This window comes from Lentzea sp. NPDC051838 (genome assembly GCF_040681245.1).
In the GTDB taxonomy this organism is placed as follows: Bacteria; Actinomycetota; Actinomycetes; order Mycobacteriales; family Pseudonocardiaceae; genus Lentzea.
The window spans coordinates 1-91,155 of sequence record NZ_JBFAYI010000034.1; the positions used below are offsets into that span (position 1 = coordinate 1).

Below are 91,155 nucleotides of genomic sequence, written 5' to 3' on the forward strand. Positions count from 1 at the left end.
GGGTGTCAACTCGACGAAAAGCGTGTCGAGTTGACACCCCTGACCTGGCGCGGCCAACGATCAGCCACGACTCGTGACGGGACCCACCCCACCTAGAGTGTTCGCTAACTGCAGCTCGGCTTCGCCATCGCCAAAGCTGCTCGGCTTCGCCATCGCCTCGCCTCGGCTTCGCCATCGGTACTGCTCGCCTGCGGCTTCGCGCCCCGTCCTGGCCCTAGTCCCGCCAGATCCCTGCTCCATTGACCCGCCCCGCCTTTGCCCTGCCCTCGCCTCGCTCCGCCGCGCTGGACCATGCTCCGGTCCGCTCCAGCCCCGCCCCTTGCGCTGGCCCCCGCTCCGCCCACCCTGCCGCCGTCCTGCCTTGCGCTGAAAAGGGAGGAGCCCCCGGCGGGGGGACCGGGGGCTCCGAGGGGTGGGGATGTGGTCTGGGGCTAGATGTCCAGCGTCCAGGCGTCGATCAGGCCCGTGTCCTGCTTGAAGGTGTCGCGGACTCGGAGTTGCCAGGTGCCGTTGGCGTCCTCGGTGCTGACGTTGACCGGGTAGATGGCGTTGATGTCGTCGGCGCTGTCGCTGCCGTTGGCCACCTTCAGGAGCTTCACGGTGCCTGAGGGGGCGATCAGGGCCACTTCCAGGTCGCCTCGGTAGGTGTGCTTGATGGCTACCTTCACGGAGCCGGTGGCGCTGGCCTTGCCGTTGCAGTCGGCGATGGTGATGGAGCTGGTGATGGCGCCGCCGTCGGGGATGGCCGTGTCGGTGTCGTTGGTGGCCGCCGGGCACTGGCCCGGGGGGTTGCCCGGGGCCGTGCCGGTGATGTGCAGGAGCTTGTTCGGGGAGCCGGTGCCCGGGCTGGTGACCACGTCAGAGGTGGCGTTGTCCACCAGGGCGTCGCGGACCTGCTGTGGCGTGGCGGTTGGGGAGGAGCCCAGGTAGACGGCCGCTGCGCCCACCACGTGCGGGGTGGCCATCGAGGTGCCGCTGATGGTGTTGGTGGCGTTGTCGTCGGTGAGCCAGGCGCTGGTGATGTCGCGGCCCGGGGCGAAGATGTCCAGGCAGGTGCCCAGGTTCGAGAACGAGGAGCGGGCGTCGGTTCGGTCGGTTGAGCCGACGGTGATGGCTTCCGGCGTGCGGGCCGGGGAGGTGTTGCAGGCGTTGCCGCCGTTGTCGTTGCCCGCTGCGAGGCCGTAGGTGACGCCTGCTGCGATGGAGCGCTTCACGGCGTCGTCGACGGTTTGGTTCGCGCCGCCGCCGAGGGACATGTTGGCCACTGCGGGCTTGCGGGACGGGTTGGTCTGGACGTCGTTGGTGACCCAGTCGATGCCCGCGATCACGCCTGCGAAGGTGCCGGAGCCGCTGCAGTTGAGGACTCGGACGGCTACCAGTTTCACGTCCTTGGCGACGCCGTACTTCGTGCCGCCCACGGTGCCCGCGACGTGGGTTCCGTGGCCGTTGCAGTCGGTGGCGTCGTTGTCGTTGTCGACCGTGTCGGTGCCGGAGACGGCTCGGCCGCCGAAGTCGCTGTGGGTGAGGCGGACGCCCGTGTCGATGATGTAGGCGGTGACGCCCGCGCCCCGGTTCGGGTAGGTGTAGCTGTTGTCCAGGGGGAGCGCGCGCTGGTCGATCCGGTCCAGGCCCCAGGACGGAGTCGGGGTCTGCGTTTCGGAGATCCTCACCTCGCCGTCCTGCTCGACGTAGGCGACGGACGGGTCGGCTGCCAGGCGCTTGGCCTGGGTTTCGGACATCTGCGCGGAGAAACCGCGCAAAGCGGACTTGTAGGTGTGCTTCACCTTGGCGTTGTACTTAGCGCTGAGGTCCGCGGTGCTGGTCGTGCTGAAGTCCTTCAGGACGACGATGTAGTTGTCCTTGACTGCGTTCGACGCACCGAGGTTGCGAATCTCCCCCTCGGGCGCAGCGGTGGCGGAGACGGACGACAGGACGAGCGTCGTGCTCGCCACCAGTCCGATTCCGGCCGCTCGTCTGGCCCACGATTCTCCCATAGCAGCATGCTCCCTCGTCGCAGGGTTGTGCAGGTGAGAGTTTTCTTAGTGGCGCGGACGGATTACGCACAAGAAGGTCCACGGATTTACCATCGAATGGCGATTCCACAGTTTTGCGTGCCCTGTGAATTAGTTGGTGCCGCTGAGCTATGGACAAAACAATTGCGCCCCGAACGGTTACCCGTCCGGGGCGCAAGGTTTCGCCTATATTGCCGAGCGTCTCAATCGCCTCGGCGTACTGCTCCCAGGATCTGCTGCTCGATGGGCGTGGTGTACAGGCGCAGGTGCGCCCACATGTCCTGGCCCATCGCGATGACCTGGTCGTCCTTCAGCTGGGTCAGCTGCTGGAACATCTGCGGGCGCAGGCGCCACATCTGACCGGCCAGCTGTGCCTGGCCCATCGGGAGGCGTTGCAGCAGCACGAGGTCCGCGTTGTTCGCCGTCGACGAGGCCTGCGGGTGCAGGTACGGCAGCACGTACATCGTGGTCTGCCACGGCGCACGCGGCGGGAACAGCTCCTGCGGGACGTGGCCGCCGTCGTGGATCACCAGCAGCGGCATGTCCTCGGTCGGCCTCGGCAGGTCGGCCGGGGACAGACGGCGCAGCTGCACCAACTGGGACGGGCGGCCGTCCGGGCCCTGGCCCGCCGCGCGGACGACGGGCTGCCAGGCCTGCGGGCGGCCCGTGGCGATGATGATCCACGCGCCGGTGGCCATGGCCCTCAGCGCGATCTGGCGGGCCAGGTACAGGCCGCCCACGCACACCATGCGGGTCGGGGTGGGGCGCAGCACGGACACCGACAGGGCCTCGCCCTTGGGGCCCTGACCGAGCATCATGCCGCCGCGGTCGCCGCTCGGGCTGACCACGTCGAGCATGTTCGGCGACACCAGGAACTCCGGTGCCACCGCGCCGCGGCCGCGCGAGTCGAGCAGACGGGACGAGCTCATGCCACACCTCCCAGCGGCAGCGTCGCGGCCAGGCCGGCGAGCTGCATGCCCCGCAACGGGGTCAGCGTGATGTCCAGCTTGTCGCTCAGCTTCGACAGCTGGTCCTCCGCACGGTCGAGCTCGCTCGGCGTGCGGGCGCTCACCCGCACCAGGCCGCGCAGCGAGACCTGACCGTCCTCACGGGACGGTGAGATCGACATCGCCAGCGTCGACGAGAGAGCGCGCACACCGGTGAGGGCGTTCAGGTTTCCCTTGAGACCCTTCGACGGCCAGCCGGTGATCGCGTAGCTCGCGTGACCGACGCCGCCCGCGGTGACGCCCGACCACTTCTCCCGCAGCGACACGGGGTTCGTGTTGCCGACGGCCGCGGTGAGCTCGGCCGACGAGATCGCGGCACGCAGCAGCTCGTCCGAGTCGAGCGGGCGGATCGTGACGCCAGCGGACTCCAAAGCGTTGCGGACACGGGACAACGCGCCGATCAACGCGCGGTGTGCGCCGACGACGCCGCCGCCGCGCTCCCTGATCGCCTCGCCGCAGCGGCGCGGGTCGAGCCGCACCGTGATCCACGTGGTGCGCCGGGCCGCGGCCGGCATCGAGCCGAGTACTTCCATGTACGAGCTGATCGCCGGCGAGTTCGGCGGAAGCGCCGCGCTGCCGGGGTAGCAGTGCCAGATCACGGTGATCGCGTCCAGCACGACACCGCGGTCCTCGAGGCACGGCGCCAGCGCGCCGAGCGGCAGCGACGGTGCCGAGCCGACCGGTGTGATCAGCGGCGGGGTCGGGTCGACCAGCAGCACCGCGGTCCACACGCCGTCGTGCCACGACAGCGCGAGCGGACGGCGTTCGTGGTCGACGCCCTTCGCGATCACCAGGTCCGGGATCGCGAGGCGCAGCAACGCGACGCGCGGGTCCTCCGGGCCGAGCACCTGCATCTCGTCGTCACCGGGCTTGGACTCCTGCGGCTCGACGCGCTTCGCGGTCCGGCTGTGCGAACGGAAGTTGTAGCGCAGCCGCACACCGATCCACTGGGTCAGCCAACGACCACGCGATCGGGTGAACGCCAGGATCAGTGCGATGAACAGCACACCGCCGGCGATCGACACCGAGACGACGTTGAGAGCGCCGCCGGAGGTCTTCACGCCCATCAGGGTGAGAACGAGGAGTGCGATGGCGAGACCGATCTCGATCGTGACTACGTTCGAGACGGGCAAAGAGCCGAGGCTGACTCCGGCAGCTCTGCGCCGGACACGCCCGACGGGACGTGGCGGCACAGGTGCCTGCTGGCCAGGACCCCCGGGTCCCTGCGGCCGTGCCATCCCTGGGTTCGGCCGGGGCGGATGTGGAGTGGTCACGGACATCCGTTGTGGTCTCTTTCCCCTCGATGGTCGGTGGGCTTGGCGAACCGGCCCACGGAGCAACCTGCGTCCGGCTATCCTGCCGAACCGTACCGCGACTGGGAGAGCAGCGAGCCGAGAATGGCATCAACACCCACCACCAAGTCACAGGTCCAGGCCTACCAATTCGTCCTGCGGCGGATGCAGTCCGCTCTGGTCCGCAGAGACGCAGTGATGCTGCATGACCCCATGCGCAACCACTCGCGCGCGACAGCTGTGGGTGTGGTCCTGGGCATCGTCGGTCTGCTCGGCTTCCTGGTGTTCGGGCTGTTCAAGCCGGCACCGCGGCTGGACGAGAACACGCAGATCGCCATCAGCAAGGAGACCGGCCAGGTCTACGTGGTCGACAACTCGCCGAAGCGGCTGATCCCGATGACGAACCTGGCATCGGCACGGCTGCTCTGGTACTCCCGCAACAACCCCGACCAGCAGGCCGGTGGCGGCGACGCGCCGGGCGGCACGGCGAACAGCGGGCAGAGCCAGGTGGCGGGCGGCGAGCCGAAACTGGTGAGCGAGTCCACACTGGCGACGCTCCCGCGCGGCAGGCTCACCGGTCTGCCGGACGCGCCGGACGTGCTGCCGAAGCCGAACCTCCGCATCGACGCGCAGTGGTCGGTCTGCGACACCCTCGAGCTGGACAAGTTCCGCGAGGACCAGGCGGCGGACAACCAGATCAAGACCTCCGTGATCGCGGGTGTCAGCGGTGGCAACGCCGAACTGGGCGAGGAAGCCGTGCTGGTGCAGCAGCGCACGGGCGCCAAGAAGGCGTACCTGATCTACAAGAAGCCGCAGCTGCTCAAGGACATCTCGTCGTCGACGGTGCGCGCCGAGGTGGACCTGAAGAACGACAAGGCGCTCAACGCCCTGAAGCTGAAGGGCAAGACCCCGCGCGCGATCAGCACGGCGTTGCTGAACGCGATTCCCGAGGTCGCCCCGCTGGGCGCGCCGGTCATCCCGAACCAGGGCAAGAAGGCGACCTACGTCACCGAGGCGAACGTCAACATCGGTGAGCTGGTGGAGATCGAGCGCAGCGCCGGGACCGAGCAGATGGTGGCGCTGGAGGACGGCTTCCAGACCGTCGACGAGACCGTCGGCGACCTGCTGCGCTGGGCGTACTCGAACAACAAGCAGGCGATCAAGCTGTCGCCGAGCGCCGTCGCGGACCACAAGGACCCGTCGAAGCCGTTGAAGCTCGACTCGTTCCCGCAGAAGATCCCGACCACGCTCGAGGCGAACGCGAACAACACGGTCGTGTGTCTTGGCTGGAAGGCCGACAACTACGCCGCCAGCAACGCTTCCGAGCACACCTCGGTGACGATCGGCTCCAAGCTGCCCGGCCCGACGGAGATGACTCCGGTCGAGCTGAACGCGGCCGGTGCCGGTGGCGAGATCATCGACCAGTTCCTGATGCTGCCGGGCAAGCAGGCCGTCGTGCGCGCGAGCCAGGGCGTCGGCGACTACGGCACGGGGCCGATGCAGATCGTCACGGGACGCGGTGTCCGCTACGGCATCCCGGACACCGGTACCGCAGGGGCGCTCGGGCTGGAGGGCAACTTCCCGCCGGCTCCGAACCAGATCCTGAGCCTGTTGCCGATGGGGCCGCAGCTCAACAAGAACGAGGCCAACCGCAGCTTCGACGCGATCACGCCGGCTCAGAAGGGTCAGATCAAGGACCCGCAGCAGCAGGCCCAGAAGTAGCGGAACCGTTCCGGGTGCATCACCGTCGTATTTGGACGGAATGCACCCGGAACGTTTTTAGGGGGACAGCAGTGGCCGGTCGGATTTCCGTCGATCCCGCGTGGTTGGAGCAGTACGCCGACCGGATCGACGGCACGACGGACGATCTGAGGCGCGTGCGCGACGCCATGAAGGGGTCCCCGCTGCGCCCCGAGTCGTTCGGCGAGATCGGCAGAACGCTCGGCAGCGCCCAGGGTTACGCGCGTGCGGCGGAGCTGCTCAACTCCCAGCTCGCCCGCGCCTGCGACACGCTCGACGCGGCCGCGAAGGGCCTGCACGCCGTGGCGAAGCAGCACGGGCACCACGAGGACGAGGCCCTGCAGGCCATCAAGAAGGTCGAACGGAGGTAGGGGGAGCTGTGGTGACCAAGAACGGCAGGCAGATCGCGGCCGAGGTCGGTCCCGAGCTCGACTACCTCTCGCGGGTGAGCCGCAAGCTCGGTGTCGTCGACCTCGTGCACGACTTCTTCGACCCGCTGGTGGGCGACTGGAACGACCTGCGCGAGGAAGCCGAACGCTGGCGCAAGGCCGCGAAGGTGTCCGAGGCGGTCAACAAGCACGTCGCGGCACCGCTCGGCGGCGTCGACGCGCGGTGGCAGGGCAAGGACGCGGACGCGTTCCTCGACCACATGCGCAAGGTGGGTCTCGCGGGCGGCGACATGTCCGACGCGATGAACGCCATGGCGGACGCGCTGGAGGAGACCGCCGACGCCGTGCGCGACATCGTGCAGGACATGGCGCACGTGCTCGCCGACACCGCCGACTCGGTGTCCGGCACGGCCTCGCTGCCCGTGGAGGGCGACCAGCGCGCGATCAAGCACATCGAGGAGCTCAAGGACCCGGTCCGCGAGCTGCACGAGTCCGCGCGGCAGGTGCTGGAGGCGTTTCTCAAGCTGTGCGACGGGGTTTCCGGTGAGGCCGGCAAGTTCGGCTCCGTGCAGATGGAGCACAAGTACCCGGACAAGGACTGGACCTACACCGCGCCCGCCAAGCCGGAGGCGAAGCCGCTGGAACCGGGCAAGCCCGCTGACACCGGCACTTCCACCGCGGGCAAGGGAGGCGGCGGAACCCCGTCGACCGGCGGTGGTGGCGGAGGCGTCGGCGGCGGGGTCGGTTCGGTGGGTGCTCCCGCCGCTGCCGCAACCCAGCAGCCGATGCAGTTCGGGGGCGCCACAGGCGTTTCTGAGCAGCCTCCGCCCTCCGAGAAGGGTGCTGGGGCCGCTCCGGCCGCCGCGGCCGCTGGTGGACGTCCTGGGGCCCCGCAAGGCGGTGCCGGGATGATGGGCGGCGGCATGATGGGCGGGATGATGGGCGGCGCCGGCGCCGGCGGTCAGCAGGGTGGCGACAAGGAGCACAAGGCGAAGATGCGCCTCACCGGCTCGATCGACGACCTGCTCGGCAAGCCGAAGAAGGCGGCGCCGAAGACGATCGGCGAGGACGACTGACAAGTGTGACGGACAGCTCGGCCCGCGGGCCGGCCTGAGCAACGAGAACGGCCCCGCTGATGACTCCAGCGGGGCCGTTCTCGTTGGTACCTAGGCTTGTTTGCGCTTGCGGTTCGTCGAGTTCCGCACGAACAGCGTCAGCATCAGCAGCGCACCACCGAGCCCGATGCCCGACAGCGCCACGATGATCGGCGGCCAGTCGATGCCGGGCGGCGGCGTGACGGAGGTGTTCATCTCCTTCGGCTCCGGCTTCTCGAACCCCTTCGCCTCGGCGGGCAGCACGGCGGTCAGCGCGGCCACCGGGTTGATCATGCCGAAGCCGACCTTGTTGTCCTTTCCGGACACGTTGCCGGGGTTCAGTGCCGTCGCCTTGAGGCGGTCCATCACCTGACGCGCGGACAGGGTCGGGAACCTCTCGCGCACCAGCGCGGTGATGCCCGCGACGTACGGCGAGGCGAAGCTGGTGCCCTTGATGTCCGTCGTGCCCTGCGCGGTCACGTTGGCGTTCGTCAGGCCGGTGCCCTTGGGGTCGACGGAGATGATCTCCTCACCCGGCGCGGCGATGCTGACCCACGGACCCCACACGCTGAACGACGACACCGCGCCGGAGCGGGCGATCGACGCCACCGAGAGCACGTCGTCGGCGAACCACGCCGGCGACGAGATCGAGTTGACGTTGTTCGGGTCCAGGTTGTCGTTCTGCTTGGGACAGCCGGTGCCCTGGTCGCTGAGGTTGCCGGCCGCCGTCACGATCACGACGTTCTTGACGTCCACCGCGTACTTGATCGCGGCCTGCAGCTTCTGGTCGTCCGAGCTGAAACCCTTGGGAGTGCCGCAGTTCGTCAGCGAGATGTTGATGACCTGGGCGCCCGCGTCGGCCGCGCGCACGATGGCCATGGCCAGGGTGCTCACCTTGCCGGCCGACGAACGGTTCTCGGTCTGGCTCTTGAACTCGAATCGGTCGCTGGTCTGGCGGATCGCGAGGATCGTCGCTTCCGGTGCGGCACCGATGAAGTCGCCCTCGGTCTTGGCCGCCGCGGCGACACCCGCCACCTCGGTGCCGTGGCCGTCGCAGTCGTCCGTGCCGTTCTTGTTGCCGTCGACGTACTCGCCGCCGCCCTTGACCCGGTTGCCGAAGCGCGGGTTGCGGGGGTCGACACCGGTGTCGATGATCGCGATCGTGACGCCCTTGCCCTTGGCGAACCGGTGGGCCTGGTCCAGGGCCAGGCTGACCTGGCCCCAGGGCATCTGCTTGATCAGTTCGCTCTTGGTGTCGGACTCCACGCACCCCTTGTTGGTGCGCGTGTAGGTGACGTCGGGCTTGCCCTCGTCCTTCGGCGGGCCCACGCCCGCCGGCAGGTCCGGCGGAACCGAGTTCGGTTTGACCGCGGCCGACGACGACGATGACGACGGCTGGGCGGAGGCGTGCGGCAACGCCCCCGTCAGCAGCAGCAGTCCGGCGGTCGCTGCCGCCGTGGTGCGCTTCATCCCGGTCCTCATGCCGCCCCGATCAGACCCCGGAACACGGCGTACAGGTCCATGACCGCGAGCGCCAGCGGCACCACGGAGGCGATGAGGATCGCCTCGATGACGTCGACGGTGCGGCGCAACGGCGGCGAGAACTTCGCGCCGGGGAACACGACACCGAGCACGAGCGCGGCCGCGCCGAGGATCAGCAACGTGCCGAACACGAACACGATGCGGTTGAACTCGGTGGAGCCGATCATCCAGCCGAGCAGGATGCCCGCGCTCGCGAACATGCCGGTGGACAGCAGTGCCACGGCCTGCGCGCCGTTCGCGTACGCACGGCCGCGCATCATCAGCACGATCGCGACGGCGACACCGTAGATCGGGCCCCAGATCGTGTTGGCGCCCGCGGCCACGATCGCGGCCAGCGCGGCCACCACACCCGTGCCGATGATCATGCCGGTCAGGTACTCGTGTGCGACGGCGGTGCGGCGTTCGATGACGGCGAACTCCGGGAAACCGCTGTCCTCCTTGAGGTCCTCGGCGTTCGTCGGCACGGTGGGCGGCGGGATCTTGGCCAGCTGCAGCGTGAGCCTCGGCAGCATCGACAGCGCGGCGAGCGCCACGGCACCGGTCGCGGCGGCCACTCCGGCGAGCGGGTGGTCGACGAACGTGGCGACGAGGAACGCGAGGGCCACCAGCGTGCCGGCGGTCGCCGCGGCGATGAACACCGTGATGCCCTGGCCGATCAGCAGGATGCCGCCCCACGCGAAGATCATCAGCAGTGCGGACGCCAGCAGCATCTTCGGGTTGAAGTTGACCCCGGGCACGGCGTGGAAGCCGGCCACGAACGCCATCGGCAGCGAACCGCACGCGGCGATCAGCACACCCGTCGACACTGCTTTGTACGCACGCGCGATGGTCGCGCCCGTGGCCAGTGCGGCGATCGCCGTGACACCCGCGGCGATGGCGGCGGCGAGACCGCTGCCCTTGCCCGCCACTGTCACCGGGCCGGACAGGAACAACGCCACCGCGGAGGCGATCAACGCGAGCGCGCCCGCGATGTGACCGAACTTCTGCGCGGTTTCCTTGGTCCACGGCCGGAACGAGTCCGGATCGGACTCCGCGATCGCGTCCACCACGTCGTCGTACAGCGGCGGCGGCGGGTTCTCGTTGCGGCGCCGCAACTGCAGCAGCTCACCGTCGACGACGCCGAGCGACGCGAGCGTGCGCGCCGGGTCGAGCGGGCTGTCGCCGAGCTTCGCGAGGCACCAGCCGCCGTGCCGGACGCCACCGTCCGGAGTGGCCTCTCTCGCCATGTCCAACAGCATCGGCAGGAGATCGGCCACCGCCACGTCGGCAGGCAGCGCGACGTCGATACGCGTTCGAGGTGCCACCACCGTGACACGGCTGAACACCGTCGTACCGGTCGCCACCAGGGCCCCCTAAGTCAGATCAGCACTTGTTCAAATCTTGAGCCCGACCCTATTGGTCCACTCGGACGCTCGCCGGGCGGCCCTAGTATGGCCGCACCGACGCCTCCTGCACGTGTCGTTTGCGGAACACGTTCGACTGGGTTTTTTCTCGACCCACCTTCGCGGCTCGTTCAGATGCGCAATAGTGTCGGTTGCTACTGGTGGCGTAACGAGAGTCGAAGAGGTGCCTGTCAGTTGAGCACGCTGCAGTTCAAGCGAACGGCACGCCTTGCTGCTCCCCGGCCTCCGGGCGGTGAGGTCCACCTCGAACCGCCACCCGAGGTCCCCCGGATCATCCCGGGCAACATCATGATGAAGGCGATGCCGGTCGTGATGATCGTCGCATCCGTCGGCATGATGGGCATGATGCTCGTGCTCACGCCGAAGCAGCCGGCCGCGATGATCATGCCGGGCATGATGATGATCTCGACCATCGGCATGATGGCGGGCGGCATGGGCTCCGGCAAGGGGCAGAAGAAAGCCGAGATGAACGAGGACCGCAAGGACTACCTGCGGTACCTCGGCCAGATGCGCGACCGTGCGCGTGAGGCGGCGGACGAACAGCGCGCCGAACGCGAGTGGGTGCACCCGGACCCGCAGATGCTGTGGTCGCTCGCCACCACCCGCCGCATGTGGGAACGCCGTCAGAACGACCCGGACTTCTGCCACCTGCGCGCCGGCCGGGGCTCGCAGCGCCTCGCGACCCGCCTGGTGCCGCCGCAGACCGGTCCCGTCGAGGAGCTCGAGCCGATCGCGACGCTGGCGCTGCGCCGGTTCGTGCGCGCCCACTCGCTCGTGCCCGAACTGCCGATCTCCATCGCACTGCGCGGTTTCGCCGCGGTCGGCCTGCTCGGCGACATCGAGGACCGCCGCGACGTCGCGCGCGCCCTCATCGCCCAGCTCGTCACCTTCCACGCCCCGGACGACCTGCTGATCGCGGTCGTCAGCGCGGGCCGCACGAAGCAGCTGTGGGAGTGGGCGAAGTGGCTGCCGCACGCCCAGCACCCCACCGACATCGACGGCATCGGCCAGCGCCGCATGATGGCGAACTCGCTCGCCGAGATCGAGGCGATGCTGGACGAGAACCTGCGAGACCGGCAGCGGTTCACCCGCAACGCCCCGCCGCCGCCGGACCAGCCGCACATCGTGATCATCATCGACGACGGCGACATCAGCCGCGAAGAGATGATCATCCTGGAGGAGGGTCTGGTCGGCGTCACGCTGCTCGACCTCTCCGAGTGCCTCGGCAACCTGACGGCCCGCCGCGGCCTGCGCCTCGTCGTCGAGAACAACCAGCTGGGTGCTCGTTCCGCGAGCGGTGTCGAGTGGTTCGGCGCGCCGGACCGGCTGTCCGTCGTCGAGTCCGAGGCGTTGGCCCGCAGGCTCTCGCCGTACCGCATGGGTGCCGCCGGTGAGGCCGGTGGCGACTCGGGCGAGGACCCGTTGGCGATGACCAACAACCCGCCGCTGCTCGAGTTCATGGGCATCCCCGGCGACCCGATCACGTTCGACGTGCAGCAGGCGTGGCGGCCGAGGCCCAAGCGCGACCGCTACCGCATCCCGTTCGGCATCGGCGAGCACGGCCAGCAGGTCGAGCTCGACATCAAGGAAGCGGCAGAGGACGGCATGGGCCCGCACGGCCTGTGCATCGGCGCGACCGGTTCCGGTAAGTCGGAGTTCCTCCGCACCCTGGTGCTGGGTCTGCTGGCCTCGCACTCGTCGACCGCGCTCAACATGATTCTGGTCGACTTCAAGGGTGGTGCGACGTTCCTCGGTCTGGACAAGGCACCGCACGTCGCCGCGACGATCACCAACCTCGCCGGCGACCTCACCCTGGTCGACCGCATGAAGGACGCCATCGCCGGTGAGGTCTCGCGCCGGCAGGAGGTCCTCGCGAAGGGCAACTACAAGAACGTCTGGGACTACGAGAAGGCGCGCGAGAACGGCGCCCAGATCGACCCGCTGCCCGCCCTGTTCATCTGCATCGACGAGTTCTCCGAGATGCTGACGGCCAAGCCGGACTTCATCGACATCTTCCTCCAGATCGGTCGTGTCGGCCGGTCGCTGCAGATGCACATGCTCCTCGCGTCGCAGCGACTGGAAGAAGGCAAGCTGCGCGGTCTGGACACGTTCCTCTCGTACCGGATCGGTCTGAAGACGTTCAACGCGGCCGAGTCGCGCGCGGCGATCGGTGTGCCGGACGCCTACGAGCTGCCGCCGATCCCGGGTTCGGGTTACCTCAGCGTGCAGGGCATGCCGCTGACCAGGTTCAAGGCGCTCTACGTCTCGGGCACCTACCGTCCGTCGGGCATGCAGTCCGCCGGCGAGTCGGTGGCCGTGCGCAGCGACAAGCGCCCGCGGTTCTTCGTTCCGGACTTCATCGAGATCCCGAAGGAGCCGGAGCGGCCGATCGAGCCGGTCAAGACCGAGGCTCCGAAGAAGGAGACCGAGGGCAACGAGCCGACCCAGCTCGAGCTCATCGTCGAGCGTCTCGTCGGCCAGGGCCCGCCCGCGCACGAGGTGTGGCTGCCGCCGCTCAACGAGCCGCCGACGATGGACACGATCCTGCCGCCGCTCGACGTGACGCCGGACCGCGGTCTCACCTCGCCGGGCTACCCGGCGAACGGGCAGCTGCAGATCCCGGTCGGCGTGGTCGACAAGCCGTTCGAGCAGCGCCGCGACCTGCTGTGGGCGGACTTCTCCGGTGCCGCCGGTCACGGCGCGGTCGTCGGTGGTCCGCAGTCGGGCAAGTCGACGCTGCTCAGGACCATGATCGCGTCGATGGCGCTGACGCACACCCCGGAGGAGGCGCAGTTCTACTGCATCGACCTCGGTGGTGGCACGCTCGCCTCGATGGAGGACATGCCGCACGTCGGTGGGTTCGCCGGTCGTCTCGACGTCGACAAGGTCCGCCGCATGGTGGCCGAGCTGCAGACCCTGATCACCGAACGCGAGCTGCGCTGGCGCGACCAGCGCATCGACTCGATGGTCGAGTTCCGCAACCGCAAGCGCCGCGGTGAGATCAAGGACGACAACTTCGGTGACGCGTTCCTGATCGTGGACGGCTGGATGAACTTCCGCCAGGAGTTCGAGATGGTCGAGCCGCAGGTCCAGGCGCTGGCCGCCCAGGGTCTGTCCTACGGCGTCCACGTGATCGTCGCCGCCAACCGGTGGGCGGAGATCCGGCCCGCGATGAAGGACCTCCTCGGCACCCGGTTCGAGCTGCGTCTCGGTGACCCGAGCGAGTCCGAGATCGACCGCAAGGTCGCGGTCAACGTCCCGCCCGGTCGTCCCGGCCGCGGTCTGACCGGTGACAAGCTGCACTTCCTCACCGGCCTGCCGCGCATCGACACCTCGCAGGACCCGACCACGATCTCCTCGGGTGTCCAGGACCTCAGCGCCAAGCTCACCCAGGCGTGGCAGGGTCCGCGTGCGCCCCAGGTCCGGATGCTGCCCGACCTGCTCGACTACGCGCAGTTCATGGCGCAGGTCCAGCAGCACAACCCGAACCGCGGCCACCTGGTCCCGGTCGGCGTCAACGAGGACGAGCTCGCGCCGGTCTACATGGACTTCGACGCGGACCCGCACTACTTCGCGCTGGCCGACGGCGAGTCGGGCAAGACGAACATGTTGCGCACGATCATCCGCGGCATCATGACCAGCTACACCTCGTCCGAGGCGCTGATCCTGCTCGCGGACTTCCGCCGCACGTTGCTCGGCTTCATCGACACCGACCACCTGCTGAGCTACGCGGTGTCGTCCACGCAGCTGACGCAGAACGTCCAGGAGGTCAAGGGCTCGCTGACCAAGCGCATGCCCGGCCCGGACGTGACGCAGGACCAGCTGCGGAACCGCTCCTGGTGGACCGGTCCCGAGGTGTTCATCATCGTGGACGACTACGACCTGGTGGCCCCGCAGGGTGGTGCGAACCCGCTGCAGCCGCTGGCCGAGTTCATCCCGCAGGCCAAGGACGTCGGTCTGCACATCATCCTGGCCCGCCGCATGGGTGGTGCGTCCCGCGCGATGTACGACCCGGTGATGGGCAAGCTGAAGGAGATCTCGGCGCCGATCTTCGTGGGTTCCGGTTCGAAGGAGGAGGGCAACATCGTCGGCAACCTCAAGCCGTCGCCGCAGCCTCCCGGCCGGGGCACGCTGGTGACCCGCAAGCACGGTCAGCAGCGCATCCAGTTCGCCTGGATCCAGCCGGACTAGTTTCCACGGCAACGTGAAAGGGCCCGCGGCAATCGCCGCGGGCCCTTTCCAGGTAGCAGGGGTTCTACCTGCTGCCCCCCATTTGTCCCCGGTTCGCCGGAGGTCCCCCAGGTCTTCTCCTGCCTCCGCCGAACCGGTTGACCAGGACTCTGCCGGACGTCGCTCACACGTCGCTCACGCCTCGATGACACCGGCTGACGCGGGACCTTCCGGACAAAAGTAAAGGGCCCGCAGCCGAAGCCGCGGGCCCACCGAACAGCAGGGGACTGTCCGGTTCCCCCATGACCGGATCTCGTCGAGGGCAGGTCCACTGGGGAGGGCCCACCCGCTTGAGGCCGACGATCGTGACTCCCCCCAAAGAACTTGGCGTCACTCTCGTCGTCCGGCTGATCACTACTTTGCCCTGTCGTGCTCACACTTCGGTCACACCGAGTCCACGCCCATAGACTCGTTGCTCGGTCCGACCTGGGGGAAGAGGGACGACGTGCGAGTCGAGTACCGCGTGCTGGGGCCGCTGGAGGTGCTGCTCGACGGCGCCCCGGTCGTCGTGCCGGCCGGTCGGTGCCGCGTGCTGCTCGCCACGCTCCTGTTGCGCGCCAACGAGTTCGTGCCGACCGCGGAGATCGTCGAGCGGCTGTGGGACGGCACGCCGCCGAGCCTCGACCGTGCGGGCAAGACCGTGCACATGGTCGTGACCAGGCTGCGGCAGGCGCTCGGACCGGCGAGCTGCGTGCGTACTGGTGCCGGTGGTTACACCGCTGTGGTGGAGCCGGGGCAGCTGGACCTGCTGAGGTTTCGCGCGCACTTGAACACCGGCGAGCACGCGGAGGCGACGGCGTTGTGGCGCGGTCCGGTGCTCGCGAACGTGTCGTCGGAGTCGTTGCACCGCGACCTCGTGCCCGCGCTGGCCGAGGAACGGTTGGTGGCGCTGGAACACCGGATCGGCGCGGACCTCGCACGGGGCGTGGCGGCGGAACTGGTGCCGGAGCTGCGGGTGCTCACGGCGCAGCACCCGTTGCGCGAGGTGTTCTGGGCACAGCTGATGCTGGCGTTGCACCGCGGTGGCCAGCAGGCGGACGCGCTCGCGGCGTACCAGGAGGTCACGGCCCTGCTCGAGGATCAGCTCGGCGTGTTGCCGGGTCGTCAGCTGCAGGACGCGCAGCGGCAGGTGCTCGCGGGTGACGTGCCGAGGCCGGTCGTGGTGCGGCATCACGTCCCGCGTCAGCTGCCGACGGCGTTGCCTCATTTCGTGGGCCGCGAGTCCGAACTGGACAGGCTCGACGACGTGCTCGGGTCCGGGCGGCTGCTCGCGGTGATCCACGGCAGCGGTGGCGTCGGCAAGACCTCGCTGGCCGTGCAGTGGGCGCACCGGGTCGCTCTCCGGTTCCCCGACGGGCAGCTGTACGCCGACCTGCGCGGGTTCGACCCGACGGGCGCGCCGGTGCACCCGAACAGCGCGGTGCGCGACTTCCTGCTGGCGCTCGGCGTGCCCGCGGACGAGATTCCGCTCGGCACCGAGGAGATGCTCGACGGCTACCGCTCGTTGCTGTCCCGCCGGCGCGTGCTCGTGCTGCTCGACAACGTCCGCGACCTGGCCCAGGTGCGTCCGCTGCTGCCCGGCGGGTCGCGCAGCCTGGCGGTGATCACGTCGCGCAACCGCTTGCGCGGCTTGACTCCTGACGGGTTCTCGCTGGACGTGCTGGACCACGCGTCGTCCATGGCGTTGTTCGCTGGCCGGGTCGGTGCGGACCGGGTCGACTCCGAACCTTCAGCGGCCGCGCGGCTCGTTCAGCTGTGCGCCGGGCTGCCGTTGGCGCTCGCGGTGGTGGCCGCACGGGCGACGCTCGACCAGCACCCGCTCGGCCTGCTCGTGGAGGAGCTCGAAGACGCGGCTTTGGACGCGTTGGACACCGACGATCCGTTGACGAGCGTGCGCGCGGTGTTCTCGTGGACCTTCGGATGTCTGAGCCCGTCCGCTGCTCTTCTGTTCGGGTTGCTCGGTCTTCATCCCGGTCCGGACGTGACCGAGCCGGCTGCTTCGAGCCTGATGGGTGGGCTTTCCGGGGAGGCGCTGGACGAGCTCGTGCGCTACAGCCTGATCAACTGCCAGAACGACCGCTACCGGTTGCACGACCTGATGCGTTCGTATGCGGCGGAGGAGGCCCTTGCGGGGTTGGCTTTTGAGGAGAGATCTGCCGCACAGCAACGGCTCTTCGACCACCTCCTGCACTCCGCTCTGGCCGCGGTGTCCCGTTCGGATCCCTTGCGCCAGCCCATCTCCACACCACGTCCTGCTGACGGCACCGTCGTGCTGGCGTTCTCGACGGCCGCGGACGCCGATCGCTGGTTCGCTTCGGAACGCGCGGTGTTCGGACCCGCGGTCGTCGCAGCGGGCGAGGCGGGCTTCGACGGGCACGTGTGGCGCACGGTCTGGGCGATCCGCCACTTCCTGCTCGCGACCGGCAGGTGGCGAGAAGGCGAACGCCTGCAGCGTCTGTCCATCGCGGCTGCTCAACGGGCTGGTGACGTCGAGGGGCAGTGCCGGGCCCGGCGCGGCCTGGTGTCGTTCCTGGTGCCGGAGCAGCAGTTCGACGAGGCCTCTGACCAGCTGCGCGCGGCCATCGAGCTGGACTCCCGGCTGGGCGACCAGATCGGTCTCTCGAACGACCTGCGCGGCCTCGCCTACGTGCTGGGCCGCCAGGGCAAGTACACCGACGCCCTGGAACCGTTGTCGCGCGCCCTGGACGTGGCGGAGGCGAGTGGCGACCAGATCGAGATCGCGAGCGTCGCGGCGTCGCTCGGCTTCGTGCACAACGAGCTCGGCTCCCACGAGGAAGCCGTGGTCTGGGCGGTCCGGGCCCGCGACATGTTCCTCCTGCTGGTGCCGGACGAACGCGACACCGTCGTGGCCTCGAACCGCGACACGCTCGGCAGCATCTACCGCGCGCTGGGCCGCTACGCCGACGCCGAGGCGAACTACCTCAGATCCGCCGAACTGCAGGGCGCGCTGTCGTACCGGCACTACCAGGCCGACACCCTGGTGCGCCTGGCCGACCTGAAGCGCGACCTGGGCGCGTCCGACGCGGCCCGCGGCTACTACCTCGCCGCCCTGGAGATCTACGACGATCTCGGCTTCGCGAAGGCGGACGACGTGCGCTCGCTGCTGGCGTCGTTGGAGAGGCCGGTCCCGCCGCAGTGAAGAGGGAGGTAACTGCGCCAGGACCGGCCAGACATAGGGTCGTGCATCACGCTCACACTTCGGTCACGTGCGGGGGAGCTTTGGCTGTCGAGTACCGCGTCCTCGGGCCGCTGGAGGTCCTTCTCGACGGTGTTCTTGTGCCGGTGCCAGCCGGTCGTTGCCGCGTGCTGCTGGCGACGTTGTTGCTGCGCCCCAACCAGTTCGTGTCGTTGGACGTGTTGATCGAACGGCTGTGGGAAGGCGAGCCGCCGTCGTCCGACCGGGCGCACAAGACGTTGCAGATGGTCGTGACCCGCCTGCGCCAGGCACTCGGCACCGCGAGCTGCGTGCAGACCGCGCGTGGCGGCTACCGGGCGTCGTTGGACCCTTCGGCCCTCGACCTCGCACGCTTCCGTTCCCTGGTCTCTCGCGGTGATTTCGCCACCGCTCTGGGGTTGTGGCGCGGCCCGATGCTCTCCGACATCCGATCCGACGCCCTGCACCAGCACGACGTCGCCCCGGTGACCGAGGAGTGGCTGCTGGCCCTGGAACGCCGTGTGGCCGCCGACCTCGCCGCGGGCCGAGCCGCCGATCTGGTCGCCGAACTGCGCGGCCTCGTCGTCGCGCATCCGTTCCGCGAAGCCTTCTGGGCGCAGCTGATGCTGGCACTGGCCGAGTCGGGCCAACAGGCGCAGGCCTTGTCCGCCTATCAGGAAGTCCGCACTCTGCTGGCCGACGAACTGGGCGTAGACCCAGGCGCGGACCTGCGTTCGGTGCACCAGCAGGTGCTCTCCGGTTCGGTGCGAGTACGTGGCCCGGTGCCACGCCAACTGCCCGTAGCCGTTCCACGTTTCATAGGACGCTCAGCCGAACTTGGCGCACTGGGCTCGTTGACGCGCGGCTCGATCGTCGCCATCACCGGAACGGCCGGCGTGGGCAAAACGACCTTGGCCGTGCACTGGGCGCGGGAGATCGCTTCCCGCTTCCCCGACGGCCAGCTCTACGTGAACCTGCGCGGCTTCGACCAACACCGAGCCCCGATGACTTGTGGCGACGCCCTGGGCCGCTTCCTGGAAGGCCTCGGCGTAGCGCCCGACCGCGTGCCAGCCGACCTCGACGCCGCCGCCGCGTTGTACCGCAGCCTCGTAGCCGACCGCCGCATCCTGGTGCTGCTCGACAACGCCCGCGACGCCGAACACGTCCGCCCTCTGTTGCCCGGTCCCTCGTCTTGTCTGGTGCTGATCACTAGCCGCGACCGGCTGACGGGCTTGGTGGTCAACGAGGGTATGCAACAGCTCGCGTTGGACGTGTTGAGCCACGCCGAAGCCCACGCTTTGCTCGTGAGTCGGCTAGGCGCGGAGCGGGTTGGTGCGGCCGACGAGCTGATCAAGTGGTGCGGCGGCTTACCACTGGCGTTGGCGATCGTGGCGGCCCGCGCGGCACAGTCGCCTTCGCTTCCGCTGTCCGCGCTGGTCGCGGAGCTGGCGGACGAACGCACCCGCCTCGACACGTTGGACACCGGCGATGCGGCCACCAGCGTGCGAACCGTCTTCCAGTGGTCGTACCAGCAGCTCAGCCCCTCTGCCGCGCGGATGTTCCGGCTGATCGGCGTCCATCCAGGGCCGGACATCACCGTGCCCGCCGCCGCAAGCCTCGCAGGGTTGCCCGTCGAAGAGACGCTGGCCTGCGTGCGGGAACTGGTTAGAGCGAACCTGCTGGTCGAGCACGTGCCTGGCCGTTTCAACTGCCACGACCTGCTGCGCGTTTACGCGGCGGACCGCGCGGCGGCGGAGGAATCGGCTGAGGCTCGCGACGCGGCGCTTGAGCGGACGTTCGACCACTACCTCCACACCTTGATCGCAGTCGACGCAAATCATCACGCGCGGCACCGGCAGTTCGTGAAAGAGCCGGTGCCGCTGCCCGGCACGAGTCCGGAGGCGTTCACCGAGCTGGAAGCTGTCCACGACTGGTTCCGAGCGGAACGCAACGTGCTGCGAGCGGTGATCGCCCAGAGCGAGGCCCACGGCTTCGACCGCCACACCTGGCAGCTCGTGTGGATCGCGTTCGACCTGGTCGATCGGATCGGTCCGTGGCAGGACTGGATGTGGGCGCTCGCCAGCGCCGAACGAGCCGCTGCCAGGGCAGGAGAACTTGAACGCGCCGCGAAGATGATGTTCCTGGAAGCTGTCGCGGTCGCCAGGCTCGGCCGGTACGAGCATGCGGCGCGGAGATTCGCGGAGAGCGGTCGCGCCTACGCGGAACTCGGTGACGTGCCTGGACAGGTGCGCTGCCAGAGCGGCCTCGCGTGGACGTTGATCCTGCGAGACCGTCCGCACGAGTCGCTGAAGACCGCGCAAGCCGCGCTCGACCTGCAGCGTGGTGATGCCAGCGCGACCAACGAGCTGATCAGTATGGCTCTGCACCAGGTTGCCGAAGGGCTCATCTTCGTGGGCGAGTACCAGAAAGCTCTCGAATGCTGTGCCGAGCTGGAAACGCTGCGGCAGGGCATTGAGAACCCGTACGACTCGGGGCACGAGGCCATGACCAGGGGCGCGATTCTCGTGCGCCTGGATGAGTTCGGTCAGGCGGTCGAACTCCTCAACCAGTCGATCATCTGGTTCAACCAGGTGGGCAGCTGGTCGGACATCGCCACTGCGCAGAGGTGGCTCGGCGAGGCGTACCTGGGGCTGGGTGACTTTGTGCGAGCACGTCGAGTGTGGATCGAGTCGCTGGAGGCGTGGGAGTACCACCAACACCCGAACGCTGAAGTGGTGCGGGCTCATCTCGCCGCGCTCCCCGAGAACTGATGAGCGGTGCTGGTGGCCCCCCAGGTCTTCTCAGCCACCAGCACCGCTGAGAAGAACTATGCCGGGAGCCGCTCACACTTCGCTCACACTGTGATCACAGCGCCTACACTGCAGGTGACCTGGGGGGACGTCGTGCGAGCCGAGTACCGCGTGCTGGGGCCGTTGGAGGTGCTTCTCGACGGCGAGCCCGTGACGGTCCCGGCTGGACGGTCCCAGATCCTGCTGGCGGCCCTCCTGCTGCGCGCCAACCGGTTCGTGCCGGTGGACGAGCTGGTGGACCTGGTCTGGGACGGTACCCCTCCGCGGCCGGACCGGGCGCACAAGACGTTGCAGATGGTCGTGCGACGGTTGAGAGTCGCGCTGGGCGAGGCCGACTGCGTGCAGACCCGGACCGGCGGCTATCTGGCCGTGATCGAGCCGGACCAGCTGGACGTGCTGCGGTTCCGCGCACTGGCCGGTACAGGTGACTTCGGTGCCGCGTCCGCGCTGTGGCGAGGACCTGTGCTCGGCAACGTTGCGTCGGAGCGGCTGCAGCGCGAGGAGGTGCCGCAGCTCGTCAACGAGCGGCTCGTGGTGTTGGAGCGGCGCATCGAGGCCGACCTGGACCGCGGGCTGGCGCGAGAGCTGGTGGCTGAGTTGCGGTCGCTGGTCACCGAGCACCCGTTGCGGGAACCGTTCTGGTGTCACCTGATGGTCGCGTTGTACCGGTCGGGCCAGCAGGCCGAGGCGTTGAGCGCTTACCAGGACGTGCGGGCCAAGCTCGCCGACGAGCTCGGTGTCGATCCGGGGTCGGCGTTGCAGGAGCTGCACCAGCAGATCCTGCGTGCCGAGGTGTCTCCTGGCGAGCGTCGGCAGGTTCCGCGCCAGCTCCCTGCCGGTGTGCGGAACTTCGTGGGGCGTGAGGAAGAGCTCGAAGCCCTGGACAAGGCGACCGGTGTCTCGGTCGTGCATGGTGTCGGTGGCGTCGGCAAGACCGCGCTGGTGTTGCGGTGGGCTCGCGAGGTGCGTGAGAACTACCCGGACGGCGACCTCTACGTGAACCTGCGCGGGTTCGACCCGGAGGTCCAGCCTGTCGATCCTGCCGCCGTCGCCGAGACGTTGCTGGCAGGGTTGGGCGTTGAGAAGGTGCCGCCCAATGCGGAGGCCCGCTTTGCGTTGTTGCGCACCACCCTGGTCGACCGGCGGCTGTTGCTGGTGCTGGACAACGCCGCTTCGGTACGCCAGGTCCTGCCCGTGTTGCCCGGTGCGGCCGGGGTACGAGTGATCATCACCAGCCGCAACCAACTGCGCGCGCTCGTCTCGCAGCACGACGCGACCGCGATAGGCCTGGGGCAGTTGGAGGTCGACGCGGCGCGGTCGTTGCTCGAGCTGGTCGTCGGCGGACCTCGGCTCGATGCCGAACCTGAGGCTGCGCGCGAGATGGTCCAACACTGCGCCGGACTGCCATTGGCGCTCCGGGTCTTCGCTGAACGGGTGTCGCGGTTCCCGGACGTGCCTCTGAGTGAGTTCGTGACGGAGCTGCGCAACGAGCGGCTCGATGCGTTCAGCGACTTCTACGACGTGGACGTTCGTGCGGTGTTCTCGTGCTCGTATCGGGCGTTGGACGACGAGTCGGCGCGGATGTTCCGGCTGCTGTCCATCCATCCGGGTTCGGACTTCGACGTGTGTGCCGCCGCCGCGCTGGCGGGAGTCACCGTTGCACAAGCCCGGCGGCTGTTGGAACGGCTTGTCGCCGATGCGCTCGTGCAGACGCGTTCAGCCGGGCGGTACTGCCTGCACGACCTTCTGCGTGCGTACTCCGCGGAACTGTGCGGAGACGACGAGGTGGCCGCGTTGCGGATGACCGAGTGGTACGTCCACACCCTGGAGCACGCGGTGAGGCGTGAGGGCATCAAGGAGACCGCGACGGCGGGCCCCGTCACCTCCGGCGTGACTCCGCAGACGTTCAACTCCAGGTTCGACGCGCTGGCGTGGTGCGGCCAAGAATGGGACAACTTCAAAGCGGTGTTGCACGCCGCTCTGTCTCGCGGATGGAGCGACCTCGCTCAGTACATTCCGGCACACATCTGCACCTACCTGCGAATGCGGAGAAATCGCAGCAGCGAAGTCGTCGAGATGTTCGAGGTGCTGCTGGGTGCGGGAACCAGCCTTGAAGAGCGAGGGATCCTGCAGCTCAGGCTGGCCTACATGTACGACGACGTCGGGCGCCTGGAGGACGCACAGCGCTACCTCGAGGAAACGATGCGAATCGCGCAAGAGCGGGGCGACACGATGGTGGAGATCAGCGCGGTGGTCAACATGTCGTCCCTCCACAACGAACTCGGGCGCAACGAAGAAGCGCTGGAGTGCTCGCGCAGGGGTGCCGAGCTCGCGAGAGAACTGGGGGACCGATTCCGGGAGAACGTCGCTCTCGGCAACATCGCGGTCAACCTGTTCAAGCTTGGACGTTACGCCGAGTCGCTGACGACGAGCGAGCAAGCGCTTGTCGTCAGCTCGGAACACGGTGATGAGTACGAGCAGTCGATGCATCGCTACACCAAGGGCAATGCACTGGTCGCATTAGGTCGGTTCGAGGAAGCCGAACCCGAGCTGGAGATCGCACTCGAAGCCGCGCGCAGGTACGGCAACACCCGAATCGAGGGATGGGCGCTGGCCCGGCTCGTCGTCGTCCTGCGCGGCCTAGGACGGCGCGCCGAGGCGGAGACCGCGTGGCATCAGGCGGCAGCCGTCCAGCGTGTCTTCGAGGGGTCGGCGGCAGGGAGACTCGCGGCCCTGCTGGACGAGCTGAGGGACGGGGAGTCATGAGCGTCGAGTTCCGTGTGCTCGGTCCCCTCGAAGTGCTGGTCGACGGCAAGCCGATGACCATCGCGGGTGGACGCGGGCGGGTGCTGCTGGCCACGTTGCTCCTGCGCCCCAATCAGTTCATGTCGGTGGACGAGCTGGTCGACCGCCTGTGGGAAGGCGACCCGCCCTCGGCCGACCGCGCACACAAGACGTTGCAGACGACGGTGCTCAGGCTCCGGCAGACCCTCGGCGCTGCCAACCGCGTCCGCACGACGAGCGGTGGCTACCTGGCCGAGGTTCGGCCGGAAGAGCTGGACCTGCTGAGGTTCCGCCGCCTGGTGAAGGACGGCGACTTCGCCTCGGCCACGGAGCTGTGGCGTGGTCCGGTACTGGCGAACGTGGCGTCGGACGCGTTGCACCGCGACGAGGTGCCGCGCCTGGAGAACGAACGCCTCGACGCCCTCGAACGCCGCATCGACAACGATCTGGACCGCGGCGGGGCGAGTGATCTCGCGGCCGAGCTGACTGCCTTGACCAGGGAGCATCCGCTGCGGGAACGGTTCTGGGCGCAGCGGATGATTGCGCTCTACCGCTCCGGCCGGCAGGCGGAGGCGCTCGACAGCTACCGCGAGGTCACCGGCCTGCTGGCTGACGAGCTGGGCATCGACCCGTCACCGGAACTGCGGCAGCTGCACCTCGCGCTGCTCAACGGCGACCTGCCGGAGCCGCCCCGTCCGCGCAGGACGCTCTGCCAGCTGCCGCCCGACACGGCCGGTTTCGTCGGCCGCACGGAGTTGTTCCGCAAGGTCGAGGAGCGGCTCGCGGCCCCCGGCGTTCCGGTCGTGGTGCTGACCGGTGCTCCCGGCGTGGGCAAGAGCGCGTTCACCATCAAGGCCGCGCATCGGCTGCGTGACCGCTTCCCGGACGGCCAGCTGTTCGTCCGCCTCAACGGCGCCGGCGGCAACCGGCGCGAACCGGCCGAGGTGCTCGCCGAGCTGCTGTCGGCACTGGGCGTGGACGTTTCGGCCATCCCTGACAGCGTGGAGGCGCGCAGCGCGGCCTTCCGCGCCCAGCTGGCCGATCTCGCGATGCTGGTGGTGTTGGACGACGCCGCGGGACCGGACCAGGTCAGGCCGTTGCTGCCAGGAACGGTCGGCTGCGCGGTGCTGATGAGCAGCCGCCACCAGCTCGTCCAGGTCGAGGGCGCGCAGAGTCTGCGGGTGCCGCCGCTCGCGACGGACGACGGGATCGCGTTGCTGTCGAGCATCCTCGGTACCGAACGGGCCGGCACGGACATGGCCGCGGTGAGCGCGATCGCCGCAGCCTGCGGGGGCCTTCCACTCGCGCTGAGGGTCGCCGGGGCACGCCTCGCCGCGCGCGAGTCGTTGCCGCTGGGGTCGCTGGCCCGTCGGTTGTCCGACGAACGCCACCGCCTTGACGAGCTCACCATGGGGGATCTGGAGATCCGTGCGACGTTCGGCCCGAGCTACGAGGTCCTGCCGGCTGACGCCGCGACGGCGTTCCGCCGGCTCGGGCTGCTCGGCGCGACGGATGTGGCCTCCTGGACGGTCGGCGTGCTGGCCGGCGGCGACGGCGAGCGGCTCGTCGAACGGCTCGTGGAGGCCAACCTGCTCGACGAGGTCGGCCTCGACGCGACCGGCGAGCCCCGGTACCGCCTGCACGACCTGCTCGCGGTGTACGCCGCCGAGCTGGTGCGAGGGGAGGACGAGCAGGTCGTCGCGGCGGCGATGCGCGACTACGTCGGCCTCCTGATGACTCTCCTCGAGGTGACGGTCGAGGACTGGGCAGGAGGGGACGAGCTGCCGATGCGGCCCGTCACCGCGTCGACCGCGCTGGACCGCTCCGAGATCGAGCGGATCGCGGCCGGCGGTGAGAGCTTCCTGGCGGCCGAGATGGTCAACATCGACCGTGCGATCACGTACTGCCTGCAGGAGAACTGGGTCCAGGACGCCTCCGACCTCGTCGACCGCACGCAGTTCTTCCTCGACCACCGGTACTCCCACGACCGCGCTGCTCAACTGCGCGAGCGCCTCAGGGATGCGGCGTTCGCCGAAGGGAACGAACTGGTCGCGTGGCGCTCACACCTGAACCTGGCGAACCAGCGGACCCTGCGTGGTGTCACCGAGGACGTTCTCACCCAGTTCTCGCGTTGTGCCGACGCGTTCGAGGCGATCGGGGCCCATGCCGAGCTCGCCGCGGCGCTGGGCGCGTTGACCTACTACACAACGATCCACACCGGACAACCGCAGGTCGCACTCGCCGAGCGTGCGGTGGCCGCGGGACGGGCCAGCGGTGTGCAGAACCTGTACTTGAGCGCATTGCGCGAACTGGGCACCGCGCTCGTCGCCGCAGGTCGTTATCCGGAGTCGGTGCGGGTCATGGACGAGGCGCTGGCGCTCAGCCGGGACGGGGGTGTTCCGAACGAGGTCGCGCTGGTGCTCAGCCGGATCGGGTCGAGCGCTCTGGCGGGTGGTGATCTCGAGCGCGCGAGCGCGGCGAGTCGTGAGGCGCTGGAGTTGGCGGCAGAGCTCGACGACAACCGCGGTGTCGGCTACCTCTCGGCTCAAGTGGCCCAGGTCGACCTCGCTCTCGGTGACCCGGGGCTCGCGCTGACGAGCGCGGAGAAGGCCCTGGCCATCCTCGAGGACGTCGGCGACCGGCGCGGAACCGTGCGCGCGCTGGCCGTGATCGCCGAGGCCACCCTGGCGCTCGGCCTGTACGACAAGGTGAGCGACATGGTCACCGCGAGCCTGGAGAACTACGCCGACGCGGGTGATGCCGATGCGGAGGAACGGCTGCGGGCCGCGCTGGCGGAAGCCCGGCGGAGGCGTGATCGGTGACCGTCGAGTCGCGGAGCTGAGTGAGCGAGCTTTGTCATCCGTGTCGTCCGGGCCGGTCGCATCGGGTAAGCATGTGCGCGGAAGAGGGGAAGGTGCATGAGCCTGCACGTCGCGGTCGACTTCGGCACGTCGAGCACCTGCGTCGCCGTTTCGGCCCACGGCCGGGAGCCGCAGGTCGTCGTGTTCGACGGCCAGCCGCTGGTGCCGTCCGCCGTGTTCGCAGCCGCCGACGGGACGTTGTTCGTCGGGCAGGAGGCCGAGCGCCAGGCTGCCGTCGACCCCGCTCGTTACGAGCCGCACCCGAAGCGCCGCGTCGACGAGGGTGAGCTGCTGCTGGGCAGCACTGTGCTGCCCGTCGTGGATGTCGTGCGCGCGGTGCTCACTCGTGCGGTCGGAGAAGCGCGCCGGGTTGGTGGCGGGGCACCCGTAGACCTCCTCGTTCTCACTCATCCTGCGGACTGGGGAACCGTCCGCACCCGCGTGCTCCTTCAGGCGGCGCGTGGCCTCGGCCGTGAGCTGGTGCTCGTGCCGGAGCCGGTCGCTGCGGCTGTCTTCCACTCCGCGAGTCACTCGATTCCGGACGGTGCCGCGCTCGCCGTGCTCGACCTCGGCGGCGGCACTGTTGACGCGAGCGTGGTGGCGCGCGCAGGCAAGAGTTTCCGGGTGCTGTCGGCGAAGGGCGACCCGAGCTTCGGCGGCGCTGACGTCGACCAGGCGTTGCTGGAGCACGTCGGCGGGCTGGTCGCGGCCAAGGACCCCGAGGCGTGGCGGCAGCTCGTCGAGGGCCACGAGATGGCCGACCGGCGCAAGCGGCGGGTGCTGCGGCAGGACGTCAGGGGTGCCAAGGAGACGCTGTCCCGGCACGCCTACACCGACGTGCCGATGCCGCCGCCGTTCCCCGACGCGCACGTCACCCGGTCCGACCTGGAGCAGCTGATCACCGCGCCGCTGAACCGCGCTGCCGCGTTGGTCGGCGCCACGGTTCGTGACGCCGGTCTCGCGCCTCAGCAGCTGGCTGGGGTGTTCCTGGTGGGCGGGTCCAGCCGGATCCCGCTCGTCGCGCGGCTGGTTCACGAGCACACGCGGGTGGTGCCGACGAGCATCGACCAGCCGGAGACCGTTGTTGCCCGTGGTGCGCTGCGGGCCGTCAGCCTCGATCCGGAACGGACAGGTGGCGTCGCCCAACAGAAGATGCCGCAAGGTGGTCCGGGTGACGTCACGCACAACCTGCGGGTGACCGACGACACGACCCGCAAGATCACCCGCCGGATCCAGCCTCCGCCGGTCTCGCAGTACCCCTCCGTGTTCCCCGCGGCCACTCCTCCGCCGAAGAAGAGCAAGGCGCCGCTGTTCGTCACGATCGGCGTTGTCGTGCTGCTCGCGGCGGCCGGTGCTGGTGCCTACTACTGGCTGAACCGCGGGAAGACGCAGGAGCAGTCGAATCCGCCGGCCAACCAGATCGCTGTCTACGACTACAGCTTCACCCGCCCGGACGGGTGGGAGCAGACCGGCGGAGTCGCGCAAAGCCGGCAGGTGCTTTTGCAACCGATCGAGCGCAAAACCGCAGGCACGGATTCGCCGGTGGATCGCATTGCTGTGCAGGAGCAAACCCTTCTCTACGACAGTGACGCGGATCGCCCGCGCGCGTTGAAAGAACTGCAGAACCAATACGACAAGCGCAAAGACGACGGCGACAAGGTGTCGGGATTTGCTGAAGCGACCACATTCGCGGGCAAATCTGTTGTTCACTATCGCGAAGAAGTGAGCGGAGCCGCGGTCGACTGGTACATCCAGTTCGTCGGCAGAGCGCAGGTGAGCGTGGGCTGCCAGGCCACCGACGCGGGCAAGGTGCAGGTCGGCGCGGCCTGCGAGCAGGTCGTCCGTTCACTGGTCATCAAGCCGAAGTAGCTACGTCAGGGGAGTTGCCGATGTCCGCCACCGAGGCTCTTGGCCGGTTCCGCGCAGACGTGGGCGCCGCCGTCACCCGTGCTCGTCGAGCGTCGGGTGAGATCGGTGAACAGAACGCCAAGCTGCGGGAACGCACGCGTGACCTGGCCAGGCAGGCGCGTGAGCGGAAGGTCGAACCGGGTGCTCAGGTCACCTCGGCGGACGTGCGCGAGGCGGCCAAGGGGTTCCGCGACGACCGCGGACTGCCGGTCGAGCAGACGCCTGACGCCGCCGAACTGACTGCCCCGCCTGCTCCCGCGCCGGTTGATGTGGAGTCGGCGACCACCCTCGGTTCTGTGGCTGTCGCCGGTCCGAGTGGCCAGCTTCCCCGTGTGAGTGACGATGACGAGGACTTTTCGCAGTCGCGAATCCTCTACTGACACCTGGTTTCACCCGGAGCCGTTTACTAGCGCAACTACTTCGAAAGAAGTCGCGACAGGGTGGAACCGACGTGGCAGGGTCCTCGTCGGAAGAGGCGTACGAACCAAGAAGTACGACCTGAACTTCAAGCAAGGGGGAATCTCCCATGGGTGGTTTTAACCTCACGCCTGGCGACCTTGACGCTCTGGCCAAGCACATCGCCGATGTGAACCAGCAGACGCAGGGCACGCTCCGCGGGATTCGCAATGCCGCGGACGGCGTTGCCACCGCCTGGTCCGGCGTTGCGGCCACCGCCTTCCAGAAGCTGATCGAGCGCTTCCAGGAGGACGCGAACAAGGTGCAGGAGGCGCTGATGGAGATCTGCTCCCAGATCTCGAGCTCCTCGGAGGTCTACAAGCGCAACGAGGAAGAGCAGCAGGGCTCGATCGGCACCATCGCCAACCGCCTCTGATCGTCTGCGCCATCACCGCTTCACGCCTTCAAAACTTCAGCCACATCTAGGGGAGATCGATCATGGACGGAATCAAGGCTACTTTCGGCGAGATCGAGAGCGCCGGCTCGCAGATCAGCAGCGGCGCCACGCAGGTTCAGCAGCAGCTCGACGACCTGAAGGCCCAGGTCGACAAGACGCTGGCCGCGTGGGAAGGTGCCGCGCAGGGTGCCTACCAGGCGTCGCAGGCCAAGTGGGCCCAGGCCGCCGGTGACCTGCAGGCCGTGCTCGCCGCCATCGGTACCGCCGTGCAGCAGGCCGCCGAGGCCTACCGCACCGCTGAGCAGCAGAACACGCAGCGCTGGGGCTGAGACCCGCGTGCACTGTCGCTAGACCCTCGCGAGCCCCGGAACCACGTGGTCCGGGGCTCGCGTACGTCCGGAGGAGGGTGTTCGGAGGGGCCGTTTTGGTCCCCGCACCACCCATCCGGTATCTTCTTACGTTGTTGTGCGGTAGCTGGCGCCCATGTGTGCCGCGCCTGTCTCGGAACCACCGCTTGGTCCGTCCAAGATCGGTCTGGGGCAACCGCCGCAGTGACCCCAGACGCAAGTGACGACGAGGTAGATCCGTGCGCACGTACAGCCCGAAGCCCGGTGAGGTGACCCGCACCTGGCACGTGATCGACGCCCAGGACGTGGTGCTCGGCCGGCTCGCCACCCAGGCCGCGACGCTGCTGCGCGGCAAGCACAAGCCGACCTACGCCCCGCACGTTGACACCGGTGACTTCGTCATCGTCGTCAACGCGGACAAGGTCGCGCTGACCGGTTCGAAGCGGGACCAGGAGTTCCAGTACCGCCACTCGGGCTTCCCCGGTGGTCTGCGCAAGCAGTCCTTCGGCGAGGTCCTGGACACGCGTCCGGACCGCCTGGTGGAGAAGGCGATCAAGGGCATGCTGCCCAAGAACCGCCTTGGCCGTCAGATCGCGAACAAGCTCAAGGTCTACAGCGGGCCGAACCACCCGCACGCTGCTCAGCAGCCGCAGGCCTTCGAGATCAAGAAGATCGCCCAGTGAGCGACGAGTACACCGAGGAAGTTCCTGTGACCACCCCTGAGAACGAGACCCCTGAGGTCGAGACCCCCGCGGTCGAGGCTGAGGTTGTCGAGGCCGAGGTCGTCGAGGCTCCCGAGGCCGAGGCCGCCGAGGCTGAGGTCGTCGAGACCTCCGCGCCGGTGGTCGCGCCCTCGCTGAACGGCGCCGCGCACCTCGCCCAGACCGTCGGCCGCCGCAAGGAGGCCGTCGTCCGCGTCCGCCTCGTGCCCGGCACCGGCAAGTTCACCCTGAACGGCAAGGCCCTCGAGGACTACTTCCCGAACAAGGTGCACCAGCAGCTCATCAAGGAGCCGCTCGTCACCACGGAGAAGCCCGAGACCTTCGACGTCATCGCGAACCTGCGTGGCGGCGGCATCACCGGCCAGGCCGGTGCGCTGCGTCTCGCCATCGCGCGTGCGCTGATCGCCGTCGACGCCGAGGACCGCCCGGCCCTCAAGAAGGCCGGCTTCCTCACCCGTGACCCGAGGGTCAAGGAGCGCAAGAAGTACGGTCTGAAGAAGGCCCGCAAGGCGCCTCAGTACTCCAAGCGTTGATCTAACGCGTCAGCTGTACCTGCGGGAGCAGCAGTTCAACTCGAACTGCTGCTCCCGCAGTGTTTTCCGGGTCTTTCCCGCCGCCTCGCAGTGTCCATTTCGGAGGATTCATGGCCCGCTTGTTCGGCACCGACGGAGTGCGTGGTCTCGCCAACGCCGATCTCACCCCCGAGCTCGCGATGTCCGTCGCCGCCGCAGCGGCACGCGTGCTCGCCGAGCACGACCGTTCCCACCGCCCGGTCGCCGTGGTCGGCCGCGACCCCAGGGCCAGCAGCGAGATGCTCGACGCCGCCGTCACCGCGGGTCTCACCTCGGCTGGCGCGGACGTCCTGCGGGTCGGCGCGCTGCCCACACCGGCCGTCGCCCACCTGGTCGCCGCACTGAACGCCGACATCGGCGTGATGATCTCCGCGTCGCACAACGCGATGCCGGACAACGGGATCAAGCTCTTCGCCGCGGGTGGCCACAAGCTGCCCGACCAGGTCGAGGACGAGATCGAGCAGCACATGGGCCAGAGCTTCGAACGTCCGACCGGTGCCGCGATCGGCAGGGTGCGCGACATCACGGACGCCGAGACCCAGTACGTCGAGCACCTGCTCAAGGTCACTCCGCACCGCCTCGACGGCCTCAAGGTCGTGGTGGACTGCGCGAACGGTGCCGCGTCGGTGGCCGCACCGGACGCCTACCGCCGCGCCGGGGCCGAGGTGATCGCGATCAACGCGACCCCGGACGGCCTCAACATCAACGACGGCTGTGGCTCCACCCACATCGACGTCGTGGCCGCCGCGGTCCGCGAGCACGGTGCCGACCTGGGCATCGCGCACGACGGTGACGCCGACCGCTGCCTCGCCGTGGACGCCGAGGGCAACAGCGTCGACGGCGACCAGATCCTCGCGATCCTCGCCCTCGCCATGCGCGACGCCGGCGAGCTGTACGAGGACACCCTGGTCGCCACGGTGATGAGCAACCTCGGCCTGCACATCGCCATGCGGGAGGCGAAGATCCAGCTGCGCACCACTGCGGTCGGCGACCGGTACGTGCTGCAGGACCTCAAGGCCGGCGGCTACTCGCTCGGCGGCGAGCAGTCCGGCCACGTCGTGCTGCCCGCCCACGCCACCACCGGCGACGGTCTGCTCACCGCGCTGCGCCTGATGGCCCGCATGGCCGAGACCGGCAAGTCGCTCGCCGACCTCGCCTCGGTGATGCGCCGCCTGCCGCAGGTCCTGATCAACGTCAAGGTCTCGGACAAGGCCGCCGTCGCGAAGGCCGCCTCGGTCAGCGAGGCCGTCGCCGCCGTCGAGGCCGAGCTCGGGGACACGGGCCGCGTGCTGCTGCGCCCGTCCGGCACCGAGCAGCTCGTGCGGGTGATGGTCGAGGCCACCAGCCACGAACAGGCGGAGTCGGCAGCGCAACGCCTCGCGGGTGTGGTTTCCTCGGTCCACTGAGATCGACGAGGGGGCCGGCCGCGTGCCGGCCCCACGTCGGTGGACACCACCCGAGAGGCGAGAACGTGAAGTTCGGCCCGGTAGCGCTGCTGATCACCCTGTTCGTGCTGGCACTCGTCGCCGTCGCGGTGGTCGTGGTGATCGTCGTGAAGAACCAGAAGAAGCGACCCCAGCACCCGCAGCAGTTCCCGCCCGGTCAGAGTCACCCCCAGCAGCAGGGCTACCCGCAGCAGCCGTACCCGCCGCAGGGTCCCCCACAGGGTCAGCAGTGGCCCCAGCAGCCCCAGCCCGGTCAGCAGTGGCCCCAGCAACAGCCTGGTCAGCAACCCCCTCCACCCAATCAGTGGTGATCATCGGCGGACCCCGCCGGATGGCTGTTTACTAAGGCAACCGACATCTCGGAGCTCAGGTCACCCTGTGACGTGAGCTGGCACTGTATGGCGGAACCCCGCTGAGCCGAACTGCGTCAGATCGGGGACTAGGGGAGGCAGGAGCACATGTCTGGCTTTCAGGCCAACGCCGGCGAAATGATGTCGTCCGCGACGACCATTCAAGGCATCGCGACCGAGATCGAGAACTACAAGGCGAAGATCACCGCGACCAACGTGGGCCCGAAGGACTTCGGACGTGCGCACGAGGCCGCTGGGGGCAAGTACGTCGCCGGCCTGCCGAAGCTGGGCGAGGCGATCGCCGCGTACTCCGCGGCGATGAAGGGTCTCTCGGACAAGCTGCGCGAGTCGGCCAACGGCTACGCGTGGACCGAAGAGGCCAACGCCACCAAGGTCAACAAGCAGGGAAGGTAGTCGCGGATGCCCAGCTGGGAAGAAGTCAAGAAGCTCTGCGACAACCCCGAGGTCCCGCCGGACCAGAAGAAAGCCCTTCTCGAGGCGTATTACACGACCGAGATGGACAAGGACGTCACGGGCACGCACAACGACGAGCTCGAGCGGTACCTCGACGACTACGACATCTCCTACGGTGACGGTTTCGGCCAGTCGTTGTCGAACTCCATGCCCTGGTCGGACAGCTCTGAAGACCGGCTCAACAACGCCTACGACATCGCGAAGAAGTCGGGGGACGCCGGTCAGAAGAAGATCGACGACCACAACAACGCCAAGAAGGCCGGCCAGAACACGCTCGACCAGTCCGAGCAACGCGCCGCCGACGGTGGCGCGGGCGTCGGCAACTCCAACTTCCTGCTGGACGCCGGTGCGGAAGGCCTGAAGTACTTCGAGAACTTCCTCCCGGTCTACCAGGAGGCCAAGGGCGTCCTCGGTGTCGGCGCAACCCTGAACACCGACTTCAAAGCGGTCAAGACGCTCTACGAAGAGCAGCGCGACATCGACTTCCACAAGATCGACGAAGACATCATCGAGATGCGGCAGATCTCGAAGGACCTGCGCACCCAGCAGGCCGACTCCGAGAAGTCGATGGGCAAGCTCTGGTCCAGCTGGGACGGCAAGGCCGCGGACAACTCGCGTGCGTTCGTCGCCGACTTCTCGAAGAAGGCCGCAGCGGTCGCGGACAGCGTCAACCACATCGCCGACGCCACGCGCTTCGCCTGCCACACGGTCTCGCAGTTGGTGAACGACAAGGCGAACACCGTGCTCAACGGTGTGGGCAGTCCGTTCGACATCGCAGGCAAGACGCCGCCGCAGATCCGCGAGATCGTCCAGGCCGCGCGCAGTGACGACGAGGGCGTGCTGAGGCGCGCCGCCGGTCACGTGGGCATCGAGATCAACGACGAGGCCTGCGACGAGGACAAGTGGAAGGAACAGGTCCGCATCGGAGCCTCCGACTGGCTTCAGAAGACCTTCCACCCCGACGTCAGCACGAAGCACAAGAACTTCGAGGACCTCTGCAAGAACACCAAGAAGGCGGTCGACGACGCGTGGGCCGCGCTCGCCGCCGAGATCGACAAGATCAACACCAAGCCGTTCGACCCCGCCAAGGAGGAGAAGCCCGCCGAGAAGCCGGGTGACAAACCCGGCGGTGGCGACAAGAAGCCCGGCGGCGGTGGCCCCGGTGGCGGTCCTGGCGGCGGACCGGGTGGCGGTCCTGGCGGTGGCGGCATGCCGGAGATCCCGAAGCCGGAGAACCCGCTCGACAAGAACGGTGACGGCAAGCCGGACGTGCCCGGCGACACCGACGGCGACGGCAAGGTCGACGACCTCGACGGTGACGGCAAGCCCGACGACAAGGACGGCGACGGCAAGCCGGACCAGCCGAAGCCCGAGGAGAAGCTCGAGTCCGTCACGGTCAAGGCCGGCGACAACACGATCAAGGTCACGGAGCCGGACTCCAACGGGCACGTGAAGATGACGATCGACACGCCGAAGGGCGAGCCGAAGACCTACGACCTCGACTTCAGCAAGAACCCAGAGGCCGCCAAGGCGCTGATGGGACAGAACGGCACGCAGGCCATCACGGCCATGGCGAACCAGCTCACCGGCACGCCTGCCCAGGGCTCGCAGACCCCCGGCGCACCTCCGGCCGGCAACACGCCGACCACGGGTGGCGGCACGCCGGGCGGCACGGGCATGGGCGCGCCCGGTTCGGAGTCGAACCCGATCCCGGTCGAGGTCGGTGCCGACGGCAAGATCCACATCGAGCAGGACGGCGTCAACTTCACCGCCGAGGTCGACGGCAAGACCGGCGAGATCAACCTGACCGCGGACAACGGCGACGGCACGCCCGACCAGATCGGCGTCAGCTTCGGCGAGGACGACAACCCCGCCGCGGCCACCGACCCCGCCGGCGACACGGGCCGTGGCGGCGGCATGAGCGGCGACCTGCGGCTCGACGAGCCGTTGAACATCCCGGACCAGGACTTCCCGCAGGCAGCGGACGGTCAGTTCCAGACGATGCCGGCTCCGGCGGAAGGCCAGTTCCAGGCCATGCCCGCCGAGCAGGTCTGGAGCGCGCCGGGTGAGGCTCCGAACATCGCCGACCGGTTCCAGGACTCGATGGCCCGCAGCTACATCGAGGACAACGGCATTATGCCGAGCGTCGGCGAGCCCAGGATCTCCGGTGAGGGCCCGCAGTTCGCCCACGCGGCGGCCTCGGACACCACCTCGACGTCCGGTGTCTCGTTCACCGGTGGTGGTGCGTCGAGCGAGTCGGTGCTCGGCGGTTCTGCACCCGCGGACAGTGCCTGGAGCACGCCGTCCCAGAGCGACCACGGCAACAGCGGAAGCTTCGACACCAACACCTCCGAGGCCGGTCAGGCGGGTTCCGCGAACCTGCCGTCCATGCAGGACGGTCACGGCCAGCCCACGTCCGGTCCCGCGTCCGGCGGCATGATGGGTGGCGGGATGATGGGCGGCGGCATGATGGGCGGCGCCGGTGCGGGTGGTCAGCAGGGTGGCGACTCCGAGCGCGGCGCGAGCCAGTGGCGCACCACGGGTTCGCTGTTCGACGACGACAACAACAACCCGCTGAGCAGCGCCCAGGGCGTGCTGAGCGGCGATGACGGCAATCGGGGTGGTCAGTGGTGAGTGATCTCGACCTCGCCGCGTTCAAGGCGAAGCTGTCCGGCATCCGGTCCGAGCACTCCGCGAACATGGCCGATGCCAAGGAGAAGTTCGCGGAGTCGACCAAGGCGACGCAGGAGAGCCACGACAAGTTCGCCGACCGCAAGCAGCGGCTGGCGGAGCGTCTGCGCGAGATGGGCAGGGCTCAGCGCGGCGACGGTGTGCAGAAGGACCGCAACAAGGAGCTCTCGTTCGGCCTCGACGACGAGACCGCCATCGCGAAGGACGACCTGGACGAAGAGGTCGAGCAGATCGCCAAGGAATGGCGGGCGATGGACCTGCGCAAGCAGTCCGAAGGCTTCATGAGCGGGTCGAACGAGGCACCGCAGCCGCCCGTGCACCAACCACCTGCTGTCCAGCAACCGCCGATGCCTCCGCCTCCTCCTGTCCGGCAGCCTCCGCGCCGGCCACAGCGGCCGGTCGTCGACGATGACGACGACCTGAGCAACCAGAGCTGGTTGTCCTGAAACGAAGAACGCCCCCAGATCCGTCTCTGGGGGCGTTTCTCGTCGATCAGCGCGGTGGGCCGTAGCCGGGCGGTGGCGGACCCTGTGGTGGGCCGTAGCCGGGTGGCGGTCCCTGCGGAGGGAACTGCTGCTGCGGGAATTGCTGCTGCGGCGGGAACTGACCGCCTTGCGGATGGCCGAACTGCTGTTGTGCGGCGGGCTTCAGCGCCTTGGTCACCGGGGGCAGGATCGCCAGCACCCCGACTATCAGCGTGAGCACGGTCGCGATGTAGGTGTCGCTGGTGCCGCTCCAGCCGATCTGGTTGTAGTAGACGAAGCGGCAGCCGGCCGACAGCACGGCCAGCAGGACCGCACCCGCGACGAGGAACGCACCGGGCACCTTGCGCAGGATGATCAGGAGCGCGCCGACGAGGAGAACCACCGCGGTGAGCAGCTTGAGCACCAGCTCGGCGATGCTCAGCGGCGCCAGCAGCGAGCCGTTGCCACCCTTTTCCACCAGCAACGACGCGATGAGCTCCGGTTCCCGCTTGTGCGGAGCGCCGATGGCGATCGCGATGTAGCCGAGGATCGCCCAGTACACGGCGACTCCGGCCGCGGCGACCGCGACGATGATCGCCATCACGAAGCTGCCGCCTCTGGGCTGCTGAGGCGGCGGAGGACCCCACTGCTGCTGTGGCGGTTGGTTCTGCTGCCAACCCTGGTTCGGCATCACGCTGAGCAACCTAGCGGTTTCGGGGCGGTCCGTAGGGCTGGTGGCCGTAGCCGGGGTGTGGTCGAGGTGCCTTCTTCGCCTGGAAGTACGCCGTCAGCGGAGGCGACCAGGTGATCGCGGCGGCCGCCAGCACCCCGACCAGCACGGCGATCAGCTCGCTGTCGACCCCTCCGCTCAAGGACCTCAGCACGAACGCGATCAGATAGAGCGCGGCCGCGGCGCTCACGACGAACCTGCTCGCCGCGGTGCCGATCGCGACCATCAGCGCGCCCGCGAGCAGCGTCAGCGCACCGAGGGCGAGCGTCCCGCCTGTCGCGATGCGCAGGACGTCGCCCTTGCTGATGCCGGTGAGCAGTCTGTCGACGGCCTTGACGACCACACTTGCGCTGCACGCGAGTGCGAGCACGCCGACGAGCACGACCAGGCCGATGCGCAGGCCGTTGTTCTGGTTCTGTCCGGGCATCACGGACAGCAAGCTACCGCTGACGCAGTGCTTCCCGCTGGAAGACGAGGTTCGCGTTCTTCACGTCGCTCTCGAGCAGGTCGTCGTACATCCGCTCGCCGGTCAGCACCCGCAGCAGGAACGCGGTCACGAAAGCCCGTCCGAGCTTGTGCGATCCGCGTTCGGCGCGCCCGTCCAGCACGAGCTCGCTCCAGTGCCGCCCCTCGGTGAACCCGAGGTGCGAGGCCTTGGGCAGCAGCCTCAGTTGCACAGGCCCACCCCACGCGGACGCGATCGCCTCGGCGTGTCCGACGGGCGGCGCGATCCTGTCCTCGCCGGCCGCGAGGTGCAGGCCCGGCACCCGGACGTCGCGCGCCGCGTCCAGAGCGGACGGACGCGTCTCCGTTGCGGCCAAAGTCACAACGGCCCGGACCCGTGCGTTCTCCGCCGCCGCCAGCACCGCCGCGCCGCCACCCATCGAGTGGCCCGCCAGGGCGAGCTTCGCCGGGTCGACGCTGATCTCGCCGGTGCCCAGCCGCACGCCGGTGCAGATGTCCAAAGTGGTCATGAGGTTCGCCGCCAGCACCCGTGACGACAGCAGCGGCCCGCGCTCCACGGCCGGGGCGGCGGCGACCACGCCCCACGAGGCCAGGTGCCGCAAAAGACCGTGGTAGCGGCGCACGGGCTGCATCCAGCCGTGGCCGAAGGCGACAGCGGGCAGACCCAGGCCGGCGGTGGGCGTGAAGATCACTCCGGGGAGGCCGACGAGCGCGAGGTCGCCGCGCAGCACCGGGTGCGGACCAGGCCTGCTCAGCTGCTCAAGGGCCTGTTTCGCGGTCAGCGTGATCACGCGGCGAGCCATGGGGTGAACCGTAGTCGATCCTGTCGTGCGCCTCACACCCGAGATTGGTCTACACCACATGGGTCTCTGACCTGCGCCGATAGGGCCCTCTCACTCATTAGGGTTAGCGGCGTGGTCTAGCTAGTCTGTTTCCCGTGTGCGGAATCGTGGGATACGTGGGTCACCAGTCGGCGCTCGACGTCGTGCTGGACGGGCTGAGGCGGCTCGAGTACCGGGGTTACGACTCGGCAGGCGTCGCGGTCATCAGCGAGGGCGATCTGGCCGTCGAGCGCAAGGCCGGCCGGTTGCAGAACCTCGAGACGAGGCTCGACGAGGTGGGCCGCGACAACTTCGCGGGCACCGTCGGCATGGGCCACACGCGGTGGGCGACACACGGTGCGCCGATCGACCGCAACTCGCACCCGCACCGCGACGCGACGAACCGCGTCGCCGTGGTGCACAACGGCATCATCGAGAACTTCCTCGCGCTGCGGGCCGAGCTCGAAGCTCTCGGCGTCGAGATGGCGTCCGACACCGACACCGAGACGGTCGCGCACCTCGTGTCCTTCGCCTACAACGACGGCGACACGAAGGGCGACCTGGTCGCCAGCGTGCGCAAGATCGTGAACCGCCTGGAGGGCGCGTTCACGCTCGTCTTCACGCACGCCGACGAGCCGGACACGGTCGTCGCCGCGCGCCGCAACTCGCCGCTGGTCGTCGGCGTCGGCGAGAACGAGTACTTCGTCGCGAGCGACGTCGCCGCGTTCATCGCGCACACCAAGGAAGCCGTCGAGCTGGGCCAGGACCAGATGGTCGTGCTGACCCGCGACGGCTACCAGGTCACCGACTTCGAGGGCGAGCCGGCCGAGGCCAAGCCGTTCACGGTCAACTGGGACCTCAGCGCCGCCGAGAAGGGCGGCCACGAGTACTTCATGCTCAAGGAGATCGAGGAGCAGCCGGAGGCGCTGGCGAACACGCTGCGCGGCCACTTCTCGAACGGCCGGATCGTGCTGGACGAGCAGCGCCTGTCCGACCAGGACCTGCGCGACGTCGACAAGGTCTTCGTCATCGCCTGTGGCTCGGCCTACCACTCCGGTCTCGTCGCGAAGTACGCGATCGAGCACTGGACCCGCCTCCCCGTCGAGGTCGAGCTCGCCTCCGAGTTCCGCTACCGCGACCCGGTGCTGGACCGCGACACGCTCGTCGTCGCCGTCTCGCAGTCCGGCGAGACCGCGGACACGCTGGAGGCCGTGCGCCACGCCCGCGCGCAGAAGGCCCGCGTTCTGGCCGTCTGCAACACGAACGGCGCGCAGATCCCGCGCGAGTCCGACGCCGTCCTCTACACGCACGCGGGTCCGGAGATCGGTGTCGCGTCGACGAAGGCGTTCCTCGCCCAGATCGCCGCGAACTACCTCGTGGGCCTGGCCCTGGCGCAGGCTCGCGGCACCAAGTACCCGGACGAGGTCGCCCGCGAGTTCGCCGAGCTGGAGGCCATGCCCGAGGCCGTGCAGCGCGTGCTCGGCACCATCGAGCAGGTCAAGGCTCTGGGTCGGGAGCTCGCGGACTCGAAGGCGGTGCTGTTCCTCGGCCGTCACGTCGGCTACCCGGTGGCCCTCGAAGGCGCGCTGAAGCTCAAGGAGCTCGCGTACATGCACGCCGAGGGCTTCGCGGCCGGCGAGCTCAAGCACGGCCCGATCGCGCTGATCGAGGAGAACCTCCCGGTCGTCGTGGTCATGCCGTCGCCGAAGGGCCGCGCCGTCCTGCACTCGAAGCTGGTGTCGAACATCAGTGAGATCCAGGCCCGCGGCGCCCGCACGATCGTGATCGCCGAGGAGGGCGACGAGACGGTGCGCCCGTTCGCGGACCACCTGATCGAGATCCCTGCCGTCCCGACCCTGCTGCAGCCGCTCATCTCGACGATCCCGTTGCAGGTGCTCGCCGCGGAGATCGCGACCGCCCGCGGCTACGACGTGGACAAGCCCCGCAACCTGGCGAAGTCCGTTACGGTCGAGTGAGTGAGAGGCGTCTGGCACACCGAACGCGTCAAGGTCGCTGAAGAAGAGCTCATGGCGGTGGTCCCGCCGGGCTCGCTGATGCGCAAGGCCGCGTTCGGTGTGGCCACCCACGCCCTCAGGCTCTTGCGGGGCCGTCGCCGCGTCACGTTGCTCGTGGGTGCGGGCAACAACGGCGGCGACGCTCTCTGGGCCGGCTACTTCCTGCGCCGCCGTGGTGTCGCGGTGTCCGCCGTGCTGCTCAACCCGGCCAAGGCGCACGTCGAAGGCCTCGCCGCGTTTCGCCGCGCGGGCGGCCGGATCGTCGACGAGGTCGGATCGCCAGATCTCGTGATCGACGGCATCGTCGGCCTGTCCGCGCGTGGTCCGTTGAGGCCAGCCGCGGCTGAGCTGGTTGCTTCGGTGCAGGCGCCGACCCTGGCCGTGGACCTGCCTTCCGGCATCGACCCGGACACAGGGGAGATCGCCGGTCCGCACGTCAAAGCCCACACCACTGTCACGTTCGGCTGCCTCAAGCCCGTGCACGCGCTCGCCGACTGCGGCGAGGTGCACTTGGTCGACATCGGTCTGCGGCCAACGGATCCCGACTTCGTGCTGCTGGACCGCTCCGACATCAAGTGGCCGCTGCCAGGCCCGTCCGACGACAAGTACACCCAGGGCGTCACGGGTGTGGCCGCCGGCAGCTCGACTTACCCAGGCGCGGCGGTGTTGTCCACGGGCGCGGCGGTGCTGGCGACCTCGGGCATGGTCCGCTACGCCGGTCCGGCCGCCGACGCCATCCGGGCGCGCTGGCCGGAGACGATCTGCACGGGTTCGATCACGGACGCCGGTCGCGTGCAGGCCTGGGTCGTCGGACCCGGCATGGGCACCGGCAGCTCGTCGGCAGAGGTCCTGCGGTTCGTGCTGGACGCTTCGGTGCCGGTGATCGCCGACGCCGACGCGATCACGTTGCTGGCCCAGCACCCGGAACTGTGGGACGCCCGCGATCCCGATGCCTCGCTGGTCCTCACGCCGCACGACAGGGAGTTCGAGCGCCTGGCCGGGCCGGTGGGCGCGGACCGCGTCGCGGCGGCGCGCAAGGCGGCTCAGCGCTTCAACGCCGTGGTGCTCCTGAAGGGCCATCGAACCGTGGTGGCGGCACCGGACGGACGAGCGCTGGTGAACTCGGCGACGTCGTCCTGGCCTGCGACGGCCGGGTCCGGTGACGTGCTGTCCGGGATCATCGGCGCGCTGCTGGCCTCCGGTCTGGACCCGTTCCTGGCCGCCGGATACGCCGCGTACGTGCACGTTCTGGCGGCGGAACTGGGTGCCGATGGCGCGCCGGTGCCCGCATCGGGCTTGATGAGCGCGATCCCGGACGCGATCAGAAACCTCTGAGCGCTCGCTCACACCTGGTGAGCTGCGAACTCATGGCACGATGAACAGGTTATGGCCCGTTCAGAAGTGGTAGTCGACCTCGGTGCGTTGCGGCACAACGTCGCACTGCTCGCGAGCCTTGCCCCGTGCTCGGAGACGATGGCCGTCGTCAAGGCGGACGGCTACGGCCACGGCGCGGTCGAGGTGGCGCGGGCCGCACTGGAAGCCGGGGCGACCTGGCTCGGTTCGTGCTCGACACAGGAAGCCCTCGCGCTCAGGGTGGCAGGCATCAGGGCACCGATCCTGGCCTGGCTCGACGCGCCGGACGAGGACCTCGCCGCCGGCATCGCGGCCGACGTCGACATGTCGGTGTCCTCGCTCGAAGACCTGCGCAGGGTCGAGCAGGCCGCCGAGGAGGCGGATGCCCGCCCGCGGATCCACCTGAAGATCGACACAGGCCTGAGCCGCAACGGCTGCCAGCCGCAGGACTGGCCGGAACTGGTGGAACAGGCGAAGAAGCACGAGGTCGTCGCCATCTGGTCGCACCTCGCGTGCGCCGACGAGATCGACCACCCGTCGATCGACCTGCAGGCCAAGCGGTTCGACGACGCGTACGACGTCGTGCGCAGCCATGGGCTCACGCCGCAACGGCACATCGCGAACTCCGCCGCTCTCCTCACGCGCCCGGACCTGCACTTCGACATCGTGCGGCCCGGCATCGCCATGTACGGGCTGAACCCGGTGCCGACCGACCACGACCTGCGCCCGGTCATGAGCTACCGGTCGCACGTGGCGCTCACGAAACGTATCCCCGCAGGCGAGTCGGTCTCCTACGGGATGACATGGACCGCGCAGAAGGACACGACGCTGGCACTGGTGCCGGCCGGGTATGCGGACGGCGTTCCGAGGGCACTCTCCGGCCGGATGGAAGTGCTCCTGACGGGGAAGCGCCGCCCGGTGGTCGGGCGTGTCTGCATGGACCAGATCGTCGTGGACTGCGGGAACGACGAGGTCCCCGAGGGTGCGGAAGTTGTCCTGTTCGGCGACGGGCGCCGGGGGGAGCCGACGGCGACGGAGTGGGCGGAGCTGACCGGGACGATCGACTACGAGATCGTCTGCGGGATGTACCGGCCGCGGGTGCGGAGGATCTACACGTGAAGCCGGTGTGGAAGGTCGTCGGGTGGGTCAGCGGTGCGCTCGGTGCCGCCGTCGCCGGTGCTGCCGTCGCGCAGACCGCGAAGGTGTCGCACGAGCGCAAGACGGCGATCGACAGCCTGGCCGACGAGCCGTTAGGACAGCTGCGGCCCGATCGCGAGTCGACCGTGGCCGCGGACGACGGCGTGCCGATCTCCGTCGAGGAGGTCGACCCCGGCGACGGTGGCGAGGCCGACATCACCGTCGTGCTGGTGCACGGGTTCGCGCTGGACCGCCGCTGCTGGCACTTTCAGCGCAAGGACCTCGAAGAGCTGATCGACCCGCGCGTGCACCAGGTGCTCTACGACCAGCGCAGCCACGGCCGGTCCGGGCGGTCCGCCCCGGAGAACAGCACCATCGACCAGCTCGCGCTCGACCTCGACTCGGTGATCCGCTCGGTCGTGCCGAACGGACCGCTCGTGCTCGTCGGCCACTCGATGGGCGGCATGACGATCATGGCGCTGGCCGAGAAGGAACCCGAGCTCTTCGCCGAACGGGTGCGCGGGGTCGCGTTGATCGGCACGGCCGCCGGAGCCGTGGGCGGTGCCGGGCTGCCGAAGTCCGTGCTGTCGCGCTACAACCCGGTGACGCTCGGCATCGGCCGGCTCGCCGGTGTGCAGCCCGCGTTCGTCGAGTGGGTGCGCAAGGGTACGAAAACCCTTACCTGGAGCGGCATCCGCGCGTTGGCGTTCGGTGACCGCAAGGTGGCTCCGTCCCTTGTGGACCTGATGGAGAAGATGATCAACGGGACGGCGGTGAAGGTGCTCACCGAGTTCCTGGAGACCCTCGGCACGCACGACCGCTACAAGGCGCTCGCCGGGCTGCGGCACTGCGAGGTGCTGATCCTGAGCGGCGACGCGGACAAGCTCACGCCGTTCTCGCACGCCGAGCGGATGGCGGAGGAGATGCCGCACGCCACCCTCGTCCGGGCCCCCGGTGCCGGGCACATGGTGATGATGGAGCAGGCTGACCTCGTCAACGACCACCTGGTCGCGCTGATCGAACGGTGCGCGACCGATCGCGGAGAGAGTCGGAAGAAGTGGTGGCGCCGAGCGTGAAGACCGTCGAACTGCCCCTGGTGGAGGACACCGAGGAGTTCGGCCGCAAGCTTGGGGAACTGGTGCGGGCAGGCGACCTGCTGCTGCTCGCGGGGCCGTTGGGGGCAGGGAAGACGGCACTGGTGCGCGGGCTCGCGCGCGGCCTCGGTGTGCAGGGGCGGGTGTCGTCGCCGACGTTCGTCGTGGCCCGCGTCCACGAGCCCGCGGAGGGCGGCCGGGGCGTGCGGCTGGTGCACGTCGACGCATACCGGCTCGGGGGTCACCTGGACGAGCTAGACGATCTTGATCTGGACACGGATCTGGTCGACGCCGTCGTCGCCGTCGAATGGGGCGAGGGCGTCGCGGAACGCCTGAACGAAGATCATCTTCTCATTCGTCTCGAGCGCGGAATCGACGACATTCGCACGGCTTCGTTGATCCCGCACGGCGAGTGGACCGCTCGTACCCTGCCTGTGTGACGTTGAGTAACGCATCGGGTGATGTCCATTAAGGACAGAGCGTGACGAGCCGATGACTTCCGCATGATCAAGAAGACGCTTATTGCGACTGCTGTCATCGGTGGCGCCATGCTGGTCGCCGCGTCCCCCGCGTCCGCTGGCGAAGGCCACGACCGCGGCCACGGTCACGGCATCAGCATCGCCGACAACCTCTGCGCCGCTCCGTGGCAGTGGAACGGCCCGTTCTCGCTGCTGCACGAGGGTCACGCCCCCGGCTACGCGGCCTGCAACGACAACCACGCCGGCGGTGGCTCGGACATCAGCATCGCCAACAACGCCTGCCTGCTCCCGTGGCAGTGGAACGGCCCGCTGGAGATCTTCACGGTCGACCACGCGCCGTCCTACGTCGCCTGCAACGGCAACTCGGCTGGCTGATCGACGGACGCCGTGAGGGATGGCCGGACGAGCCCATCGGCCATCCCTCACGGCAGTCCTCTTAGGACAGCTCGCGCTTGAGCACCTTGCCCATCTCGTTGCGCGGCAGGGCTTCCAGATAACGCACGACCCGCGGCCTCTTGTGCGGCGACAACAGTCTCGCCACGTGATCGGCCAGCGCTGATGGTTCCGGCGCTTCGCCCGCCGGCACCACCCAGGCCACGATCCGCTCGCCGAGGTCGTCGTCCGGCTCACCCGTCACCGCCACCTCGGCCACCGACGGATGTTCGAGCAGGGCGTTCTCGATCTCGCCCGCGCCGATCTTGTAGCCGCCGCTCTTGATGAGGTCCGTGGCCCGCCGCCCGACGATGCGGATGTACCCGTCGGGGTCGCGCACCGCCATGTCACCGGTCTTGAACCACCCGTCGCGGAACGCCGCCTCCGTCGCGTCCGGCCGGTTCAGGTACTCCAGGAACAGGTTCGGCCCGCGCACCTCGATCTCGCCGATCGCGCCCTCGCCGACGTCGTGGCCCTGCTCGTCCACCACCCGCACGTCGACGCCGTCCACCGGCAGCCCGACCGCGCCGGGCCTGCGGTCGCCGTCGAACCGCACGCTGACGTTCATCAGCGTCTCGCTCATGCCGTACCGCTCGACTATGCCCTGGCCCGTGGCTTTGGCGATCCGCTCGTGGTCACTGGCGGGCAGTGCGGCCGATCCCGAGACCAGCAATCTTGCTGCGCGGAACTGATCGGCCAAGGTGGCGCTGTTCTCGACGGCCTCGGCGATCCGGTGGTACATCGTCGGAACGCCGAACATCATCGTGGCGCCGGTCCCCAGCTCGTGGCCGATCGCTTCCGGCGAGAACTTCACGTGCCGCACCGACCCGCCGAGCCGCAACGGGCCGAGAATGCCGATGCCCAGGCCGTGCACGTGGAACAGCGGCAGCCCGTGCACCAGGACGTCGTCTCCGGTCCACTGCCACGCCTTCGCGAGCGAGTCGATGTTCGACGTCAGCGCCCGTCGCGGCAGCACCACGCCCTTGGGCGGGCCGGTCGTGCCCGAGGTGTAGATGACCAGCGCGGGCGTCTCCGGGCCGGGCTCGTCGAAGTCGCCAGGTGTGCCGAACACGATCGGTTCGTCCTTCAGAACCAGTTCGGGCTCGCTGTCGCCGAGGATGTGCTCCAGTTCCCGCTCACCGAGCTTCGGGTTGAGCGGCACGATCGCGACGCCCGCCAGGAGCCCGGCGACGACGGCCACGCAGGTTTCGAGCGTCGAAGTCGCCCAGACGGCAACGCGAGTGCGGCCCTGGAGCCGTTCCGCCAGAGTGCCCGCGGCCTGGTGCAGCTCGGCGTAGGTCAGGGACTTCGAGCCGAAGCGCAGGGCCTCGCGGTCACTCGGTTCAGCGAACATGGATCCAGGGTCTCCGGAGTGCCTTGAGGACGCATCGGAAGTGTGGTTCTGCACACGTACTACTCTGGACAATCGTGCTAGTGCTCGCCGTCGACACGGCCACCCCCGCAGTCACCGCCGGTGTGGTCGAACTCGCGCCAGACTCCCCGCCGCGCCTGCTCGCGAAGCGGGTGACGCTCAACGCCAAGGCGCACGGCGAGCTGCTCACCCCGCACATCAGCGACTCGCTCGAAGAAGCCGGCAAGACCTACGCCGACCTCGACGCCATCGTCGTCGGCGCTGGTCCGGGCCCCTTCACGGGCCTGCGGGTCGGCCTCGCCACCGCCGCCGCGCTCGGCCAGGCGCTCAACCGCCCGGTCTACCCGGTCGCCACCACCGACGCGATCGCCAAGGACGCCGCCAGCGGCCACCCGCTGCTGGTCGCGACCGACGCGCGGCGCAAGGAGGTCTACTGGGCCGCTTACGACGCCGCGGGGCGCCGCACCGACGGTCCGCACGTCGAGCGCCCTGCCGACCTCGCCGAGAAGCTGCCGAAGCTGGGCGTGCACCACGCGACCGGTGAAGGCGCCGAGATCTACGCCGACGTCCTCGGCCTCGACACCCTGAGCTTCAAGCACCCGACGCCGGAGGGCCTCGTCGCCGCCGCGGCCGCCGAGGTGCTCGCCAAGGCCCGCCCTGCCGCGCTCACCCCGCTCTACCTGCGCCGTCCGGACGCGGTCGAGCCCACCGGGCGCAAGCGGGTGACCAGGGCATGACCACCGGCACCGTCACGCTCGCGCCGCTGCAGCACGCCGACGTGCCGAAGTGCCACGAGATCGAGCTGGCGTTGTTCCCCGGCGAGGACCCGTGGAGCGAGAACGCGTTCCACAGCGAGCTCGACAACGGCAACTACTACATGGGCGCGTACGCGGACGGCGAGCTCATCGGGTACGCCGGGCTCGCCGCGTCCGAGTTCGAGGCCAGCGTGCACACCATCGCGGTGATCAGGCACTGGCAGGGCAGGGGCGTCGGCAAGACGCTCCTGCGCGACCTCCTCGCCCGCGTGGACGAGATCGGCGTCCCGGTGTACCTCGAGGTCCGCACGGACAACGAGCCCGCGATCGCCCTGTACCTGGCGCACGGCTTCGAGCACCTCGGCCTGCGCCGCCGCTACTACCAGCCGTCGGGTGCCGACGCGTACACGATGGGAAGGCCTGCTCAAAGTGTCTGATCGCTTGATTCTGGGCATCGAGAGCTCGTGCGACGAGACGGGCTTCGGCATCGTCCGCCTCGGTCCGGACGGCTCGCTCGAACTGCTCGCCGACGAGGTCGCGTCGTCCGTCGAGGAGCACGCCCGCTTCGGCGGCGTCGTGCCCGAGGTCGCCTCCCGCGCGCACCTCGAAGCCCTGGTGCCGACCATGCGCCGCGCCCTGGACGCCGCGAAGGTCGAGCTCTCCCAGATCCACTCCATCGCCGTCACCGCGGGTCCCGGCCTCGCGGGTGCGTTGCTGGTCGGCGTCTCCGCGGCCAAGGCCTACGCGGCCGCGCTCGGCAAGCCGCTCTACGGCGTGAACCACCTCGCGGGCCACGTCGCCGCGGACACGTTGCAGCACGGCCCGTTGCCGCAGCGCTGCCTCGCGCTGCTGGTCTCCGGCGGCCACTCGCAGCTGCTGCTGATCGAGGGCGGCCTCGCGAACTCGATCACCGAGATCGGGTCCACCGTGGACGACGCGGCCGGCGAGGCGTACGACAAGGTCGCGCGGCTGCTCGACCTGCCGTACCCCGGCGGCCCGCCCATCGACAAGCTCGCCAAGCAGGGCAACGGCTGCGCGATCGCGTTCCCGCGCGGCCTGACGGGTCCGCGCGACGCGAAGTACGACTTCTCGTTCTCCGGCTTGAAGACCTCGGTCGCCCGCTGGGTCGAGCGCGCCGAGCGGGCAGGCGAGGAGATCCCGCTGGCCGACGTCGCCGCGTCGTTCCAGGAGGCGGTCGCGGACGTGCTGACCGCCAAGGCGATCCGGGCTGCGAAGGACCTGAACGTCGACACCCTGGTGATCTCCGGTGGTGTCGCGGCGAACTCGCGCCTGAGCGGTCTCGCCGCCGAGCGTTGCGCCGAGAACGGCATCGAGCTGCGCGTGCCTCGGCCGCGGCTGTGCACGGACAACGGCGCGATGATCGCGGCACTTGGCGCCCACCTGGTTCACGCGGGCGCCAAGCCGTCCTCGATGGACATCTCGACCACGCCGGGCCTTCCGGTCAGCACGGTCCAGATTCTCTGAGAGCGAAGGTCAGTCCGGGACTGTTCCGAGTCCAGTTCCGCTAGGCCTGGTGGAGTCCCGGGTTCCTGTCCTCGATCACAAAACTCGCCTTCGTGGTCACCGGAGCCCCTGGCGTGCGCACGTAGTCGAGGCCGCGGAAATCAGCCCGCACCTCTCGTGAGGTGATCCTCGTCCGCACATATCCGCGCCGGTTGTTGAAGTACTTCACGTGCGGGTTCTCGGCCAGGATCGCGGGCGTCTCCGCGCGGGTCTCCGAACCGTCGCCACCGGACGTGATCGAGGTCGACACCAGCTCGGTGGCGACAGTGCGAGAAGTCGGGTCGTTCCACCGCTCCTTGACGTCCGAGGCCCACGCCGCGTGCACATCCCCAGTCAGCACAAGGGTGTTGCGCGTGTGGCAGAAGCCGGCGGCCACACGGTCGCGGTTCGCCGCGTAGCCGTCCCACGCGTCCATGTTGTTGGACTCACCGGCACCGGGCGTGAAGTCGAGCTGTGAGAAGAACACCTGCTGCCCCAAAACATCCCAACGGGCGTGCGACCGCCGCAGCCCGTCGAGCAGCCACTTCTCCTGTGCCGCACCGGTGATCGAACGTGTCGGGTTCAACCGCTCGGGGCACGTCTTCAGCCCGTCACCGCACGCCTGGTCGTCGCGGTACTGCCGGGTGTCGAGCATGTGGAAGTTCGCCAGCCCACCCCACTGGATGCGGCGGTAGAGCTGCAGGTCGATGCCGGTCGGCCTGTTCCTGATCGGCATGTTCTCGTAGTAGGCCTGGAAAGCGGCCTCGCGGCGCTTCAGGAAGTTCGGCTGCGGGATCTCCGGCTTCTCCGGAATCTCGTCGGCCCAGTTGTTGTCGACCTCGTGATCGTCGAAGACGACCAGCCACGGCGCGACGGCGTGGGCCTCCTGCAGATCGGCGTCGGTCTTGTACTGCGCGTGCCGCTGCCGGTAGTTCGCGAGCGTCTCGGTCTCCGGCCCCTCGTGGTCACGCGGGTTGCCGCCGGGGATGTTGTAGACGCCCTTCTTGTACTCGTACTGGTAGTCGCCGAGGTGCAGCACCAGGTCCGGCTGGTCCTCGGCCATCCGCCGGTACGCGGTGAAGTAGCCGTGCTCGAACTGCGAGCAGGAGGCGAACGCCATCGTGAGGCCGCTGCCCAGCGCCCAGGGAACCAACGCCGTGCGCGTGCGGCCGACTCGCGAGAGGTGGCCCTCGGCGGAGAAGCGGTAGAAGTACTCGCGGCCGGGCAGCAGGCCGCGCACGTCCACGTGGACGCTGTGGCCGAACTCGGGCCGGGCGTGGGCGGTGCCGCGGCGGACGACGAGCCGGAACCGCTCGTCCATCGAGACCTCCCACTTCACCTGGACGACGCGGGACGGCATGCCGCCCATGCCGTCCTCCGCGAGAGGGGTGGGTGCCAGACGGGTCCACAGGACCACGCCGTCGTAGGTCGGGTCGCCGGAAGCGACGCCGAGAGTGAACGGGTCGGACAGCTTGTCCGACCCCGCGCCGACGGTGGTGAGCGCAAGTCCCCCGATGAGGAGTGCGCGTCGCGTCACTCGAGTCATGGTGAGACCTTCACGCACCAGAGTGGATACCAGGTGAACGTTTCCCCTAGAGCCTGTGAAGCCCTGGGACGCGGTCTTCTACGGCGAACAACCCCTTCGTGCGGACGGGCGAACCAGGCTTCGTCACGTAGTCGAGCCCGCGGAACTCGGCCCGCAGCTGGCCGGGCGAGAACTTGGTCAGCGTGTACCCGCGCCGGTTGTTGAAGTACTTGACGTGCGGGTTCTCGCGCAGCCACGCCCCGGTGTTCTCGTACTCCTCCGAGCCGTCGCCACCGGCGGAGATCGACGTGGTCACCAGTTCGGTCGCGAGGGTCTTCGACGACGGGTCGTCCCAGCGCTCCTTGACCTCCGCGCCCCACGCCGCATGCACGTCGCCGGTGAGCACGACCGGGTTCCGGACGTCGCTGAACCGCGCCACCACTCGGTCCCGGTCGGCCGCGTAGCCGTCCCACGCGTCCAGCAGGAACTTGTCCACGTCACCGGGGATGTAGTCGTACTGCGAGAAGAACACCTGCTGCCCCAGCACGTCCCAGCGCGCGGTCGACTCGCGGAACCCGTTGAACAGCCACCGCTCCTGTTCGTCGCCGAGCATCGTCCGGAACAGGTCCAGCCGCTCCGGACACAGCTGCAACCCGTCTCCGCAGGCCTGATCGCTCCGGTACTGCCGGGTGTCGAGCATGTGGAACGTGGCGAGCGATCCCCACCTGATGCGCCGGTACAGCCTTGGTGACCTGCGGATCGGCATGTTCTCGTAGTACGCCTGGAACGCCGCGGCCCGGCGCTGCGCGAAGTCCGCCTGCGGGGTGTCCGGCTGCAGACCGGCCCAGTTGTTGGCGATCTCGTGGTCGTCCCACACGACGGCCCAAGGTGCCACGGCGTGGGCTTCCTGCAGGTCAGGATCGGCCTTGTACTGGGCGTACCGCCGCCGGTAGTCGGCGAGCGTCACGGTCGTCGGGCCCTCGACGTGGCGGGCGATGCCGCTCGGCGACTTGTGGATGCCCGCCTCGTACTCGTACGTGTAGTCGCCGAGGTGCAGCACGAGGTCCGGCTGGTCCTCGGCCATCCGCCGGTACGCGGTGAAGTAGCCGTGCTCGAACTGCGCGCACGACGCGAAGGCCATCGTGAGCGGCACCTCCAGCACTCCGGGCGCGGGCGCGGTGCGGGTGCGACCCGTCCGGGAGAGGTACCCGAGGGCGGAGAAGCGGTAGAAGTACTCGCGCCCCGGCTCCAGCCCGGCGAGCTCGACGTGGACGCTGTGGCCCTCCTCGGGTCGAGCCGTGGTGGAGCCGTGCTGGACGATCTTGGTGAACAGCTCGTCGTGCGCGACCTGCCAGCGGACCTCGGCCGGGCGGGACGACATGCCGCCCAGACCGTCCTCGGCGAGCGGGTCGCGGGCCAGCCGGGTCCACAGGACGACCCCGTCGGGTGTCGGGTCGCCCGAGGCCACACCCAGTGTGAAAGGGTCGGCGGGCAGGGCGGAGGCGGCGACCGAGAACGCTGTGACTCCTGCCACGCCTGCGAGCAGCAGCGTTCGGCGCTTGAACGTGGACACACCTGGAATACGGTTCCCACCGGGTGAGTGGTTCGGGGGTCTCGTTGATGGGTTGGCACTCGCGTGGGTAGAGTGCCAATTGCACGGCACCAGCACCGCCCCGACCCCCGCGACGGCGGGGTGGCAGGAGCCGTTAAATACGAACCTGCCAACGACCCGTGGAGGTCATCCCGGTGAGCGTGAACATCAAGCCGCTCGAGGACAAGATCGTCGTTCAGGCCTCGGAGGCCGAGACGACCACTGCCTCCGGCCTCGTGATCCCGGACACCGCGAAGGAGAAGCCCCAGGAGGGCAAGGTCCTCGCGGTGGGTCCCGGTCGCATCGACGACAAGGGCAACCGCATTCCGGTCGACGTTGCCGTCGGCGACGTCGTCATCTACTCGAAGTACGGCGGCACCGAGGTCAAGTACAACGGCGAGGAGTACCTGATCCTCTCCGCCCGCGACGTGCTGGCCGTCGTCAACTAAGACGCCTGGTCACCATGCCTGACGCCCCGGCCGCCCCATCCCGGGGCTACCGGGGCGTTTCGCTACTGAGAGAGGCTTTGAGGTAAATGGCCAAGCAGATCAGCTTCGACGAGGACGCTCGTCGGGCGCTCGAGCGCGGCGTGAACAAGCTCGCGGACACGGTCAAGGTCACCCTTGGCCCGCGCGGGCGCCACGTCGTGCTCGACAAGAAGTTCGGTGGCCCCACGGTCACCAACGACGGTGTGACGATCGCTCGCGAGATCGAGCTGGACGACGCGTTCGAGAACCTCGGCGCGCAGCTCGCCAAGTCGGTCGCCACCAAGACCAACGACGTCGCGGGTGACGGCACCACCACCGCCACCGTGCTGGCGCAGGCGCTGGTCAAGGAAGGCCTGCGCAACATCGCCGCGGGTGCGAACCCGACCGCGCTCGGCCGTGGCATCCAGGCCGCCGCCGACGCCGTCGTGGACGCGCTCAAGGGCAAGGCCACCCCGGTCAAGGGCCGCGACAACATCGCGCAGGTCGGCACCGTCTCGTCGCGTGACGAGTCGATCGGCGCGCTGCTGGGCGAGGCCATCGAGCGCGTCGGCGAGGACGGTGTCATCACCGTCGAGGAGTCGTCCACGCTCGCGACCGAGCTGGCGATCACCGAGGGCGTGCAGTTCGACAAGGGTTACGTGTCGACGCACTTCTCGACCGACCTCGAGGCGCAGGAGGCCGTCTACGAAGACGTCCGCATCCTGCTGCACCGCGAGAAGATCTCGGCGCTGGCCGACGTCCTCCCGATCCTCGAGAAGGTCGCGGAGTCGGGCAAGCCGCTGCTGATCGTCGCCGAGGACGTCGAGGGCGAGGCCCTGTCCACGCTGGTGGTCAACGCCGTGCGCAAGACGCTGAAGGTCGTCGCCGTGAAGGCGCCGTTCTTCGGTGACCGCCGCAAGGCGTTCCTGGACGACCTCGCGGTCGTCACCGGTGGCGAGGTGATCTCCGCGGAGATCGGCCTGAAGCTGTCCGAGACCACGCTCGACCAGCTGGGTTCCGCCCGCCGCGTCGTCGTGACCAAGGACGACACCACGATCGTGGACGGCGGCGGCACCAAGGCCGACATCGCCGGCCGCGCGGAGCAGCTGCGCCGCGAGATCGAGGCCACGGACTCCGACTGGGACCGCGAGAAGCTCCAGGAGCGCCTCGCGAAGCTCTCCGGCGGCATCGCCGTGATCAAGGTCGGCGCCGCCACCGAGACCGAGCTCAAGGAGCGCAAGCACCGCATCGAGGACGCGGTCGCCGCTACCAAGGCCGCGGTCGAGGAGGGCATCGTGCCCGGCGGTGGTTCCGCGCTGGTCCACGCCTCCAAGGTGCTGGACGGCGGCCTGGACCTGACCGGTGACGAGGCCACGGGTGTCGCGCTGGTCGCGAAGGCCCTGTCCGCGCCGCTGTTCTGGATCGCCGCGAACGCCGGCCTCGAGGGCGCCGTCGTGGTGAACAAGGTCCGCGAGGGCGACTGGGGCTTCGGCATCAACGCCGCCAAGCTCGAGTTCGGCGACCTGCTGGAGCAGGGCATCATCGACCCGGTCAAGGTGACGCGTTCCGCTGTCGCCAACGCCGCTTCGATCGCGCGCATGGTGCTCACGACCGAGAGCGCCGTCGTCGAGAAGAAGGTCGTGGAGGAGTCCGCCGCCGGTGGGCACGGCCACGGTCACGGGCACGGCCACTGAGTTGTTGGTCCCGCCTCCGGCGGGACGGCGAGTTCGCCTGGAGTCGGCCGTCCGCCCGACTCGCTCACGCCGAAATGGGCTTCGCCGATTTCGACGTGAGCGGGTGACCGGACGACCGACGCGAACTCGCAGGTTTTGATCTCGAACGAAACGGGCGACACCCTCCGCGGTGTCGCCCGTTTCTTTTTAAACGATTGCGAGCTGGCGCTTGCGGGACTTGATGATGTTGTCGCGCTCCGATTCCGACAACCCGCCCCAAATTCCGTAGGGCTCCTGCACTGCCAGTGCGTGTTTGCGGCACATCTCCAGCACCGGGCAGGCGAGGCAGACGGCCTTGGCGCGAGCTTCCCGCCGTGCTCTGGCCGGACCCCGTTCACCGTCGGGGTGGAAGAAGAACGCGCTGTCCATGCCCCGGCACGAACCGCGCATCTGCCAGTCCCAGAGGTCTGCGTTGGGACCGGGGAGCCTTCGGGTGTCCGCCATCGAGACCGCCTCCGTGACGACTGCTCCATTCGGCTTAACGATGATCCACCGTAGAACCGCGTCAAAACTTGTTCAAGAGGCTGAAGACCCTTATCAACTGATGGGTGACGGCACGCGTGTTCGATCACTCACCGCCCGGAGTTGCCGCGCCGATGAGGTGAACGGAACATGGCTCTCGTGATGACACAGCCGGAGCACAGATCTGCCGGTAGTCACACGAGTGAGCCCCTCCTCTCAGTGGCCGCGGTGGCCAGGCGACTCGGCGTGGCGCCGGCGACGCTGCGCACCTGGGACCGCCGCTACGGGCTCGGTCCGAGCGGCCACACCGTTGGGCGGCACCGGAAATACGGGCCCCGCGACGTGGCTCGTTTGGAATTGATGCAGCGCGCTCTTCTTCGTGGCGCGTCGTCCGCCGAGGCCGCTCGATTCGCTTTGGACTCGAAATCCTCGATGACCCACGGCGAGGTGCCCGTCGCACCATCGGGTGGTCGGGGCCTCAAATTGCCGGGAGCGTCTCGATTGGCGCGCGGACTGGGGCGCGCGGCGGTCGCGATGGACTCGATCGCGGTGCAGGGGATGCTCGCCGACGCGCTGGCGTCCGACGGGGTGATCGCGACCTGGAACGAGGTCGTGCGCCCGGTCCTGACCGCCGTCGCGGCGCGGTGGCAGCTGTCCGGAGTCGGCGTCGAGGTGGAGCACCTGCTGAACGAGTGCGTGCTCGCGGCTTTCGTGCGCGCGACACCGCTCGTCACTCTCGGGCGCAACCATCGGCCCGTGCTGCTCGCGTGCATGCCGGAGGAGAGGCACAACCTCCCTCTCTATCCGCTCGCTGCCGAGCTGGCGCAGCGCGGCGTGGTGGCCCGGCAGCTCGGGGCCGCGCTACCGGTGGACGCGCTGGGGGCGGCTGTGCGCAGGACCGCGCCTTCCGCGGTGGTGCTGTGGGCGCAGCTGCCCAGGTACGCGGATCCGGGCGTGCTGACGGCGCTCCCGCGCACCAGGCAACAGGTGAGGTTGTTCGTGGGTGGGCCGGGTTGGCGGCGAGGGGTGGTCACGACGCCGGCCGAGAGGGTGGACGACCTCGCTGCCGCCGTCGCCGCCGTCGAAGCCGCGGTGACCTGACGCTCCCGGACGCCTGACGCTCCCGCTGCCCCGCCCAACGCCGAGCCGCTCCTCACCTGGCGGCACACTCTCCCCTGTGGAAGAGGAGCTGCGCCGAGCCGCCTTCGGTGACTCACCCGATCTGGACGTCTGGTCCGCGCTGTCCTCCACCAGCTCCCGCGTCCGGTGGCTCGCTGCCGTCGTGCTCGGCGGTCAAGGCCACTACGCCGCCGCCGCGACCGTCCTGGATGCGCTCCGTCACGACCCAGATCCCGTGATCGCGTCGTTGGCGCTCTCCACCCGCGCCTCCCACCACCGCCAGCTGGGCGCCCACCACCTCGCCCGCCCACTCGACGGCGCCGCCCTCGCCGGCGTTCGGAGCACCGGCGGCGGCGATCCAGACGGGATCGACGCGGACGGTGCCCGAACGGACGCCCTGCTGGGTCTCGCCGCCGATTCGCTAGGTGCCCAACGCCTCGGCGAGGCCCGCGGGTTGCTCGCACGAGTTGAGACGCGGTCGTGGAGGAGTGAGGTCCGCCGGGGATGGGTAGCCGCGGAGATTGAGCTCGCCTCCGGTCAGGCGCACGCCGCGGTGGCACCCGCCGAGGAGGCGTACGGCGTAGCGACGAGCAGAAAGGCACTCCGCCACGAGCTCAAGTCGGCACTCGTTCTGGGCACCTCGTTGGTCGTGTGGGGGACACCCGACGGGTCGACAAGAGGGGTTGAACTGGTCGAGTGTGAGCTAAATCACAGTGTCGCGAAGGGGCTTCATCCGTTGATCTGGCCGAGCGCTCTTGTCCTGGTGGGCCATGCCCCCACGGTGGGCGCAACGGTCATCGACCGGGCGACGAAGGCTCTGAGCTGCGTGTTACGGAGAGCTGATCCCGTCAGCCGTCAGGTCGCTCTTGATTCCCCGTGGGTGCCGACTGGGCTGCTCCGTTCCGGGGAACCCCCGAACGCAGACCCTCAGACGAACTTCTTGACGGATTAAGCACCGGATCGTGTCAAGGTTGGGCGTCGAGCGTCCGATAGGGGAGATGGAACGTCACTCGGCTGCAGGAAAGGAGTCCCCGTGACTACGGTCCTTATTTGCGACGACCGGCGCAGTGTGCGGGAGGGTCTCACCCGCGTGATGTCGGCTGTCCCCGGGGTTAGCCGCATCGACTGCGTAGCGCACGGTGACGAGTTGTTGGCTCGCTTTTCAAGGCAGCCGGTCGACGTAGTGCTGGTGGGAACCCAGCGCGCCGTCCCGACCGGGGTGGAAGCCACCCGTCGGCTCGTCTCCGCAAATCCGCAGGCAAACGTCATCGTCTTCGGTGCACCCGACGACGCGGGCAGCATCGCTGCCGCGATCGCCGGTGGCGCTCGCGGCTACCTGAGGTGGGACGCGTCGCGTCCCGAGCTTGTGGCAGCCCTCGCGCACACGCTCGCCAGCACCTCGGTGCCGGCGCCGCGCCAGCCCTCCGACCCCGGTGTCCAGCTCACGGAGCGCGAGCTCCAGGTGCTGCGCGGGATGAGCCAGGGCAAGAGCAACGGCCAGATCGGCCGCGAGCTCTACCTGTCGGAGGACACGGTCAAGACCCACGCACGTCGTCTCTTCCGCAAGCTCGGTGTTCGTGACCGCGCTCAGGCGGTTGCGCACGGCTTCCGGCGCGGTCTCGTCCAGTAGTTCACTCGCCGCACCGGCCCCGCGTCCTCATATGCCGCATGTGGGGAAGCGGGGCCGGTGGCGTGAGGCGGGTCACCCGCTGCACGGGGTGATCCCCTCGGGTCGCGCATTTAGCCCAGCCCGGTGACAATGTCGCCGGGCTGGAGTCATTCGGCGTGTCGGCTGGTCACGCGGGGTGTCCATACCCCACTGATGAACAGAAGGCACGAAGACCGGTACGGTGAGATCTGCTGCTACGAGTCGCCGTGAGTGACTCGTGCTGTTTCATGTCGGTACGCCAACAAGTAACACCAGGGCTGTTGTCTGCGATGACCAACTTGGGGGACGGACTGGACGCCGAAGTGGGCGCGGCCGTCGACGGCGACCGCCAGGCGATCGAACGCCTGCTGGCCTCCATTCGTCCTCTTGTGGTGCGGTACTGCCGCGCCAGAGTTGGCAGGCAGGAGCGAAGCTTCGCTTCGGCGGACGATGTGGCCCAGGAGGTGTGTCTCGCGGTGCTCACGGCATTGCCCAGCTACCGCGATCAGGGTCGGCCCTTCCTCGCGTTCGTATACGGGATCGCGGCGCACAAGGTTGCCGATGCACATCGGTCTGCCGCCAGGAACCGCTCGGAACCGGTTCCCGAAGTCCCCGACGCACCGGAGACCGAAGCTGGTCCGGAGCAGCGGGCGATGCAGGGTGAGCTCTCCGATCGGATGGCTGTACTACTGCGCGTCCTGCCGGAGAAGCAGCGGGAGATCCTGCTGTTGAGGGTGGTGGTCGGGCTTTCCGCCGAGGAAACTGCCGAGGCGGTCGGTTCGACGCCGGGTGCGGTCCGGGTGGCGCAACACCGTGCGCTGGCTCGGCTCCGCAAGTCGCTGGCAGCGGAGGAGGTGGTCTGAGTGGCCGACGAGCACGGAAAGGACGACGAGCAAGTGCGAGGACAGGACGATAGAACCCCGCACGAACCCGTCGTGGCAGATGATCTTTCGGCTGTGCAGGCCGATGACAGGTTGCTCGACGCACTGGGGTCCGCCACGCCGGGTGCGGCAGGCTCCCTGGTCGACGACGAGCTGAACGCGTTGCTGCTCGCCTGGCGCAACGAGGTGGAGACCGCGCCCTTCGGCGAACTGGTCGACACCGAGACCGCCGTGGCCACGATCCAGGCTGCCCGCCCGCAGCCGGTCTCGCGGCACCGCTTCCTGATCCCCCTGGCCAGCGCCGCGGCCGTCCTCGCCATCGCCTTCACCGGCGTGAGCCTGGTCGCGCGCGACGCCCAGCCCGGCGACGCGCTCTGGGGCCTCACCCGAGTCCTGTACTCGGAGCACGCCAAGTCGATCGAAGCCGCGGCCATCATCAACACGGACCTCGAGTCGGCCCGCCTCGCGCTGCGCGAAGGCAAGGTCAGCGAGGCCCGTGAGAAGCTGAACAAGGTCGAGGCCAGCCTCGGCTCCGTGTCCACCGCGGACGGCAAGGCCCAGCTCGAGGAGAAGCACGCCGAACTCCAGAAGGAGCTCGCGACCAACACCTCGGCCACCACGACCTCGCCGACCACGCCGCCGGCCACCCAGCCGACCGAGCCGACGAAGCCGTCCACGCCGTCCTCGACGACGACGACGGACCCGACGACCACCACGACCCCGCCGCCGACCACGACGACCCCGCCCCCGCCGACCTCGGCCGGTGGCGAGAACCCGCCGCCTCCTCCGCCGCCGGACCCCGGCACCGGTGAGACGCCCGGTTCGAGTGGCGCGACGCAGGGCGAGTCGCAGGGCCAGACCGGCTCCAACTGAGACGCAGTGTGAACGGCCCCTGATCTTTCGAGGTCAGGGGCCGTTCACACGCTTTCGGCGGTCACACGTCAGGTGGAATGTGATCGGGGCGCTCCGAGGCAGGCCGACCCGGCCTGAGCGCAAAGTGCCGGGAGTGGCCGACTCACGTCAGGTGCGGCAGGTCGGCGCACGCTCTCCTGGGCGGGTGCGCCGGATCACGCCGGACCGCGACGATCAGCGGGCGGACTCCGTGGCCGTCACACCGTCCGCGTACCCCCGGCAGTACTCCCAGCTCACGTACGCGCCGGGGTCCGGGTCGAACGCGGGCTCGTGCGGCCGCATCCGCCCATCGGCGAGCAGCTGTTCGAGTGAGGCTCGCAACAGTGCCCAGTCGTGGTAGTGCGGTTCCTGGCACTCGCCGCAGTCGACGACGATGCCGCGCACGCCCCGGTGTTCGAGGAGCGCTTGGTAGACGGCGAGGTCGCTCAGGTCGCTGACCAGCTCTGCTCGCTCGTCTTCCTCCATCGGGGGATGGTCGTGGTCGGGCTCGCCGAGGGTCAGCGCGGGGTCCTCGGGATCGCCCTCGAAGGGGTCTGGTGGCAACGCGTCGTGCGGCACGACCCCGCACGGTACCCGCCGTACCCCCACAGCCGTCCAGATACCATGGGCAGCACCGCCTCCGCCTGCGGAAACCTGACCCGCGGGCAGACTGGCAGACCGCACGACGGAAGGCATGTCACCCGCTATGACCAGCGAGCTCAACGCTGACGGAGTCCCGAGCAAGTTCGCCATGCTGGGACTGACCTTCGACGACGTGCTCCTGCTGCCGGCCGAGTCCGACGTCGTTCCCAGTGGCGTCGACACGAGCACCAGGATCTCGCGCAACATCTCCCTCAAGATTCCGCTGGCCAGCGCGGCCATGGACACGGTCACCGAGGCGCGGATGGCGATCTCGATGGCGCGTCAGGGCGGCATCGGCGTGCTGCACCGCAACCTGAGCGTGGAGGACCAGGCTCGGCAGGCGGAGACCGTCAAGCGGTCCGAGGCCGGCATGGTGACGGACCCGGTCACGTGCTCGCCGGAGGCCACGCTGGCCGAGGTCGACGCGCTGTGCGCCCGCTACCGCATCTCCGGTGTGCCGGTCACCGACTCGAACAACAAGCTGGTGGGCATCATCACGAACCGCGACATGCGGTTCGAGCTCGACCACACCAAGAAGGTCAGCGAGGTCATGACCAAGGGCCCGCTGGTCACCGCGCAGGTCGGCGTGAGCGCCGACGCCGCGCTGGGCCTGCTGCGCCGCCACAAGGTCGAGAAGCTGCCGATCGTCGACGGCGACGGCAAGCTGCAGGGCCTGATCACGGTCAAGGACTTCGTCAAGACCGAGCAGTACCCGAACGCCACCAAGGACCCGGACGGCCGCCTGCTCTGCGCCGCCGCCGTGGGTGTGGGCGAGGACTCGTTCGTGCGTGCCATGACGCTCGCGGACGCCGGTGTGGACGTGCTGATGGTCGACACGGCGCACGGCCACTCGCGCGGCGTGCTGGAGATGGTCGCGCGCATCAAGAAGGAGCTCGGCGACTCGGCGGACGTCGTCGGCGGCAACGTCGCGACGCGGGCCGGTGCGCAGGCGCTGGTCGACGCGGGCGCGGACGGCGTGAAGGTCGGCGTCGGGCCCGGCTCGATCTGCACCACGCGCGTCGTCGCGGGTGTCGGTGTGCCGCAGATCTCGGCGATCTACGAGGCGTCGCTCGCCTGCCGTCCCGCCGGTGTGCCGGTGATCGGCGACGGCGGCATCCAGTACTCCGGCGACATCGCCAAGGCCATCGCGGCCGGCGCGTCCGCCGTGATGCTCGGCTCGCTGCTCGCGGGCACCCAGGAGGCGCCCGGCGACCTGATCCTGGTCAACGGCAAGCAGTTCAAGACCTACCGCGGCATGGGCTCGCTGGCCGCGATGCAGTCCCGCGGCGACGCCAAGTCGTACTCGAAGGACCGCTACTTCCAGGACGACGTGCTCAACGAGGACAAGCTCGTCCCCGAGGGCATCGAGGGCCGCACGCCGTTCCGCGGCCCGTTGTCGCAGGTCGTGCACCAGCTCAACGGCGGCCTGCGCGCGGCGATGGGCTACACGGGTTCCCGCACGATCGCGGAGCTGCAGGACGCGCAGCTCGTGCGGATCACGGCGGCGGGCCTGAAGGAGAGCCACCCGCACGACATCACGATGACCGTCGAGGCACCGAACTACACCACCCGTTAGAGTCGTCCGGTTTTGTTCTAAAGCTCTGGAGAGGAACAACAGGTGCGCGATCTGGTCGAGATCGGCATGGGCCGGACCGCGAGGCGGGCCTACGAGCTGGACGACATCGAGATCATCCCGTCCCGTCGCACGAGGTCGTCGAAGGACGTCTCCACGACGTGGCAGATCGATGCCTACCGCTTCGACATCCCGCTGATCACCCACCCGACCGACGCCATCGTGTCGCCGGGCACGGCGGTCGCGGTCGGCGAGCTCGGCGGCCTCGGCGTGCTGAACGCCGAGGGTCTCTGGGCGCGGCACGGCGACGTGGACGAGGCGCTGTTCCGCCTGGTCCAGGCGACCGAGGACAACGAGGACCCGGCCGCCGCGGTGAAGGTGCTGCAGGAGCTGCACGCCGCCCCGCTGCGGATGGACCTGATCGCCGAGGCGATCAAGCAGATCCGCGAGTCGGGCGTGACGGTGGCGGTCCGGGTCAGCCCGCAGCGCGCCGCCGAGCTCACGCCGGACCTGCTGGCCGCGGGCGTCGAGATCCTGGTCGTCCAGGGCACGATCATCTCGGCCGAGCACGTGTCGCGCGACGGCGAGCCGCTGAACCTGAAGTCGTTCATCGCGGACCTCGACATCCCGGTGATCGCCGGTGGTGTTGGCGACTACCGCACGGCCATGCACCTGATGCGCACCGGCGCGGCGGGCGTGATCGTCGGCTACGGCTACACGCCCGGCGTCACCACCACCGACACGGTCCTGGGCATCGGCGTGCCGATGGCCACCGCGATCGCCGACGCCGCGGCCGCCCGCCGCGACTACCTCGACGAGACGGGCGGCCGCTACGTGCACGTCATCGCCGACGGTGGCGTCATGACGTCCGGCGACGTGGCGAAGTCCATCGCCTGCGGTGCCGACGCCGTGATGCTGGGCGAGCCCCTCGCGGCCGCCACCGAGGCGCCTGGTCAGGGCCTGTACTGGACGGCGTCGTCCGCGCACCCGTCCGTGCCGCGCAGCCTGGTCGCGGAGGCGGTGGACCAGGAGCTCGACCTGCGCAAGCTGCTGTTCGGCCCGTCCTCGGACCCGCGCGGCGTGACGAACCTGTTCGGCGCTCTCAAGCGGGCCATGGCCAAGACCGGCTACTCGGACCTCAAGGAGTTCCAGAAGGTCGGCCTGACCATCCGCGGCTGAACCTGATCAGCCAGAAGGGTGCGCTCCGGCCGGGGTGCACCCTTCTGGTTTGCTGGGCCCGTGCCGCTAGTTGACATCACTTACGCGCCCAACCTCCCGCACAAAGTGCTGAGGCAGCTCGTCGAGGTGCTTCCGCACGCCGTTTCGGTGGCCGTGGAGTGCCCGGAGGAGCCCTACGACGAAGACCTGCAGGCCGGCGACGTCGAGCTGTACTTCCGGCGACGCGGCCCGTGGGACGTCAGCGAGATGGACGTCGTGGTCGAGGTCCGGTCCAAGTGGTTCGAGAGCCGCGCGGAGAACCGGCAGGACCGGGTCGACGGACTGTGCGCGGCCATCGAGGAGGCGACGGGACTGGCTCATGTCGGCGTCTACCTCAGCCTCCCGATCGCGGCCTGGGCCCAAAGCTGATCTTGCAACCGGCCTCACCCCCTGTGCGTCCTGAAAGGCATGGACTTGGACTCCCTGTTCGGCGACAACAGCACCAACAGCACGGATGTGGACACGATTGACACGGACGCCGAAGTCCAAGACGGAGAAGAAGAGCTCGTAGCGCTGGAAGAAGCCGACGACAACCCCGAGGAAGGCGTCGGCGGCATCGGTTGGAAGGCACTGGCCCTGTTCGTCCTGGGTGGCCTGGTGATCACCGGGCTGGCCGTGGCGTTCATGGTCTGGGTCATCGAGGGCCTGGTCCTCTGACCGCACGACGACCTGGGGGGCGTGTGGATTTCGACCTGGACGACGAAGGCACCTCGTTCGGAGACGAGGACGGGATCAGCGGGCGGAGCCGCCGCGGCAAGCAGTCGAAGGCGCGCTGGTCGACGGCGCACTACCTGGGCTTGGCAGTGTTCGTGTTCGCGCTCGTGTGCATCGTCTACGCGGTGGTGGCCGAACTCGCTTTCTGAGCTGAACCGATCGGGGACTAGGCGTTACCGGAAGTAACGCCTACTCTCCGGTTCATGGGTGAACTCGCCGGTAACTTCGATGTCGTCATCGTCGGCTCCGGGTTCGGTGGCAGCGTGGCCGCGCTCCGCCTGACCGAGAAGGGCTACCGCGTCGCCGTCCTCGAGGCGGGTCGCAGGTTCGCCGACGACGAGTTCGCCAAGACCAGCTGGAACCTCCGCAAGTACCTGTGGGCTCCGCAGCTCAAGTGCTTCGGCATCCAGCGCATCCACCTCCTGCGCAACGTCATGGTGCTCGCCGGCGCGGGTGTCGGCGGGGGCAGCCTCGTCTACGCCAACACGCTGTACCGGCCGCTCAAGCCGTTCTACGAGGACCGGCAGTGGGCGCACATCACCGACTGGCAGGACGAGCTGGAGCCGTTCTACGACCAGGCGAGCCGGATGCTGGGGGTCGTCACGAACCCCACGACGACGCCGAGCGACGTCGTCATGCAGAAGGTCGCGAAGGACATGGGCGTCGAGGACAGCTACCACCCCACGCCCGTCGGCGTGTTCTTCGGCGAGCCGGGCAAGAAGGCCGACGACCCCTACTTCGGCGGTGCCGGGCCTGAGCGCACGGGCTGCACCGAGTGCGGCAGCTGCATGTCCGGCTGCCGGGTCGGCGCCAAGAACACGCTGGTCAAGAACTACCTCTACCTCGCGGAGAAGCTCGGCGCGCAGGTCTTCCCGCTGACCACGGTCACCCAGCTGCAGCAACAGGACGGCCGCTGGACCATCGACACCAAGATGACCGGCGGACGGGCCACGAAGTCCTTCACCGCGGACCAGGTCGTCATCGCCGCCGGCACGTGGGGCACCCAGCAGCTGCTGCACAAGGCCAAGGCGACCACGTTGCCGAAGATCTCGGCGAAGCTCGGCGAGCTCACCCGCACCAACTCCGAGTCGATCATCGGTGCGGCGAGGTACTCGGTCGACCCGGCCAACGACTTCACCAAGGGCGTCGCGATCACCAGCTCCATCCACCCCGACGAGATCACGCACATCGAGCCCGTCCGGTACGGCAAGGGCAGCAACGCCATGGGGCTGCTGCAGACCCTCGCCACGGACGGCGCGATGAGCACGCCGAGGTGGCTGCAGTTCATCAAGCAGGCGGTCAGGCACCCGATGAGGTTGCTGAGGCTGCTGAGCGTGCACCGGTGGAGCGAGCGGACCGTGATCCTGCTGGTGATGCAGAGCCTCGACAACTCCATCACCACGTTCCTCAAGCGCGGCAAGCTCACCAGCAAGCAGGGCCACGGCGAGCCCAACCCGGCGTTCATCCCGGCGGGGCACGAGGCGAACCTGTTGGCCGCCAAGCACATCGACGGCATGGCGGGCGGCACGTGGGGCGAGCTGTTCAACATCCCGCTGACGGCGCACTTCATCGGCGGCTGCGCGATCGCGTCCAGTGAAGAAGAAGGCGTGATCGACCCGTACCACCGGGTGTTCAACTACCCCGGACTGTCCGTTGTGGACGGTGCGGCGATCAGTGCCAACCTCGGCGTGAACCCGAGCCTCACCATCGCCGCGCAGGCCGAGCGGGCGTTCTCGCTGTGGCCGAACAAGGGCGAACAGGACGAACGGCCCGAGCAGGGTCAGAAGTACAAGCGGGTCAACCCGGCGAAGCCGAAGAACCCCGCGGTTCCCGATCAAGCTCCAGCCGCATTGCGGTTGCCGATCGTGAAGGCCTCCTGACACGGTGGAGGCATGGCCAAAAAGCCTCAGAAGAAGCCATTCGCCTCCAGCGCCGACCTCGCCCCGAAGGACGAGGTGTTCGTCGAGCTCGCCGACGGCGTCTACACCCTGACCGCCGAGGGCGACCCCAACGTCGGGGCGATCGAAGCCGAGGACTTCCTGATCTGCTTCGAAGCGCGCGCCACACCCGCGGCCGCGCGCAGGTGGCTCACCACGCTGCGCAAGCACACGGACAAACCCGTCCGATACCTCGTGCTGAGCCACTACCACGCCGTCCGCACGCTCGGTGCCAGCGCGTTCGACGCCCAGGAGATCGTCGCGCACGAGATGACGCGGGTGCTGATCGCCGAACGCGGGCAGCAGGACTGGGAGAGCGAGTTCGGCCGCATGCCGCGGCTGTTCGAGCAGCCGGAGGAGATCCCTGGCCTGACGTGGCCGACGCTGACGTTCTCGGACCGCATGTCCATCCCGCTCGGCGAGGACCGCGGTGACCTCGTGCTGCAGCACCTCGGCCGCGGCCACACGGCGGGTGACATCGTGGCGTGGCTTCCGCAGCAACGCATCCTGTTCGCCGGCGACCTCGTCGAGTCGCAGGCCGCGCTCTACACCGGCGACGCGTTCCACGACGAGTGGGCGACGTCCACTTTGGACGAGATCGCGGACCTCGGCGCGGAGGTGCTCGTGGGCGGACGGGGCAAGGTCGCGCGTGATCGCATGGAGGTCGAGGCCGCGATCGACCAGAGCAGGCACTTCCTCAACGAGCTGCGCCGCACGGTCGGCGGGGTCCACGCCGACGGAGGCACGCTCAAGCAGGCGTTCGAGCTCGCGCACGAGACGCTCGAACCGCGCTACGGGCGCTGGCCGATCTTCGAGCACTGCCTGCCGTTCGACGTGAAGCGCTACTGGGACGAGTGCGACGGCAAGGACTGGCCGGACATCTGGACGGCGGAACGCGACCGCGCGGTCTGGGACGCCCTGCAATGACGGTCCTGGTCGTCGGCGCCGGGCCGGTGGGGATGACCGCCGCGCTGTTCCTCGCGCGAGCCGGCGTGCCGAGCGTGATCCTGGAGAAGGCTCCGGAACGGGTCTCGCAAGGCAGTCGCTCGATCTGCGTCCAGCGCGACGTCCTGGAGATCCTCGAACGAATCGGCGTCGGCCAGGCCGTCGCCGACGCGGGCGTCACCTGGTACACCGGCCGCACCTACCACCGCGACCGCGAGGTGCTGACCCTGACCTTCCCGGAGGCCAAGGGTTTCCCGCCGTTCGTGAACACCCCGCAGACCGTCGTCGAGCAGCTGCTGGAAGTACGCGTCCGCCGGGAACCGCTCATCGAGCTCCGCTACGGCCACGCCCTCGAAACCCTGACCCAGGACGACGAAGGCGTGTCCACAAAGGACGTACGAGCGACCCACTGCATCGCCGCGGACGGCGTGCACTCGACGGTCCGGCAGCTGCTGGACATCCCGTTCGTGGGCTTCTCGTTCGACGACAGGTTCATCATCGCCGACGTCCGCGTCGACCTGGACTTCGAGACACCCGAACGCCGCTTCTACTTCGACCCGCCCTGGAACCCCGGCCGCCAGGTTCTCCTGCACCCGCAACCGAAAGGCATCTGGCGGATCGACTGGCAGGTCGCGGAGGACGTCCAGCTCACCGACGACCACATCCGCGCGATCGTCGGTGACAGGCCGTACGAGGTGGTCTGGCAGTCGACCTACCGCTTCCACCAGCGCCGCGCGACAACGTTCAGGCAGGGCAGGATCCTGCTGGCCGGGGACGCCGCGCACGTCATGAGCCCGTTCGGCGCCCGCGGCCTGAACTCCGGGATCTGCGACGCCGACAACGCCGCGTGGAAGATCGCCGCGGACCGGCGAGGCGAGGCCGGGCCCGGCTTGCTGGCGTCCTACGACGTCGAACGCGGGCAAGCCGCCGACGAGAACCTCCGCATCACCGGCGACACCATGCGGTTCCTCGTGCCGGGCACTCCGCAGGAACGAGAGCGTCGGCAGCACGCACTCGAGTCGGGCGAGGGCATCGACTCGGGCAAGCTCTTCACCCCGTTCGCCTACGAGAACTCCCCGCTGACCACCGACGGCGGAGAGCTGATCGCCGGATCACGCGCCGCCGGACCGGGTTTCACGGTCTCGGACGGGCGCGTGATCAGGCCGGACGGCCACGTCGCCGGCGAGGACAACGACGACGTGCGGCGCAGGGCACTGGGCTACAGCTGAATGCCCGTCAGCACGGTGATCCGTTCCTCGGTGAAGTCCTCCATCGCCGATCGGATGCCCTCACGTCCGGTGCCCGAGCCCTTCACGCCGCCGTAGGGCATCTGGTCGGCGCGGTAGGACGGCACGTCACCGATGATCACGCCACCGACCTCGAGCTCGGCCGCGGCTTCGAACGCGACCTGCACGTCCCGTGTGAAAACACCGGCCTGCAGCCCGTACTTGGTGTCGTTGGCCTGCGCGAACGCGTCCTCCACGCCGTCCGCGACCGAGACCACCAGCACCGGCCCGAAGATCTCCTCGGTCCACAGCTTCGCGGTCTTCGGCACGTCCGCGACCACGGTCGGCTCGACCGTCGTGCCGGTCCGCTTGCCGCCGAGCAGCACACGCGCGCCCGCGTCGGCGGCCATGTTGACCCACTCCTCGACGCGCCGAGCGTTGTCCTCGTCGATCAAAGGACCGACCTCGACCTCGGGGTCGTGCGGGTCGCCGGTCTTCAACGCCCCCACGGCTTCCACGAGCTTCGGGACGAACTCGTCGGCGTGCGAGCGGTCCACGATCACCCGCTGCACCGCGATGCACGACTGCCCGGCCTGGTAGTTGCCGAACGTCGCGATGCGCTGCGCCGCACGGTCCAGGTCTGTCCAATCAGGACAGATGATCGCCGCCGCGTTGGACCCCAGCTCCATTACGACGTGCTTGCGCGGCGCGGCTTCCATCAACGACCAGCCGACCTTCGTGGACCCGGTGAAGGAGATGACCGGCAGCCGTTCGTCGCGGACCAGGACGTCCATGTCCTTGCCCCGCACGGGAAGGATCGAGAACGCACCCTCGGGCAGATCGGTCTCGGCGAGGATCTCGCCGAGCAGCAACGACGACAACGGCGTGGCGGAGGCGGGCTTCACGATCACCGGTGCACCCACCGCGAGCGCCGGCGCGACCTTGTGCGCCACCAGGTTCAGCGGGAAGTTGAACGGCGCCACCGCCAGCACCGGCCCGCGCGGCACGTGCCGCACGATCGCCATCCGGCCCTCACCGTTCGCCTCGGTGTCGAGCCGCTGCAGGCCACCGGTGAACCGTCGTGCTTCCTCCGCGGCGAACCGGAACGTGTTGACCGCGCGGGAAACCTCGATCTCGGCCCACTTGAGCGGCTTGCCGTTCTCCGCGGTGATCGTCTCGGCGATCTCCTCCGCGCGTTCGGCGAGCGCTCGCGAGACGTGCAGCAGCGCCTCGGCCCGCACGTGCGCGGGTGTTCGCCGGAACTCCTTCGCCACCGCGTGAGCGGCTGTGATCGCGCGTTCTACCTGGTCAGGTCCCGGCACGGCGACCGAGGCGACCTCGGTGCCGTCGAACGGGTGGAAGACCTCTAACGCCTGCTCGCCCTGCTCGGGGCGGCCGGCGACCCAGCACGGCCTGGGTTGCGGCGTGAACGGATCCATGGGATCACGTTAGGCCCTGTTGGCCTGCACGTACTCGATGAGCCCTTGGTAGTAGTCGTCATGACGTTCCGCGCGTTGCTGCACGAACGCCGGATGCTCGCGAATGGTGCGGATCATGTCCTCCAGTCGCATGAGGACGTGCTCGTCCTCGTATGCATACCCATACGTGTCGCAGAACAGTTCCGTACGACGTTCGCGCTCGTCAGGCAGTCCGAGCACGAACTGGATGAGCGCCCAGCTGATGTCCCACCAGCGAGGACCCGGATGGGCGGAATCGAAGTCGAATATGCCCGTGGGGACACCGTCTCGATAGGTCGTGTTGTAGGGCGCGAAGTCGCCGTGCAGCACCACCTCGACCGGCTCCCTGGCGGGGTGTTGCCACCCGTCGCGGACGTCCACGAGGTCGAGCGTCGCGTCGTGCAGCCGCCTCAGCATCAGAGCCGAGGCGACCAGCGACTCGTCGTCGGACGGGAACACGTGGCCAACGTCACCGGGCAGGTAGCTGAGCAGTTCGTGCTCCGCGGAGAGCCCGAGCGGAACCGGCGCGATCCCCAGTGGTGCCAAGTGCCGCAACAAATCGTGCACCCGAGGCGCCCACGGTCCGGCGGGCCTGCGCACCGCGTCACCCACCCTGAACACCTGGTTCAGCCCGCCACCGGTCAGCAGTTCACCGTCCACGCATGAGATCCTTGGCGGCGTGTCCGACACCAGCAACCGCCCTGTTCTCGTCGTCGACTTCGGCGCCCAGTACGCGCAGCTGATCGCCCGCCGCGTGCGTGAGGCCCAGGTCTACTCCGAGGTGGTCCCGCACACCGCGACGGTGAGCGAGATCCTCGACAAGAACCCGCTGGCCATCGTGCTTTCCGGTGGCCCGTCGAGCGTCTACGAGGAGGGCGCGCCGCAGGTCGACCCGAAGCTGTTCGAGACCGGCGTCCCGGTCTTCGGCATCTGCTACGGCTTCCAGGCGATGGCGCGCGCACTCGGCGGCGCAGTTGAACAGACCGGCACCCGCGAGTACGGCCGCACCGACCTCGGCGTGACCGGCGCGGGCGGCTCGTTGCACGAGGAGCTGCCGGGCAGCCACCCGGTGTGGATGAGCCACGGCGACGCCGTCACCAAGGCGCCGGAGGGCTTCACGGTCACCGCGACCAGCGAGGGCGCGCCGGTCGCCGCGTTCGAGGACACCGAACGCCGTTTCGCCGGTGTGCAGTACCACCCGGAGGTGCACCACTCGCCGCACGGCCAGGAGGTGCTGCGCCGGTTCCTGCACGAGATCGCGGGCATCCGTCCGCAGTGGACGACGTCGTCCATCGTGGACGAGCAGGTCTCCCGGATCCGCGAGCAGGTCGGTGACGGCAAGGCGATCTGCGGCCTGTCCGGCGGCGTCGACTCCGCCGTGGCCGCCGCTCTCGTGCAGCGTGCCATCGGCGACCGCCTCACGTGCGTCTTCGTCGACCACGGCCTGCTGCGCTCCGGTGAGCGCGCACAGGTCGAGCGCGACTACGTGGCCGCCACGGGCATCCGCCTGGTGACCGTCGACGCCCGCGAGCGCTTCCTCAACGCTCTCGCCGGCGTCACGGACCCGGAGGAGAAGCGCAAGATCATCGGCCGCGAGTTCATCCGCGTGTTCGAGCAGGCGGAGCGCGACCTCAAGGCCGAGGGCGACTACAAGTTCCTCGTCCAGGGCACGCTCTACCCGGACGTCGTCGAGTCCGGCGGCGGCGCGGGCACCGCGAACATCAAGTCGCACCACAACGTCGGCGGCCTGCCGGACGACCTGCAGTTCGAGCTGGTCGAGCCGCTGCGCGCGCTGTTCAAGGACGAGGTCCGCCGCGTCGGCACCGAGCTCGGCCTGCCCGAGACGATCGTGCAGCGCCAGCCGTTCCCCGGCCCCGGCCTCGGCATCCGCATCATCGGCGAGGTCACGCAGGACCGCCTCGACACGCTGCGCCAGGCCGACGCCATCGCCCGCGAGGAGCTGACGGCCGCTGGCCTCGACCGCACGATCTGGCAGTGCCCGGTCGTGCTGCTCGCGGACGTCCGCAGCGTCGGTGTCCAGGGCGACGGCCGCACCTACGGCCACCCGATCGTGCTGCGCCCGGTGTCGTCCGAGGACGCGATGACCGCGGACTGGACGCGCCTGCCGTACGAGGTGCTGGAGCGGATCTCGACCCGGATCACCAACGAGGTGGCGGAGGTCAACCGCGTGGTGCTCGACGTGACGTCGAAGCCGCCGGGCACGATCGAGTGGGAGTGATCTCCTAGGAGGCCGTGGGATCCCAGCTGGGTTGCCAGTTCGGGGTCCCCGGCACGATCCCCGCTCGCACCGCGTCGGGTGCGAGCGGCGTGACGGCCGTGTCGCCGGGCGGTGCGACCGGTGCCGGCGACCGTCCGCGCAGGTGGTGGTCGAACCAGCCGATCGTCGCGCGCATGGCTTCGCCGAGACCCGGTTCCACGTACATGCCCATGCCGTCGAAGCCGAGGACGACCAGCCGCTTCGGTTCTCCCGCCAGGTCCAGGACCTGGGTCATCTGTTCCAGGTCGTGGTAGATGTCCGAACCGTTGGCGCCGAAGAACTGCAGCGGAGCGCCGACACGCACTTCACCCGCCGGTCCCTCGCGGCGAGGCGCATCGCGACGGCACCACTGGGACTCACGCCGTGCAGGCCGATCGCGTCCGGATCGACCTCGTGCCGGGACCGCAGGTAGAACAGGCCGTACTGCATGTCCTGCACGTTGTTGGCGAAGTAGACCTGGCCGCGCGGCTTGCCGGTGCTGGCGCCCGAGGTGCGGTAGTCCATCGTGAGACACACGTAGCCGGCTCGGGCGAGGTACCAGGCCACTCCCGCGTTGGCCTCCCTAGGCGAGATCCCGCTCCACGCCAGGAAACCTGACGTGCTCGACCCGCACGCCGGGCGGGTACACGAAGTTGTTCATCACCAGGCCCTGCCCGACTGTGTTGCGGCACAAACGAAAAGGCCCCCTGCCGGGTGGCAGAGGGCCGAATCCGCGGTGCTATCTCTGTCTGCGCCGCAGGGAGTTGGTCAGCAGGACCACTCCGACCACGATGGCCGTTCCTCCCAGCGCCCACCGGAAGTCGAACCAGAACGTCCCGTTGCTCAGCACGTAGGCCGCCATCAGCCCGCCTCCGATCCCGAACATCAGGCCCAGCGGGTCGATCCGCCTGCGCATCACCTGCTGCTGCCCGGAGAACTGCTCAGTCACGGAGTACCTTCACCTCTCCGACGTTCGTCAGAACGTCGAGGTCGATCTTCAGCCCGCCCTCGCCGTCGGCACCGAGATCGGTGCCGTCGACCTGCGCGGTGCTGCCTTCCGCCTGCTTGCCGAGGCAGTTGAGCTCACCGATCGACGTCGCCTGGCAGTTGAACGTCACGTCGGCGTTCTTCGGCACGTGCACGACCAGCTCGCCGAGGTCCGCCTCGACCGAGGTCTTCACCGAACCGGAGTCCGGCAGCTCGCGGAGGTCGAGCATCACGCTGCCGACGCTGATCTCGTACTTGTCCTTCACCTCGGCGACGGTCTTCGGCGTCGACCTGAGGTCGCCGAAGTCGTTGGGGCCGTCCCAGCCGACCGTGGTCAGGCCGAAGCCCACCACGGACAGCGGGATCAGCAGCCAGATCAGGCCGCGGCCCGCGTCGACGAACGACCCGACCAGCAGACCGGCCGCGAGCACCGCGACCAGCAGGCCGATGATGTGCGCCGCGGTGAACCACGGCACCCAGACTCCCGCGATCGCGGACCCGGCCAGGACCAGCGCTGCCACGCCCATCGTCGTCGCGGCGACGCGCGGCTTGCGCGGACGAGGTGCGGGCGGTTGCGGTCGAGGTGCGGGTTCCGGCAGGTCCCAGGCGAACGGTGCGGCACCCAGCGGGTCCCAGGCAGGTGCGCCCGGCACCGGTGGCACGGGCGGCGGTTCGGCGAGCGTCGTCGCCGGCGCCAGGTGTCCGCGGTTCTTCTGCAGCAGGTAGATGGCGGCGATCGAGGCCGCCAGCGTGACCACGACCTGGAACCCGCCGCCGTCCCCGAACGTGAACGCGAGCGCCGGGAACATCAGCAGCCCCAGCAGCACCGTCTGGGCCTGGGACATGGAGCTGCGGCCCTTGTTGAGCAGGGCTTCCAGCGGCGACACCGCGTCGCCCTCCTCCGGGAGCAGCAGCCAGGCGGCCAGGTACATCGGCACACCGATGCCGCCCGACAAAGCGAGCGCGACGAACGCGATCCGCACGATCACCGGGTCGATCCGGTAGCGCAAGGCGATCCCGGTCGCCACACCGCCGAGCTTGCGCCCGGCGCGGGGCCGCACCGGACGGTGGGCCCAGAACTCTCTGAGCGTGTCCGCCACGCCCTGCATTGCCTTCTCAGTCCCGCTCACGTTGACAAGGTTGCGCTGCCACGCCTGGAACCACATCAGGGACCAGCCCTGATTCGCGGAACCGGGGTCATCCCTGATGAACAACCCGCCGGGACGTGTGACGATCGGATGGTGAGTGCACAGATCGAGCCGATGCGCCGTCGACGCACCGGCCGGGTGGTCGCGGGCGTCGCGAGCGGGCTGGCGGAACACCTCGGCGCACCCGTCTTCTGGGTGCGCGCGATCTTCGCCGTGTTCGCGGCGCTGAGCGGCGTCGGGATCATCGCCTACGCGTTGCTCTGGATGTTCGTCCCGCAGTCGGCGGTGACGGAACCGGAGACCGACAAGGACCGCAAGGAGTGGCAGCAGGCAGTCGGCCTGGCCGCTCTCGGCATCGGTGTCGCGGTGTTCACCGGGCTGATCGGCACCGGGGCGAGCGGCTGGATCACCGGCCCGATCGCCGTGGCACTCGTGGGCGCCGCGGTCGTGTGGCGCGAGGCGGACGAGGCGCAGCGCCGCAGGTGGCGGGACGGTGCGCTGGCACAGGGGAAGACGGGGATCGTGCGAACGGTGGCGGGAGGGGCGCTGGTGGTGGCGGGGTTCGCCGCCTTCATCGTCGCGAACGACTCCATCCAGAACCTCTCGACCGTCGTGCTCTCCGTGCTCGCGACGTTGATCGGTGTCGCCGTCCTGACCGTGCCGCTGTGGATGCGGCTGGTGCGCGACCTGGACGCGGAACGCCGGGCGCGCATCCGCACCGAGGAACGCGCCGAGATCGCCGCCCACCTGCACGACTCGGTGCTGCAAACGCTTGCGTTGATCCAGAAGCAGGCCGAGTCGTCGCGCGAGGTGAAGCGACTGGCCCGCAGCCAGGAACGCGAGCTGCGCGGCTGGCTCTACGGCCGTGAGGTGGGTGAGCAGCCGACGACGATGAGCGTCGCCATCGCCCAGACGTGCGCCGAGGTGGAGGACGACTTCGCGATCGCCGTGTCCCAGGTCGTCGTCGGCGACTGCGAGATCGAGGACGGCATGTTCGCGCTCATCCAGGCGTCGAAGGAGGCGATGGTCAACGCGGCCAAGCACGCGGGCGTCGGCGAGGTCAGCGTGTACGCGGAGATCGAACCGGACAAGGTGACGGTGTTCGTGCGGGACCGGGGCAAGGGCTTCGACCCGGACACCGTTCCGGAGGACCGCCATGGCCTCGCGGGCAGCATCCGGGGGAGGATGGACAGGCACGGCGGTCAGGTCCGGTTGCGCACAGCACCCGGCGAGGGGACCGAGGTGCAGCTCGAGATGCCGAGGAAGACGGAGGCCAGGACGTGAGCGTGAGGGTGTTCCTGGTGGACGACCACGCGTTGTTCCGCGCGGGGGTGCGGGCCGAGCTCGACACGATCACCGACGAGGTGGAGGTCGTGGGCGAGGCGGGCAGCGTGGGCGAAGCGGTGGCGGGGATCGCGCACCACAAGCCGGACGTGGTGCTGCTCGACGTGCACATGCCCGACGGCGGTGGCGCGGAGGTGCTGCGGCAGATCCGGACCAAGATCCCCGAGGTGACCTTTCTGGCGTTGTCCGTGTCGGACGCGGCGGAGGACGTCATCAACGTCATCCGCGCGGGTGCCCGCGGCTACGTGACCAAGACGATCTCCAGCCAGGAGCTGGTCAAGGCGGTCGTGCGGGTTTCCGAGGGCGACGCGGTGTTCTCCCCGCGCCTGGCCGGGTTCGTGCTGGACGCGTTCGCCGACCGGCCGGGAGCCGCGCCGATCAGCGACCCCGAGCTCGACCTGCTGACTCCTCGCGAACGCGACGTCCTGCGGCTGCTGGCCCGCGGTTACGCTTACAAGGAGATCGCGTCCGAGCTGTTCATCAGCGTGAAGACAGTGGAGACGCACGTGTCGAGCGTCCTGCGGAAGACCCAGCTCTCCAACCGGTACGAGCTCTCCCGCTGGGCCACTGATCGCAGACTGGTCTGAAGGGTCTTCGGGGGCTTTGATCAAAAAGGTCGCTCGCGGCGCGACCGAGGTGCTGGCGCCGTGGGTCTGGGTGATTCTGCTGCCTTTCGCCGTCGCGGCGGCTTCGGAAGGCATTTGGAAGACGTTGCTGTGGGGGTTCGTGGTCGCCGTGACCGCGTCCGTCATCCCCATGGCCGTCATCGTGCGTGGCGCGCGCAAGGGCAAGTGGGACGGCCACCACGTGACGAACCGCGAGGGGCGAGTCGTTCCGCTGGTCACGGCCGGTGCGTCGCTCGCGGCCGGCACGGTGATCATGGTGCTGGGGAACGCGCCCACGAGCATGCTCGCTCTGGCGGGCAGCATGTTCGCGTCGCTGATCGTCAGCATGGCGATCACGTTCGGGCTGAAGTGGAAGATCTCGCTGCACGCCGGGGTGGCGTGGGCGGCCGTCGTCACGATGATGATCGTCTACGGCCCGTTGTGGCTGCTCCTCGCGCTCCCCGCCGCGTTGGTGGCGTGGTCGCGCGTCGAGCTGGGCGACCACACCACGGCGCATGTGCTGGGCGGGACGGCGATGGGCGTGGTCGTGGGCGGCGGCAGCTTCTGGCTGCTCACGCAACTTCTTTGAGGCCGCTGATCTTCATCTGACCGTCGATCGCGGCGATCCGGACCTCGACCGTGATGTTCCGCTGCTTGCCGATGTCCGTGACCAGGGCGAGGTTCACCGTGACGATCCAGTCGGGGCCGTCCGAGTGGACCGGCTTCCCCGGCGTCTGGCTGCACTGGACCGACGTGTAGCCCTTCCACCGCTTCAGGAAGTCGGCCTGCGGCTCCCTCACCTTCGCCGAGAAGTGCGACCACGCCTCGACGGGGTTGCCCGGCAGGTCGGCGTAGTGCTGCTGGACGAACACGACGGCTTCGTCCGCCGTGAAGTAGACGGACTTCTCGGTGGTGGGGAAGCTGCTGTGGTTGATCGGGTCGTCGTCCGTGCCGCCCCAGTAGGCGGCCGCCGCGCCACCGCTGACGGCCAGCAGCCCGATGATCGAGAGGATCACCAGGATCCGGCGGTTCGGCGGCTTGAGCCTGCGCGGTTCGGGAATGGCGAGCGGCTGGGACGGCTGCGGCTCGTCGGCCAGCAGGTCGGCGGCCTCCTGTGCGGACGGGCGCTCTTTGGGGTCCACGGCCAGCAGCCGGTTCAGCAACGGCGTGAGCTCGCCCGCGTTCTTGGGATCCCGCAGCTGCCCGCTCGCGGCCCGGTAGATGAGCCCGAAGCTGTTGTCGCTGGGCCCGAAGACGGACTCGCCCTCGATCGCCGAGTAGATCGTGGCGCCGAGCGAGAACACGTCGGACGCCTCGTTCGGCTGCTCACCCCGCGCGACCTCAGGCGCGAGGTAGGCGGGCGTGCCCGAGATGATGCCGGTGTCGGTCATCGTGCCGTCACCGCTGGCCTTGGAAATGCCGAAGTCGGTGATCTTGACGGTGCCGTCGTGCCCGATCAGGACGTTGCCGGGCTTGATGTCGCGGTGGACGATCCCCGCTGCGTGCGCCGCCGCCAACGCCGAAGCGACCTTGGCCCCGATGCTCGCCGCCTGAGCCGGCTTCAACGGCCCTCTCTCGGCGATGAGCGCCGACAGGCTGTGCGACGGCAGGTACTCCATGACGATCCACGGCTCGGCGTCGTCGCTCACGACGTCGAACACCGCGATCGCGTGCGGGTGGTGCAGCCGGGCGGCGTTGCGCGCCTCGCGCATGGCCCGCTGGTGGTCGCCGGTGACGAGCTGCTTGACCGCGACCTCGCGCGCCAGCACCTCGTCCCGCGCCCGCCAGACCACTCCCATCGCTCCGCTGCCGACGCGCTCCAACAGCGTGTAGCGGCCCCCGATGGTGGTTGTCACACCACGAGACTAATCAATGCCCGAGAGCGACCTCGCCAGATCACGCTCAACGGGTGGCACAAATCGCCAGTACCCGATGGTGTGACCCCGCTGGCACCCCCGCCGAGTTTTAAAGTACCTTGCAACTATGTCCCTCGCGGCTGAGATCAACTTCAGCGAGCTGTCCAACAAGCCGGCCGAGTCGGTGCGGAAACTGCAGGCCGCGCCGGACAAGACCCTGCTCGTGCGCCGTCGCGGCGACGACGAGGACCTGGTGCTGACCACGGCCGGCAGGGCGGAGGAGGTGCGCGAGGTCGTCTCGTTCACCACGTCGTTGTTCGTGGCGCTGCTGCAGCACAGCAAGGAGGCAAGTCACTTGATCGCCGAACTCATGCCCACGGTGTTCCCCTGGGTGCGATTCCTGAGGCCAGAGGACAAGGAGTCGTTCGCCGTAGAGATCATCGAGACCCTCGAAGCCGCGAACTCTCTCGGCACCCCCGCGCCGGTCATCCAGCTGATCACGGAGTGGAAGCACACCGCGGAGGTCATGGCTGATCCGCGTCTGCTCGAGATCCTCACCCGCGAACAGTCCGACGACGAGGACGGCGAGTGAGCCTGAAGAGGAACGATCCAGTCGCTCCACCGACGATCGGCGAGGAGTGGCACGTCCGCTACGGCGTCACCGACGCGGTGGGCGGATGGCAGGAACTCGAAAACCGAGCGGCGAGCAACCTGCGCGCTGCCTGGGAGGTCATGCGCAACAGCCCTGGCGCTGCCTCAGGACGGCCTACCAGTCGTCACCATCGGCTTCGGGGACCCGTGTCGACCGTCGTCCGTGGTGGACGGATGCTGCCGCAGTGGCAGATCGAGGTCACCGGTGGTGACCGCGTCTGGTACCTCGTGGACGCCGAGAAGCGCACGGTGTGGGTCGACTACGCGGGTGCGCACCCGAAGGCGACTGAGTAAGTCCGCGGTGGAGCCCTGGATGGTCGCGTCTGCCGGGAAAGGGCTGGTTGCTGACGACCAGCTGGCGAGCGACGACTCCGCTATGGCGCCGCTACAGCCGTGGGTTGGCCGGGAAAGGCGTGTCACCGGCGACCCATCGGTCGTTCCTGCCGGCGAACGGCGAGAAGCGCCGAATCCGCTGCGGCGCTGATGCCGTAGGCGGGATACCTCGAACAACCCGAGCGGCGAACAACGTGTGCGCTGCCATTGGCGAGCGACTACGCCGGTACACACCCCAAGGCGACCGAGTAGTCAGGGGCCTCGTCGCTGCCAACGACGCAGGCCATTTCCGGTGGGGACCGCGGCCCTTCGACGTAGCTGCCCACAACGCCGAGACCGCACAAGAGCGTCAGGTGATCTCCGGCGACGAGCTGCCCGGCGAACAGAGCACCTCGTCCCGCGCCCGTCAGACCACCAGCTGAGACACGGGCAGAACTAGTCGATCGTCGACACGAGCTTCTGCAGCTCCCGGTCGAAGTCGATCCACAGGTCTTCCTCGCCCGGCTGGACGACGTCGTAGGAGCTGTCCAGGAACGCCGCCACGTCCTCGGCGACCGCGCTGAGGATGGCGAACCCGGTGGGCGCGTTCAGTTCGACCAGGACGCGCTCCGGGTCGTCGGACGCGGGGCGGACCAGGATGTCGCCCTCACCGGACGGCGTCAGCAGGCCGTCGGCCAGCAGGTCGCGGGCGAACATCCACTCGACGCGGCCGGTGCCCGTGTGGAAGACGACGGCGACGGCGTAGGGGTCCTCCGGGTCGTACACCAGCTCGGCCTCGACCGGCGCTGGAGCCGCGCCGGGGGCCAGCAGCTGGAAAGTCGTCCGCGTGGTGACCTTCAGGTTCTCGTTGTTCATGTCGATGTCCTTCCCAGGCTGGTCTCCATGTCCGCTCACAAAGAGGAGACGGCCAACCAGCTCGATAAGGACGCGATTCGTCTCGGAACCATCCTATTGGGGGAGACGTGCGTCTCACCGTTCAGCGTTTGACCAGGTCGCGCGTCTCGTTTGGTGAGACGGTCTGACCAGCCGAGACGGGCTGCCTGCGGGTCAGCGCGACGCCCAGGAGCACCACCAGCATGCCCGCGACGACCCTCGCGTTGAGTTGCTCTCCCAGGAAGATCGCTCCAAGGAGTACCGAAACCACGGGCAGAAGGTAACCGACCGTAGTGGCCGTGGTGGCGCCCTCGTCCGCGATGACGCGGTAGTTGAGGATGAACGCGACTCCGGTGCCGAAGACGCCCAGGATCATCACGGCGACGACGCCGACCCAGTGCAGGTGCAGCGGCTGCAGGCCGCCGAACGGCACGGCCAGGATCAGCAGGCCCATCGCGGTGGTCAGCTGCATCGCGGCGAGCTGCGTGGAGGTCGCGCCGGTGTTGACCAGGTAGCGGCCGGCGTAGGTGTAGCCGACGGCGTACGAGGCGGCGCCGATGAGGCAGAGCACCGCGCCCCAGCTGGCGATGCTGTTGGCCTGCTGCCACGGCGCGAAGATCAGCAGCACGCCCGCGAAACCGAGTCCCAGGCCGAGCATGCGGACGACGTTGCTGAACTTCTCGGTGCCCAGCACGAGCCCGATGGTCAGCGCGAACAGCGGCGTGGTGGAGTTGAGGACGCCGGAGACGCCCGAGTCGACGGTCTGGCCGCCGAACGCGAACAGCGTGAACGGGATGGCGCTGCCGAACGTCGCCACGAAGAGCATGTGACCCCAGACGCGCTTGTCGCGGGGCAGCGTCATCTTCGCCGTGGCGAGCACGACGAACAGCACGGCCGCCCCGAAGAACGTCCGCACGAGCGAGATCTGCACGGGAGCGAGGCTCCCCAGCGCGAGCTTCATCCACAGGAAGCTGGATCCCCACAGCAGGGCGAGCACGCCCATCCTGATCAACGTTCCGCGTTGGTTCACACGTCAACCATGCGTCCTCAAACGCGTAAATACAATTTAATTGTTGTGCACAACCGTTAAGCGGAGCTGTAAGGTCAGTGCATGCTGGACGTGCGACGCATGCAGGTGCTCAGAGCGGTCGTGACCACGGGTTCCATCACCGCGGCGGCGACGAACCTCGGCTACACCCCGTCCGCCATCTCGCAGCAGGTCGCGGGTCTCGAGAAGCAGGCGGGACTGCCGCTGCTGGAGCGCGTCGGCAGGGGCATCCGGCCCACCGCGGCCGGCCGTCTCCTCACCGAGCACGCCGGTCGCCTGGCCGAGCAGCTCGCCGAGGCCGAGAGCGCCCTCGCGGCGTTGCGCAACGGCTGCGCGGGCACCCTGCGCGTCCGCTACTTCGCCACGGCCGGTGCCGCCCTCGTGCCCCCTGCCGTCGCCACCTTCCGCGCCGAACGCGCCGGTGTCGAGCTCGACCTGAAGCTCACCGAGCCCAACGACCCGTTCGAGGAGCTCGCCGCGGGCCGCGCCGACATCGCCATCACGGTCCTGGAGCCCGACGAGCCCGCGCCGGACGGCATGGTCGCGCGGCACCTGCTCGCCGACCCGTTCTTCGCCGTCCTGCCCCGCGGCCACGCGCTGTCCCGCAAGCGCGTCATCGACCTGGCCGAGCTGAGCGAGGAGCCCTGGATCGACTCCGACTACGGTTCCAACGGCCCGTGCGCGAACCTCGTGAAGAACGCGTGCGCGGGTGCTGGCTTCTCGCGGAAGGTCGCGGTGGAAAGCGACGACTACGCGACCGCGCAGGGATTCGTGGCAGCCGGTCTCGGCGTCACGATCATTCCTCGGCTCGGCCTCGGATATGCGCACCCCGGCGTGGTGCTGCGCAAGGTCCGCAATCCCGAACCGGTGCGCCACATTCACGCCGTCTACCGCGAGGAAGCCTCGTGGAATCCCGCCGTCATCGCATTGGCTGAAGCGCTGGAGAAAGCCGCGAAGGCCTCCTGATCAGCTGCTAGCCGTTGGCCGGACCGAGCGACTTGTCGCTGTGCAGCGAGAAGTTCGGGCTGAGCCACTCGAACGAGATACCGCGCCGTTCTGTGGTCGTGCCGCCGTTCTTCTTGGTGTACTGCACGTCGACTTCCCAGTAGAAGCCTTCTTTTTCGGTCGCGTTGATGACCTTGGCTTGCTTGATCCCGTTCCAGAACGTCTGGAACCCGCTGTAACCGCCGGGGTAGCTGCCCTGGAAGTTGGCGTTGCCGAACTTCCAGGCTTCCTCGGGCGAGCTCGGAGCGGTGTTGAAGTAGTCGTTCAGGAAGCCCCGCATGTCGTCGGGCGTGGGCTGGCTCGTCCACTGGCCGGCCTTGCCGGACGACTTCTGCGGCGTCGACGGCTTGGTGCTGTCCTGCGTCTGCTGGACCTGGGTGTTGCCGCCCGCGCTGTTGTCGTCGCCGCCGTTGTCCTTGTTGTTCGAGATCATGCTCGCGAACATGATGCCGATCACCGCCGCGGCCACGATGGCGAGCGCGGTGAAGACGGTCGACTTCTTGCTCTTCGACGACACCGAGGACAGCGGTGACGGCTTCGGGCGCTGCGAGTACTGGGGCGCGGCAGCCGGGCGGTGGTTCGACGGCGGCTGGTGCTGCTGCGTCGGCACGGCGCGTGGCGGCGTGTGCAGGTCGACGCGGGTGGCGTTCGGGGGAGGCGGCGGCGTGGGCGTCAGGGCTCGCGTGGCGGCCTGCTGCTGCGGCTGCTGCTGGACCGGGGCACCGCGCCACGACGGCGGGTGCGTCGGCGCCACGACGGCCGGGGTGAAAGCGGCGGCGGCCTGGCCGTTCGCGACGGCGGCGAGCGCGTCACGGGCCTCGGCCATGGTCGGGCGGTCTTCCGGCTCCGCTCGCAGCAGGCGCATCAGCAGCGCGGTCATCGGGCCCGCGTTGCGCGGAGGGTCGACCTTGCCGGACGCGACCTTGTGCAGCAGCGCGATGGTGTTCTCGCTCAGGCCGAACGGCGGGGTGCCCTCGATCGCCGCGTACAGCGTCGAGCCGAGGGAGAACACGTCGGACGGCGAACCGGGGTCGTACCCCTTCGCGACCTCGGGTGCGAGGTAGGCGGGGGTGCCGGCGAGCATGCCCGTCGCGGTGACCGTGACGTCACCGGTCGCGCGGGAGATGCCGAAGTCGGTGATCTTGACGGTGCCGTCGTCGCCGAGCAGCACGTTGCCGGGCTTGATGTCGCGGTGCACGATGCCGGCGTTGTGCGCGGCGGCCAGCGCGGAGGCGACCTGCATGCCGATCGACGCCACGTCGCGCGGCGGGAGCGTGCCGCGCTCCGAGAGCACCGCGGACAGGCTCTTGGACGGCAGGTACTCCATGATCAGCCACGGCTGGCTGTCGTCCTCGGCCACGTCGTACACGGCGACCGCGTGCGGGTGCTGAAGCCGCGCGGCGATGCGGCCCTCGCGCATGGCCCGTCTCTTCGCCTCGTCCGTGTCGGCTTCGGCGAGTCCGGGCTGCAAGAGCAGTTGCTTGACCGCGACGGTGCGGTGCAGACGTTCGTCGTGTGCGGTCCAGACGACGCCCATGGCGCCACTACCGATCCTCTGGCTCAATCGGTAGCGACCAGCGACCAATCGGCCATCGTCGGTCACAGTTGCTCCCCGCTGTGCGGTCACTTGCTCTCTGTTCAACGGCCCATCACACGTCCGGGTTCAGATCACCCGTTGGCGTGTGGGTACCCACCTTACGAGATTTCTACGACGTAACGGCGCTTAGCCCTACTGCCCGGGCGGTTGAGTCGTGGTCGTGACGACTGCCGAAGACGGCGGTACCGAACTCGACGGCTTGGAAGGCGTGGTCGTCGTCGTAGTAGTCGTTGTAGTGGTCGTAGTTGTAGTCGTCGTAGTGGTAGACGTCGTTTCGCGCGTGGTCGTTGCCTCGGGCGTGGTCGTCGTCACCTCAGCCGTCGTGGTGGTCGTCGGTGCCACCGAAGAATTGCTCGCCGGCGGCGCGGATGGCGTCTCGCGGTCCTTGTTGAACACGCCGAGCGCGACCATCAGGCCACCGATCACCAGCAACAAAGCCAAAACCACTGCCGCGACCACCAGCGGCCGGTTGTCCTGCTGCTTGACAGGAGCCATCGGTGGTGGCGTCCGAGGCGGCGACGTGCGCGGTGCCGGCCGGACCACGCGGGTCCGGTCGGGTTCGATCATCGTCGTCGGATCGGGCCCCGCGGGCACCGGCAGGCCGCTGAACGACGGCGAACGCCCGTTCTGCACCGCCGCCAGCAGCTCGCGCGCCTGCGGCATCGTCGGCCGGTCTTCCGGCTCGTAGTTCAGCAGGTAGAGCAGCGTGTCGGCGAGCGGGTGGTCGACGGTCGGCGGGTTGATCCGCCCGGCCGCGACGGCGTGCAGAACACCGAGAGTGTTCTCGCTCACTCCATAGGGCGGTTCGCCCTCCATCGCGGCGAACAGCGTCGAACCGAGCGAGTAGACGTCGGAAGCCGGCGTCGGGTCCTGGCCCCGCGCGATCTCCGGCGCGAGATACGCGGGCGTGCCGGCGATCAGGCCGGTCTTGGTGACCGTGATGTCGTCCGACGCCCGCGAGATGCCGAAGTCGGTGATCTTGACGACGCCGTTCTCGGCGATCAGCACGTTGCCGGGCTTGATGTCGCGGTGCACGATGCCCGCCGCGTGGGCCGCCGCCAGCGCCGCGGCGCACTGGGCACCGATCGACGCGACCTCGATCGGGTCCATCGGCCCGCCCTCGGCCAGCGCGTCGGCGAGGCTGTAGGACGGCAGGTACTCCATGACCAGGCACGGGACGCCGTCTTCCTCGACGACGTCGTACACGGCGATGGCGTTCGGGTGGTGCAGCTTGGCGGCGATGCGGCCCTCGCGCATGGCGCGCTGGATGGCCTCGTCCTGCTCGGCCTCGTCCAGTCCGGGGGCCAGGAGCAGCTGTTTGATGGCTACCTCACGGCCCAGCCGCTCGTCGTGGGCGCGCCAGACGATGCCCATCGCGCCGGAGCCGATGCGGTCGAGAAAGCGGTAGCGGTCGGCGATCAGACGGCCGTCCGAGGTGTCGGACGTCGTCACAAGACCACCCTGGGGGTGCAACACAGCGGAACTGCGGCTGCGGCAGCAGATCCCACGCTCGTGCTCCTCGTGCGGTAGTCAGCTTCTCGTCCGGAATGCCCGCACAGGGTACCCCTGCCGTGAGCGGCTGCTGAGCTACCGGGTTGTGCGCTAGTTCACCGGTGCGAAGAAGTCGAAGCCGCCGACCGTGTCCCCGACGGTGTTGAGCACCGGGTCGAGGATGCCGAGGTCCACGCTCACGTCGACCGGGTTGGACGGCGCGGGCAGGGGGTTCGAGGCAGGCGGGGTGCTGCTGCTCGGCGGGTTCGGGTTCGCGGACGAACTCGGCGGCGGAGGCGTCTCGCTCGACGGCGGCGTGCTCGGCTGGCTCGTCTCGGAGGACGGCGTGCTCGTGGACGGCGTCTGCGTCTGCGAGGTGGGCGACTGCGTCGGCTGCTGGGTCTGCGTCTGCTGCGTCGGCGCCTTCGGCTGCTGGGTCTGGACGTACGGGGCGACGCGCGTCTGGGTCTGCTCCGTCGTCGGGTCGGCCGACTGGGTCTCGGTGGCGTCTTCCTGCTGCGTCTTGTTCGACGGCAGCTTCACGACGCCCTCGGTGCCGGCGCTGGCGCCACGGGCCTGGGCACGCTCGTCGAACCGGACCTCGGCGAGCGGGCGCTCGTCGGTCGGCGAGAGCCACGAGGAGGCGGCGAAGGCGACGGAACCGCAGAGGACCACGCCACCGCTGGCCGCGACGGCCAGCTTGCCGACGGTGAACCCGCCGCGCTGCGTGTCGTCCGCACGCCCTTCACGGCGCAGCAGCTCCGTGATGTGCAGCTCCTTCATGGGCTGCTTCTTCTTGCTGCCGGGCGTCTTGACCGACTTGAACTTGATCGTCGGCTCGAAGGCCTCGGGGGTGATGTCGTCGGTGATGACCGGGATCTCCACGGTCTCCGCCTCACGACGGGCGATCAGCTCGGCGACGGACAGCTGGCCGGTCGACTCAGCCGAACCGTTCAGCCGCCGACGATGGTCCTCAATCGACACCGCTCGTTCACCCTTCCAAGTTCGCGTTCGCGCACTGGCGGGAACATGGATACCGAATCGTGACCCGAGATGTAACCCCTTCGGGGGAATTTTCACGACCGGAACCAGGTTTTCGCGACGAGCGGTCACCGTTCGACTGCGAACGGCGAGTCCAGTTGGGTGCGGCCTAACTCCTCTGCGCCGAAAGGACCTCGGTGCCGACGATGCGCGGCTGGGTCGTGTCGGTGAGCCAGAAGAGCTGTTCGATGCGCAGCCAGCTGCCGTCCAGCTCCTGCATGGAGACGACCGCGAGCACCGATCCGTCCGGCCGGACGGAGGTCTGGTCGACGTTGACCGTCTTGATGATTCCCCAGGACTCGACGAACTCCTTGGGGTTCGCTCCGACGAGGTCCGGCGACAGCAGCTTGGCCGCCGAGTTGGGCTTGGTCGTGAGCAGCTCGTAGAACCTCTTCACCACGTCTACCTGCGGCTGAGGGCCGACCGAGACCTCGGGGGTGGTCGGTTCCGGCGTCTCCAGCAGCAGCGCGGACGGCTGTGGCAACGGCGTGTCGGCGGCGGTCTGCAGCGGCGTCTTCTCGTTCGGCAGCTGAGCCGACAGGACGTCCGGCCGCAGCGCGCTCGCACCGGACAGCGCGACGGGTCGTTCGGTGACCGGGACGCCCTGGTTCGCCGGCCGCTTGCCCGCGAGGATCGCCGCGCCCGAGACTGCGCTGACCAGCACGATCGCGCCCGTGAGCAGGCCGACGACCTTGGCGGTGCGGCTCTTCTTGCGGTTGCTGCGGCGGCGACCCACCACCGGGATCACGACCGTGGTCGCGGCCATGTTCGTCATGGTCTCGGTGGGACCGAGCAGCGATGTGACGAGAGCGTCGGTGGCGGCTTCCTCGTTCGACGGGATGCGCATGGGGACCGGCTGCTGCTTGATCAGCTCAGCCACGCTGATCGATCCGGCGCGGGTGTGTCTCCGCCCGGTCGTCGCGGGACGCTGCACTGGTCTCGTCCTCCGTACTGTCCGTGGTCACCTGAAGACGTACCGTGGCTGCGCGTAACGACGCCAGCATCTGACTGGACTTCATCCGTCCGTGGCGTTCAGCGGCGCTCAGGATTCGCTCGAAGGTGCTACTTACTACGGTCGGTAACTCGGGCCGTGACCTTTAGCCACTTCGCCGCATCTTTCAGCCCGTGGGCTTCAACCGTTCACCGTTGATCAAGGGCAGGTCGCCGAGCGTGAAGCTGAGCTCGCGCTTCTCCGTGCTGACCGAGCCGTCCTTCTTCGTCACCTGCAACAGGCTGACGGTGAGGCCCTTGCTCGGGTCGACCACGATCTCCTTGACCTCGATCAGCGAGATGTCGGCGAGCCTGCCCTCCAGCAGCGCTTCGGCGTTCGACCGCACGGTGTCCGTGGTCATGGCGAGCGCGGTGTCCGCGTTCGCCGCCATCGCGCGGTAGAAGTGCTCGGTCTGCTGAGCGATCTTGGAACCGTCGACGATCGGCGCCTGGGTGACCGGGACCGTCGTGATCACGGGCGGCGCGGTGCCGGACGGCTTGGTGCTGACGGCCGGGCCGCTGGTGCCCGGCGTGCTCGCCCCCGTGCCGGGGACGGGAGCGCCTCTGCCGGTGCCCGCGGTGGACGGTTTGGTACCCGTGGCCGACGGGCTGGTGCCGCCGGTGGGCAGCGTGGCGATCTGCGGCACTTCGGAGGGGTAACCGGGCAGGCCGATCGTCTCGACCGCGCCGCCCCCGCTGACCAGCTTGGCCGCGGCGACGCTCAGCCCGACCAGCACGAGCACCGACGAGATGACGGCGAACCAGGCGGCGCGCTTCCACGTGCGCGGTGGCGTGACCGAGGCGGGCACCAGGCCGATGTTGAACTTCCGGAGCCCGTCGGTGTCCTGCAGCGGGTCTATCTGGCGGCGGCGGGGCAACGGGATGCGATCGCCCCCGACGACGGGGCGCGCCGACAGCTCCGGCTGCGCGAGCCCGTCGTCGAGACGATGTTTGCCCGGCAGTTCGTCCATCCCCGACACCCCTCTGCGACGCAATCAGAGTAGGGCCGTCCGGACGTACCGAACCAACCAAAAGGGGGCGTTCAGGACGAGTGACACACGATGGTGTGGTTTTTCTAGCGGGGCGGGAGTTGCGCTTGACCGCTGTTCAGCTGCTTGTGCGTCTTCTGCACGCCGTTGAGCGCGGCCAGACCGCTGCCGCCCGCGATGATCGAGCCGATCACGTCGGCGCTCACCGTGTCGCCGTTGGTGATCAGCAGGCCGATCACCGCGCCGACCGTCGTGATGATGGCGGTCTTCCAGCGGCTGCGGACGAACTGCGAGACAGGTGCTCCGGCGAGGCCCTTCTTGTTCGCGGCCGAACCGAGCAAGCCCAGGTATGCGTCGTGCGCCAAGGCGGCGAGCAGGCCGGCGATGGCGATCAGTGCGGCGATGAGGCCCATGACTCCAGTGTGCCTCCAGATTTTTCCGGTGGACCATCCGTGATCGCCCTGATATCCGATTCGGGTGGACATGTTCTGGCACGACGACTGCCTCGAGCACGACGCCGGCGAGGGACTGTGGGAGCTGCCGGGCTCCTGGCCGTGGCTCGACGTGGCCGAACCGCACCCGGAGAACGCGGCGCGGCTGCGGACGTTCCGGCACGCGTTGACGCACGGCCCGGTCGCGGAGCACCTGACGTGGCACGAGGGGAGGCATGCGTCCGTTGACGAGCTTCTCCGCGTGCACACCGCGGGCTACCTCGACTCGTTGCGCGTGACCGAGCGTGTGGCGTTGGAAGTGAACACTGTCGTGGGGCCGGAAACGTGGCGTGCGGCGTGCGCGGCGGCGGGAACGTCGTTGGCTGCGTTGGAATCCGGTGCTGCGCTGGCTTACGCGCTCGTACGGCCGCCTGGACATCACGCGCAGCCGGACATGGCGGACGGCTACTGCTTCGTCAACAACGCGGCGCTGGTGGCGGAAACCGCGCGGCGGCAAGGGATGCGGGTCGCGGTGCTGGACTGGGACGTGCACCACGGCAACGGCACGCAGGAGGTGTTCTACGACCGTCCGGACGTGCTGACGATCTCCGTGCACATGCGGCACGGCTCGTGGGGCACGAACCACCCGCAGACGGGTGCGCCGTCGGAGGTGGGCGCTGACGGCAGGAACGTGAACATCGAGCTGTCACTGGGTGCGGGCGACACGGCGTACACGCGCGCGCTGGACGAGATCGCTTTCCCGCTGCTGCGCGAGTTCGCACCGGATCTGCTGGTGTGCGCGTCGGGGTTCGACGGCTCGGCGTTCGACCCCAACGGCCGTCACAACATCACCGCATCGGGTTACCGCGAGATCGGGCAGCGAGTGGCGTCGTTCGGAACGCGGGTCGTGCTCACCCAGGAGGGCGGCTACCTGCGCGGCTACTCCGCGCTGTGCCTGCACTCGCTGGTGGAGGGTCTGCTGAGGCTGCCGGAACCACTGCTCGAGGATCCGCTCGCCTACGTACCGGACGACTCCCAGCTCGTGGACGCGGACTTCGACCTTCTCCGCCAGGCCCTGAAGCCTTTTTGGCCCGGCGTGCTGTGACACCGGGCCCAGGGCGTCGTTCTACCTGCCGAGCGGGCCGCGGCCCATCTTGAGCAGGATCAGCGCGAGGTCCTTGCCCTCGGGACCGAGCGGCTTGTAGCGGTTGAGGACGTCGATCTCGCGGTTGTGCACGATCTTGGTGCCGCCGGCGGCCATGCGCGCGGCTCCGATGATCTTGGAGATCTCGACGCGGCGTTGCACGAGACGCAGGATCTCCGCGTCCAGGTGGTCGATCTCCTGGCGCAGCTCGTTGATGTCCGGCTCGGTGGTGGTGTCCATCATCGTCGACCTCTCGACTCTTCGAGCCCTGGCCCGGAAGCAACGAAGCCCCGGGGTCCGAGGACTCCGGGGCTTCGTGGTGGCTTTTCAGCGCTAGACGACCACGGGAGCCGGAGTCCGGATCCCGTAGAAAAACTCGAAGTACGTCGCGCGCATGAGCCCAGTGTTGCACAGATCGGACGGCCGCCGCCAAACCCGCCCGGTGGTTGAGAACCGGCACTTCATCGAACACATGGTCGGTCGGTACGGGATTTGTCGGTGCCGCCCGGTACCGTGGATGAACGATGAGCGCCTTGTTCGACTTGCCCTCAAGTCCCCCCGTTTCCCGCGCGGGCCACCTGCTCGACGACCTGAACCCCGCGCAGCGCCGTGCCGTGGAGCACGCCGGTTCGCCCCTGCTCGTGGTGGCGGGCGCCGGCTCCGGCAAGACGCGCGTCCTCACCAGGCGGATCGCCTACCTGCTCGCGGAACGCGACGTGCACCCCGGCCAGATCATGGCCATCACGTTCACGAACAAGGCCGCCGCGGAGATGAAGGAGCGCGTGGCCGACATGGTGGGCGCCCGCGCCCGCTCGATGTGGGTGTCGACGTTCCACTCGATGTGCGTCCGGGTCATGCGCCGCGATGCCAAGACCCTGGGCATGTCGTCGAACTTCTCGATCTACGACAGCGACGACACGCGCCGCCTCATCACCCTCGTCGCGCGCGACCTCGATCTCGACCCGAAGAAGTACGCGGCGCGCACCCTCGCCGTGCACATCTCGAACCTCAAGAACGAGCTGATCGACCCGGAGACCGCCACCGCCCAGGCCACGAACGACCTGGAACGCCGCGTGGCCGAGGTCTACACGGTCTACCAGCGCCGCTTGGGCGAGTCGAACTCCCTCGACTTCGACGACCTCATCATGCGCACGGTCGAGCTCCTGCAGACCTTCCCGGACGTGGCCGAGCACTACCGCCGCCGCTTCCGCCACGTCCTGGTCGACGAGTACCAGGACACCAACCACGCTCAATACACCCTGGTGCGCGAGCTGGTCGGCAAAGCGGGCGGCGAGGTCCCGCCGGCCGAGCTCTGCGTGGTGGGCGACGCGGACCAGTCGATCTACGCCTTCCGCGGCGCCACGATCCGCAACATCGTGGAGTTCGAGCGCGACTACCCGGACGCCACCACGATCCTGCTGGAGCAGAACTACCGCTCCACCCAGAACATCCTCACGGCGGCCAACGCGGTCATCTCCCGCAACCCCAACCGCCGCGACAAGACCCTGTGGTCCGACCTCGGCGAGGGCGAGAAGATCGTCGGCTACGTAGCCGACAACGAACACGACGAAGCCGCCTTCGTGGCCAACGAGATCGACCGCCTGGTCGACGGCGGCGAGGTCAACAACAGCGAGATCGCCGTCTTCTACCGCACCAACAACCAGTCGCGCGTCTTCGAGGAAATCTTCATCCGCCTCGGCCTCCCGTACCGCGTCGTAGGCGGCGTCCGCTTCTACGAGCGCCGAGAAGTCCGCGACGCCCTGGCCTACCTGCGAACCCTGGCCAACCCGGAAGACACGGTCTCGCTCCGCCGAATCCTCAACGTCCCCAAGCGAGGCATCGGCGACCGAGCAGAAGCCTGCGTCAGCGCCTACGCCGAACGCGAACGAATCAGCTTCGCCGCAGCCCTGCGCGACCTCGACCGCGTCCCGATGCTGAACCCGCGCTCCCGCAACGCCATCGCGGGCTTCGTCGAGATGATGGACGAACTGGGCGAGATGGTCGCGCGCGAGGACGACGTGGCCGACATCCTCGAAGCCGTCCTCGAAAAAACCGGCTACCGCACCGAACTGGAAGCCAGCGAGGACCCCCAGGACCACACGAGGATCGAAAACCTCAACGAGCTGGTCACCGTCGCCCGCGAGTTCACCGAACTGGAACTCCCGGAAGGCGCAGACCCGGTCCCGTCCCTCCCAGCCTTCCTGGAACGCGTCTCCCTGGTAGCCGACGCCGACTCGATCCCGGACGCCGAGTCCGACGGCGTGGTCACCCTCATGACCATCCACACGGCCAAGGGCCTCGAATACCCGGTCGTCTTCTGCACGGGCTGGGAAGACGGCGTCTTCCCCCACATGCGAGCACTAGGCGACCCAGCCGAACTGGCAGAAGAACGCCGCCTCGCCTACGTGGGCATCACCCGAGCCCAACAACGTCTTTATTTGTCACGAGCCCTGGTCCGCTCAGCCTGGGGCCAACCCTCAGCGAACCCGGCCTCCCGCTTCCTCTCGGAAATCCCGCCAGACCTGCTCGACTGGCGCCGAGTAGAGCCTTCCCGCTCGGCCCCGGCAGCCGCCACGACCTGGGGCCGCTCAGCCTCAGGCGGCATAGCCTCAAGGGGCCTCTCCCGCCCAGCCCCGGGCAAAGCGGGCTGGAAGGACGCCCCAGCCATGAAGCTGGAAGTGGGCGACCGAGTAACCCACGACAAGTACGGCCTGGGCCGAGTGGTGGCAGTGGACGGCGCGGGCCTACGAGCAACGGCAACGATCGACTTCGGCGGCTCGGGCACAGTCCGCCTGATGCTGATAGGCAGCGTCCCGATGACCAAGCTCTAGCCAGCCTCTCGCACGCCAAGGCGGGCCACCCAAGCCCGAGGCCGAAGGCGAGGCGCCCCGAAGGCGAAGCCGAGCTGCCCTTACCGCACAACGAATAGGTGGGGTGGGTCCCGTCACGAGTCGTGGCTGATCGTTGGCCGCGCCAGGTCAGGGGTGTCAACTCGACACGCTTTTCGTCGAGTTG

General features: G+C 68.9%; 81 protein-coding genes. 52 read left to right on the top strand and 29 right to left on the bottom strand.

The window, feature by feature from the left end:
* Positions 1 to 431 precede the first annotated feature (431 nt).
* The 3 genes from AB0M24_RS40600 to eccE all read right to left on the bottom strand — a co-directional run bounded on the left by AB0M24_RS40600 (position 432) and on the right by eccE (position 4,299).
* Positions 432 to 1,994 (bottom strand): S8 family serine peptidase, encoded by a 1,563-nt coding sequence (locus tag AB0M24_RS40600; protein WP_363779156.1) that lies wholly within the window; start codon positions 1,992 to 1,994, stop codon positions 432 to 434.
* Positions 1,995 to 2,215: 221 nt separating this feature from the next.
* Positions 2,216 to 2,941, bottom strand: a complete 726-nt coding sequence (locus AB0M24_RS40605; RefSeq protein ID WP_363779158.1) for a hypothetical protein — start codon at positions 2,939 to 2,941, stop codon at positions 2,216 to 2,218.
* On the bottom strand, positions 2,938 to 4,299 hold the full coding sequence (gene eccE / locus AB0M24_RS40610) for a type VII secretion protein EccE (protein ID WP_363779160.1): 1,362 nt from the start codon (positions 4,297 to 4,299) through the stop codon (positions 2,938 to 2,940). Before eccE ends, AB0M24_RS40605 begins: the two co-directional genes overlap by 4 nt.
* Positions 4,300 to 4,416: 117 nt before the next feature.
* On the opposite strand from eccE, the gene eccB reads away from it, so the two are divergent.
* From eccB to AB0M24_RS40625, 3 genes are all read left to right on the top strand, one after another.
* Positions 4,417 to 6,033, top strand: a complete 1,617-nt coding sequence (eccB, locus tag AB0M24_RS40615) for a type VII secretion protein EccB (RefSeq protein ID WP_363779162.1) — start codon at positions 4,417 to 4,419, stop codon at positions 6,031 to 6,033.
* A 71-nt stretch (positions 6,034 to 6,104) separates the two neighbouring features.
* Positions 6,105 to 6,422, top strand: a complete 318-nt coding sequence (locus tag AB0M24_RS40620) for a hypothetical protein (RefSeq protein ID WP_363779164.1) — start codon at positions 6,105 to 6,107, stop codon at positions 6,420 to 6,422.
* Positions 6,423 to 6,433: 11 nt separating this feature from the next.
* Positions 6,434 to 7,516, top strand: a complete 1,083-nt coding sequence (locus tag AB0M24_RS40625; RefSeq protein ID WP_363779166.1) for a WXG100 family type VII secretion target — start codon at positions 6,434 to 6,436, stop codon at positions 7,514 to 7,516.
* Between the two features lie 90 nt (positions 7,517 to 7,606).
* Here the strand turns inward: AB0M24_RS40625 and mycP are convergent, their stop codons facing one another.
* Complete coding sequence (mycP, locus tag AB0M24_RS40630; RefSeq protein ID WP_363779168.1) at positions 7,607 to 9,004, bottom strand: type VII secretion-associated serine protease mycosin; 1,398 nt, start codon at positions 9,002 to 9,004, stop codon at positions 7,607 to 7,609.
* An 8-nt stretch (positions 9,005 to 9,012) separates the two neighbouring features.
* Entirely contained in the window at positions 9,013 to 10,419 is a 1,407-nt protein-coding gene (eccD, locus tag AB0M24_RS40635; RefSeq protein WP_363779170.1) for a type VII secretion integral membrane protein EccD, read from the bottom strand.
* A 234-nt stretch (positions 10,420 to 10,653) separates the two neighbouring features.
* On the opposite strand from eccD, the gene eccCa reads away from it, so the two are divergent.
* The 16 genes from eccCa to AB0M24_RS40715 all read left to right on the top strand — a co-directional run bounded on the left by eccCa (position 10,654) and on the right by AB0M24_RS40715 (position 36,147).
* Entirely contained in the window at positions 10,654 to 14,670 is a 4,017-nt protein-coding gene (gene eccCa / locus AB0M24_RS40640) for a type VII secretion protein EccCa (protein WP_363779172.1), read from the top strand.
* Between the two features lie 484 nt (positions 14,671 to 15,154).
* Positions 15,155 to 17,869 (top strand): BTAD domain-containing putative transcriptional regulator, encoded by a 2,715-nt coding sequence (locus AB0M24_RS40645; protein ID WP_363779174.1) that lies wholly within the window; start codon positions 15,155 to 15,157, stop codon positions 17,867 to 17,869.
* An 80-nt stretch (positions 17,870 to 17,949) separates the two neighbouring features.
* The gene (locus AB0M24_RS40650; RefSeq protein ID WP_363779176.1) at positions 17,950 to 20,655 is read left to right on the top strand and encodes a BTAD domain-containing putative transcriptional regulator; all 2,706 of its coding nucleotides are present in this window, start codon (positions 17,950 to 17,952) and stop codon (positions 20,653 to 20,655) included.
* Positions 20,656 to 20,769: 114 nt separating this feature from the next.
* Entirely contained in the window at positions 20,770 to 23,460 is a 2,691-nt protein-coding gene (locus AB0M24_RS40655) for a BTAD domain-containing putative transcriptional regulator (RefSeq protein ID WP_363779178.1), read from the top strand.
* Positions 23,457 to 26,300: a BTAD domain-containing putative transcriptional regulator gene (locus tag AB0M24_RS40660; protein ID WP_363779180.1), complete on the top strand. Its 2,844-nt coding sequence runs from the start codon at positions 23,457 to 23,459 to the stop codon at positions 26,298 to 26,300. Before AB0M24_RS40655 ends, AB0M24_RS40660 begins: the two co-directional genes overlap by 4 nt.
* A 96-nt stretch (positions 26,301 to 26,396) precedes the next feature.
* On the top strand, positions 26,397 to 28,208 hold the full coding sequence (locus AB0M24_RS40665; RefSeq protein ID WP_363779182.1) for a type VII secretion-associated protein: 1,812 nt from the start codon (positions 26,397 to 26,399) through the stop codon (positions 28,206 to 28,208).
* Positions 28,209 to 28,228: 20 nt separating this feature from the next.
* A complete protein-coding gene (locus tag AB0M24_RS40670) occupies positions 28,229 to 28,627 on the top strand; it encodes a hypothetical protein (RefSeq protein WP_363779183.1) in 399 nt (132 codons plus the stop codon).
* A 146-nt stretch (positions 28,628 to 28,773) separates the two neighbouring features.
* Complete coding sequence (locus AB0M24_RS40675) at positions 28,774 to 29,079, top strand: WXG100 family type VII secretion target (protein ID WP_363779184.1); 306 nt, start codon at positions 28,774 to 28,776, stop codon at positions 29,077 to 29,079.
* Between the two features lie 62 nt (positions 29,080 to 29,141).
* A complete protein-coding gene (locus AB0M24_RS40680; RefSeq protein WP_363779186.1) occupies positions 29,142 to 29,429 on the top strand; it encodes a WXG100 family type VII secretion target in 288 nt (95 codons plus the stop codon).
* Between the two features lie 257 nt (positions 29,430 to 29,686).
* The gene (gene rplM, locus AB0M24_RS40685) at positions 29,687 to 30,130 is read left to right on the top strand and encodes a 50S ribosomal protein L13 (RefSeq protein ID WP_363779188.1); all 444 of its coding nucleotides are present in this window, start codon (positions 29,687 to 29,689) and stop codon (positions 30,128 to 30,130) included.
* A 26-nt stretch (positions 30,131 to 30,156) separates the two neighbouring features.
* Positions 30,157 to 30,702, top strand: coding sequence for a 30S ribosomal protein S9 (rpsI, locus tag AB0M24_RS40690; protein WP_363779190.1), 546 nt, complete (start codon positions 30,157 to 30,159; stop codon positions 30,700 to 30,702).
* Positions 30,703 to 30,812: 110 nt separating this feature from the next.
* The gene (gene glmM, locus AB0M24_RS40695; RefSeq protein ID WP_363779192.1) at positions 30,813 to 32,147 is read left to right on the top strand and encodes a phosphoglucosamine mutase; all 1,335 of its coding nucleotides are present in this window, start codon (positions 30,813 to 30,815) and stop codon (positions 32,145 to 32,147) included.
* 65 nt (positions 32,148 to 32,212) lie between these two features.
* The gene (locus AB0M24_RS40700) at positions 32,213 to 32,497 is read left to right on the top strand and encodes a hypothetical protein (protein WP_363779194.1); all 285 of its coding nucleotides are present in this window, start codon (positions 32,213 to 32,215) and stop codon (positions 32,495 to 32,497) included.
* 147 nt (positions 32,498 to 32,644) lie between these two features.
* Entirely contained in the window at positions 32,645 to 32,950 is a 306-nt protein-coding gene (locus AB0M24_RS40705) for a type VII secretion target (RefSeq protein ID WP_363779196.1), read from the top strand.
* Between the two features lie 6 nt (positions 32,951 to 32,956).
* Positions 32,957 to 35,644 (top strand): hypothetical protein, encoded by a 2,688-nt coding sequence (locus tag AB0M24_RS40710; protein WP_363779198.1) that lies wholly within the window; start codon positions 32,957 to 32,959, stop codon positions 35,642 to 35,644.
* Positions 35,641 to 36,147 carry a hypothetical protein gene (locus AB0M24_RS40715; RefSeq protein ID WP_363779200.1) on the top strand — a complete coding sequence of 169 codons (507 nt, stop codon included), beginning with the start codon at positions 35,641 to 35,643 and terminating at the stop codon, positions 36,145 to 36,147. Before AB0M24_RS40710 ends, AB0M24_RS40715 begins: the two co-directional genes overlap by 4 nt.
* Before the next feature lie 46 nt (positions 36,148 to 36,193).
* Here AB0M24_RS40715 and AB0M24_RS40720 read toward each other — a convergent pair whose 3' ends face one another.
* Genes AB0M24_RS40720 through AB0M24_RS40730 form a run of 3 tightly spaced genes read right to left on the bottom strand, consistent with a single transcriptional unit; the run spans position 36,194 to position 38,163 of the window.
* Complete coding sequence (locus tag AB0M24_RS40720; RefSeq protein ID WP_363779202.1) at positions 36,194 to 36,859, bottom strand: hypothetical protein; 666 nt, start codon at positions 36,857 to 36,859, stop codon at positions 36,194 to 36,196.
* Positions 36,860 to 36,869: 10 nt separating this feature from the next.
* Positions 36,870 to 37,325 (bottom strand): hypothetical protein, encoded by a 456-nt coding sequence (locus AB0M24_RS40725; protein ID WP_363779204.1) that lies wholly within the window; start codon positions 37,323 to 37,325, stop codon positions 36,870 to 36,872.
* Between the two features lie 10 nt (positions 37,326 to 37,335).
* Complete coding sequence (locus tag AB0M24_RS40730; protein ID WP_363779206.1) at positions 37,336 to 38,163, bottom strand: dienelactone hydrolase family protein; 828 nt, start codon at positions 38,161 to 38,163, stop codon at positions 37,336 to 37,338.
* 134 nt (positions 38,164 to 38,297) lie between these two features.
* On the opposite strand from AB0M24_RS40730, the gene glmS reads away from it, so the two are divergent.
* From glmS to AB0M24_RS40760, 6 genes are all read left to right on the top strand, one after another.
* Positions 38,298 to 40,157, top strand: coding sequence for a glutamine--fructose-6-phosphate transaminase (isomerizing) (gene glmS / locus AB0M24_RS40735; protein ID WP_363779208.1), 1,860 nt, complete (start codon positions 38,298 to 38,300; stop codon positions 40,155 to 40,157).
* Positions 40,158 to 41,531, top strand: coding sequence for an NAD(P)H-hydrate dehydratase (locus tag AB0M24_RS40740; RefSeq protein WP_363779210.1), 1,374 nt, complete (start codon positions 40,158 to 40,160; stop codon positions 41,529 to 41,531).
* A gap of 51 nt (positions 41,532 to 41,582) precedes the next feature.
* Positions 41,583 to 42,668, top strand: a complete 1,086-nt coding sequence (gene alr, locus AB0M24_RS40745; protein WP_363779212.1) for an alanine racemase — start codon at positions 41,583 to 41,585, stop codon at positions 42,666 to 42,668.
* Positions 42,665 to 43,762: an alpha/beta hydrolase gene (locus tag AB0M24_RS40750; protein ID WP_363779214.1), complete on the top strand. Its 1,098-nt coding sequence runs from the start codon at positions 42,665 to 42,667 to the stop codon at positions 43,760 to 43,762. Before alr ends, AB0M24_RS40750 begins: the two co-directional genes overlap by 4 nt.
* Positions 43,759 to 44,220: a tRNA (adenosine(37)-N6)-threonylcarbamoyltransferase complex ATPase subunit type 1 TsaE gene (tsaE, locus tag AB0M24_RS40755; protein ID WP_363779216.1), complete on the top strand. Its 462-nt coding sequence runs from the start codon at positions 43,759 to 43,761 to the stop codon at positions 44,218 to 44,220. The genes AB0M24_RS40750 and tsaE overlap by 4 nt, the downstream gene beginning before the upstream one ends.
* 63 nt (positions 44,221 to 44,283) lie before the next feature.
* Positions 44,284 to 44,634 carry a hypothetical protein gene (locus AB0M24_RS40760; RefSeq protein ID WP_363779218.1) on the top strand — a complete coding sequence of 117 codons (351 nt, stop codon included), beginning with the start codon at positions 44,284 to 44,286 and terminating at the stop codon, positions 44,632 to 44,634.
* A gap of 61 nt (positions 44,635 to 44,695) precedes the next feature.
* On the opposite strand, the gene AB0M24_RS40765 is transcribed toward AB0M24_RS40760, so the two are convergent.
* Entirely contained in the window at positions 44,696 to 46,045 is a 1,350-nt protein-coding gene (locus AB0M24_RS40765; protein ID WP_363779220.1) for an acyl-CoA synthetase, read from the bottom strand.
* A gap of 74 nt (positions 46,046 to 46,119) precedes the next feature.
* Here AB0M24_RS40765 and tsaB point away from each other — a divergent pair, with 74 nt between their 5' ends.
* From tsaB to tsaD, 3 genes are read left to right on the top strand one after another with little or no spacing between them, the layout of a single operon-like run.
* A complete protein-coding gene (gene tsaB / locus AB0M24_RS40770) occupies positions 46,120 to 46,800 on the top strand; it encodes a tRNA (adenosine(37)-N6)-threonylcarbamoyltransferase complex dimerization subunit type 1 TsaB (protein WP_363779222.1) in 681 nt (226 codons plus the stop codon).
* Complete coding sequence (gene rimI / locus AB0M24_RS40775) at positions 46,797 to 47,255, top strand: ribosomal protein S18-alanine N-acetyltransferase (protein WP_363779224.1); 459 nt, start codon at positions 46,797 to 46,799, stop codon at positions 47,253 to 47,255. The genes tsaB and rimI overlap by 4 nt, the downstream gene beginning before the upstream one ends.
* Positions 47,248 to 48,303, top strand: coding sequence for a tRNA (adenosine(37)-N6)-threonylcarbamoyltransferase complex transferase subunit TsaD (gene tsaD, locus AB0M24_RS40780; RefSeq protein ID WP_363779226.1), 1,056 nt, complete (start codon positions 47,248 to 47,250; stop codon positions 48,301 to 48,303). The genes rimI and tsaD overlap by 8 nt, the downstream gene beginning before the upstream one ends.
* Before the next feature lie 40 nt (positions 48,304 to 48,343).
* On the opposite strand, the gene AB0M24_RS40785 is transcribed toward tsaD, so the two are convergent.
* Both AB0M24_RS40785 and AB0M24_RS40790 read right to left on the bottom strand, forming a co-directional pair.
* Positions 48,344 to 49,867, bottom strand: coding sequence for an alkaline phosphatase D family protein (locus AB0M24_RS40785; protein ID WP_363779228.1), 1,524 nt, complete (start codon positions 49,865 to 49,867; stop codon positions 48,344 to 48,346).
* Between the two features lie 46 nt (positions 49,868 to 49,913).
* A complete protein-coding gene (locus tag AB0M24_RS40790; RefSeq protein ID WP_363779230.1) occupies positions 49,914 to 51,419 on the bottom strand; it encodes an alkaline phosphatase D family protein in 1,506 nt (501 codons plus the stop codon).
* 173 nt (positions 51,420 to 51,592) lie between these two features.
* On the opposite strand from AB0M24_RS40790, the gene groES reads away from it, so the two are divergent.
* Both groES and groL read left to right on the top strand, forming a co-directional pair.
* Positions 51,593 to 51,886 (top strand): co-chaperone GroES, encoded by a 294-nt coding sequence (groES, locus tag AB0M24_RS40795; protein ID WP_030471993.1) that lies wholly within the window; start codon positions 51,593 to 51,595, stop codon positions 51,884 to 51,886.
* A gap of 86 nt (positions 51,887 to 51,972) precedes the next feature.
* Complete coding sequence (gene groL, locus AB0M24_RS40800) at positions 51,973 to 53,598, top strand: chaperonin GroEL (protein ID WP_363779232.1); 1,626 nt, start codon at positions 51,973 to 51,975, stop codon at positions 53,596 to 53,598.
* A 186-nt stretch (positions 53,599 to 53,784) separates the two neighbouring features.
* On the opposite strand, the gene AB0M24_RS40805 is transcribed toward groL, so the two are convergent.
* The gene (locus AB0M24_RS40805) at positions 53,785 to 54,081 is read right to left on the bottom strand and encodes a WhiB family transcriptional regulator (RefSeq protein ID WP_363779234.1); all 297 of its coding nucleotides are present in this window, start codon (positions 54,079 to 54,081) and stop codon (positions 53,785 to 53,787) included.
* Positions 54,082 to 54,261: 180 nt separating this feature from the next.
* Here AB0M24_RS40805 and AB0M24_RS40810 point away from each other — a divergent pair, with 180 nt between their 5' ends.
* The 5 genes from AB0M24_RS40810 (at position 54,262) to AB0M24_RS40830 (ending at position 58,620) form a co-directional block, all read left to right on the top strand.
* A complete protein-coding gene (locus tag AB0M24_RS40810) occupies positions 54,262 to 55,200 on the top strand; it encodes a MerR family transcriptional regulator (RefSeq protein WP_363779303.1) in 939 nt (312 codons plus the stop codon).
* A gap of 76 nt (positions 55,201 to 55,276) precedes the next feature.
* A complete protein-coding gene (locus tag AB0M24_RS40815; protein WP_363779236.1) occupies positions 55,277 to 56,170 on the top strand; it encodes a hypothetical protein in 894 nt (297 codons plus the stop codon).
* Between the two features lie 81 nt (positions 56,171 to 56,251).
* Positions 56,252 to 56,848 carry a response regulator transcription factor gene (locus AB0M24_RS40820; protein WP_030471988.1) on the top strand — a complete coding sequence of 199 codons (597 nt, stop codon included), beginning with the start codon at positions 56,252 to 56,254 and terminating at the stop codon, positions 56,846 to 56,848.
* A gap of 308 nt (positions 56,849 to 57,156) precedes the next feature.
* Entirely contained in the window at positions 57,157 to 57,729 is a 573-nt protein-coding gene (locus AB0M24_RS40825) for a sigma-70 family RNA polymerase sigma factor (protein WP_030471987.1), read from the top strand.
* A 72-nt stretch (positions 57,730 to 57,801) separates the two neighbouring features.
* Positions 57,802 to 58,620 (top strand): anti-sigma-D factor RsdA, encoded by an 819-nt coding sequence (locus AB0M24_RS40830; RefSeq protein WP_363779239.1) that lies wholly within the window; start codon positions 57,802 to 57,804, stop codon positions 58,618 to 58,620.
* Positions 58,621 to 58,833: 213 nt separating this feature from the next.
* On the opposite strand, the gene AB0M24_RS40835 is transcribed toward AB0M24_RS40830, so the two are convergent.
* Complete coding sequence (locus AB0M24_RS40835; protein ID WP_363779241.1) at positions 58,834 to 59,217, bottom strand: DUF5319 domain-containing protein; 384 nt, start codon at positions 59,215 to 59,217, stop codon at positions 58,834 to 58,836.
* 127 nt (positions 59,218 to 59,344) lie between these two features.
* Between AB0M24_RS40835 and guaB the strand changes: the two genes are divergently transcribed.
* Genes guaB through AB0M24_RS40875 form a run of 8 tightly spaced genes read left to right on the top strand, consistent with a single transcriptional unit; the run spans position 59,345 to position 66,896 of the window.
* A complete protein-coding gene (guaB, locus tag AB0M24_RS40840) occupies positions 59,345 to 60,856 on the top strand; it encodes an IMP dehydrogenase (RefSeq protein WP_363779243.1) in 1,512 nt (503 codons plus the stop codon).
* A 42-nt stretch (positions 60,857 to 60,898) separates the two neighbouring features.
* On the top strand, positions 60,899 to 62,032 hold the full coding sequence (locus AB0M24_RS40845; RefSeq protein WP_363779245.1) for a GuaB3 family IMP dehydrogenase-related protein: 1,134 nt from the start codon (positions 60,899 to 60,901) through the stop codon (positions 62,030 to 62,032).
* Positions 62,033 to 62,092: 60 nt separating this feature from the next.
* On the top strand, positions 62,093 to 62,440 hold the full coding sequence (locus AB0M24_RS40850) for a hypothetical protein (RefSeq protein ID WP_363779247.1): 348 nt from the start codon (positions 62,093 to 62,095) through the stop codon (positions 62,438 to 62,440).
* A gap of 39 nt (positions 62,441 to 62,479) precedes the next feature.
* Positions 62,480 to 62,728, top strand: coding sequence for a hypothetical protein (locus tag AB0M24_RS40855; protein WP_363779249.1), 249 nt, complete (start codon positions 62,480 to 62,482; stop codon positions 62,726 to 62,728).
* Positions 62,729 to 62,751: 23 nt separating this feature from the next.
* Positions 62,752 to 62,934, top strand: a complete 183-nt coding sequence (locus AB0M24_RS40860) for a hypothetical protein (RefSeq protein ID WP_363779251.1) — start codon at positions 62,752 to 62,754, stop codon at positions 62,932 to 62,934.
* 54 nt (positions 62,935 to 62,988) lie between these two features.
* Complete coding sequence (locus tag AB0M24_RS40865) at positions 62,989 to 64,665, top strand: GMC family oxidoreductase (protein ID WP_363779253.1); 1,677 nt, start codon at positions 62,989 to 62,991, stop codon at positions 64,663 to 64,665.
* A 12-nt stretch (positions 64,666 to 64,677) separates the two neighbouring features.
* Positions 64,678 to 65,649, top strand: coding sequence for an MBL fold metallo-hydrolase (locus tag AB0M24_RS40870; RefSeq protein WP_363779255.1), 972 nt, complete (start codon positions 64,678 to 64,680; stop codon positions 65,647 to 65,649).
* Positions 65,646 to 66,896 (top strand): FAD-dependent monooxygenase, encoded by a 1,251-nt coding sequence (locus AB0M24_RS40875; protein WP_363779257.1) that lies wholly within the window; start codon positions 65,646 to 65,648, stop codon positions 66,894 to 66,896. The genes AB0M24_RS40870 and AB0M24_RS40875 overlap by 4 nt, the downstream gene beginning before the upstream one ends.
* On the opposite strand, the gene AB0M24_RS40880 is transcribed toward AB0M24_RS40875, so the two are convergent.
* Positions 66,887 to 68,332: an aldehyde dehydrogenase family protein gene (locus AB0M24_RS40880; RefSeq protein ID WP_363779259.1), complete on the bottom strand. Its 1,446-nt coding sequence runs from the start codon at positions 68,330 to 68,332 to the stop codon at positions 66,887 to 66,889. The genes AB0M24_RS40875 and AB0M24_RS40880 overlap by 10 nt on opposite strands.
* A gap of 9 nt (positions 68,333 to 68,341) precedes the next feature.
* Positions 68,342 to 69,010 (bottom strand): aminoglycoside phosphotransferase family protein, encoded by a 669-nt coding sequence (locus AB0M24_RS40885; RefSeq protein ID WP_363779261.1) that lies wholly within the window; start codon positions 69,008 to 69,010, stop codon positions 68,342 to 68,344.
* Positions 69,011 to 69,029: 19 nt separating this feature from the next.
* On the opposite strand from AB0M24_RS40885, the gene guaA reads away from it, so the two are divergent.
* On the top strand, positions 69,030 to 70,589 hold the full coding sequence (guaA, locus tag AB0M24_RS40890) for a glutamine-hydrolyzing GMP synthase (protein WP_363779263.1): 1,560 nt from the start codon (positions 69,030 to 69,032) through the stop codon (positions 70,587 to 70,589).
* 4 nt (positions 70,590 to 70,593) lie between these two features.
* On the opposite strand, the gene AB0M24_RS40895 is transcribed toward guaA, so the two are convergent.
* The 4 genes from AB0M24_RS40895 to AB0M24_RS40910 form a co-directional block, all read right to left on the bottom strand.
* The gene (locus AB0M24_RS40895) at positions 70,594 to 70,932 is read right to left on the bottom strand and encodes a hypothetical protein (protein WP_363779265.1); all 339 of its coding nucleotides are present in this window, start codon (positions 70,930 to 70,932) and stop codon (positions 70,594 to 70,596) included.
* Positions 70,860 to 71,174, bottom strand: a complete 315-nt coding sequence (locus AB0M24_RS40900) for a CocE/NonD family hydrolase (RefSeq protein WP_363779267.1) — start codon at positions 71,172 to 71,174, stop codon at positions 70,860 to 70,862. Before AB0M24_RS40900 ends, AB0M24_RS40895 begins: the two co-directional genes overlap by 73 nt.
* Before the next feature lie 172 nt (positions 71,175 to 71,346).
* A complete protein-coding gene (locus tag AB0M24_RS40905; RefSeq protein ID WP_363779269.1) occupies positions 71,347 to 71,556 on the bottom strand; it encodes a hypothetical protein in 210 nt (69 codons plus the stop codon).
* The gene (locus AB0M24_RS40910) at positions 71,549 to 72,724 is read right to left on the bottom strand and encodes a PspC domain-containing protein (RefSeq protein ID WP_363779271.1); all 1,176 of its coding nucleotides are present in this window, start codon (positions 72,722 to 72,724) and stop codon (positions 71,549 to 71,551) included. Before AB0M24_RS40910 ends, AB0M24_RS40905 begins: the two co-directional genes overlap by 8 nt.
* Before the next feature lie 132 nt (positions 72,725 to 72,856).
* Here AB0M24_RS40910 and AB0M24_RS40915 point away from each other — a divergent pair, with 132 nt between their 5' ends.
* The 3 genes from AB0M24_RS40915 to AB0M24_RS40925 are packed head-to-tail and all read left to right on the top strand — an operon-like array spanning position 72,857 to position 75,280.
* The gene (locus AB0M24_RS40915) at positions 72,857 to 74,026 is read left to right on the top strand and encodes a PspC domain-containing protein (RefSeq protein WP_363779306.1); all 1,170 of its coding nucleotides are present in this window, start codon (positions 72,857 to 72,859) and stop codon (positions 74,024 to 74,026) included.
* Positions 74,023 to 74,673, top strand: a complete 651-nt coding sequence (locus AB0M24_RS40920) for a response regulator transcription factor (protein ID WP_112262282.1) — start codon at positions 74,023 to 74,025, stop codon at positions 74,671 to 74,673. The genes AB0M24_RS40915 and AB0M24_RS40920 overlap by 4 nt, the downstream gene beginning before the upstream one ends.
* 16 nt (positions 74,674 to 74,689) lie before the next feature.
* The gene (locus AB0M24_RS40925) at positions 74,690 to 75,280 is read left to right on the top strand and encodes a hypothetical protein (protein ID WP_363779273.1); all 591 of its coding nucleotides are present in this window, start codon (positions 74,690 to 74,692) and stop codon (positions 75,278 to 75,280) included.
* On the opposite strand, the gene AB0M24_RS40930 is transcribed toward AB0M24_RS40925, so the two are convergent.
* Positions 75,264 to 76,547 (bottom strand): serine/threonine-protein kinase, encoded by a 1,284-nt coding sequence (locus AB0M24_RS40930; protein WP_363779275.1) that lies wholly within the window; start codon positions 76,545 to 76,547, stop codon positions 75,264 to 75,266. The two genes, AB0M24_RS40925 and AB0M24_RS40930, sit on opposite strands and share 17 nt — an antisense overlap.
* 127 nt (positions 76,548 to 76,674) lie before the next feature.
* On the opposite strand from AB0M24_RS40930, the gene AB0M24_RS40935 reads away from it, so the two are divergent.
* Both AB0M24_RS40935 and AB0M24_RS40940 read left to right on the top strand, forming a co-directional pair.
* Positions 76,675 to 77,139: a hypothetical protein gene (locus AB0M24_RS40935; RefSeq protein ID WP_363779277.1), complete on the top strand. Its 465-nt coding sequence runs from the start codon at positions 76,675 to 76,677 to the stop codon at positions 77,137 to 77,139.
* A complete protein-coding gene (locus AB0M24_RS40940; RefSeq protein WP_363779279.1) occupies positions 77,136 to 77,492 on the top strand; it encodes a hypothetical protein in 357 nt (118 codons plus the stop codon). The genes AB0M24_RS40935 and AB0M24_RS40940 overlap by 4 nt, the downstream gene beginning before the upstream one ends.
* A gap of 474 nt (positions 77,493 to 77,966) precedes the next feature.
* Here AB0M24_RS40940 and AB0M24_RS40945 read toward each other — a convergent pair whose 3' ends face one another.
* Both AB0M24_RS40945 and AB0M24_RS40950 read right to left on the bottom strand, forming a co-directional pair.
* Entirely contained in the window at positions 77,967 to 78,386 is a 420-nt protein-coding gene (locus AB0M24_RS40945) for an SsgA family sporulation/cell division regulator (protein WP_363779281.1), read from the bottom strand.
* A 121-nt stretch (positions 78,387 to 78,507) separates the two neighbouring features.
* The gene (locus AB0M24_RS40950) at positions 78,508 to 79,434 is read right to left on the bottom strand and encodes a DMT family transporter (RefSeq protein WP_363779283.1); all 927 of its coding nucleotides are present in this window, start codon (positions 79,432 to 79,434) and stop codon (positions 78,508 to 78,510) included.
* An 81-nt stretch (positions 79,435 to 79,515) separates the two neighbouring features.
* Between AB0M24_RS40950 and AB0M24_RS40955 the strand changes: the two genes are divergently transcribed.
* Positions 79,516 to 80,418, top strand: coding sequence for a LysR family transcriptional regulator (locus tag AB0M24_RS40955; RefSeq protein ID WP_363779285.1), 903 nt, complete (start codon positions 79,516 to 79,518; stop codon positions 80,416 to 80,418).
* A gap of 7 nt (positions 80,419 to 80,425) precedes the next feature.
* Here AB0M24_RS40955 and AB0M24_RS40960 read toward each other — a convergent pair whose 3' ends face one another.
* The 6 genes from AB0M24_RS40960 to AB0M24_RS40985 form a co-directional block, all read right to left on the bottom strand.
* Positions 80,426 to 82,084 carry a serine/threonine-protein kinase gene (locus AB0M24_RS40960; protein ID WP_363779287.1) on the bottom strand — a complete coding sequence of 553 codons (1,659 nt, stop codon included), beginning with the start codon at positions 82,082 to 82,084 and terminating at the stop codon, positions 80,426 to 80,428.
* Between the two features lie 102 nt (positions 82,085 to 82,186).
* Positions 82,187 to 83,506 (bottom strand): serine/threonine-protein kinase, encoded by a 1,320-nt coding sequence (locus tag AB0M24_RS40965; protein WP_363779289.1) that lies wholly within the window; start codon positions 83,504 to 83,506, stop codon positions 82,187 to 82,189.
* A gap of 150 nt (positions 83,507 to 83,656) precedes the next feature.
* A complete protein-coding gene (locus AB0M24_RS40970) occupies positions 83,657 to 84,529 on the bottom strand; it encodes a hypothetical protein (protein ID WP_363779291.1) in 873 nt (290 codons plus the stop codon).
* Between the two features lie 166 nt (positions 84,530 to 84,695).
* A complete protein-coding gene (locus tag AB0M24_RS40975; protein WP_363779293.1) occupies positions 84,696 to 85,466 on the bottom strand; it encodes a hypothetical protein in 771 nt (256 codons plus the stop codon).
* Positions 85,467 to 85,704: 238 nt separating this feature from the next.
* Positions 85,705 to 86,547 carry a hypothetical protein gene (locus AB0M24_RS40980; protein ID WP_363779295.1) on the bottom strand — a complete coding sequence of 281 codons (843 nt, stop codon included), beginning with the start codon at positions 86,545 to 86,547 and terminating at the stop codon, positions 85,705 to 85,707.
* A 104-nt stretch (positions 86,548 to 86,651) separates the two neighbouring features.
* Complete coding sequence (locus AB0M24_RS40985) at positions 86,652 to 86,978, bottom strand: hypothetical protein (protein WP_363779297.1); 327 nt, start codon at positions 86,976 to 86,978, stop codon at positions 86,652 to 86,654.
* A 70-nt stretch (positions 86,979 to 87,048) separates the two neighbouring features.
* Between AB0M24_RS40985 and AB0M24_RS40990 the strand changes: the two genes are divergently transcribed.
* A complete protein-coding gene (locus AB0M24_RS40990) occupies positions 87,049 to 88,101 on the top strand; it encodes a histone deacetylase (protein WP_363779308.1) in 1,053 nt (350 codons plus the stop codon).
* Between the two features lie 21 nt (positions 88,102 to 88,122).
* On the opposite strand, the gene AB0M24_RS40995 is transcribed toward AB0M24_RS40990, so the two are convergent.
* Entirely contained in the window at positions 88,123 to 88,383 is a 261-nt protein-coding gene (locus tag AB0M24_RS40995) for a chorismate mutase (protein ID WP_363779299.1), read from the bottom strand.
* Positions 88,384 to 88,664: 281 nt separating this feature from the next.
* Between AB0M24_RS40995 and pcrA the strand changes: the two genes are divergently transcribed.
* The gene (pcrA, locus tag AB0M24_RS41000; RefSeq protein ID WP_363779301.1) at positions 88,665 to 90,971 is read left to right on the top strand and encodes a DNA helicase PcrA; all 2,307 of its coding nucleotides are present in this window, start codon (positions 88,665 to 88,667) and stop codon (positions 90,969 to 90,971) included.
* Positions 90,972 to 91,155 lie beyond the last annotated feature (184 nt).

What these genes read in the sequence shown, in the direction of transcription:
- AB0M24_RS40945 (WP_363779281.1), bottom strand. Translation starts at nt 78,386, where the DNA reads ATGAACAACGAGAACCTGAAGGTCACCACGCGGACGACTTTCCAGCTG.
- AB0M24_RS40865 (WP_363779253.1), top strand. Translation starts at nt 62,989, where the DNA reads ATGGGTGAACTCGCCGGTAACTTCGATGTCGTCATCGTCGGCTCCGGG.
- guaB (WP_363779243.1), top strand. Translation starts at nt 59,345, where the DNA reads ATGACCAGCGAGCTCAACGCTGACGGAGTCCCGAGCAAGTTCGCCATG.
- AB0M24_RS40870 (WP_363779255.1), top strand. Translation starts at nt 64,678, where the DNA reads ATGGCCAAAAAGCCTCAGAAGAAGCCATTCGCCTCCAGCGCCGACCTC.
- AB0M24_RS40705 (WP_363779196.1), top strand. Translation starts at nt 32,645, where the DNA reads ATGTCTGGCTTTCAGGCCAACGCCGGCGAAATGATGTCGTCCGCGACG.
- AB0M24_RS40995 (WP_363779299.1), bottom strand. Translation starts at nt 88,383, where the DNA reads ATGATGGACACCACCACCGAGCCGGACATCAACGAGCTGCGCCAGGAG.
- AB0M24_RS40805 (WP_363779234.1), bottom strand. Translation starts at nt 54,081, where the DNA reads ATGGCGGACACCCGAAGGCTCCCCGGTCCCAACGCAGACCTCTGGGAC.
- AB0M24_RS40855 (WP_363779249.1), top strand. Translation starts at nt 62,480, where the DNA reads ATGGACTTGGACTCCCTGTTCGGCGACAACAGCACCAACAGCACGGAT.
- AB0M24_RS40675 (WP_363779184.1), top strand. Translation starts at nt 28,774, where the DNA reads ATGGGTGGTTTTAACCTCACGCCTGGCGACCTTGACGCTCTGGCCAAG.
- AB0M24_RS40785 (WP_363779228.1), bottom strand. Translation starts at nt 49,867, where the DNA reads ATGACTCGAGTGACGCGACGCGCACTCCTCATCGGGGGACTTGCGCTC.
- AB0M24_RS40880 (WP_363779259.1), bottom strand. Translation starts at nt 68,332, where the DNA reads ATGGATCCGTTCACGCCGCAACCCAGGCCGTGCTGGGTCGCCGGCCGC.
- AB0M24_RS40915 (WP_363779306.1), top strand. Translation starts at nt 72,857, where the DNA reads ATGCGCCGTCGACGCACCGGCCGGGTGGTCGCGGGCGTCGCGAGCGGG.
- mycP (WP_363779168.1), bottom strand. Translation starts at nt 9,004, where the DNA reads ATGAAGCGCACCACGGCGGCAGCGACCGCCGGACTGCTGCTGCTGACG.
- AB0M24_RS40730 (WP_363779206.1), bottom strand. Translation starts at nt 38,163, where the DNA reads ATGGCTCGCCGCGTGATCACGCTGACCGCGAAACAGGCCCTTGAGCAG.
- glmM (WP_363779192.1), top strand. Translation starts at nt 30,813, where the DNA reads ATGGCCCGCTTGTTCGGCACCGACGGAGTGCGTGGTCTCGCCAACGCC.
- AB0M24_RS40600 (WP_363779156.1), bottom strand. Translation starts at nt 1,994, where the DNA reads ATGGGAGAATCGTGGGCCAGACGAGCGGCCGGAATCGGACTGGTGGCG.
- AB0M24_RS40980 (WP_363779295.1), bottom strand. Translation starts at nt 86,547, where the DNA reads ATGGACGAACTGCCGGGCAAACATCGTCTCGACGACGGGCTCGCGCAG.
- AB0M24_RS40810 (WP_363779303.1), top strand. Translation starts at nt 54,262, where the DNA reads ATGACACAGCCGGAGCACAGATCTGCCGGTAGTCACACGAGTGAGCCC.
- eccE (WP_363779160.1), bottom strand. Translation starts at nt 4,299, where the DNA reads ATGTCCGTGACCACTCCACATCCGCCCCGGCCGAACCCAGGGATGGCA.
- AB0M24_RS40605 (WP_363779158.1), bottom strand. Translation starts at nt 2,941, where the DNA reads ATGAGCTCGTCCCGTCTGCTCGACTCGCGCGGCCGCGGCGCGGTGGCA.
- rimI (WP_363779224.1), top strand. Translation starts at nt 46,797, where the DNA reads ATGACCACCGGCACCGTCACGCTCGCGCCGCTGCAGCACGCCGACGTG.
- AB0M24_RS40680 (WP_363779186.1), top strand. Translation starts at nt 29,142, where the DNA reads ATGGACGGAATCAAGGCTACTTTCGGCGAGATCGAGAGCGCCGGCTCG.
- AB0M24_RS40710 (WP_363779198.1), top strand. Translation starts at nt 32,957, where the DNA reads ATGCCCAGCTGGGAAGAAGTCAAGAAGCTCTGCGACAACCCCGAGGTC.
- AB0M24_RS40665 (WP_363779182.1), top strand. Translation starts at nt 26,397, where the DNA reads ATGAGCCTGCACGTCGCGGTCGACTTCGGCACGTCGAGCACCTGCGTC.
- AB0M24_RS40670 (WP_363779183.1), top strand. Translation starts at nt 28,229, where the DNA reads ATGTCCGCCACCGAGGCTCTTGGCCGGTTCCGCGCAGACGTGGGCGCC.
- AB0M24_RS40955 (WP_363779285.1), top strand. Translation starts at nt 79,516, where the DNA reads ATGCTGGACGTGCGACGCATGCAGGTGCTCAGAGCGGTCGTGACCACG.
- AB0M24_RS40765 (WP_363779220.1), bottom strand. Translation starts at nt 46,045, where the DNA reads ATGTTCGCTGAACCGAGTGACCGCGAGGCCCTGCGCTTCGGCTCGAAG.
- eccB (WP_363779162.1), top strand. Translation starts at nt 4,417, where the DNA reads ATGGCATCAACACCCACCACCAAGTCACAGGTCCAGGCCTACCAATTC.
- AB0M24_RS40660 (WP_363779180.1), top strand. Translation starts at nt 23,457, where the DNA reads ATGAGCGTCGAGTTCCGTGTGCTCGGTCCCCTCGAAGTGCTGGTCGAC.
- groL (WP_363779232.1), top strand. Translation starts at nt 51,973, where the DNA reads ATGGCCAAGCAGATCAGCTTCGACGAGGACGCTCGTCGGGCGCTCGAG.
- AB0M24_RS40825 (WP_030471987.1), top strand. Translation starts at nt 57,157, where the DNA reads ATGACCAACTTGGGGGACGGACTGGACGCCGAAGTGGGCGCGGCCGTC.
- pcrA (WP_363779301.1), top strand. Translation starts at nt 88,665, where the DNA reads ATGAGCGCCTTGTTCGACTTGCCCTCAAGTCCCCCCGTTTCCCGCGCG.
- AB0M24_RS40990 (WP_363779308.1), top strand. Translation starts at nt 87,049, where the DNA reads ATGTTCTGGCACGACGACTGCCTCGAGCACGACGCCGGCGAGGGACTG.
- alr (WP_363779212.1), top strand. Translation starts at nt 41,583, where the DNA reads ATGGCCCGTTCAGAAGTGGTAGTCGACCTCGGTGCGTTGCGGCACAAC.
- AB0M24_RS40760 (WP_363779218.1), top strand. Translation starts at nt 44,284, where the DNA reads ATGATCAAGAAGACGCTTATTGCGACTGCTGTCATCGGTGGCGCCATG.
- AB0M24_RS40875 (WP_363779257.1), top strand. Translation starts at nt 65,646, where the DNA reads ATGACGGTCCTGGTCGTCGGCGCCGGGCCGGTGGGGATGACCGCCGCG.
- AB0M24_RS40985 (WP_363779297.1), bottom strand. Translation starts at nt 86,978, where the DNA reads ATGGGCCTCATCGCCGCACTGATCGCCATCGCCGGCCTGCTCGCCGCC.
- AB0M24_RS40935 (WP_363779277.1), top strand. Translation starts at nt 76,675, where the DNA reads ATGTCCCTCGCGGCTGAGATCAACTTCAGCGAGCTGTCCAACAAGCCG.